This is a genomic window from Kribbella pittospori (assembly GCF_004331465.1).
GTDB classification, from domain to species: domain Bacteria; phylum Actinomycetota; class Actinomycetes; order Propionibacteriales; family Kribbellaceae; genus Kribbella; species Kribbella pittospori.
On record NZ_SJKB01000013.1, the window covers coordinates 56,370 to 168,568 of the forward strand.

Annotated in this window: 112 protein-coding genes (2 of these 112 cut by a window edge); 60 read left to right on the plus strand and 52 right to left on the minus strand. The window is 68.3% G+C overall.

The features are described 5' to 3' along the window. The 4 genes from E0H73_RS33705 to E0H73_RS33720 form a co-directional block, all read left to right on the plus strand. On the plus strand, positions 1-65 hold the 3' end of the coding sequence (locus E0H73_RS33705; protein WP_475009307.1) for a Jag family protein. Its footprint begins 454 nt before the window's first position; the window shows 65 of its 519 coding nt (coding positions 455-519); the start codon falls outside the window, past its left edge; its stop codon occupies positions 63-65. 27 nt (positions 66-92) lie between these two features. Continuing rightward, positions 93-764, plus strand: coding sequence for a 16S rRNA (guanine(527)-N(7))-methyltransferase RsmG (gene rsmG, locus E0H73_RS33710; protein WP_131363263.1), 672 nt, complete (start codon positions 93-95; stop codon positions 762-764). Positions 765-1,228: 464 nt separating this feature from the next. Next, positions 1,229-2,164, plus strand: coding sequence for a ParA family protein (locus E0H73_RS33715; RefSeq protein WP_165555927.1), 936 nt, complete (start codon positions 1,229-1,231; stop codon positions 2,162-2,164). 144 nt (positions 2,165-2,308) lie between these two features. Further along, complete coding sequence (locus tag E0H73_RS33720) at positions 2,309-3,265, plus strand: ParB/RepB/Spo0J family partition protein (RefSeq protein WP_131363265.1); 957 nt, start codon at positions 2,309-2,311, stop codon at positions 3,263-3,265. A gap of 3,003 nt (positions 3,266-6,268) precedes the next feature. On the opposite strand, the gene E0H73_RS48100 is transcribed toward E0H73_RS33720, so the two are convergent. The 5 genes from E0H73_RS48100 to E0H73_RS33745 form a co-directional block, all read right to left on the minus strand. Continuing rightward, positions 6,269-6,397 (minus strand): hypothetical protein, encoded by a 129-nt coding sequence (locus E0H73_RS48100; RefSeq protein ID WP_272949172.1) that lies wholly within the window; start codon positions 6,395-6,397, stop codon positions 6,269-6,271. A 347-nt stretch (positions 6,398-6,744) separates the two neighbouring features. Next, complete coding sequence (locus tag E0H73_RS33730; protein WP_131363267.1) at positions 6,745-7,098, minus strand: DUF3817 domain-containing protein; 354 nt, start codon at positions 7,096-7,098, stop codon at positions 6,745-6,747. Between the two features lie 577 nt (positions 7,099-7,675). Continuing rightward, positions 7,676-8,596, minus strand: a complete 921-nt coding sequence (locus E0H73_RS33735) for an SURF1 family protein (RefSeq protein WP_131363269.1) — start codon at positions 8,594-8,596, stop codon at positions 7,676-7,678. Between the two features lie 7 nt (positions 8,597-8,603). Beyond that, positions 8,604-9,554, minus strand: coding sequence for a D-alanine--D-alanine ligase family protein (locus tag E0H73_RS33740; RefSeq protein ID WP_131363271.1), 951 nt, complete (start codon positions 9,552-9,554; stop codon positions 8,604-8,606). Positions 9,555-9,688: 134 nt separating this feature from the next. Continuing rightward, positions 9,689-10,999 (minus strand): aminotransferase-like domain-containing protein, encoded by a 1,311-nt coding sequence (locus E0H73_RS33745; protein ID WP_131363273.1) that lies wholly within the window; start codon positions 10,997-10,999, stop codon positions 9,689-9,691. Positions 11,000-11,198: 199 nt separating this feature from the next. Here E0H73_RS33745 and E0H73_RS33750 point away from each other — a divergent pair, with 199 nt between their 5' ends. The 4 genes from E0H73_RS33750 (at position 11,199) to E0H73_RS33765 (ending at position 13,218) form a co-directional block, all read left to right on the plus strand. Then, positions 11,199-11,387 carry a hypothetical protein gene (locus E0H73_RS33750; protein ID WP_131363275.1) on the plus strand — a complete coding sequence of 63 codons (189 nt, stop codon included), beginning with the start codon at positions 11,199-11,201 and terminating at the stop codon, positions 11,385-11,387. Between the two features lie 85 nt (positions 11,388-11,472). Continuing rightward, on the plus strand, positions 11,473-12,129 hold the full coding sequence (locus E0H73_RS33755) for a GNAT family N-acetyltransferase (protein WP_131363276.1): 657 nt from the start codon (positions 11,473-11,475) through the stop codon (positions 12,127-12,129). A 12-nt stretch (positions 12,130-12,141) separates the two neighbouring features. Next, complete coding sequence (locus E0H73_RS33760) at positions 12,142-12,534, plus strand: DUF2784 domain-containing protein (protein WP_131363278.1); 393 nt, start codon at positions 12,142-12,144, stop codon at positions 12,532-12,534. A gap of 30 nt (positions 12,535-12,564) precedes the next feature. Further along, a complete protein-coding gene (locus E0H73_RS33765; RefSeq protein ID WP_131363280.1) occupies positions 12,565-13,218 on the plus strand; it encodes a permease prefix domain 1-containing protein in 654 nt (217 codons plus the stop codon). Here E0H73_RS33765 and E0H73_RS33770 read toward each other — a convergent pair. Next, the gene (locus E0H73_RS33770; protein ID WP_131363282.1) at positions 13,198-13,524 is read right to left on the minus strand and encodes a PadR family transcriptional regulator; all 327 of its coding nucleotides are present in this window, start codon (positions 13,522-13,524) and stop codon (positions 13,198-13,200) included. The two genes, E0H73_RS33765 and E0H73_RS33770, sit on opposite strands and share 21 nt — an antisense overlap. An 83-nt stretch (positions 13,525-13,607) precedes the next feature. Here E0H73_RS33770 and E0H73_RS33775 point away from each other — a divergent pair, with 83 nt between their 5' ends. Beyond that, positions 13,608-15,758 carry an MMPL family transporter gene (locus tag E0H73_RS33775; RefSeq protein ID WP_131363284.1) on the plus strand — a complete coding sequence of 717 codons (2,151 nt, stop codon included), beginning with the start codon at positions 13,608-13,610 and terminating at the stop codon, positions 15,756-15,758. A 42-nt stretch (positions 15,759-15,800) separates the two neighbouring features. Here E0H73_RS33775 and E0H73_RS33780 read toward each other — a convergent pair whose 3' ends face one another. The 9 genes from E0H73_RS33780 to E0H73_RS33820 all read right to left on the minus strand — a co-directional run bounded on the left by E0H73_RS33780 (position 15,801) and on the right by E0H73_RS33820 (position 26,220). Continuing rightward, a complete protein-coding gene (locus E0H73_RS33780) occupies positions 15,801-16,151 on the minus strand; it encodes a VOC family protein (protein WP_165555928.1) in 351 nt (116 codons plus the stop codon). 91 nt (positions 16,152-16,242) lie between these two features. Further along, positions 16,243-17,367: an N-acetylmuramoyl-L-alanine amidase gene (locus E0H73_RS33785; protein ID WP_131363512.1), complete on the minus strand. Its 1,125-nt coding sequence runs from the start codon at positions 17,365-17,367 to the stop codon at positions 16,243-16,245. 44 nt (positions 17,368-17,411) lie between these two features. Beyond that, on the minus strand, positions 17,412-17,729 hold the full coding sequence (gene trxA, locus E0H73_RS33790; RefSeq protein WP_202867696.1) for a thioredoxin: 318 nt from the start codon (positions 17,727-17,729) through the stop codon (positions 17,412-17,414). 41 nt (positions 17,730-17,770) lie between these two features. After that, positions 17,771-18,757: a thioredoxin-disulfide reductase gene (gene trxB / locus E0H73_RS33795; protein WP_131363290.1), complete on the minus strand. Its 987-nt coding sequence runs from the start codon at positions 18,755-18,757 to the stop codon at positions 17,771-17,773. Between the two features lie 108 nt (positions 18,758-18,865). Continuing rightward, a complete protein-coding gene (locus E0H73_RS33800; RefSeq protein ID WP_131363292.1) occupies positions 18,866-19,630 on the minus strand; it encodes an anti-sigma factor family protein in 765 nt (254 codons plus the stop codon). A gap of 130 nt (positions 19,631-19,760) precedes the next feature. Continuing rightward, a complete protein-coding gene (gene sigM, locus E0H73_RS33805) occupies positions 19,761-20,456 on the minus strand; it encodes an RNA polymerase sigma factor SigM (RefSeq protein WP_238164443.1) in 696 nt (231 codons plus the stop codon). Further along, entirely contained in the window at positions 20,453-22,105 is a 1,653-nt protein-coding gene (locus E0H73_RS33810; protein ID WP_131363293.1) for a protein kinase family protein, read from the minus strand. Before E0H73_RS33810 ends, sigM begins: the two co-directional genes overlap by 4 nt. A 160-nt stretch (positions 22,106-22,265) precedes the next feature. Next, positions 22,266-23,912 carry a murein biosynthesis integral membrane protein MurJ gene (murJ, locus tag E0H73_RS33815; RefSeq protein ID WP_131363295.1) on the minus strand — a complete coding sequence of 549 codons (1,647 nt, stop codon included), beginning with the start codon at positions 23,910-23,912 and terminating at the stop codon, positions 22,266-22,268. Beyond that, positions 23,905-26,220: a DUF6049 family protein gene (locus tag E0H73_RS33820; RefSeq protein ID WP_131363297.1), complete on the minus strand. Its 2,316-nt coding sequence runs from the start codon at positions 26,218-26,220 to the stop codon at positions 23,905-23,907. Before E0H73_RS33820 ends, murJ begins: the two co-directional genes overlap by 8 nt. A 63-nt stretch (positions 26,221-26,283) precedes the next feature. Here E0H73_RS33820 and E0H73_RS33825 point away from each other — a divergent pair, with 63 nt between their 5' ends. Genes E0H73_RS33825 through E0H73_RS33835 form a run of 3 tightly spaced genes read left to right on the plus strand, consistent with a single transcriptional unit; the run spans position 26,284 to position 29,101 of the window. Continuing rightward, entirely contained in the window at positions 26,284-27,705 is a 1,422-nt protein-coding gene (locus tag E0H73_RS33825) for a CCA tRNA nucleotidyltransferase (RefSeq protein ID WP_131363515.1), read from the plus strand. Between the two features lie 38 nt (positions 27,706-27,743). Beyond that, the gene (locus E0H73_RS33830) at positions 27,744-28,505 is read left to right on the plus strand and encodes a Clp protease/crotonase-like domain-containing protein (protein ID WP_131363299.1); all 762 of its coding nucleotides are present in this window, start codon (positions 27,744-27,746) and stop codon (positions 28,503-28,505) included. Continuing rightward, positions 28,502-29,101, plus strand: coding sequence for a hypothetical protein (locus E0H73_RS33835; protein ID WP_131363301.1), 600 nt, complete (start codon positions 28,502-28,504; stop codon positions 29,099-29,101). Before E0H73_RS33830 ends, E0H73_RS33835 begins: the two co-directional genes overlap by 4 nt. On the opposite strand, the gene E0H73_RS33840 is transcribed toward E0H73_RS33835, so the two are convergent. Next, positions 29,098-29,874, minus strand: coding sequence for an aminotransferase class IV (locus E0H73_RS33840; protein WP_165555929.1), 777 nt, complete (start codon positions 29,872-29,874; stop codon positions 29,098-29,100). The genes E0H73_RS33835 and E0H73_RS33840 overlap by 4 nt on opposite strands. A 53-nt stretch (positions 29,875-29,927) precedes the next feature. Here E0H73_RS33840 and E0H73_RS33845 point away from each other — a divergent pair, with 53 nt between their 5' ends. After that, positions 29,928-30,539 (plus strand): hypothetical protein, encoded by a 612-nt coding sequence (locus E0H73_RS33845; RefSeq protein WP_131363305.1) that lies wholly within the window; start codon positions 29,928-29,930, stop codon positions 30,537-30,539. A gap of 53 nt (positions 30,540-30,592) precedes the next feature. Beyond that, positions 30,593-32,029 (plus strand): ATP-binding protein, encoded by a 1,437-nt coding sequence (locus E0H73_RS33850; protein WP_131363307.1) that lies wholly within the window; start codon positions 30,593-30,595, stop codon positions 32,027-32,029. Here the strand turns inward: E0H73_RS33850 and E0H73_RS33855 are convergent. Both E0H73_RS33855 and E0H73_RS33860 read right to left on the minus strand, forming a co-directional pair. Then, positions 32,011-32,469 (minus strand): GNAT family N-acetyltransferase, encoded by a 459-nt coding sequence (locus E0H73_RS33855; protein ID WP_131363309.1) that lies wholly within the window; start codon positions 32,467-32,469, stop codon positions 32,011-32,013. The genes E0H73_RS33850 and E0H73_RS33855 overlap by 19 nt on opposite strands. 158 nt (positions 32,470-32,627) lie before the next feature. After that, positions 32,628-33,212 carry a dihydrofolate reductase family protein gene (locus E0H73_RS33860; RefSeq protein ID WP_131363311.1) on the minus strand — a complete coding sequence of 195 codons (585 nt, stop codon included), beginning with the start codon at positions 33,210-33,212 and terminating at the stop codon, positions 32,628-32,630. Between the two features lie 133 nt (positions 33,213-33,345). Here E0H73_RS33860 and E0H73_RS33865 point away from each other — a divergent pair, with 133 nt between their 5' ends. The 4 genes from E0H73_RS33865 to E0H73_RS33880 all read left to right on the plus strand — a co-directional run bounded on the left by E0H73_RS33865 (position 33,346) and on the right by E0H73_RS33880 (position 36,583). After that, complete coding sequence (locus E0H73_RS33865; protein WP_131363313.1) at positions 33,346-34,347, plus strand: sigma-70 family RNA polymerase sigma factor; 1,002 nt, start codon at positions 33,346-33,348, stop codon at positions 34,345-34,347. A 23-nt stretch (positions 34,348-34,370) separates the two neighbouring features. Next, positions 34,371-35,645 (plus strand): amidase, encoded by a 1,275-nt coding sequence (locus E0H73_RS33870; RefSeq protein WP_238164444.1) that lies wholly within the window; start codon positions 34,371-34,373, stop codon positions 35,643-35,645. 93 nt (positions 35,646-35,738) lie between these two features. Further along, a complete protein-coding gene (locus tag E0H73_RS33875; RefSeq protein WP_131363315.1) occupies positions 35,739-36,143 on the plus strand; it encodes a hypothetical protein in 405 nt (134 codons plus the stop codon). Positions 36,144-36,181: 38 nt separating this feature from the next. Beyond that, positions 36,182-36,583: a hypothetical protein gene (locus E0H73_RS33880; protein WP_131363317.1), complete on the plus strand. Its 402-nt coding sequence runs from the start codon at positions 36,182-36,184 to the stop codon at positions 36,581-36,583. 48 nt (positions 36,584-36,631) lie between these two features. Here the strand turns inward: E0H73_RS33880 and E0H73_RS33885 are convergent, their stop codons facing one another. The 4 genes from E0H73_RS33885 to E0H73_RS33900 all read right to left on the minus strand — a co-directional run bounded on the left by E0H73_RS33885 (position 36,632) and on the right by E0H73_RS33900 (position 41,453). Further along, a complete protein-coding gene (locus E0H73_RS33885; protein ID WP_131363319.1) occupies positions 36,632-38,551 on the minus strand; it encodes a discoidin domain-containing protein in 1,920 nt (639 codons plus the stop codon). Positions 38,552-39,198: 647 nt separating this feature from the next. Then, positions 39,199-39,612, minus strand: a complete 414-nt coding sequence (locus E0H73_RS33890; protein WP_131363321.1) for a hypothetical protein — start codon at positions 39,610-39,612, stop codon at positions 39,199-39,201. Beyond that, positions 39,609-40,229, minus strand: coding sequence for a nucleotidyltransferase domain-containing protein (locus E0H73_RS33895; protein WP_131363323.1), 621 nt, complete (start codon positions 40,227-40,229; stop codon positions 39,609-39,611). Before E0H73_RS33895 ends, E0H73_RS33890 begins: the two co-directional genes overlap by 4 nt. A 636-nt stretch (positions 40,230-40,865) precedes the next feature. Continuing rightward, positions 40,866-41,453 (minus strand): TetR/AcrR family transcriptional regulator, encoded by a 588-nt coding sequence (locus E0H73_RS33900; RefSeq protein ID WP_238164445.1) that lies wholly within the window; start codon positions 41,451-41,453, stop codon positions 40,866-40,868. Between the two features lie 57 nt (positions 41,454-41,510). On the opposite strand from E0H73_RS33900, the gene E0H73_RS33905 reads away from it, so the two are divergent. Genes E0H73_RS33905 through E0H73_RS33930 form a run of 6 tightly spaced genes read left to right on the plus strand, consistent with a single transcriptional unit; the run spans position 41,511 to position 46,943 of the window. Beyond that, positions 41,511-42,746, plus strand: a complete 1,236-nt coding sequence (locus E0H73_RS33905; protein ID WP_131363325.1) for an acyl-CoA dehydrogenase family protein — start codon at positions 41,511-41,513, stop codon at positions 42,744-42,746. Then, positions 42,743-43,522, plus strand: a complete 780-nt coding sequence (locus tag E0H73_RS33910) for an SDR family NAD(P)-dependent oxidoreductase (protein WP_131363327.1) — start codon at positions 42,743-42,745, stop codon at positions 43,520-43,522. Before E0H73_RS33905 ends, E0H73_RS33910 begins: the two co-directional genes overlap by 4 nt. Further along, a complete protein-coding gene (locus E0H73_RS33915) occupies positions 43,515-44,564 on the plus strand; it encodes a phosphotransferase family protein (RefSeq protein WP_131363329.1) in 1,050 nt (349 codons plus the stop codon). The genes E0H73_RS33910 and E0H73_RS33915 overlap by 8 nt, the downstream gene beginning before the upstream one ends. Further along, complete coding sequence (locus E0H73_RS33920; protein ID WP_238164446.1) at positions 44,531-45,232, plus strand: histidine phosphatase family protein; 702 nt, start codon at positions 44,531-44,533, stop codon at positions 45,230-45,232. The genes E0H73_RS33915 and E0H73_RS33920 overlap by 34 nt, the downstream gene beginning before the upstream one ends. Before the next feature lie 8 nt (positions 45,233-45,240). Beyond that, the gene (locus tag E0H73_RS33925) at positions 45,241-45,987 is read left to right on the plus strand and encodes an SDR family oxidoreductase (RefSeq protein WP_131363331.1); all 747 of its coding nucleotides are present in this window, start codon (positions 45,241-45,243) and stop codon (positions 45,985-45,987) included. Then, a complete protein-coding gene (locus tag E0H73_RS33930) occupies positions 45,987-46,943 on the plus strand; it encodes an LLM class F420-dependent oxidoreductase (RefSeq protein ID WP_131363334.1) in 957 nt (318 codons plus the stop codon). The genes E0H73_RS33925 and E0H73_RS33930 overlap by 1 nt, the downstream gene beginning before the upstream one ends. Here the strand turns inward: E0H73_RS33930 and E0H73_RS33935 are convergent. The 6 genes from E0H73_RS33935 to E0H73_RS33960 all read right to left on the minus strand — a co-directional run bounded on the left by E0H73_RS33935 (position 46,930) and on the right by E0H73_RS33960 (position 50,942). Beyond that, positions 46,930-47,532 carry a hypothetical protein gene (locus E0H73_RS33935; RefSeq protein WP_131363336.1) on the minus strand — a complete coding sequence of 201 codons (603 nt, stop codon included), beginning with the start codon at positions 47,530-47,532 and terminating at the stop codon, positions 46,930-46,932. The genes E0H73_RS33930 and E0H73_RS33935 overlap by 14 nt on opposite strands. A 25-nt stretch (positions 47,533-47,557) precedes the next feature. Continuing rightward, entirely contained in the window at positions 47,558-47,959 is a 402-nt protein-coding gene (locus E0H73_RS33940) for an MmcQ/YjbR family DNA-binding protein (protein ID WP_202867687.1), read from the minus strand. Positions 47,960-48,037: 78 nt separating this feature from the next. Further along, positions 48,038-49,162: a methyltransferase domain-containing protein gene (locus E0H73_RS33945; RefSeq protein ID WP_238164447.1), complete on the minus strand. Its 1,125-nt coding sequence runs from the start codon at positions 49,160-49,162 to the stop codon at positions 48,038-48,040. Next, a complete protein-coding gene (locus E0H73_RS33950) occupies positions 49,159-50,130 on the minus strand; it encodes an MvdC/MvdD family ATP grasp protein (RefSeq protein ID WP_131363340.1) in 972 nt (323 codons plus the stop codon). Before E0H73_RS33950 ends, E0H73_RS33945 begins: the two co-directional genes overlap by 4 nt. Positions 50,131-50,144: 14 nt before the next feature. Next, on the minus strand, positions 50,145-50,426 hold the full coding sequence (locus E0H73_RS33955; RefSeq protein WP_131363342.1) for a hypothetical protein: 282 nt from the start codon (positions 50,424-50,426) through the stop codon (positions 50,145-50,147). Positions 50,427-50,594: 168 nt separating this feature from the next. After that, a complete protein-coding gene (locus E0H73_RS33960) occupies positions 50,595-50,942 on the minus strand; it encodes a hypothetical protein (RefSeq protein ID WP_131363344.1) in 348 nt (115 codons plus the stop codon). Between the two features lie 197 nt (positions 50,943-51,139). Here E0H73_RS33960 and E0H73_RS33965 point away from each other — a divergent pair, with 197 nt between their 5' ends. Continuing rightward, positions 51,140-52,408 (plus strand): helix-turn-helix domain-containing protein, encoded by a 1,269-nt coding sequence (locus tag E0H73_RS33965; RefSeq protein WP_165555930.1) that lies wholly within the window; start codon positions 51,140-51,142, stop codon positions 52,406-52,408. Positions 52,409-52,484: 76 nt separating this feature from the next. Beyond that, positions 52,485-53,054: a flavoprotein gene (locus tag E0H73_RS33970; RefSeq protein WP_131363348.1), complete on the plus strand. Its 570-nt coding sequence runs from the start codon at positions 52,485-52,487 to the stop codon at positions 53,052-53,054. A 6-nt stretch (positions 53,055-53,060) separates the two neighbouring features. On the opposite strand, the gene E0H73_RS33975 is transcribed toward E0H73_RS33970, so the two are convergent. Continuing rightward, a complete protein-coding gene (locus tag E0H73_RS33975; protein ID WP_131363350.1) occupies positions 53,061-54,935 on the minus strand; it encodes a sensor histidine kinase in 1,875 nt (624 codons plus the stop codon). Then, entirely contained in the window at positions 54,925-55,626 is a 702-nt protein-coding gene (locus E0H73_RS33980; RefSeq protein ID WP_131363351.1) for a response regulator transcription factor, read from the minus strand. The genes E0H73_RS33975 and E0H73_RS33980 overlap by 11 nt, the downstream gene beginning before the upstream one ends. 112 nt (positions 55,627-55,738) lie before the next feature. Here E0H73_RS33980 and E0H73_RS33985 point away from each other — a divergent pair, with 112 nt between their 5' ends. The 4 genes from E0H73_RS33985 to E0H73_RS34000 all read left to right on the plus strand — a co-directional run bounded on the left by E0H73_RS33985 (position 55,739) and on the right by E0H73_RS34000 (position 60,043). Continuing rightward, positions 55,739-56,800 carry a hypothetical protein gene (locus E0H73_RS33985; protein WP_131363352.1) on the plus strand — a complete coding sequence of 354 codons (1,062 nt, stop codon included), beginning with the start codon at positions 55,739-55,741 and terminating at the stop codon, positions 56,798-56,800. Next, positions 56,797-58,092 carry a peptidoglycan-binding protein gene (locus tag E0H73_RS33990; RefSeq protein WP_131363353.1) on the plus strand — a complete coding sequence of 432 codons (1,296 nt, stop codon included), beginning with the start codon at positions 56,797-56,799 and terminating at the stop codon, positions 58,090-58,092. Before E0H73_RS33985 ends, E0H73_RS33990 begins: the two co-directional genes overlap by 4 nt. Continuing rightward, the gene (locus E0H73_RS33995; protein ID WP_131363354.1) at positions 58,089-58,775 is read left to right on the plus strand and encodes an ABC transporter ATP-binding protein; all 687 of its coding nucleotides are present in this window, start codon (positions 58,089-58,091) and stop codon (positions 58,773-58,775) included. The genes E0H73_RS33990 and E0H73_RS33995 overlap by 4 nt, the downstream gene beginning before the upstream one ends. A 134-nt stretch (positions 58,776-58,909) precedes the next feature. Then, complete coding sequence (locus E0H73_RS34000) at positions 58,910-60,043, plus strand: ABC transporter permease (RefSeq protein ID WP_420323442.1); 1,134 nt, start codon at positions 58,910-58,912, stop codon at positions 60,041-60,043. Here the strand turns inward: E0H73_RS34000 and E0H73_RS34005 are convergent. From E0H73_RS34005 to E0H73_RS34015, 3 genes are all read right to left on the minus strand, one after another. Further along, complete coding sequence (locus tag E0H73_RS34005; protein ID WP_131363356.1) at positions 59,945-61,303, minus strand: MFS transporter; 1,359 nt, start codon at positions 61,301-61,303, stop codon at positions 59,945-59,947. The genes E0H73_RS34000 and E0H73_RS34005 overlap by 99 nt on opposite strands. Positions 61,304-61,393: 90 nt before the next feature. Continuing rightward, a complete protein-coding gene (locus E0H73_RS34010) occupies positions 61,394-61,876 on the minus strand; it encodes a DUF4188 domain-containing protein (RefSeq protein WP_131363358.1) in 483 nt (160 codons plus the stop codon). Between the two features lie 16 nt (positions 61,877-61,892). Next, the gene (locus E0H73_RS34015; RefSeq protein WP_131363360.1) at positions 61,893-62,516 is read right to left on the minus strand and encodes an alpha/beta fold hydrolase; all 624 of its coding nucleotides are present in this window, start codon (positions 62,514-62,516) and stop codon (positions 61,893-61,895) included. Positions 62,517-62,539: 23 nt separating this feature from the next. On the opposite strand from E0H73_RS34015, the gene E0H73_RS34020 reads away from it, so the two are divergent. Further along, a complete protein-coding gene (locus E0H73_RS34020) occupies positions 62,540-62,956 on the plus strand; it encodes an acyl-CoA thioesterase (RefSeq protein WP_131363362.1) in 417 nt (138 codons plus the stop codon). Further along, on the plus strand, positions 62,953-64,056 hold the full coding sequence (locus E0H73_RS34025; RefSeq protein WP_131363364.1) for a zinc-dependent alcohol dehydrogenase family protein: 1,104 nt from the start codon (positions 62,953-62,955) through the stop codon (positions 64,054-64,056). The genes E0H73_RS34020 and E0H73_RS34025 overlap by 4 nt, the downstream gene beginning before the upstream one ends. Here the strand turns inward: E0H73_RS34025 and E0H73_RS34030 are convergent. Then, the gene (locus tag E0H73_RS34030) at positions 64,038-64,484 is read right to left on the minus strand and encodes a YciI family protein (protein WP_131363366.1); all 447 of its coding nucleotides are present in this window, start codon (positions 64,482-64,484) and stop codon (positions 64,038-64,040) included. The two genes, E0H73_RS34025 and E0H73_RS34030, sit on opposite strands and share 19 nt — an antisense overlap. A gap of 150 nt (positions 64,485-64,634) precedes the next feature. Between E0H73_RS34030 and E0H73_RS34035 the strand changes: the two genes are divergently transcribed. Together E0H73_RS34035 and E0H73_RS34040 are read left to right on the plus strand one after the other, a co-directional pair. Beyond that, on the plus strand, positions 64,635-66,065 hold the full coding sequence (locus tag E0H73_RS34035) for a M12 family metallo-peptidase (RefSeq protein WP_131363368.1): 1,431 nt from the start codon (positions 64,635-64,637) through the stop codon (positions 66,063-66,065). Between the two features lie 104 nt (positions 66,066-66,169). After that, entirely contained in the window at positions 66,170-67,603 is a 1,434-nt protein-coding gene (locus E0H73_RS34040) for a pre-peptidase C-terminal domain-containing protein (RefSeq protein ID WP_131363370.1), read from the plus strand. A 46-nt stretch (positions 67,604-67,649) separates the two neighbouring features. On the opposite strand, the gene E0H73_RS34045 is transcribed toward E0H73_RS34040, so the two are convergent. Next, on the minus strand, positions 67,650-68,831 hold the full coding sequence (locus tag E0H73_RS34045; RefSeq protein WP_131363372.1) for a M20 metallopeptidase family protein: 1,182 nt from the start codon (positions 68,829-68,831) through the stop codon (positions 67,650-67,652). A 421-nt stretch (positions 68,832-69,252) separates the two neighbouring features. On the opposite strand from E0H73_RS34045, the gene E0H73_RS34050 reads away from it, so the two are divergent. Both E0H73_RS34050 and E0H73_RS34055 read left to right on the plus strand, forming a co-directional pair. Further along, on the plus strand, positions 69,253-69,942 hold the full coding sequence (locus tag E0H73_RS34050) for a helix-turn-helix domain-containing protein (protein ID WP_131363374.1): 690 nt from the start codon (positions 69,253-69,255) through the stop codon (positions 69,940-69,942). 79 nt (positions 69,943-70,021) lie between these two features. After that, positions 70,022-70,558 (plus strand): dihydrofolate reductase family protein, encoded by a 537-nt coding sequence (locus tag E0H73_RS34055; protein ID WP_131363376.1) that lies wholly within the window; start codon positions 70,022-70,024, stop codon positions 70,556-70,558. 232 nt (positions 70,559-70,790) lie between these two features. Here E0H73_RS34055 and E0H73_RS34060 read toward each other — a convergent pair whose 3' ends face one another. The 5 genes from E0H73_RS34060 to E0H73_RS34080 all read right to left on the minus strand — a co-directional run bounded on the left by E0H73_RS34060 (position 70,791) and on the right by E0H73_RS34080 (position 74,955). Next, positions 70,791-71,873 (minus strand): RodZ family helix-turn-helix domain-containing protein, encoded by a 1,083-nt coding sequence (locus E0H73_RS34060; RefSeq protein WP_131363378.1) that lies wholly within the window; start codon positions 71,871-71,873, stop codon positions 70,791-70,793. Further along, the gene (locus E0H73_RS34065) at positions 71,870-72,142 is read right to left on the minus strand and encodes a hypothetical protein (RefSeq protein ID WP_131363380.1); all 273 of its coding nucleotides are present in this window, start codon (positions 72,140-72,142) and stop codon (positions 71,870-71,872) included. The genes E0H73_RS34060 and E0H73_RS34065 overlap by 4 nt, the downstream gene beginning before the upstream one ends. Before the next feature lie 87 nt (positions 72,143-72,229). Then, positions 72,230-73,060, minus strand: coding sequence for a DUF72 domain-containing protein (locus E0H73_RS34070; RefSeq protein ID WP_131363382.1), 831 nt, complete (start codon positions 73,058-73,060; stop codon positions 72,230-72,232). A gap of 234 nt (positions 73,061-73,294) precedes the next feature. After that, complete coding sequence (locus E0H73_RS34075) at positions 73,295-74,374, minus strand: inositol-3-phosphate synthase (protein WP_131363384.1); 1,080 nt, start codon at positions 74,372-74,374, stop codon at positions 73,295-73,297. Between the two features lie 11 nt (positions 74,375-74,385). Continuing rightward, the gene (locus E0H73_RS34080) at positions 74,386-74,955 is read right to left on the minus strand and encodes a PadR family transcriptional regulator (protein WP_131363387.1); all 570 of its coding nucleotides are present in this window, start codon (positions 74,953-74,955) and stop codon (positions 74,386-74,388) included. 212 nt (positions 74,956-75,167) lie between these two features. Between E0H73_RS34080 and E0H73_RS34085 the strand changes: the two genes are divergently transcribed. The 5 genes from E0H73_RS34085 (at position 75,168) to E0H73_RS34105 (ending at position 81,837) form a co-directional block, all read left to right on the plus strand. Next, positions 75,168-76,667, plus strand: a complete 1,500-nt coding sequence (locus tag E0H73_RS34085; RefSeq protein WP_131363389.1) for a short-chain fatty acid transporter — start codon at positions 75,168-75,170, stop codon at positions 76,665-76,667. A gap of 171 nt (positions 76,668-76,838) precedes the next feature. Then, a complete protein-coding gene (locus E0H73_RS34090; protein ID WP_131363391.1) occupies positions 76,839-79,052 on the plus strand; it encodes a transglycosylase domain-containing protein in 2,214 nt (737 codons plus the stop codon). 8 nt (positions 79,053-79,060) lie between these two features. Then, positions 79,061-80,254 carry a mannosyltransferase family protein gene (locus tag E0H73_RS34095; protein ID WP_238164449.1) on the plus strand — a complete coding sequence of 398 codons (1,194 nt, stop codon included), beginning with the start codon at positions 79,061-79,063 and terminating at the stop codon, positions 80,252-80,254. A gap of 297 nt (positions 80,255-80,551) precedes the next feature. Then, positions 80,552-81,061, plus strand: coding sequence for a SigE family RNA polymerase sigma factor (locus E0H73_RS34100; protein ID WP_131363527.1), 510 nt, complete (start codon positions 80,552-80,554; stop codon positions 81,059-81,061). Then, positions 81,058-81,837 (plus strand): hypothetical protein, encoded by a 780-nt coding sequence (locus E0H73_RS34105; protein WP_131363393.1) that lies wholly within the window; start codon positions 81,058-81,060, stop codon positions 81,835-81,837. The genes E0H73_RS34100 and E0H73_RS34105 overlap by 4 nt, the downstream gene beginning before the upstream one ends. Positions 81,838-81,856: 19 nt before the next feature. Here E0H73_RS34105 and E0H73_RS34110 read toward each other — a convergent pair whose 3' ends face one another. After that, positions 81,857-85,816 (minus strand): GH92 family glycosyl hydrolase, encoded by a 3,960-nt coding sequence (locus tag E0H73_RS34110; RefSeq protein WP_238164450.1) that lies wholly within the window; start codon positions 85,814-85,816, stop codon positions 81,857-81,859. Positions 85,817-86,073: 257 nt separating this feature from the next. Between E0H73_RS34110 and E0H73_RS34115 the strand changes: the two genes are divergently transcribed. Beyond that, on the plus strand, positions 86,074-86,973 hold the full coding sequence (locus E0H73_RS34115; protein WP_131363397.1) for an NAD-dependent epimerase/dehydratase family protein: 900 nt from the start codon (positions 86,074-86,076) through the stop codon (positions 86,971-86,973). 50 nt (positions 86,974-87,023) lie between these two features. Beyond that, entirely contained in the window at positions 87,024-89,225 is a 2,202-nt protein-coding gene (locus tag E0H73_RS34120) for a glycosyltransferase family 2 protein (RefSeq protein WP_238164451.1), read from the plus strand. Between the two features lie 41 nt (positions 89,226-89,266). Here the strand turns inward: E0H73_RS34120 and E0H73_RS34125 are convergent, their stop codons facing one another. Beyond that, positions 89,267-89,986 (minus strand): class I SAM-dependent methyltransferase, encoded by a 720-nt coding sequence (locus E0H73_RS34125; RefSeq protein ID WP_131363401.1) that lies wholly within the window; start codon positions 89,984-89,986, stop codon positions 89,267-89,269. A gap of 164 nt (positions 89,987-90,150) precedes the next feature. Here E0H73_RS34125 and E0H73_RS34130 point away from each other — a divergent pair, with 164 nt between their 5' ends. Then, entirely contained in the window at positions 90,151-91,305 is a 1,155-nt protein-coding gene (locus E0H73_RS34130; protein WP_131363403.1) for an NAD-dependent epimerase/dehydratase family protein, read from the plus strand. Here the strand turns inward: E0H73_RS34130 and E0H73_RS34135 are convergent. After that, entirely contained in the window at positions 91,302-91,670 is a 369-nt protein-coding gene (locus E0H73_RS34135; RefSeq protein ID WP_131363405.1) for a VOC family protein, read from the minus strand. The two genes, E0H73_RS34130 and E0H73_RS34135, sit on opposite strands and share 4 nt — an antisense overlap. Before the next feature lie 10 nt (positions 91,671-91,680). Further along, the gene (locus tag E0H73_RS34140; protein ID WP_131363407.1) at positions 91,681-92,403 is read right to left on the minus strand and encodes a methyltransferase domain-containing protein; all 723 of its coding nucleotides are present in this window, start codon (positions 92,401-92,403) and stop codon (positions 91,681-91,683) included. 127 nt (positions 92,404-92,530) lie between these two features. Between E0H73_RS34140 and E0H73_RS34145 the strand changes: the two genes are divergently transcribed. Continuing rightward, complete coding sequence (locus E0H73_RS34145) at positions 92,531-92,896, plus strand: VOC family protein (protein WP_202867689.1); 366 nt, start codon at positions 92,531-92,533, stop codon at positions 92,894-92,896. A 7-nt stretch (positions 92,897-92,903) separates the two neighbouring features. On the opposite strand, the gene E0H73_RS34150 is transcribed toward E0H73_RS34145, so the two are convergent. From E0H73_RS34150 to E0H73_RS34160, 3 genes are all read right to left on the minus strand, one after another. Beyond that, on the minus strand, positions 92,904-93,905 hold the full coding sequence (locus E0H73_RS34150; RefSeq protein WP_131363411.1) for an alanine racemase: 1,002 nt from the start codon (positions 93,903-93,905) through the stop codon (positions 92,904-92,906). A gap of 4 nt (positions 93,906-93,909) precedes the next feature. Continuing rightward, positions 93,910-95,040 carry a lipid II:glycine glycyltransferase FemX gene (locus tag E0H73_RS34155; RefSeq protein WP_131363413.1) on the minus strand — a complete coding sequence of 377 codons (1,131 nt, stop codon included), beginning with the start codon at positions 95,038-95,040 and terminating at the stop codon, positions 93,910-93,912. Positions 95,041-95,102: 62 nt separating this feature from the next. Next, positions 95,103-96,023 carry an SDR family NAD(P)-dependent oxidoreductase gene (locus E0H73_RS34160; RefSeq protein WP_131363415.1) on the minus strand — a complete coding sequence of 307 codons (921 nt, stop codon included), beginning with the start codon at positions 96,021-96,023 and terminating at the stop codon, positions 95,103-95,105. Positions 96,024-96,142: 119 nt separating this feature from the next. On the opposite strand from E0H73_RS34160, the gene E0H73_RS34165 reads away from it, so the two are divergent. The 3 genes from E0H73_RS34165 to E0H73_RS34175 all read left to right on the plus strand — a co-directional run bounded on the left by E0H73_RS34165 (position 96,143) and on the right by E0H73_RS34175 (position 98,848). After that, positions 96,143-96,703 carry a TetR/AcrR family transcriptional regulator gene (locus E0H73_RS34165; protein WP_131363417.1) on the plus strand — a complete coding sequence of 187 codons (561 nt, stop codon included), beginning with the start codon at positions 96,143-96,145 and terminating at the stop codon, positions 96,701-96,703. A gap of 9 nt (positions 96,704-96,712) precedes the next feature. Further along, complete coding sequence (locus E0H73_RS34170) at positions 96,713-97,429, plus strand: SDR family NAD(P)-dependent oxidoreductase (RefSeq protein ID WP_131363419.1); 717 nt, start codon at positions 96,713-96,715, stop codon at positions 97,427-97,429. Positions 97,430-97,624: 195 nt separating this feature from the next. Further along, positions 97,625-98,848 (plus strand): MFS transporter, encoded by a 1,224-nt coding sequence (locus E0H73_RS34175; protein ID WP_131363421.1) that lies wholly within the window; start codon positions 97,625-97,627, stop codon positions 98,846-98,848. Here E0H73_RS34175 and E0H73_RS34180 read toward each other — a convergent pair. Continuing rightward, positions 98,802-99,335, minus strand: a complete 534-nt coding sequence (locus tag E0H73_RS34180) for an NUDIX domain-containing protein (RefSeq protein WP_131363423.1) — start codon at positions 99,333-99,335, stop codon at positions 98,802-98,804. The two genes, E0H73_RS34175 and E0H73_RS34180, sit on opposite strands and share 47 nt — an antisense overlap. Before the next feature lie 83 nt (positions 99,336-99,418). Here E0H73_RS34180 and E0H73_RS34185 point away from each other — a divergent pair, with 83 nt between their 5' ends. After that, positions 99,419-100,156, plus strand: a complete 738-nt coding sequence (locus E0H73_RS34185) for an SDR family oxidoreductase (protein ID WP_131363425.1) — start codon at positions 99,419-99,421, stop codon at positions 100,154-100,156. Positions 100,157-100,206: 50 nt separating this feature from the next. After that, the gene (locus E0H73_RS34190) at positions 100,207-100,602 is read left to right on the plus strand and encodes a hypothetical protein (RefSeq protein WP_131363427.1); all 396 of its coding nucleotides are present in this window, start codon (positions 100,207-100,209) and stop codon (positions 100,600-100,602) included. A 2-nt stretch (positions 100,603-100,604) separates the two neighbouring features. Here E0H73_RS34190 and E0H73_RS34195 read toward each other — a convergent pair whose 3' ends face one another. Both E0H73_RS34195 and E0H73_RS34200 read right to left on the minus strand, forming a co-directional pair. Next, on the minus strand, positions 100,605-101,408 hold the full coding sequence (locus tag E0H73_RS34195) for a deoxyribonuclease IV (RefSeq protein WP_131363428.1): 804 nt from the start codon (positions 101,406-101,408) through the stop codon (positions 100,605-100,607). A 31-nt stretch (positions 101,409-101,439) separates the two neighbouring features. Beyond that, complete coding sequence (locus E0H73_RS34200; RefSeq protein ID WP_131363430.1) at positions 101,440-101,940, minus strand: Lrp/AsnC family transcriptional regulator; 501 nt, start codon at positions 101,938-101,940, stop codon at positions 101,440-101,442. A gap of 94 nt (positions 101,941-102,034) precedes the next feature. On the opposite strand from E0H73_RS34200, the gene E0H73_RS34205 reads away from it, so the two are divergent. The 5 genes from E0H73_RS34205 (at position 102,035) to rplI (ending at position 105,111) form a co-directional block, all read left to right on the plus strand. Beyond that, complete coding sequence (locus E0H73_RS34205) at positions 102,035-103,168, plus strand: MFS transporter (RefSeq protein WP_131363432.1); 1,134 nt, start codon at positions 102,035-102,037, stop codon at positions 103,166-103,168. A 197-nt stretch (positions 103,169-103,365) separates the two neighbouring features. Further along, entirely contained in the window at positions 103,366-103,656 is a 291-nt protein-coding gene (gene rpsF, locus E0H73_RS34210) for a 30S ribosomal protein S6 (protein ID WP_130386399.1), read from the plus strand. A gap of 92 nt (positions 103,657-103,748) precedes the next feature. Next, positions 103,749-104,336: a single-stranded DNA-binding protein gene (locus E0H73_RS34215; protein WP_131363434.1), complete on the plus strand. Its 588-nt coding sequence runs from the start codon at positions 103,749-103,751 to the stop codon at positions 104,334-104,336. 80 nt (positions 104,337-104,416) lie between these two features. Beyond that, positions 104,417-104,650: a 30S ribosomal protein S18 gene (gene rpsR, locus E0H73_RS34220; protein ID WP_012924539.1), complete on the plus strand. Its 234-nt coding sequence runs from the start codon at positions 104,417-104,419 to the stop codon at positions 104,648-104,650. Between the two features lie 14 nt (positions 104,651-104,664). Further along, the gene (gene rplI / locus E0H73_RS34225) at positions 104,665-105,111 is read left to right on the plus strand and encodes a 50S ribosomal protein L9 (RefSeq protein ID WP_131363436.1); all 447 of its coding nucleotides are present in this window, start codon (positions 104,665-104,667) and stop codon (positions 105,109-105,111) included. Between the two features lie 60 nt (positions 105,112-105,171). Here the strand turns inward: rplI and E0H73_RS34230 are convergent, their stop codons facing one another. Both E0H73_RS34230 and E0H73_RS34235 read right to left on the minus strand, forming a co-directional pair. Then, positions 105,172-105,408: a hypothetical protein gene (locus E0H73_RS34230; RefSeq protein ID WP_131363438.1), complete on the minus strand. Its 237-nt coding sequence runs from the start codon at positions 105,406-105,408 to the stop codon at positions 105,172-105,174. After that, entirely contained in the window at positions 105,405-106,829 is a 1,425-nt protein-coding gene (locus E0H73_RS34235; RefSeq protein ID WP_131363440.1) for a hypothetical protein, read from the minus strand. Before E0H73_RS34235 ends, E0H73_RS34230 begins: the two co-directional genes overlap by 4 nt. A gap of 249 nt (positions 106,830-107,078) precedes the next feature. Here E0H73_RS34235 and E0H73_RS34240 point away from each other — a divergent pair, with 249 nt between their 5' ends. The 5 genes in view from E0H73_RS34240 to E0H73_RS34260 are tightly spaced (at most 14 nt apart) and all read left to right on the plus strand, a layout consistent with a single transcriptional unit that may run on beyond the window. Then, positions 107,079-107,693, plus strand: coding sequence for a DUF6668 family protein (locus E0H73_RS34240; RefSeq protein WP_131363442.1), 615 nt, complete (start codon positions 107,079-107,081; stop codon positions 107,691-107,693). Positions 107,694-107,707: 14 nt separating this feature from the next. Then, the gene (locus tag E0H73_RS34245) at positions 107,708-107,986 is read left to right on the plus strand and encodes a conjugal transfer protein TrbC (RefSeq protein WP_238162828.1); all 279 of its coding nucleotides are present in this window, start codon (positions 107,708-107,710) and stop codon (positions 107,984-107,986) included. 3 nt (positions 107,987-107,989) lie between these two features. Next, on the plus strand, positions 107,990-109,495 hold the full coding sequence (locus E0H73_RS34250) for an SCO6880 family protein (RefSeq protein WP_202867690.1): 1,506 nt from the start codon (positions 107,990-107,992) through the stop codon (positions 109,493-109,495). Beyond that, positions 109,492-111,015 (plus strand): ATP/GTP-binding protein, encoded by a 1,524-nt coding sequence (locus E0H73_RS34255; RefSeq protein WP_238164452.1) that lies wholly within the window; start codon positions 109,492-109,494, stop codon positions 111,013-111,015. Before E0H73_RS34250 ends, E0H73_RS34255 begins: the two co-directional genes overlap by 4 nt. Next, positions 111,016-112,199: the 5' portion of a type IV secretory system conjugative DNA transfer family protein gene (locus E0H73_RS34260; RefSeq protein WP_131363444.1), read on the plus strand. The gene runs 607 nt beyond the window's last position; only the first 1,184 of its 1,791 coding nucleotides appear in the window; it begins with the start codon at positions 111,016-111,018; its stop codon lies beyond the right edge, outside the window.

The following is a 112,199-nucleotide window of genomic DNA, read 5'->3' on the forward strand; positions in this document are numbered from 1 at the left end:
CCGGCCTGACCAGCGAGTCCGAGGGCGAGGAGCCGCGCCGCCGCGTCGTCGTCCAGCCGTCGTGATCCGATGATCGCCGGACGTGTGACGTTGTGACCGAACCTGTTTCACGTGAAACGCCGCCGCTCGTGGAGAAGCTGTATCCACGGGCGGCGGTCCGGCTTGCGGCGTACGCCGAACTGCTGGCCACCGAAGGAACTCTCCGCGGATTGATCGGCCCGCGCGAGGTCCCGCGGCTGTGGGATCGCCATCTGCTGAACTGTGCCGTCCTCGAGCGGCTGGTCCCCGAGGACTCGACGGTCGCCGACATCGGCACCGGCGCAGGCCTACCGGGCATCGTGCTCGCTCTCGTTCGTCCCGACCTCCACGTGTCGCTCGTCGAGCCGTTGCTCCGGCGCACCACGTTCCTCCAGGAGGCGGTCGAGTCCCTCGGACTCGACAACGCCACCGTGGTCCGCGCACGGGCCGAAGAACTCCCGCCGGCGTCGTACGACGTGGTGACTTCCCGGGCCGTCGCCCCCTTGGGCAAACTGGCCGGGTGGTGCCTGCCACTGTGCGTCGAAGGGGGGCTGATGCTGGCGATGAAGGGCTCGTCCGTCGAGGAGGAACTGGACGCCTCCGAACGCGAACTCGAGGCCCTCGGAGCCGAGCTGTGGCACATTCACCAACTCGGCGTCGATGAACTGGCCCAGCCGACGACAGTCGTGAGTATTGTGGCCGGACGTGCTGCAGGGGGATCCCGGCACGGAAGACGCGGGAGGTGAGTGGGTTGGTGAGTCGTGCCCTCGGATGGCCCGAGAAGAGCACCGGGGAAGCCAAGAGTTCCCAGGCGATCGGCTGGCCCGCACAACCCGCTTCCAACTCCCAACTGCTGACCGCAGACGCCGAGCCGGCGAGCGACGAGTACCTGCCGCCGATCGACAGTTCTGCTCTCCGGTCGGTCGCCGCGACCGGTCTCGACCAAGCATCCGCTCCTGACGAGACTCCCGTTTCACGTGAAGCCGGGGCGCCAGGAGATGATGGTGTTTCACGTGAAACGGCATCGCTGGTAGATGCCGACGACAACTTCTCCGAGTCTCCACCGCCTGTGGATGACGACCGCATGAAACTGCCTTCGCACGCGGGGATTCGTCCACAGAAGCCTGTGGATGAACCTGGGGGCACACCCGCCCCGACCCCTACCGACATCCTCTTCGGGCCAAGTCCCGCACCTATTGGAATGGGCGCTATGACTGCCGCACAGATCGCCGCGCGGGCCACGTCGGACGAGCTTCAGCGACGACTTCTCGAGACTCCGATCGCCGCCGCCACCGAACGGACCCTGCTGGTGAATGAAGGACGCACTATGGGCCGCGAGTTCCCGCTGCCTGCCGAGACCCGGGTCTTCGTTGTCGCCAACCAGAAGGGTGGCGTCGGCAAGACCACGACGACCGTGAACGTCGCCGCCGGCCTGGCGCTGTACGGCGCGCGGATCCTGGTCATCGACCTCGACCCCCAGGGCAACGCGTCGACGGCCCTAGGCATCGATCACTCTGAAGGCACTCCGGGTGTCTACGAGGCGGTCATCGAGGGTGAGTCGCTGGGCAAGCTGCTCCAGCCGTGCGCCGAGCACCCCGGGATCATGGTGATCCCGGCAACCATCGACCTGGCCGGTGCCGAGATCGAACTGGTCAGCATCGTGGCCCGGGAGAGCCGGCTGAAGCGTGCCCTCGACGCGCACCTGGCCGAGACCGAGGCCGCGGGAGAGAAGTACGACTACGTCTTCATCGACTGCCCGCCGTCGCTCGGCCTGCTGACGGTCAATGCGCTGACCGCCGCCCGCGAGGTGCTGGTCCCGATCCAGAGCGAGTACTACGCGCTCGAGGGTCTGTCCCAGCTCCTCCGCCACATCGACATGGTGAAGTCGCACCTGAACCCGGGTCTCGACGTCTCCACGATCCTCCTGACGATGTACGACGCCCGCACCAAGCTGGCCGGCGAAGTCGCGGCCGAGGTTCGTGGCCATTTCCAGGACGCCGTACTGCGGACCGCCGTACCGCGCTCGGTCCGGATCTCGGAGGCACCGAGCCACGGGCAGACGGTCCTCGCGTACGACCCGGCGTCCGCCGGAGCGCTCTCCTACTTGGAGGCCTCCCGTGAGATCGCCATGCGCAACAACACCTGATCCGTCGACGGCCCTGGCCCGCCCGGCGTACTGGGACACCGGTTACGGTTGCTCCAGCAGGATTCCTGGGCGGGCTGTTTCACGTGAAACGGTGCTCGGTAGGACCGCAGGACATCAGCAGGTTGTCGAACTCGAGGGAGCGCGATGAACACCCGACTCGGACGCGGACTTGGCGCGCTGATCCCCAGCACGCCTGCTCCTGGGAGCACCGCCACCCTCGGCAGCAAGTCCAGTTCGATTCCGGGAGCACCGCCGGCCGCACGGCCTGAGTCGGAGCTCGCCGCGGTGCCGGGTGCGGAGTTCGCCGAGATCGAGGTCTCGAAGATCACCCCGAACCCGAAGCAGCCGCGCAGCGTCTTCGACGAGGAGGCGATGGAGGAGTTGGTCCACTCGGTGAAGGAGATCGGGCTGCTGCAGCCGATCGTCGTACGCCGACTGGAGCACGACAAGTACGAACTGGTGATGGGCGAGCGCCGCTGGCGCGCGACCCAGGAGGCAGGCCTCGCCACAATCCCGGCCATCGTTCGCGACACCTCGGACGACGTGATGCTCCGGGACGCGCTGCTGGAGAACCTGCACCGGAGCCAGCTGAACCCGCTCGAGGAAGCAGCGGCGTACCAGCAGATGCTCGACGACTTCGGCTGCACCCAGGAAGTCCTCGCCACCCGGATCGGCCGCTCCCGCCCGCAGATCTCGAACACCCTGCGCCTCCTGAAGCTCCCGGCCGGCGTACAGCGCCGCGTAGCCGCAGGCGTCCTGTCCGCAGGTCACGCCCGCGCCCTGCTCGGCCTCCCCAGCGGCGACGCCATCGAGCGCCTGGCCCAACGCATCGTCGCCGAGGGGCTCTCCGTCCGCACCGTCGAGGAGATCGTCGCCCTGGGCGACATGAACGCCGACGACGCCACCCCCACCCAACGCCGCCGCAACAAGCCGGTCGCCCCGCGCCTGGTCGACCTGGCCGACCGCCTCTCCGACCGCTTCGAAACCCGCGTCAAAGTAGACCTAGGCAAAACCAAGGGCAAAATCACCGTAGAGTTCGCGTCCCTGGACGACCTAGAACGCATAGTCACCCTCATGGACCCCAACAAGCAGACCCCGTAGGTCGCACGGGCAGCACCACCTTCGCGGGCGGCACCCGAGGGATCCGGCGCCAGCACCACCTTCGCGGCCAGCACCACCTTGGCGGGCAGGACCACCTTCGCGAGGCAGCACCAGCTCGCGGCCAGCACTCCTCCTTCACGGTCAACACCAGCCCGCAGGTCCACCACGCCGCGGGCCGAACAACCACCGTCGCCGCCAGCACCACCACCGTCGCGGCCATCACCACTTCACGGGAAGCACCACCTCACCGCGACCACTCCCGTGGGCACGCCCCATCTCGCGGCCACATCTCGCTGGCACGGCCACCACTACGCCGCGACCACTTCGCGGGCGCGACCACATCTCGCAGCCACCACCTCGCGGACACGACCACCACCGTCGCGGGCAGCACCCGGCTACCACCGCCCCACCTCCACGGCCGCCTCCCGTGCCGACACAACCGCACACCGCCCCGCTCCACGCGAGGACTCCCAAGACCAGCGCCCCAAAGCCACGCCATGTACGCCGTCGCACAACGCGACCCTCAACCCGCCACCTACCGACACGGCCGGGCGGTAGACGATCTCCAGCAGTGGGTCGGTCGCAGTGACCGGGTCACGACCTGCGCCACAAGCGCCAAGGCGACTCCGGACCACCCCCCCGTAACCCACCACCCCGTGACCCGCCGGCGTTAGTCACCTCCACCGACTCGGCCCCGGCGAGCGGCCCCTCGCACCACCGTCATGCAGCGGACTGACAAGGGCGCCGAGACCGCCACCTCCCAACCACACCAACACCCCAGTCGTCCCACGCGACCGCACCAACCACGGCGCCCACCGACGACCCCACGCCGCAGAAGCTCCGATCGCCCCGACCCCCGCCCGGCCCCCCCACCCCGGCCCCGGCCGAGCACCCCGCCCGGTCGTCCACTCCGCCCCGCTCGTCCGCGCCGGTCGCCCACCCCGCGCCGGTCGCCCACCCCGCCCCGGTCGCCCACCCCGCCCCGGTCGCCCACCCCGCCCCGGTCGCCCATCCCGCGCCGGCCGTTCACTCCGCCCCGGCCGTTCACTCCCACCGGTCGTGCATCCCGCCGCGGCAACTGCCCGCGGCTCTGACCCCCGGCCACGATCCTCCGGAGCACGACGGGTCGGCGCTCAGTGCCCGACCCAGCTCGGCCGGGCAAGGCCGGCGTCGCCTGATCCGGCGCAGCCAGGCAAGACCGGCGCCCACCCGCCCCGGTCCACGAGGTCCTCGGCGCCGAGATCCCCACCTACGGACTTCCCGCCGATCGGGGTGCCAGTCAGTCCTCCTGATGTCCCGAAGGACAGGAGGTAGGCACGAGCCCAGCTCAACGTGGCGCCGGGAGCGGACCAGGCTGCAAGCCGACTGACCACCACCCGTCCTTCGGTACGGCGTTCGCGACGAAGACCTGGGTCGGAAGACAAGCGCACTTACAGAACCCACCTCGCCCGGCGCGAGGTCCGAAGTACACCGGACCTCGCTGGCTTCATGTCCACGCCCGCACTCTCTAGCTAGCTCGCTTCGACCGCGGCCGTTCAGCCGGTCGAGTGGAGGTCAGACTGGACGTCGTTCGGCCCCTCCAAGTGGACCGAGGCACGTGAGCCGTCGGCCCGAGGCCACCGCCGCCGGGGCTGCGTGGATGTCTGCAGCGCGGCGACAGGCTGACCTCGAGGACGACTGCGCTTGCCAGCGAGGCGCGCCGCGCCGCTCTGCAAACTCAGTGACGACTGGTCGTTCCTCGGCACGGTCGGAGGTCCGGGAGACGGCAGGACTGAGCAGCTCGCCGAGCAGCCGGCGTCTCGGGTCGGAGGAGTAGAGCGAACTCGCTCGGCCAGATCTCCGCCAGCCAGTCATCGAATGTTTCACATGAAACATCAGTCCAGCACCGGCTAGCCGACTCGCCCGCGGCTGCTTGTCCGACGCCTCAGGATCTGTCGAAGACGGGGGCGGAGCCGGACGCAGTGCCCCCGGGGACGGCGTTCGGGCGGAGGAAGGCGGTAGGGGACTACCCGCACCTCGTACGAGCGAGGCCTGTGGCATGACGCCTCCTGGCGTAGACGGCAGCGGACTCCAGGTGAGGAGGCGGCGGCAGTTGCCGAGATCCTTGGTGCCTGCGGTCGGCGGAGTCGTCGTCCTTGGTACGGCAGACGTCGGCGAAGTCCGGGGCGGACGGGCGACGGCAGTTGCCGAGGGCACCGGCGCCTGGGGGGATAGCGGAGTCGTGCAGCCTGGCTGGTTTCATCTCGACCCCGCACTCGCTAGTCAGCCTCGGCCGCGGCTGCTGACTCGGTCTCTGGGTGCACCGAACGACGGGTAGTCGTCGGCTGCGGACGGCACAGAGCCTCGTTCCGGCGAGTGTTGGTCCGTGGCCGGGCTGGGACTACCCGTTCTCCGCGCGGGCGGACGCTGGCGGAGGGCGGGCAGCCGGGCGCGGGGTGTTGCCGAGGGCATCCGCGGCTCACGGCCGCGGAGTGTCGACGCCGGATCCGCGAGGTCGGCCTGGCCGAGCGAGGCTGTGCAGCGGGCGGGAGTGGGCAGCGGGCGGGAGTGGGCAGGTGCTCGGCAGGGACCGTGAGGAGAGCTGAGGTGTGAGGGGGCGCTGCGCATCAGGAACCCGGGCGAGAAGGCCGACAGGTCGGAACCTCGAACGGCCGTTGGGTCGGCGAGGCTGGCGTCCGGAACTGCCGGATTCCTCTGTGTGCGGGATTCTTAGCGAGGTGCGGGGCTGCCGCTTCTAGCCGTTGGCGTCGAGAGCAGGGCGGCGACACGCTGCGCGAAGGTGCTTAGGATCGCGTTGGGGGAGGAATTCTGGGGGTTCGGGTGCGGGCCTGGTCTCGAACCGATCCGCGCGGGATTTGTCGACAAAGCTATTTGGGGACTTGCGGCGAATGTTTCATGTGAAACATTCGGGCGTGGGCGGCTTTGATGAGGTGGCTGGCGGGGAGCTTGGCGTCGGTGAGGGCCTACGGCGAGGGACCAGTCGATCGCCCCAGTTGAGGCGTATCAGTCGAGGCCGGTCAGGTTCTCCCAGTACACGGAGGGAAGAGGCGCGTACCGGGAGCCGCGGTCGCCGATGTCGGGCTTGCGGACGTCGACCGAGTTGGTGGCCGCAGTGGCATTTGAGTGTGTCATCGAGATCGTGATGGCCGAGGTGTCGAGGCGCGGTGGCGTCGGCGCCGCGACAGGCCTAGGGGAGCGCCTCGTCGACACGGGAGCAAGCTAGCTGAGAACTTGTCGCCAGGTGACCTCACGAGGCGACAAGACCCCGTACGTCCGATGGCAAGCGAAGCGCGGCAGCTCGAGCTTGGCGCCTATCGGGGACTGTCAGACACAGACTCACCAGGATGCGAAGGGCGAGGCCGATTGTCCCAGGCGTGCGTGGCTAGCTGGTTTCAGCTGGCGCGGTTTGCCTGGGTGATGTCGTTGAGGGCTTGGCACGAGGGACAAGCTGAGGCCGCCGCGAGAGGGCGGCTGCGGGATTAGCGGCCTACAAGTTCGTGGGTGGTTTTGCGTTCGGCGTAGAAGGAGAGGAAGGGGATGGTGCCGGCCAGGGCCATCAGGACCAGGCGGGGGAGGGACCATCGGACTCGGCGGAAGAGGTCGAAGGTGCCGAGTAGGTAGATGACGTACAGGAAGCCGTGGAGGGGGCCTACGACGTCCATTGCGCTGGGGTCGTCGGCGAGGTACTTCAGGGGCATTGCGACGAACAGCAGCACCAGCAGCATGACACCGACGATGTAGGCGATCACGCGATACCGGGTGAGTGCACCGCGGACGGCCGGCGTGAGTGGCTGCGGGGTGGCGGAGGTGGCGGGGTCGGCTGGTGAGGTCACGCTGAAACGGTACCGCTCGACTCCACAGCCCCACCGGCCCGGTCACCTTCACCAGTAGGCCGACCACCGGACCGACCATCGGTCCTGTCATGCGAGCCGTCATCGGACCCGTCTACCCCATCGGCCCGGTCACCTTCACCACAGGCCCACTACTCGACTCACCATCGGTCTCTCGTTCAGACCCGGCAGACTTCGCGGCTTGGTCGCCGTCATCACCAGGCCGACGACCGGATCGACCAGCGGTCACCTCACACGAGCCGTCATCGGACCCGTCTACCCCATCGGTTCGGTCACCCTCGCTACCAGGCTCATCACCGGATCGACCATCGGTCCCGAGATCGGTCCCCTCAGCCTCCGCGTCTGGGTCCCCGTCGCTACCAGGCTCACCACTGGATCGACCATCGGTCGTGTTATGCGAGCCCTAGTCGGATCGGTGAGCCGCAGTGGCCCGGGCGGCTTCGCCAGGCTGACGAGCGGACCACCATCAGTCCAACGGGGTCCCGTCAGCCTTCTGCGTCTAAGCCCCCATCGCCAGCCGGCTCACCTCCGGATCGACCTCGGTCCTGTCATGCGAGCCCTAGTCGGATCGGTGAGCCGCAGTGGCCCGGGCGCCTTCGCCAGGCTGACGATCGGACCCGTCAGCAGTCGCGTCGTCCGAAGCGTCGTCGGACCTGTCAGCCCCACCGCCCCCGGCGCCGTCACCGGCGGGCTCACCGTCGGACCCGCCATCGGTTCCGTCGGCTGAGTCGTTGGGCTCTGCTTCGGTTCGGTGGGCGTCGGTGACCATTCGCCACCACATCCAGAGGGTGAAGGCGGCGAAGATCCACCATTGGAAGGCGTAGGCGACGTTGCGGAGGCCGGCGTGGTCGGTGGGAGGCGGGGGCGGGGGTACTACGGCTGGGGCGGGGGAAGGTACGGCGCCGGACTCGACTGACGACTGGATGACGAAGGCGTCGTACAAGCGGTAGTCGACCAGGTGGACGATCGTTGGGATGCGTAGCGAGGACAGGACGCGGCCCTTGGCGGCGTCGGCGGAGGAGTCTTCGGCCTCGGAGGCCGTGACCGTTCCTGTCAGCTTCACCGGGCCTGTGGGTGCCGTCGCGGCCGGATCGTTGACCGAGGCAACCCAACCGCGGACGACCATCACGGCACCCGAACCGTCAACCATCAGAGGGGTTGCGACCCAGAACCCGTCCCGATCACCCTGCCGCCGATCTGCGATGAAGACCTGATCCGCACCGGGCGCCCAAGTACCGCTCACGGTCACGCGCCGGCCGACAGCCTTCGACGGGAGACCCTCGTCGATCGAGAAGAGCGACTGCAACGCGACCGGCTCACCCTCGGCTCGCTTGGCCGTGGCCGCGTCGGTCTTCGACTGGTACACGTCCAACTGCCAAACGCCCAGCACGGACATCACCGCAGCAATGGCCAATGCCAACAGCAACAATCCGGACCACCGCGGCGTCAGCACCGTCCGCCACAGCGGCCGTCCATCCATCAGGACCTCAACAACGAGCCGCGGCCGCAGCCAGCAGGTCGCGGCACAGCACACCCAGCTCGATGCCCGCGGCCTCGGCTGCCAACGGCACCAACGACGTCTCCGTCATCCCTGGAGCGACGTTGACCTCCAGGAACCAAGGCACTCCCGAAGCGTCCACGACCAGGTCCGACCGCGACAGATCGCGCAGCCCCAGCGCCTCATGGGCCGTGACCGCCGCCGAAGCACACGCGGCCGCGACGCCATCGCCCAGCTGAGCCGGTACGACGAACTGCGTCGCGCCGGCGGTGTAGCGGGCCTCGTAGTCGTAGAACCCGGAATCCGGCCGGATCTCCACCGCAGGAAGCGCGCGCGGCCCGTCGCCCGTGTCGACCACGGTCACCGCGATCTCGGTCCCGTGGATGTACTGCTCGATCAGGGCGACCGGCCCATAGGCGTAGCAGTTCACCATCGCCGATGGCAGCTCCTCGGCCGACCGCACGATCGACGCACCGAGCGCCGAACCACCGCGGGCCGGCTTCACCACCAGCGGCAGCCCGATCTGGTGGATCACCGCCTCCATCAGCGCGGCGGCGCCCAGCTCGCGGAACGTCTCGTGCCCGAGCACCACAGACGAGGGTGTCTGCAGTCCGGCAGCGCCAACCATGGTGGACGCGACCGGCTTGTCGAAGGCAGTCCGGCACGCCGCCGCGTCGGCGCCGACGTACGGAACGCCGTACAGGTCGAGGACCTGGCGGAGCGCGCCGTCCTCGCCGGTGACGCCGTGCAGGACGGGGAAGACCGCGTCCGGCGGATCGTCGCGGAGCCGTTCGACCAGGTTCGCGTCGACGTCACGCTGCTCGACCTCGACGCCGACGCTGCGCAGGGCGTCGGCGACCCGTCGGCCGGACCGGAGCGAGACGTCCCGCTCGTGTGACAGTCCGCCTGCCAGTACCAGCACTCGACCCAGATCACTCATCACAAATATCCCGATCACTCGTGGGCGACTCCGGCACGGTCGCCGGTCCCGAGGCCCACTGGAACGGTACCGCTACCGCGTCAAGGACCCCCGGCCGCCCGCAGATCCATTGCGCAACCTTTGCGCACTGGCTATCAGGTCAGCTCCGGACCCGGGGCGTCGTACCCGTGCCCGGCGCCGGGTGGCAGCGGGCCGAAGGTCTGCCGGAGCTCGAGCTCCTCGTGGATCACCGCGGCCAGCCGGCCGACGCCTTCGGTGATCCGCTCCGGCGTCGGATGACAGTACGACAGTCGCATGCACTGCGACCCGAAACCGTCGGCGAAGAAGGCGGTTCCCGGTACGTAGGCCACCCGCGCGGTGACCGCGCGCGGCAGCATCGCCTTCGCGTCCAGCCCGTCCGGCAGGGTCAGCCAGACGTAGAACCCGCCGCCCGGCCTGGTCCAGGTCGTTGCCGCGGGCATCTTTTCCGTCAGCGCCGCCAGCATTGCGTCGCGGCGCTCCCGATACATCTCCCGGAACTGCTTCACCTGCCCGAGCCAGTCATGCCGGGTCAGGTACGACGAGATCGCGAGCTGACTGAAGACCGGTGGGCACAGGGTCGCGGATTCCTGCGCCAGCACGAGTTTCTCGCGTACGGCGTGCGGCGCGACCGCCCAGCCGACCCGGAAGCCCGGCGCGAACGTCTTCGAGAACGAACCGAGGTAGATCACGCCCTCGCGGTCGTCGGCACGCAGCGCCCGCTGCGGCTCACCGTCGAAGCCGAGCAACCCGTACGGGTTGTCCTCCAGCACCAGCAGATCGGCGCGCTGACAGATCTCCAGCACGCGCGAACGCCGCTCGTTGGACAGCGAGACACCGGCCGGATTGTGGAAGTTCGGGATCGTGTAGAAGAACTTGATCCGCTTGCCGGCCGCACGCACGGCTGTGATCGCCTGCTCGAGCGCCTCCGGTACGACGCCGTCGTCGTCCATCGCGACGTGGACGACCTCGCACTGGTACGCACGGAAGACACCGAGGGCACCGACGTACGACGGAGCCTCGCAGATCACCACGTCGCCCGGGTCGCAGAACACACGGGTGACCAGGTCGACGGCCTGCTGGCTCCCGACCGTGACGACGACGTCGTCCGGGTGGGCGTCGATCCCCTCCAGCCGCATCACGTCGCAGATCTGATCCCGCAGTACCGGATCGCCCTGGCCGGAGCCGTACTGCATCGCCACCGCACCGTTGTCGATCACCAGGTCGCGGACCGCGCCGCCGACCACGTCGAGGGGGAGTCCACCGATGTTCGGCATGCCGCCGGCCAGCGAGACCACCTCGGGCCTGCTGGCGACCGAGAACAGTGCCCGGATCTCGGATGCGGTCATGCCCTTGGTCCGTGCTGCGTACCGGTCGACGTAGTTGTCGAGACGGGTCTGCCGGACATCAGGCACGTCAGCACTCACTGAGCCACTCCATGGACGGTGATCGAGGGAAGTCACCAGGCTACGCCGCGCAGCCCGAGTGTGCCTGGGCTGTGGAACGGCGTGACCTCTCACTACCATGCCTTATAGGGGCAGGTTCCGACCATGCCGCGGATTGGCTGCTGAGACAGTCCGCGGTCGGGTGCGGCCTGAGAGGTGGAGCGGAAGGCAGGAATCTGGGATGAGCGTGGGCAAGGCTGCCGGCTGGACGCTCGGCGGACTGCTACTGGGTGTGCTGGCCGGTTTCGCCGGCGAGCTCTTCCGGCGGCAACCGGCCGCCAAGGTGCAGCAACGGTACGTCGCCCCGGAGGCGACCGAGACCCCGGACGTGCGGGCAGCGGCTCCCACTCCGGCTCCGGCGGCCCGATGAGCCGCAGGGGGACACCCAAGGTGACGAAGCTAACAGGCAGGACGCCGCCCCACCGGACACCGGGCACCGCGGACCGGACGCGCTGATGGCCCGACGGCTGGAACCGCTGACGCTCGCCAATCTCGGCGAGCTGCCGGTGCCGTGCCGTGACTGTGTGTTCTGGGAGCTCGACCCGGTCGCCGCCAAGCAGGCCGACCGCAACGGCGACACCGGCCTCGAGAAGGAGGCCTGGCTGTCACAGCTACTGCTCGACTGGGGTACCGCGGGCGTCGTCCTGTACGTCGACGACGAGCCGGCCGGGTTCGCGGTGTACGCCCCGGCGACGTACCTGCCGAGGATCCAGGCGTTCCCGACCGCGCCGGTCAGCCCGGACGCCGTCGTACTCGCGACCGGGCGGATCCTGCCGCGCTACCTCGGCCTCGGACTGGGCAAGATCCTCGTCCAGGCGGTGGCGAAGGATGTGCTCAAGCGTGGGTTCCGGGCCGTCGAGGCGTTCGGCGACTCCAGGTGGGACGGGCCGGGCTGTGTCTGGCCGACCGAGTTCCTCCGTGCGGTCGGCTTCGGCGTCGTCCGCGAGCACCCACGGAATCCCAGGCTGAGGCTGGATCTGCGCTCAGCGGTGACGTGGCGCAGCGAGATGGAGGCCGCGGTGGAGCGGCTGATGGGCGCGATCAGGCCCGAGCACTCACCGCCCAAGCCGGTCACGGTCCGGGACGCCCTCACCCGTACGCCGAGTCCCTGAGGCGGGGTCGCGATGATCTGGCGTTTCCTCGCGGACGTGATGGTCGTGGTGCACGCCGCGTTCCTGCTGTTCTTCGTCCTCGGCGGATTCCTGGCCTGGAAATGGCCCAAGGTGATCTGGGCGCACCTGGCCGTCGTGGTGTGGAGCGCCTCGATCGTGGTCTTCGACTACGAGTGCCCGTTCACCGACGTGGAGAAGTTCTTCCTGCGCAAGGGCGGCGAGACTCCGTACGAGGCGGGGTACATCAACCACTACCTCAACGGCACCCTGTGGCCGCAAGGCCAGACACCGGCCGCGGAGAAGGTCGGCTTCGCCCTCGTGGTCATCTCCTACGTCGGCTTCTTCGTCCTGCGGCACCGTCGGAACACCAAGCTCAGGGGACAGTCAGTGGGACCCCGGACGTGATCGGGTCCCGGCATCCCCATACTGGAAGACGTGTCCAGCACCAGTACGCCGGTTGACGCGTACCTGACCGCACTCGGCAAGGCGCTGCCCGGCCCGCGCCGGCGGAAGGCCGACCTGCTCGCCGAGGCGCGGGACCACCTGGTCGACGCGACCGAGGCCTTCGAGGCCGACGGACTCGACCGGGACGAGGCCGAGCGCGAGGCGGTGGCCGACTTCGGTGAGCTGTCCGACGTCGTCCCCGGCTATCGCGCCGATCTCGCGGTCAGCCAGAGCCGGCGGACCGCGATGATGCTGTTCCTGGCGCTGATCATCCAGCCGATCGTCTGGCAGGAAGGCGTCTGGAGCTGGAACCAGGACCCGGCGACGCCGAACCCGGTGAACGAGTTCCTGCAGTCGTTCGTCCGGACCGTGGGCATGTTCGCGATCGCCGGCGCGGTCGTGGCTGTCATCGCGGCCGGCATCGGCCTGCGCAACGCGTTCGTCCGCCAGCACCTCACTCGCGTTACGGCAGTCTTCGCCCTGGTCAGCGCCGTCGTGATCAGCCTGATCGGTGTCGCCATGTCGGCGACCGGCGGTCGCACGCCCGACCTCCCCGCGTTCGGGGTCGTCGGGGCGTTCGTCGTTCTGCCGCTGGCGTTCGTCGGTCTTCAGGCCGGCCGTTGCCTACGCCTGGCCCGGGCGTAGAACGCCTTCCACCACAGCCCGGAAGGTCAGCCACTCCTGCTTGCCTGAGGCAAGCATCTTCTGGCCGGCCGAGGTGAGCTGGTACGTCCGCCGCTTCCGGCCGCCGACCGTGCTCCACTCGCTGGCCAGGTAGCCGGCCCGCTCCAGCCGCCGAAGCGCCGGGTACAGCGTGCCGGTGGGCAGGTCGAGCTCGCCGCCGCTGCGCTCCAGCAGGGCTTCCATGATCGCGTAGCCGTGCAGCGGTTCGGGCTCGACGACCGCCAGGATCATCGGGTCCAGGTGCCCACGCAGCGCATCCGCCTTCATGTAGCCAGTCTACTCATATGCCTGCTACTGTCGAGAGGCAACATGTAGTCAATCTACTTATCAGGATGTGAGGAGGCCCGGCGATGACCGTGGACACCCCAGTACGACGCCCGCCCCGGAAGGAGAGTGGACGGCCCGGATTGCTGCACCGGGTGTCCGGGTGGTCGATGCGGCACGCCGGACTCGCCCTGCTGCTCTGGGTGGTCGCCCTCGTCGCGGTGACCGCCGCGTCGACGGTGGTCGGCGACAGCTACAAGAACGACAACTCGCTCCCCGGGACCGACTCCCAGCGTGTGACCGACATCTTCCGCGAGCACCAGCCGCAGGGGGAGACCGCCTCGGTGCAGATCGTCATGCATGCCGACGGCGGACTCCAGCCCGAGAAGCCGCGAGTCCTCTCGATGCTGGCCGCTGTCGGCGGCCTCCCGCACGTTGCGTCGGTGGCCGACCCGTTCACTGCTCCCGGATCACTCTCACCAGACGGGCGTACGGCGTACTCGACGGTGAGTCTGGATGTCGCCGTGGCGGACATGCCGATCGAGGACGTCCGCTCGATCATCGAGAAGGCCCAGCAGTTCCGGGTCCCCGGTCTGACCGTTGAGGTCGGTGGCGACCTGGCACGATCGGCGGCGGAGAGTGCGGGTGGTGCGTCCGAAGGTGCCGGCATCCTGGCCGCGCTGGTGATCCTGGTGTTCCTCTTCGGATCGTTGCTGGCGGCAACACTTCCGCTGCTGACGGCGTTGTTTGCGGTCGGCAGCACGCTGGGGCTGCTGGTGCTGGCCTCGCACTTGTTCACTGTGCCCGACTACACCGCACCGGTGATGATCCTGGTCGGACTCGGTGTCGGCATCGACTACGCGTTGCTGATCTTCTCCCGCTACCGCCATGAGTTGCTGAAGGACGGGACCGACCGCGCGACCGCGTCGATCGTCGCCCTGGACACCGCCGGCCGTTCGGTGATGTTCGCCGGCTGCACTGTGGTGATCGCGCTACTGGGCCTGCTGGCGTTGGGACTCGGTTCGCTGCAAGGCGTCGCGCTCGGTGTCACCCTGACCGTGCTGATGACGATGCTCGCCGCGGTGAGTCTGCTGCCGGCGCTCCTGACGCTGTTCGGGAAGCGCATCGAGCGGAGTGTTCGCAAACATGCCGCGAAGCAGCGCCGTACGCCGGGGGACGGGTGGCGGAAGCTGGCGGCCGCAGTGCAGCGTGGACCGTGGGTGCCGCTGGTCCTCGGGACGATCGCGCTGGTCGCGTTGTCGTTGCCGGCGCTGGACATGCGGCTCGGGTTCGCGGATGCCGGGACGGACGATCCGGCCAAGACCAGCCGGAAGGCGTACGACCTGCTGGCCCAGGGATTCGGGCCGGGATTCAACGGTCCGCTGGTGGTCGTGTCCGAAGGCGACCAGGCCGCAACTCAGGCGCTCGGCCGCACTTTGACCGCCGATCCGGACATCGCCGCGGTCACTCCGCCGCAACTGACACCAGATGGCAAGGTCGCGACTGTACTGGCGTTTCCGAAGTCGGCACCGCAGGACGCAGCGACCAGTGACCTGGTCGAGCGGTTGCGGAACGACACCCTGCCAGGGCTCGAGTCGCAGACCGGGGCGACGTACCTCGTGGGTGGTGCCACCGCTGCGGCCGACGACTTCGCGTCCGCGGTCAGTAGTCGGCTGCCGATCTTCGTGCTGGTCGTGGTCGGATTGTCGGCACTGTTGCTGATGGCGGTGTTCCGGTCCGTGCTGATCCCGCTGAAGGCCGCGGTCCTGAACCTGCTCAGCATCGGCGCCTCGCTGGGTGTCATCACGCTGGTCTTCCAGCAGGGCTGGTTCGGTGCGCAGCCGGGTCCGATCGAGGCGTTCGTGCCGGTGATGATCTTCGCGATCGTGTTCGGGCTGTCGATGGACTACGAGGTGTTCCTGGTGTCCCGGATCCACGAGGAGTGGCGGCGTACCAAGGATGCGAAGGAGGCCGTCCGGGAAGGGCTGGCCAACACCGGCAGCGTGATCACTGCGGCGGCCGCGATCATGATCGTGGTGTTCGGCGCGTTCCTGCTCAGCCCGGACCGGATGCTGAAGCAGTTCGGGCTCGGGCTGGCGACGGCGGTGCTGCTGGACGCGGTGCTGATCCGGTGCGTCATGGTCCCGGCCATCCTGCGGCTGTTCGGCGACCGCGCCTGGTGGCTGCCGCGCGGACTCGACCGAGTGCTCCCGAAGATCGCTCTCGAGAAGGACTGAACCGATGAGGCGGGCCGACCCTGCGCGGCCCGCCTCGGGTGGTCATTCGGTGGCGGCCACTCCGATCTTGTGGCCCTGGGCGTCGGCGAACACGCCGAAGCTCGTGCCGGGCACCTGCTGCATCGGCTGGACGACGCTGCCGCCCAGCTTCTCGGCGCGCGCGAGGGTGTCCGCCACGTCCTCGACGGACACGAAGAACAGCACCTCGTCCTCTGCGCCCTGGCGCGGACTGATCGCGACGTACGGTCCGTCCGGTGTCCCGGTGTCGATGAACGTGTAGCCCGGGAATCCGCCCTCGGACGCGATCTTCCATCCGAACAGGTCCGCGAAGAACTGACGTGTCGCGTCCGGGTCCGCCGATCGGATCTCGGTGTGGACGACTGGATGTGCCATGAGCCCCTCCCAACTGAATGACGTCCCACCCGGCGTGATCGCCGGGCGAGTAGCGCTCATTCAGATGACGAACGGCTCACCCCGGAATCGACTAGACCGTCAGTTGGCCGAAGCGGAGCATGCCGGTGGCCGCGTCCTGCTCCGGCGGGAGGTACACGCGCTGGATGGCGACCACGATGGCCTCGGCGATCACGTCGCGGAACGCCGGGTCGGCCAGCCGCGCGGAGTCGTGCGGGTTGGTCACGTAGCCGATCTCGAGGCGGACCGCGGGCATCTTGGTGCGCCGCAGCAGGTCCCAGGTCTTGGCATGGGTGCGGCAGTTCAGCAGGTCGGTGCGGGCGACGATCTCGCGCTGCACCAGCCCGGCGAACTGCTCGCCGACGCTCGACGAGGCGCCGTGCAGATCGTTGCCGTAGTAGTACGTCGCCACACCCTGGGCCTCCGGGTTCATCGACCCGTCGGTGTGCAGCGACACGCACAGGTTGGCGTCCGTCTCGTTCGCGAACGCGGCCCGGGCCAACTCGTCCGGACCCTGATCCCGTCCCCGGGACAGATACGCCCGTACGCCGGTCGCACCCAGGCGACCCTCGATCCGGGCGGCCAGGTCGTACGCGACGTCGGACTCGCGCAGGCCGTAGCCCTCCCAGCCGTGGTCGAAGCCGCCGTGACCGGCATCGATCACCACGGTCTTGCCGGACAGCCGCGGGCCGGCGGCGCGAACCGCCTCGGACGCGCGCAACGCATCCGGCCGGCCGCCCGTCGCCATCGGCTTGATCCGCTGCAGCGCCTTGAACGTCGACGGGCCACAGGTGCCGTCACCCGGCAGGCCCATGTTGCGCTGGAAGTCGGTCACCGCGCGCTGCGTGTCGGGTCCGAAGATCCCGTCGATCCGGGCGACTGCGAAGCCGAGCTCCTGCAGCTTCGCCTGCAGCGCCAGTACGTCGTCACCGCTCAGCGGGTGCGAGACGACGTACGTCAGCAGCCGGTCGCCCAGCCGCCAGCGTGCGTCGTCGATCGCGCGGTACGTCTGCGGGCCGACGACCCCGTCGATCATCAGTCCGCGTTGCTGCTGGAAGCCCCGAACGGCGTGCGCGGTCGCTTCGTCGTAGACGTCGTGACCGCCCGTCAGCAGTCCCAGCCGCTGAAGCTTGCCGATGATCTCGGCGACCGCCTCACCGCTGTCGCCGATCCGGTACACGCCGTGGGGGCCTTCCATCACAAACTGCTCCTTGCCGTGGCGGACGGGGTCCTACCGATCGTTCAGGAGGTGAAGTCGGCCAGCTCCTTCAGCAGCGCCGCCTTCGGCTTGGCGCCGACGATGGACTTGGCCAGCTCACCGTTCACGTAGACGTTGATGGTAGGGATACCCGTAACACGGTAGTTGCTCGGGGTGACCGGGTTCTCGTCGACGTTCATCTTCAGGAAGGTGAGCTTGTCGCTGTGGTCCTGCGCCAGCTCCTCCAGGATCGGGGAGACCTGGCGGCACGGTCCGCACCACTCGGCCCAGAAGTCCACCAGCACCGGCTTGTCGCTCTTCAGCACGGTCTGGTCGAACTCGGCGTCGGTGACGGCGTTCATCTTCTCGCCCACGGGCGTAACTCCTTCAGTGGTTGTGAGGTTCAGACGGAGACGGGCTCGGTGGCCGCGGCAGCCGCGGCGGTCGCCTCGTGCTCCAAGGTGGCCAGGAAGCGCTCGGCGTCCAGGGCGGCCGCACAGCCCGTGCCGGCGGCGGTGATCGCCTGCCGGTAGGTGTGGTCCACCAGGTCGCCGGCGGCGAAGACGCCCGGCAGGTTGGTCTCGGTGCTGCCATCGCGGACCAGGACGTAGCCGTCTTCGTCCAGGTGCACCTGACCCTTCACCAGCTCCGAGCGCGGGTCGTGCCCGATCGCGATGAACAGGCCGGTCACCGGCAGCTCCCGGGTCTCACCGGTCACGGTGTCCCGCAGGGTGACGCCGGTCAGCTTGTCGTCGCCGTGGATCGCGGCGACCTCGGAGTTCCAGGCGAAGTCGATCTTGTCGTTCGCGAACGCCCGGTCGGCCATGATCTTCGACGCGCGCAGCTCGCCGCGGCGGTGCACCAGCGTGACCTTCTTGCCGAACCTGGTCAGGAAGGTGGCCTCCTCGACCGCGGAGTCGCCACCGCCGACGACGGCGATCTCGTGCTCACGGAAGAAGAACCCGTCACAGGTCGCACACCAGGACACGCCGTGGCCGGACATCCGGTCCTCGTCCGGCAGGCCCAGCTTGCGGTAGCCGGAGCCCATGGCCAGGATGACGGTCTTGGCCCGGTGCTCGGTGCCCGCGGAGTCGGTGACCACCTTGATCTCGCCGGTCAGGTCCACCGAGACGATGTCGTCCGCCACCAGCTCGGCGCCGAAGCGCTCGGCCTGCTGGCGCATCTCGTCCATCAGCGCGGGACCCATGATCCCCTGCGAGAAGCCGGGGTAGTTCTCGACGTCGGTGGTGTTCATCAGTGCGCCACCGGCCGTGACAGAGCCCTCGAACACGAGCGGTTCGAGGCGGGCGCGGGCGGCATACACGGCGGCCGTGTAACCGGCCGGACCGGAGCCGACGATGATGACGTTGCGAACTGCGGAGTCGCTCATGCAGGCGTTTCCTCGTGTCGTCGAGACTTGTACGTCGTACTCAACGGATCCTAGAGGCCGACCATTCCCACGGTACCCATCACCGGGCCGTGGTACCGCATTGCCGTCTCAGCGGTTGCGCAGTGTCACCGAAGTGTCGTAGAAGGGGCTGGCGACACCCCCGGATTCGCTACATCCGGTCACCACGAAGACCTGGATGTCCTGGGTCGACCCGCCCTGCAGACCGATCACGGTCGCGCGCTTGCCGTCGACCTTGGCTGGCTGCACCAGCCGGAGCTGCGGGTTGGGCCGGCCGGACGCGAAGTTCTTCGCGCAGGCGAGCTCGTCCGCCGAGCCGTTCAGCAGTGTGCCACCGGAGTTCTCCAGCCAACGCTGTGCGTCCGGGCCGACATCCGAGGTGGAGAGCGTCGGCGCACCGGTCGGCAGCGCGGTCGTCGGAGTCGTATCGGCCGTGTTCCCGGGCGCGTTGTCCTTGATCGCGAAGACCACGCCGACGCCGATCGCCGCGACAACCACGACGGCCGCGGCCGCACCCAGCAACTTAGGGAGGTGGCGGCGCGGCTCCTCGCGGATCTGCGCGAGCGAGTGCACACCGATCGTCGACGAGCGCATCATCGACTCCGAGACGATCACCGCGTCGAGGTGCTCGGCGACGTCGGTCGGCATCGGGATGTCCGTCCGGCCCTCGTCGGCCAGGTCCGCGGACAGTTGCAGCAGTGCGTCGAAGGTCTGCTGACAGTCCGGACAGGCCTTCACATGTTCACGAGCCCGGTGGGCCTCGGGTGCGGGTAGCAGGTTCTCGATCAGGTCGGCGATGGTGTCCGGATCCAGGTGCTCGAGGTGCTCACTGGTCGGAAGACCGGAATCGGTCATCGGGAACTCGCCTCCTCACGGGAGGTGCCCAGGATCGGGCGCGGTGTGCTCATGGCTGATGTGCTCCGGTCGAGGCATCGGGCAGCGTAGCCGCCAGAACATGGCGACTCCGCTTCGACGGTGTACCCACTCATTCGGTTCCCACCGCTTCGGCAGCAGTTTTCGCGGGTACGTCGGGCGCCTCGGAGCCGGACCGTGTGGTCTGCCAGTGTCGGAGCAGTGGCAGCAGCCGGGCCCGGCCCCGGGCACAGCGGGACTTCACAGTGCCAGGCGCGCAGCCCAGGATCGCGGCGGCCTCCTCGATCGAGTAACCCTCCATGTCGACCAGGACGAGTGCACTGCGCTGGTCGGAGTTGATCTGCTTCAGCGCGTTGAGTACGTCGAGCCGGCGTTCGCGGACCTCGGCCGGGTCGTCCTCGGCCGGTCCGGCCAGCTCGGCGGCGCGGTCTTCGTCCTCCGGCAACGGGTCGGCCGCCCGGACCTGACGGCGACGGATCCGGTCCAGGCAGGCGTTCACCACGATCCGGTGCAGCCAGGTGGTCACCTTGGCATCACCGCGGAACGAGTCGGCCCGGCGGAACGCCGAGATGAACGCCTCCTGCAGTGCGTCGGCGGCCTCCTCCGGCTCACCCAGGGTGCGGATCGCGACGGCCCACATCCGGTCCCGATGCCGTCGGACCAGATACCCGAACGCGTCCGGGTTGCCCGCGACGTGCAGCCGGAGCAGCTCGTGGTCGTCCAGCTGGTCGTAGCTGACCGGACCAGCCGGCGCGGCCGGCCGGCCGACGGGTTCAGGCGGCCCGATCCGACTGATCTCGGGTGTCATTTCTGGATTGTGACCTCCGAGATCTCGCCCCGGTACCCGCCGCCGTCCTTCGGGATCTTCGTCAGCCACACCAGAACATACTGCGTCTGGGTCGGCGCCGACGGTGTCAGGGTCGTCGTCCCCTCGGGCTGGTCCTCCTCGGTGGCGACCGGCGTCCAGCCGCTGACCGTGGTCGGCGACTTGGACGTGTCACCCTTCGGCACCATCAGCTCCAGGCTGGTCTCGTCGCCCTTGAGCGCGACCAGCACCTTGGACACGGCTGTCGGCTCGCCGAGGTCGTAGATGATGCCGACGCCTTCCTTCTGGCCACCGAAGTTCGGCTTGTTCTTGTACGACATGGTGGTCCAGCTCGTGTCCTGCTTGCCGTCGTAGGACTTCCCGACGTCGTCCGGGTGCTCGTTGCCGTTGCCGTCCGGCGGCGGGTCGAAGTCCTTGGCGCTGACGATCTTGGCCGGTCCACCGGTCGCGGACGGCGTCGTACTCGTGGCCGGCGGCTTGCCGGCGCCGCTGTCGGTGCCGTCGTCCTGGTCGTTGTTCATCGCGCCCTTGAGCAGGAACTGCGCCATTGCGACCACGGACAGCAGCGCGAGTACGGCGAGCAGGATCAGGATCCGGCCGCCCCACGAGCCCTTCGGCTTCGGCTTCGGGTCGTCGGCCCGGCGCCGACCGTTCCCGTTCGACGGCGGTGGCTGCCGCAGCGGCCGGGTCTCGGCCGCGGTCGAGTACGCCGAGTGCGTCTCGTGCCCGTTGCTGCTCTGGTACGCCGGCGGTGTCGGGTCGAGAGCCGGCGGCGTTGTCTGCGGCACCACCTGGGTGGCGTCGTCGATGCTGCCGTTCTGCCGGGCGACCTGAACGGTCTCGTCCATCTGGTTCGGCGGCTCGTGCGAGCTGCCGACGACACCGGACAGCGCGGCGGACAGGCCGGCGGCGCTGGTGATCGGCGGAGTGTGGTGCCGCGGCGGGTTGCTCAGCAACCGGTCGCAGATGTCGTCCAGGGAGCGCGGCACGCCGGCTCGCACCTGGCGCGGACTGAGCAGACGACCGTGCTCGAACGGCGCCGGCTGCATCCCCCAGGCCGGGCCGGGGCCGGGCCAACGGCCGGTGAGCGAGGCGTAGAGCAGCTCACCGAGCGCGTGGATGTCGTGCTCGGGCGAACCCGGGCCGGTGGACCGCAGCGCTGCCTCGGTGGCGAGTCCGACGACCTTGATCGCGCCCGCGTCGGTGACCACGACGGTCGACGGGCTGATCGAGCCGTGGGACAGACCGGTGCGGTGCAGGTTCTCCAGCGCTTCGGACACCTCGCGCGCGAGCCAGCCGGCTTGCTGACCGGTCAGCGGCCCGGTCGCGAGCATCCGCTCCAGCGGACGGCCGCCCGCCCACTCGCGGACGCAGTACGTGACGCCGTCGTGCATGTCGCAGTCGAGCACGCGCAGGAAGCGGGGGTCAGCCGCGGCGGCCGCGCGCCGGGCGGCATCGAAGAGCAGGTTCGTCCGTGGGTCGCCGACCGGCAGGATGTCCACGACGACTGCCCGACTGAGTACCTCGTCCACTGCCCGCCACACCCGGGCACCGTCGATCTCCGCGAGTAGCTCGGCGATCCGGTACCGGCCGGCAAGCAGGGCACCAGGACTGACGGTCTGGTTCGACACGGTGTCTCTCGCCCTCCTCGATGCACTGGTCGGCCTGCGTCTGGCGCCCCGGATCCGGTCGGCGGGGACCCGGTCACGATCAGCTGGCGGCCTGACCGCAGCCCCATCGTAGTGCCCCCCTGATCCCTCAAGTGGTGCACGAGTGCACAAGCCACCGGGTTCAGCGGCGTCCGGGCAGCTTCGATGTGACCATGGACACCACGTCGTTGACTTCGTGGATCCTCAGTACCCTCGCCACCCCGGCGTACACCGGGAGCATCACGACGGCGGCCACCGCGAGTTCGAGGAGCGCGCCGAGGGGTCCGGACCACTCCACCGCCATGCCGAGCAGCCAGATCACACCGCGCCCGGCCAGCACCGCGATGACGGCGGCGATCACCATCGCGAGCAGCGGCAACCCGATCCCGGCGCCGTGCACCCGCGGGACCTTCCGGCGAAGGACGGGCCGGGACAGCAGTACGGCGACCAGGTACGCCAGCGCGTACGCCCCGCCGAGGACCACACCGCTGAACCGGAGGTTCTGCTGGTCCAGCACCACCCGGACCCCGATCACGGCCGCCGCGATGTTCGTCGCCGCGATCACGCACTGCAGGAAGAAGGGTGAGCGGGTGTCCTCGAACGCGTAGAAGACGCGCAGCTGGAAGTACTGCACGGTGAACGGCACGATGCCGAGCGCCAGCGCCATCAGCGTGTACGACATTAGCGTCAGGTTGTTCTTGCCGGAGCCGTAGCCGGCGATCACCGTGACGATCGGGTACGCGAAGGCGATCATCGCGGCCGCCGCCGGTACGACGATCGCCAGCGTCTGCCGGATCGACCGGGCCGACAACCGTTCCACTTCGACCAGGTCGCCGTCGGCCGCGAGTGCCGACATCTGCGGCAGCGCGGCCGTCGCGAGCGACACGGTGACGATGCCGTGTGGCACCAGGATGATCAGCATCGCCGTGCTGTAGGCGAACAGACCCGCCTTCGCGCCCGGGTCATGCGACGCGGTACCCGCGATGGCGAGCCGGGTGACGACGACCAGAGTCACCTGGTTCACCGCGACGAACAGTACGGTCCAGATGCCCAATCGGGCAGTGTGACCCAGACCGGTACCGCGCAGACCGAACTTCGGCCGGTACAGATGCCCGCTCGCCCTCAGATACGGCAGCAGCACCAGAAGCTGGACGGCGATGCCCACCGTGTGCCCGAGACCGAGCAGGAGCTCCTCGCCGTGGCTGTAGGTGGGTGGGGTGTCGCCGGTGCGGTAGATCAGCATGAAGATGACGATCGACGCGCAGGCGACGACGTTGTTCGCGATCGGCGCCCACATCATCGGGCCGAACCGGCGTCGCGCGTTCAGCACCTGGCCGACCAGCACGAACGCGCCGTAGAAGAAGATCTGCGGCAGACAGAGCCGGACGAACATGATCATCGACGCGCGCTCCGGCGCCCGGGACGGGTCGTGCAGCTCCGCCGGCATGTACAGCTGGGCGATCGCGGGTGCGAGCAGGACGCACGCGACCGTGACAACGGCCAGTACGACGAAGCCGAAGGTGAGCAGCCGGTTGGTGAAGTCCTGGCCGCCGTCGTGGTGGTTCTTGATCGCACGCACCAGTTGCGGCACCAGCACGGTGTTGAACACACCGCCGGCCAGCAGGATGTAGAGGCTGTTCGGGATGGTGTTCGCGGCGGTGAAGATGTCGGCCCGCAGGGCGGTGCCGATGGCAGCCGCAAGGAGGGCGATCCGGACGAATCCGAGCAGGCGGGACAGCACCGTTCCTGCTGCCATCACCGCCGCGGAGCGCAGGGTGCGGTCAGCCATCCTTCGAACCGACTCCTTCTTTCAGCGACGAGTCCGGCGCGGCGGGTTCCGGTACGGCGTTCGCCTCCGGGCGATCGTGCTCCGGATCCGCGGCGGCCTCGGGGAGTTCGTCCCCGGTCGTGGTGTCCAGCGGAGCCGGGTGCAGCGGGTCGGGGGTGGCCTCGGTCGGCGGGTCTGACGGGTTCCGGCGCTCGGTCCGGATCCGGCGATAGATACGGACGAACGACGTACCGAACAGCAGAGCGCAGGCCGCGCCGACCAGGACCCAGCCGACGCTGCCGTACTGGCTGGCCTGGATCAGCAGCTCCTCGGAGTCCCCGACCGGGCGCCCGGACGACGTGATCACCTGCGCGTTGGCGCGGATCAGGCCGTTCTGTTCGGCGCTCGCGTTGATCCGCGGCGTCCACTTCTGGCCCGCGGCCAGGATCCGGCTCTGCTGAGGTTCGATCCGCAGGTCGGTGCGGTTGGCGGGCGTCACCACGACCGCCACGCGGACCGACCACTGGGTGCTGTTCGTGATGGTCAGCGGGAACGTGCCCTTGCTGCCGGCCAGGTTGACCTTGATCTCGCGGCGCTCGCCGTTGACCGGGTTGTTGACCAGGTGCACCTTGTTCAGCTGCAGGTTGACCGAGCCCAGCTCGACCGCGGCGAAGTCCCGCGCCTCGTCCGGGAAGCCGCGCCAGCTGGTCGAGGTGGAGCGCAGCAGGGCCTGCGGCATGACCTGGAGCAAGTCGTCCGGGTTCGCCAGCAGGTTCTGCATGGTCGTGATCGCTTCGTCGAGCTGCTTGATGCCGTCGAGCTGGGGACCGGTCAGGCCGCCGTTCGACTTCGGCGCCGCGGGCGCTTTGGTGGTCGGCGGCTTCGGCGTACTCGCGACCGCCTGGGCCACGTCGGTGGCCGTGATCCACGGCAGCGTCAGACTCCCGGCCAGTGCGGCAGTGGCCTGGCCCTCGACGTCCCAGCCGCGCGGCGGCAGTGCGACCACGGTAGCTGGGTTCTTGTCCTTGCCCTCGGAGGCGATCAGTGCGGTCTCGGCGGCGAACCGCTGCCGGACCTGGAGCGGGGTGTCGTTGCTGTCCGCATCCGGACCGCCACTGGTGAGCTCGGAGTCCGCGATGACGGTGCGGACGGTGCGGTTCGGGCCTTCCGGGGTGATGACGTCGTACACCGGGCTGTTGGTCAGCGCCGGACGGTTGTCCTCGGACCAGGAGGAGCTACTGACCAGGTTCAGGTCCTGGTCGGTGGCGCCGGCGAAGCCGCCGGACGCGGCGGCGAGGTAGCGGCTGGCCGCGGCACCGCCCTCGAGCCAGAGACCATTGGTGAAAGCAGGGGCCAGGTTGTACCGCTCGGTGGTGGTCCGTGCCTGCGCGACCAGCTTCTTCAGTGGTTCGCCGGCGTCGAGCAGGCCGGCCACGTCCGGATCGCCGTACGGGAGCAGGACGACCTGGTTGCCGCGGATGCGGCTCGCCTCGAACTCCTTGAGCCACGCCGCCGCGGTCGCCTGTCCGGTGCCCTTGGTCGTCCGGCCGCCTGACCCGACGATCTCGTACCCCTTGGCCATCTGGCGGACCTCGTCGAGCATCGCGGGATCGACGAGCCAGGTGACGGTGTGCTGCTTGCCGAGGGCGAGCAACCGGCCGAGCGACCCGGTGGGGGACAGCGATTGGGCCAGCGAGTCGTTCGTGAACCGCGGCCCGCCGAGCTGGGTCGGCCGGTGCCGCAACGGGATGACGAGCGCGGTGTTCACCTTGCGGGTCAGTGGATCGGTGCCGATCACCGGCATCAATGTGCGAGAACGGCCGATCGTGACCCGGTCGCTGTCCGGCGGCTGACCGCGGAACACGACGCCGACGACGTACGCACCGGTGCGGTCGGAGATCCGCCACTGCTCCCACGGCACGGTGAGGGTGAACTCCGCCGAGGCCTTCGGTGCCAGCGGCTGCTCGAACGGCTGGAAAGCCGTTCCGTCGGTCAGGTTGGCGCAGCTGTCGCGGTCCCGCATGGCGACGTCCTGTTCGGCGGGCACGTCGGCGATGTCGGCCGAGCTGGACAGCCGGGTCCGGTCGATGCAGGCGAGCGCCTGGGGCTCGTCGAACGTCACCGAACTGGTGTTCGTCACCCGGCCCTTGATCACCACGGGCATGCCGGGTTTCGGTGCCACCGGCGTGAACGAGTCGATGCTGACGTCGACAGTGAGGTCGTCGCCGGGCGCCGCGACGGTCGGCTGGACGCCGAGGAACGCTGCGCAGGCAACAACCAGCAGGCCCGCACCCGCCGCCGCGGAGAGCCTCAGTCGCCGTCTGAACACGCCGTCACCGTAACCTAGTTCCCCGTGTCACCCTTTGCCGACCAGTCAGCCTCCGCCGGATCGTTGTCCGCCGTCCAGCAGCAAGCGGTCCAGTCGCTGCTGCGGATCGCGCCGGTCGTCGACGAACTCGGCAGCCGCTTCGCCGCCGCCGGCCACGAGATCGCCCTGGTCGGAGGACCCGTCCGGGACATTCTCCTGGGCCGGGGGAGCAAGGATCTCGACTTCGCCACGTCAGCACACCCGGACGTGGTCGAGCAGTTGCTGTCCGGCTGGGCGGACCATGTCTGGGACATCGGCAAGGCGTTCGGCACCATCGGCAGTCGTAAGGGTGAGTGGGTTCTGGAGATCACGACGTACAGGTCGGAGTCCTACGATCCCACCTCGCGCAAGCCGGAGGTCGCGTACGGCGACAGCCTCGAGGGCGACCTGGCCCGGCGCGACTTCGCCATGAACGCGATGGCGGTGCTGCTCCCGTCGCACCGCTTCGTCGACCCGTACGGCGGCCTCGCGGACGTCGCGAGCAAGACGATCCGTACGCCGGGCACCCCGGAGGACTCGTTCTCCGACGACCCGCTGCGGATGATGCGGGCGGCCCGGTTCGCCGCACAGCTCGGCTTCACCCCGGACCCGGCGGTGGTGGCCGCGATGACCGCGATGGCCGAGCGGATCACGATCGTCTCGGCCGAACGGGTCCGCGACGAACTGGTCAAGCTGATCTGCTCCGACCACCCGCGGATCGGTCTCGACCTGCTGGTGTCCACCGGACTGGCCGATCACGTCCTGCCCGAGCTGCCCGCGCTGCGGCTGGAGGTGGACGAGCACCACCGGCACAAAGATGTGTACGAGCACTCGCTCACCGTCCTCGACCAGGCCATCGACCTCGAATCCCGCCTCACTGTTCCGACGCCCGATTTCGTCGTCCGGTTCGCCGCACTGATCCACGACATCGGCAAACCGCGGACCCGGCGCTTCGAGGGCGCGGGCAAGGTGACCTTCCACCACCACGACGTGGTCGGCGCGAAGCTCGCCCGCAAGCGGATGAAGGCGCTGCGCTTCAGCAACGAGCAGATCGACCAGGTCGGCAAGCTGGTCGAGCTCCATCTGCGCTTCCACGGGTACGGCACCGGCGAGTGGACCGATTCCGCCGTACGGCGTTATGTCCGCGACGCCGGCGACCAGCTCGACCGGCTGCACATCCTCACCCGCGCCGACTGCACCACCCGCAACCGGCGCCGGGCCGAGGCGCTGCGGGCGGCGTACGACGATCTCGAGGCGCGGATCGAGCGGCTCCAGGAGCAGGAGGAGCTCGATGCCCTGCGCCCCGATCTCGACGGCAACCAGATCATGGAGATCCTCGGCATCGAGCCGGGCCGCGAGGTCGGCGAGGCGTACAAGTTCCTGATGGACCTGCGCCTCGACCAGGGCCCGATCGGTCCGGAACGCGCTCGCGAAGCACTCCTGCAGTGGTGGTCCGAGCGCTCCTGAGCGTTCCCCGCGTCTGTTGACGGCGGTACCGTCGGTGGATGGAGTGGCTGTTGGCTGCCCTGGGGGGCGGTGGGTTGGCCCTGGCGGCCCGCTATCTGTGGGTCCGGCGGGGGTCGCGGCGCCTCGATCGCGCCGAGCTCGAGCAGATCCGTGTGCTCGCGGATGACGATGTCACGTTGCTGGGAGAAGAGCTCCGGCGGCTGGGTGAACGCGTCGAGGGCCGCGAGCTCGGTGCCGAGGCGCGGCGCGACTACCAGCAAGCTCTCGACGCCTACCAATCCGCGCAACGATCGGTGCGGGAGCTGAAGTCGGTGGACGACATCAGCACCATCACCGACACACTCGCCGGCGCGCGCTACGCGATGATCTGCGTTCTGGCTCGAGTCGATGGCCGGCCGATTCCGGAGCGCCGGGTGCCGTGCTTCTTCAACCCGCAGCATGGCCCGTCGACGACGGACGTGGTCTGGACCTGGCCGGGTCGAGGCACTCGCACGGTGCCGGCGTGCGCACAGGATGCGGCCCGGGTGAAGGTGCACGACGATCCCGAGATTCGGTATGTCCGCTACGGCACGCGGCGGGTTCCGTACTGGGAGGCCGGCACGGCTGTCGCGCCGTACGGCCGTGGCTACTTCACGCACGGCGGAGGCGCGACCTTCATCGCGTTGGCTGCGTTTGAAGGTCAGTCCGGTGCGCCCGGCGGCTGGGGAAGCTGGGACGGCGGGATCGGCCACGGCGGGTTTGACGGAGGCCACGGCGGCTTCGATGGTGTCGGCGACGGTGGCGGAGGCGGCGACGGGTGAACGCCTGGAACCTGCGTGGTCTGCTGGGGGCACGACGCGCCAACACTCTCGCCCTGATGCGGATGCTCGCTGAGGAGGACGTCTCGGAGTTGGGCGCTGAGGTCGGCAGCCTGTCGACCCAGGCGATGGACCGTGACAGCCGCCGCAATTACGTCGGCGCCCAGCAGGCGTACGCCGCCGCGAGGGGAGTGCTGGCCGAACTACAAGGCAACGAGTCAATACACGCCGCCACGGAGGCGGTCGCGACGGGACAGTACGAACTGCTCTGTGTCCGTGCCCGTCTCGCCGGAGAGCCCGTTCCCGAGCGCCGCGTGCCATGCATCTTCGACCCAAGACACGGCCCATCCACCACCGATGTGCTGTGGAACCAGTCGGATCAGGGTCGGCTCCCGGCCTGTGCCGATGACGCTGCCCGGCTGGAGGCCGGCGACCAACCGCTGATCCGCGACGTGGAGTACACCGGACTCCGGATGCCGTACTGGCAGGTGGGCGCCGCCTTCGCGCCGTACGCGACCGGGTACTTCGGCTCCGATGCAGCCGGCGCCGGTCAGCAAGCGCTCACGCTGTTCGAGGGACGAATTCACACTGCCGGTTAGATCGCCTGTGGTTGCAGCGCTGCGTAGGCCTTGGTGATTGTGTCGTGTGAGGGCGGGTGCGCGGTGTACGCCGTGGTGCCTTGCTTGGTGGTGATGGACGCGACCGGGAGGGCCGGGTCGATGGAGTTGGTCAGGTAGGCGGCGTCGTACGACGGGAGGTCGGCGAGCGGAATCGGGGTGGTGCCGAAGTCGGGCAGGCCTTGTTGCAGGAGTTGCTGGCGGATGCCTGGTAGGACGGGCGCGGCCGGGAAGACGATCGTGGTGCCGTGGGCGAAGCAGATGTTCCAGATCGAGGCTTCGGAGATCTCGCCGGTGGCGGTGTGGAAGATCGCGTCGTCGTACCCGGCGGCCTCGGCCTGGTGACCGTAGTACACGAGGTCGAAGGTGCCGGTGTGCTTGAGATGCGGGACAGCGCGCTCGTGCTCGAACGCGAGCAGGCGCGGCGGACGTACGCCGGGCTCGATCGGTGGACTGACGCGGATGAGCAGACTCGGCTCGCCGTCGGAGGCGAAGACGTGGACACGGATAGAAAGGTCGCCGGACCCGGCATGGTCGAGTGCGGTCCGAAGGTCGGCGCGGACACGATCGGCGGCCACCGGGCGGCCGAAGACCTCCCGGGAACTGCGGTCGAGCCGGTCGAAGTGCAGGTCGAGACCGTCGACCCGGCCGGCCCGGACCTGCAGCGAGGTGAAGTGTCCGTAGCTGGTTGCCCGGAGCAACGCAGCGTCGACGGTGCGGAGCGGTTCGCCGTTCAGCAGGAGCAAGTCGGTCACACCGCCAGTCTGACCTGAGCGGACCAGCGGGCCGTCTGGTCTACCCTCGCGCTGTGGACGTCTTGAGCATCATCGGGTGGGGCGGATCCGCGCTGGTCGTCGCGTCCCTGCTGCAGGCGCGGATCCTGCGACTGCGGGTGCTGAACCTGATCGGCTGCGTGATCCTGGTCGGGTTCAACCTGGCGATCGGGGTGTGGCCGATGGTCGGCATGAACGCCGTCCTGGCAGTGATCAACGTGGTGCACCTGTGGCGCCTGCTCCGGCACCGGCACGACGAGGCCGAGTACCAGGTGCTGCAGGTCAACGACACCGACGCGTACCTGGGCCACGTGCTGGCGCAGCACGAGAAGGACATCAGCCAGTTCAACCCCGGCTTCACACCGAGCGCCAGCCCGTACGCGTTCCTGGTCCAGCACGGCGACCGCACCGTCGGCGTGGTCCTCGCCCACGACGCCGGTAACGGCCGGGCCCAGATCGACCTCGACTACGTGCTCCCGAAGTACCGCGACTTCACCCCCGGCGAGTTCGTCTACCGCCGCAGCGACGTCTTCACCGACCACGGCTTCCACCAGGTCCTCGCCCCACCCCGCATGCGCGAGTCCACGCCGTACCTCAACAAACTCGGCTTCCACCCCGAAGGCGACAACCTCGTCCTGAACCTCTAGCGACTCTGACCAAAGTTGTATAGCTGTACTTATTATAAGTATAGTTATCAAACATGAGGAAGCCTGAGCGCATCTTCGCGCGGGACGCCGAATGGAATCACCTGGCCCGGTTCGCGAGCCGGACCGCGGACCGTCCACAGCTGGCCGTCATCAGCGGCCGGCGTCGACAGGGCAAGACCTTCCTCGTGCAGGCGCTGGCCGAGGAAGCGGCCGGTCTGTACTTCGGCGCGACGGAGGCGACGGAGGCCGAGTCCCTGGCTCTGTTCGCGACGGCGGTCGGCGCGCACCTGGAAATGTCCGCTCCACCGCGGTTCAACCGCTGGGACGACGCCATCCGGTTCCTGTTCACGACCGATCCGGCCCGTGGGCCCTTCGTGATCGACGAGTTCCCGTACCTGAGCAAGGTCTCGCCTGCACTGCCGTCGATCTTGCAGCGCGAGATCGATCACGCCGTGTCCGGCGGGCGTCCGACCTCCGTGCTGCTGTGCGGTTCGGCGATGTCGGTCATGGGTGGACTGTTGTCCGGCAACGCTCCGCTGCGCGGCCGGGCGAGCCTGGAGCTGGTGGTCCGGCCGTTCGACTACCGGTTGGCGGCGGAGTTCTGGGACTTGGCCGATCCGAAGCTCGCGGTGCTTGTGCACGCGGTGGCCGGCGGCACCCCGGCGTACCGGAGGTTCGTGGACGACGACATCCCGGCGTCGGCGGGCGACTTCGACGACTGGATCCTGCGGACTGTGCTCAGCCCGGTGAACCCGCTGTTCCGTGAGGCGCGGTATCTGCTGGAGGAGGAGATGGATGTCCGCGACAGTGCGCTTTACCACTCCGTGCTCGCAGCAGTTGCCGCAGGCAACAGTACGCGCGGTGGGATCGCGAACTACGTCGGCCGGAAGGCGACCGACATCGGGCACCAGCTGACGGTCCTGGAAGACAGTGGCCTGCTGCGACGCCGGGAGGACGTCTTCCGTGCCCGGCGATCCACCTATCACGTGGCCGAACCGCTGGTGGTCTTCTACCAAGTGGTGATGCGGCCGCAGTGGGGACTGTTGGAGAGCGGCCGGGCCGAGAACGTCTGGGAGGCTGCAAGAGCACGGTTCTCCTCGCAGGTCGTCGGCCCGCACTTCGAGCAGCTCTGCCGGGACTTCGCGCTGGCGGCACCGCCGGAGCTCTTCGGCGAACTGCCGGGACAGATCGGTGCCGGCGTCGTGCCGGATCACAGCCGGCGCAGCCAGATCGAAGTGGACGTGGTGGTGCTGGCGCCGACTGTTCCCGGGCAGCGGCGCAAGCTGCTGTCGCTGGGTGAGGTGAAGTGGGGCGAGGTGATGGGGCGGCGGCACGTCGAGCGATTGGAGCGGGCCCGGCAGTTGCTGTCGCGGAACTACGACACCTCGGAGACGAAGCTCGCCTGCTACAGCGGCGCCGGGTTCGAGCCGGGTCTCGACTCGGAGGTGCTCACAATCGGACCCGACCGTCTCTACAAATCCTTCGCGTAGCAGAGGGAGGCCGGTTCGTTCTCGAACGGCGGGTACGGCGGGGTGGGGGTGTAGCCGTGGTTCGTGTAGAGGGCGATGGCTTGGGTCTGGTGGGTGCCGGTCTCGAGGCGGAGGCGGGTGACGCCGGTGGCGCGAGCCTGGGACTCGACCGCTTCTAGGAGGATCCGGGACAGACCCCAGCCGCGTGAGGACGGTTCGACGTACATGCGCTTGATCTCGCCGAGGCCGGGGGCGACGGGCTGCAGGCCGACGCAGCCGACCGGAGTTCCGTCGAGGACGAGCAGGGTGAAGGAGATGTCGGCGTGCAGCGCGACGAGCGGCTGGTCTTCGCCGTACATCGCGGCGAGCTCGGCCTGCTGGGCGGTGGTCAATGCGACCAGCGTGGGGTCGGTGCCAGGGACCGACCGGAGTTCCAGTCCCTCGATCTGCTCCGTCGTCATGCGTCCGGACGGTAGCAACCTGGCATGACGCTGCTGTTTCCGTTTCCTCTCCGGCGCTGCGGACGGGCGTGAGGCAAACCCGGGCAGTCCAGGTCCGGACCCGCCACGGGCAGCTCCACGCTCGAGGTTCTGACGAGCGTGGAGCTGCTCTTGATGGGCTAGGCGACTCGGACGGGTTGGTAGGTGAGCAGGGCGATGCTCGCGCCGATTGTGCGATTGTCGACAAGGCGCAGCGGCTTGACGAGAGCGGTCTCGCCGAAGAGGCGATCGCCGGCCCCTACGACGAGCGGGTAGGTCATCAGCCGCAGCTCGTCGACGAGGTCGTGCTCGATCAGCGTGCGCGCGAGGCGACCACTGCCGTAGACCACGATCTCTCCGACCACCTGGTGCTTGAGACTTGCTACCTGCTCGACCAGGTCGCCCTTGAGAACGGTCGAGTTGTCCCAGTCGGGTCCTTCGAGGGGCGAGGACGAGACGACGTACTTGGGCAGGCTGCGCAGACGGTTCGCCCAGGCATCGGTCCGGGTCGCCCAACCGCGGGCGACAAACCACTGGTAGGTCAGTCGCCCGAACAGCAGGGCCTCGGTCCGCATCGCCTCCTCGATCTCGACCTTGGCCCATTCCTCCCGATCCCGGTCCGTGATGCAGGTGAACCAACTGCCGCGCCCGAGGCCCTCGTCACCGGTCGCGTCCTCGATGACGCCGTCGACCGAGACGTTCTCGCTGACGATGATCTTTCCCATGTCGTGCTCCTTCGTCGATTTGTCGCTACGACTGGTGCAGACGCCGCGGTGACGGAGAAGGGGGCGCCCCTTTCTGGGCACGGCCGGCGTCTGTACAGCTGTGGAAGCACCGGCGAGGGCGAGAGTGGAGTCGATGAGAGCCGATCTGATCAGCAGGGCGCAGGCCGGGGACAGCGACGCGTTCCGGGCGTTGACCGAGCCGCACCGCCGCGAGTTGCACGTGCACTGCTACCGGATGCTCGGCTCGTTCCAGGACGCCGAGGATGCTCTCCAGGACACCCTGTTGTCGGCCTGGCGAGGTCTCGGCACGTTCGAGGGCCGCGCTTCGATCCGCACCTGGCTCTACCGGATCGCCACGAACAGATGCCTCAGCGCGCTGCGCTCGGCCAGCCGGCGTCCGGCCAAGGAGTGGGACATCCCCGGCATCGAACCGCCCGAGCCGACCCGGCTCGGTGAAGTCGCCTGGCTCGAGCCGTACCCCGACGAGCTGCTCGAGGATGCGATCAATCTGCCGCTCGGCCCGGAGGCCCGCTACGAGCAGACCGAGTCAATCTCTCTGGCTTTCGTGACGGCTCTGCAGTTGCTGCCGCCGCGTCAGCTCGCCGTTCTCGTCCTGCGCGACGTGCTCGGATTCCACGCGCGCGAGACGGCCGACATGCTGGACACGACCGTCGATTCGGTCAAGGGCGCACTCAAGCGGGCGCGGGTCGGGCTGCAGCAGCGCCGGTCTGACTCGCCGGTTGCAGGATCGCCTGCCGAGGATGCGCTGGTGGCGAAGTTCGTCAGCGCGTACGAATCGGCCGACATCGCTGCGCTGGTGGATCTGCTGACCGACGACGTGTTCATGTCGATGCCGCCGCTGCCGCTCGAGTACCAGGGCCGGGACATCGTGGGCCGCTTCTGTTCCGACTTGTTCGGGACGGGTCGCCGGTTCCATCTCGTACCGACGCGGGCCAACGGGCAGCCGGCGTTCGGGATCTACCTGCATGCTCAGACCGGCGTCCGGCACGGCACCGGGCTGCTTGTCCTCACGGTTGCCGGCGACCGGATCTGCGCAATGATCCGTTTCGAGAACAGTGTTTTCCCGTCGTTCGGACTGCCGCGATCACTGCCCGGACCGCGGGACCTGGGATAGAGACGGCGTGGTGTGATGAGCGCGTGGAATCGCTGGAAGAGATCGCGGCCGATGTCAGGGCCGGCAAGTTGGATCCCGTTGAGCTGGTCCGTACTGCGCTGATCCGGGCCGAGGAGACAGCCGAGACGAATGCCGTCGTTCACGTCGACGCCGACGGAGCGCTGCAGCGCGCGGCACGTCACGACCGGAGTGGAGCGCTCGCCGGTGTGCCGGTTCTGGTGAAGGAGATCGTCGAAGTCGAGGGATGGCCGTACCGCTGCGGGTCCGCGGCGATGGACGAGGTCGGGCAGCAGGATGCTGACGTCGTACGCCGGTTGCGGGCGGCCGGCGCGATCATCATCGGGCTGAGTCACACGCACGAGTTCGCGTACGGGTGCACGGGTACGTCGAATCGGCTGGGGCCTTGCCGCAATCCGCATGACTTGTCGCGGATGACGGGTGGGTCCAGTGCGGGTGCTGGTGCTGCGGTCGCGGCCGGGGTGGTTCCGTTGGCGATCGGGACGGATACGGCTGGGTCGGTGCGGATCCCGGCGGCGTTGTGTGGGGTGGTTGGCTTCAAGCCGGCGTACGGGACGCTGTCGGCCGACCGGGTGTTCCCGTTGTCGCAGAGCCTCGACCACGTCGGCGTATTGACGTCGACCGTTGCCGATGCGGTCTATGCGATGTCGGTGCTCTCTGACAGTGCGTTTGCTGACGCTCGGCCCGCGCGGCTTGGTGTGGTGACCAATCCGGAGTACCTCGACTTCACTGACGAGGTTGGTGCGGCGTGGACGGCAGCGCTGGGTCGTCTCTCGGCTGCGGGCGTGGAGTTGGTCGACGTCGAGGTGCCTGATTGGGGAGACAGCTTTACTACTGGTGCTCAGATACAAGGCCCCGAGGCGGTGGCGAATCACGCTGGACGGTCGATGGCGCAGTACCAACCCGACGTGCAGGAGCGGCTGCGCGAGGCGGCCGAGGTCACGCCCGCGGAGTACGACGCCGCCCGTGTGAGAGCGACTGCGATCACGGCTGGGATGGAGCGCGTCCTCGCCGGGGTGGACGCCGTACTCACCCCGACCGTTCTCTGCACCGCGCCGCTGATCGCCGACGTGGCCACACCCGAAACGAGCAAGGCGATTCGATCCCAGCTACTCAAGAACACCCGCCTCGCCAACGTCACCAAACACCCAGCCGTCAGCCTCCCCCTCCCGACCGAGGGCCTCCCCGTCGGCCTCCAACTCATCGCCCCCACCAACAACCAAGCCGCCGCCACCGCCCGCTGGATCGAATCCCAACTGTCCTCAGAGGGTTCGCCCTGAGGAGAAATCGGTTGCAGTAACACTTCGGTGTGGGAAATTATCAACCACAACCGATAGCTCGGTGTGTTGTTACCGCCCCAACCGAGGAGTCCTGTGAAGTCCCGTGCTGGTCGTGTCCTCGCGAGCGCGCTCGCGCTGTCCGCATCCATCGCTGTCGTGACCGCCGGCAGTGCGTTCGCCGACGAGCCGCCAGGCGGGATCGTGTGGGATCACACCTACACGGCGCCGGGCGTGAAGGTGTACGTCGAAGAGCACGGCGACATCATCTCCGTCTGCGACACAGCGGAGAACGGGCACGCGGCCTGGGTTCTCGTCACAGACAGAGTCGGCGTCCAGTTCCGGGTCACCTCCTACAACGGAGTCGGTAGCTGTGCGGAGTCCCGGGCCAACGACGGCCTGGGGCACGACCTGTACGAGGGCGACCGGATCGACCTCCATCTGGACGGCGACGGCGACGGCGCCGGTGCCGCCTACAAGGCCTTCGTCAACGACCACTGAGCCTGTTCGGCCAATCCCGATCCGAAGAGGAGCACGTCTTGAAGTCATATCTTGGTCGCGTCGTTGCGGGCTCGATCGCACTCGCCGCAGCCACCACCGTCCTGACCGTCGGTCATGCTTTCGCATCCGAGCCGCCGGACGGCATCGTCTGGGATCACACGTACCGGGCGGAGGGTGTGGTGGTGTACGTCGAGGAGCACGGCGACATCGTGTCCGTCTGCGACACGGCGGCGAACGGCCATTCGGCCTGGGTCCGCGTCCAGGACCGCGTCGGCTACGAGTACCGGATCGCGGCTACTCACGGCAAGGGCACCTGTGACACCGCCCAGGCCAGCGACGGCGGCGGTCGCAACCTGTACGAGGGCGACAGGATCGGCCTCGAGTATGAGGGTAACGGCGACACCTTCGGCACGTGGGCGGAGTGGGTCAACGACCACTGATCCGGTGCCGGGGTGGAAGGTTGCGGACTTCCACCCCGGCGACCGTGGTCAGCGGTAGAGGCGGAGGTCGGCGAGGCTCCACCAGTGATCGCTGGTGGCTGTCGATGTGACGCGGATGTACCTGGCGAGGGCCGGGTGCAAGTTGACGGTCGTCAGCTGGCCGGTTGAGTTGCCGGTGGTCGGCTTGGTCCAGTGGGTGCCGTCGTTGCTTACAGCAACGTTCCAGCTCGCCGCGAAGTCGCCGAGCTGGCCGCCGCTGTCGAGGGCGAGCTGGCGGAAAAAGCGCGGCGAGCCCAGGTCCACCTGCAACGATTGGCCGGGGGCCTGCGCCTCCTTGCTTGTCCACACCGTCGAGCCGTCAGCGTCGATCGCCATACCGGCCTCGGCGCCGTTGACCGATGCAGTTGCCGTCGCGCCTTCGAGTGAGACCGGCTGCGTCACGTCCGCCGACACCCGTCCCCACGTGAACGTCGCGATCGAGCCACCCGGCAGTTCGTACTCGAAGGACCTGTCGCCGACGGCCACCGCGAAGCTCCGGGGGTCATCGTTCTCGTTGTGTACGACGAGAGCCGTCGTACCGTCCGGGTTGCGGAAGGCCGCCGACATCAGTTGCCCGTTCCACCCTGTCGTCCCGTACGACGTACTGCCGATCCGGACCGCGCCCGCCTTCACGAACTTCGACAGGTGGCCGATCGTGTAGTACTCCGCATCGGTCGTCACCGAGCCGTCCGGCTGCAGCGTGACCAGGCCGGTGCACGTGTCGCAGCCGCCGAGGTGCGGGCCGCCGGTCGAGTCGAGCGCGATGTTCCAGTTGACCACCGACTTCGCCCAGTTGCGGGTGGTGCCGAGCATCAGGTTGCGCGCGTGCCAGGTGAGCGTGCCGCGGAAGATCTGCGGCGGGGTGTCGTCCGGCCCGTGCGATCCGGAGCACTCACTGAACCAGATGCCCTTTGACGGGAACGCGTTGTGCAGCGCGGTCTGCGCCGAGGCATCACCGGAGTAGCAGTGGTAGGCCGTACCCGCGATCCACTTCGCCGCCGGCGACTGCAGCAGCTTGTACGGGTAGTCGGTCTCCGGGTCCTCGCCCGGCGGAGTGGACTCGATGTCGCCGGGGTGCGTGGTCCAGTTGTGGTCGTAGCCGAGGATCTTCGTGCGTGGACTCGCCTTGCGGAGCAGCGGACCGAGCGCCGAGATCACCGCGGCCTCCTGCCGGACGGGCATGTCCGTTCCGGGGTACGCGCTGGGCTTGCGGTTCTGCGGCTCGTTCTGCACGGAGATGAAGTCGACCGGGACGCCCGCCTTGGCGTACGCCTGGACGAACTTCACCAGGTACCGCGCATAGGCGTCGTACACCGCGGGGTCGTCCTTCAACCGGCCGCCGATGAGCGAGTCGCCGGTCTTCATCCACGCCGGCGGGCTCCACGGGGTCGCCATTACCTTCAACGTGGGGTTGAGTTGCTTGGCGCGACGGAGCAGGGGGAGTACCTGCTGCTGGTCGTGCGCGATGCTGAAGTTCTTCAGCGGGAAGTCGGTCTGGCCCGCTGGTACGTCGTCGTACGTGTAATGCGCGGCCTCGGCGGTGAAGTCGGACGAGCCGACAGGCTGGCGCAGGAAGCTGACGCCGATGCCCTGCTTCGGGTCGAACAGCTTGCGCATCGTTTGCTCGCGGTCTTGCGGACTGAGCCGATACAGCACGTTGGCGGACGAGTCAGTGATCGAGGCGCCGAAGCCGTCCATCGTCTGGTACGACGTCCGTGGGTCGACCGTAATCGTGGTCAGGTCGCTGGCGCCGCGCTGGAAGGCGACCGAGGGTCGCTCGTGTAGGAGTTCCGCGCGGTCTGGGGTCGTGACCCAGACACGCGCCTGGTCGGTCGGTGCGTGCCCGGTCGTGGGATGTGCCCGTGCGGAAGGGACGCTCAGCGAAGTAACTGCCAGCGCCAGAGCAACCCCGAATGCCTGCGTCCTCATCGCACTCCTCACACCGACCCGGCAGAAACGGCCACAGACAACGCTTCCCCACAACTCGTGTCAATATGCGGGGCCCGTGGGTTCGTCCCCACGCGGCCGCTACGCGCGCTCCTGTCGTCGCGTGCTCGCGGTCGCTCCCGCCCGGGGTGTTGCGCTGCCGCCGCCCGACTACGGCGTGGTTCCGCGACCATGTGGACTGTCTGGCAACTGTTGGACCCGGGGTGGGTTGTCGGCCGCGGAGCATGGTCGGGGAGTGCTGTGGGTTTGTCCCCACGCGGCCGCTGCGCGCGCTCCTGTCGTCGCGTGCTCGCGGTCGCTCCCGCCCACCCGAGGTGTTGCGGCTATCGCCGCCCCGACTACGGCGTGGTTCCGCGAACCTGTGGGCACTCGGTCAACTGTTGGACCCGCGGCTGTCCCCACGCGGCCGCTGCGCGCGCTCCTGTCGTCGCGTGCTCGCGGTCGCTCACATCCGCCCAAGCTGTTGCGGCTGCCGCCGCCGCGACTACGGCGTGGTTCCGCGACCATGTGGACTACCTGGCAACTGTTGGACCCGGGGTCTGGTCGTCGGCTCCGGTTGACTCCTGTGGCTTGCCTGCACGCGGCCGCTTGCGCTCTCGTCCTCCTGTGCTCGCGGTCGCTCCCGCTGCTCAGTTGGACAGCAGACGTGCGGCACCGCTGATCAGCGTCTTGGCACGTCGGATGGCGGCTCTCGCCTTCGCGGCCCCGACATAGATCATCCCGTAGTGCGCGCCGTCCTTGATGTCGAGCAGTCGGCGCAGAGCTTGCGAGAGCTCCTTGCCGTGAGGGCCGGCCTGAGCTACCAACTGGATCGCTTGCCTGTGGTCCTGGCCGCGTGAGCGCCGGCCGAGCGTTGCGCAACAGGCAGCGTCGGCAGCAGCGATGCCCGCAAGTACGGCGAGTGCAGCCACGACATTGTCGTTGGCCAGTTCGTCGTCCTCGCAGCCGACGAGCTCGGCGACTTCGAGGAATGCTCGTGCCTGGCTAAGTCGAACGGTGGCTTGCGCACGGTTGCAGTCTTCGGTTCTGCCCGGCGGGGTCAACGCGGGATCACCTCATGAGCGATCCGGTTACGGAGGTCGAGGAAGTCCGGCCCATAGATCGTCACGGCATCGCGGACCCAATCCTTGACGATCGGTTCGCCTACGTGGAGGTGGTCGGCGAGTTCGGCTTCGGTGAGTTCGTAGGTCTGCAGGTGATTGCCACTCCAGGCGTAGACCTGTTCGCCGAGTTCATCCCAGTCAGGCGGCGGGTCATCGGCGAACTCATGCACGAGAAGGAGGTCGACGTCGCTGTGCAGATCACCGTCGCCGCGGGCTGTCGAGCCGAAAACGCTCGCATGCACCGGCTTGGGAGACCACTGCTCGATCGCGTCACGCATTCGTTCGAACAACCGCTGGCGCAGTTCCGTCAGCTCCAGTACGACGTTTGCGGCCAGGTGCTGCCGGTTCAGGGCGTACTGCACGCTGGCACCAACCTCTGTCGCGGTCACCAGCCCGGTGCTGGTCAGACGCCGCAGGACCTTGCGCGTCCCTGACTCGCTTCCGCTGGCGGCAAGCTGATGGATCTTTCGGCCGGTGAGCGGTTGTGCTGTCCGAGCAAGCACGGACAGCACTGAACCGTCGAGCGACGGCACCACCGTGCTGATGGGCTGAGACATATCCACATCCTCACTATAGTGCCGATATCAGTAAAATAGTGAGGATATCCGTACTAAAGTGCGGATTGGTCGCCCTGCACCTCAGCAGTCGCGGACTGCCGCACGGGTTGGTTGAGCACCTGCGGGCGTGCGGCCACCAAGTCCGATGTTCGGAAACAAAGGGCCACCAGGCGACGACAAGTTTCCGGGAAGCCGTCCCGATGTACTCGGTCACGAGGTTGGTGACAGGCAGGCGATTCGGGCCGGTGGTCGGGGGGAACCCGGCCTCGTACGGGACCTGGTGGCGGCGCGGGATCTGCGTGGGGGACGAGCCACAGCCGTTCCGATCGTTCTCTACAGTTGGCGACCCCACCTCGGTCCGACAGTTGTTCGAGGGTCCACAGGGTTCGCGGAAGCACCCGCAGTCGGGGCGGCGGTAGCCGCAACACTTTGGGTGGGCGGGAGCGACCGCGAGCACGCGACGACAGGAGCGCGCGTAGCGACCGCGTGGGGAATCAACCACAGCAGTCCCGAGTGTCCACCTGCCCCGGGACCACGCAGTAGTAGGGGCGGCGGTAGCCGCAACGGCTTGGGCGGGTCAACGCGACCGCGAGCACGCGACGGCAGGAGCGCGCGCAGCGGCCGCGTAGGGGGCGACTACAGCTTGCGCAACAGGTGGAGCGCTTCGATGGCGTGGGCGACCAGTTCCTTGTCGGTCGTCTGCCGGTCCTTCTCGGGAAGGCCGGACCATTCGATGGCGAGGTCTTCGGTGTACGCGAGCCACGCATGCACCCGCATGTACTCGCTCGAGGCGGGCACCTCGGCGACCTCAGGAAGGCCCAGATACGTCAGCACACGCTTCGTCAACCCAGCGCGGGTCTCGTCGTACACCTTCACCGCGTAGTCATCCCCGCCGGCCGCACCGCGCACGAAGGAGATGTACGCCGTGCGCCGCCGGGTGATGAAGGCGACGAACTGGATCAGCATCTCGTGCAGTTGTTCGTCGGGCGGGAGGGAGTCGTCCGGTTTGGTGACGCGCAGGAGGCGGCGGCCGGCGGCTGAGATGACGGCGACGTAGTAGTCGCGCTTACTCGGGAAGTAGTGGAACAGCAGGCTGCGGGAGATTCCGGCCTGCCCGGCGATCGCGTCGATCGACAGCTCGTGGATCGGCTGAGTGCGCAGCATCATCAGGCCGATCCGGACCAGTTGCTTTCTGCGGTCCTCCGCTGTCAGTCGGTGATCCATGCTATTGAGCATTGCTTAGGGGCTGAGCTACGGTCAAGGCAACCCGAAGGAGTCTTGATGGGATTCGAACCTTCCGCCCGGGCGAGTGAGCTGATCGGCCGGGTAGCGGAGTTCATCCGGACTGAGATCGAGCCGGTCGAGGCGGAGTTGCAGGCCGCGACCCAGGCGGCCGCCGATCCGTGGCAGCCGCAGCCTGTGTTCGCGGAGCTGCAGGCCAAGGCTCGCAAGCAGGGACTCTGGAATCTGTTCCTCCCGCCGGCCGAGCCCGGCAACGAGCAGTACGGCGAGGGCCTGCCCAACCTGGACTACGCCCCGATCGCGGAGCTCACCGGCCGGTCGTTCCTGGCGCCGTACGTCTTCAACTGCAACGCACCCGACACCGGCAACATGGAAGTGCTGCTCCGGTACGGCGACGCCGAGCAGAAGAAGCAGTGGTTGGAGCCGCTGCTCGACGGCGCGATCCGGTCGGCGTTCTGTATGACGGAGCCGGACGTCGCGTCGGCGGATGCGACCAACATGGCGGCGACCGCGGTCATCGAGGGCGGCGAGGTCGTCATCAACGGACGCAAGTGGTGGAGCACCGGCGTCGGTCACCCGGACTGCCAGCTGCTGATCTTCATGGGCCTCACCGATCCGGACGCCCCTCGGTACGCGCGGCACACGATGGTGCTCGTTCCGCGGGACACCCCTGGTGTGAAGGTCGAGCGTTTGCTCCCGACGATGCACCGGTACGACGAGCCACACGGGCACGGTGAGGTGTCGTTCACCGATGTCCGCGTGCCGGCGTCGAACATCCTGGTCGGGCCGGGACGCGCGTTCGAGATCGCGCAGGGACGGCTGGGTCCGGGCCGCGTGCACCACTGCATGCGGTTGATCGGTCTGGCGGAGAAGGCGCTCGAGCTCGCGCTGGAGCGCGGCACCACCCGGACCGCGTTCGGTAAGCCGATCGTCAACCTCGGCGGCAACCGGGAGCGGATCGCGGACGCGCGGATCGCGATCAACCAGGCCCGGTTGCTCGTGCTGCACACGGCGTACCTGCTGGACACCGAGGGGCTGGCGGGTGCGTTGAGCGAGGTGAGCCAGATCAAGGTCGCGGTGCCGCGGATGGCGCAGGACGTGATCGACATGGCGATCCAGTTGCACGGTGGCGGCGGGCTGTCGGACGACTTCCCGCTCGCGGCCGCGTGGACGAGTGCACGGGCGTTGCGGCTGGCGGACGGGCCCGACGAGGTGCACCGTGGAGTCATCGCCAGGCTCGAACTGGCGTCGTACCTGCCCCGGGAGGTCAAGTGAGCCGCGTCCTCGTCACCGGCGGCGCCAGCGGGCTGGGCGCCGCGCTGGTCTCCCGGTTCGTTGCCGAAGGCCACCAGGTGCTCTGCACGGATGTCGCCGAAGAAGGGCCCAAAGACTATCTGCAGCTGAACGTCCGCAGCCCCGAGGACTGGGCCGCGGCGGTCGAGTGGTGTGAGCAGAACTGGGGCGGCCTCGACATCCTGGTGAACAACGCCGGGATCGCGACCGGCGGCCGGATCGACGTCGAGACCCTCGACGAGTGGGACCGAGTCGTCGACATCAACCTGATGGGTGTCGTCCGCGGCTGTCGTGCGTTCACGCCCGTCTTCAAGCGGCAGCGCTCGGGGCACATCGTCAACACCGCATCCGCGGCCGGTCTGGTCCACCCGCCGATGATGAGCTCGTACAACACGGTCAAGGCCGGTGTCGTCGCGCTCTCGGAGACGCTGTCGCACGAGCTGCACCCGTACGGCGTGAACGTCTCGGTCGTCTGTCCGTCGTTCTTCCGGACGAATCTCGGCGACTCGATCCAGGGCGAGGACACCTCGATGGCCGCCACTGCGCGGCAGCTGATCGAGAAGTCGCCGCGGACGGCGGACGACATCGCGGCCGGTGTGATCACCGGGATCAAGAAGAAGCAGTTCCTGATCATCCCGGATCGGCCGGCGCTGATGGCGTGGCGCACCAAGCGGTTCGCCCGGCCGCTGTACGACCGGCAGATGCGCAAGATCGCCGCCCGGGCTCGCGAGCGCGCCGAGGCCGCCGCTCGTGGGTGATGGCGCGCGGGCGGTCCGCGAGGAAGACGCCTTCGACGTACCGGCGGTGGACCGCTGGCTCCGGCAGCAGACCGAGCTGCCGGCCGGGCTGCCGGAGGTCAAGCAGTTCTCCGGCGGCGCGTCCAACCTGACCTATCTCTTGCAGTACGACGGCCACGACCTGATCCTGCGCCGCCCGCCGGCCGGGACCAAGGCCAAGGGCGCGCACGACATGGGCCGCGAGTACCGGATCCAGGCCGGCCTCAAACCGGTCTTTCCGTACGTCCCGACCATGGTTGCCCACTGCAACGACGACGCGGTGATCGGTTCCGAGTTCTACGTGATGGAGCGGATCGCCGGCACCATTCCGCGGACGTCGGCGCTCGGCGTGGACCTGACCGCCGACCAGACCCGGCAGCTCGGCTACACGCTGATCGACACCCTGGTCGAGTTGCACGCGGTCGATGCCGACGCCGCCGGTCTGACCGACCTCGGCCGCGGCGCGGGGTACGTCGAACGCCAGGTCAAGGGCTGGTCGGATCGGTACCGCAAGGCCAAGACCTGGAACGTGCCGAGCTACGAGCGCGTGATGGCGTGGCTGGCCGAGAACCAACCGGCCGACGTTCGTACCTGCGTCATCCACAACGACTTCCGCCTCGACAACGTGGTGCTGGCACCGGACGACCCGCTCCGGGTGGTCGGCGTTCTCGACTGGGAGCTCGCGACCCTCGGCGACCCGTTGATGGACCTCGGCAGCGCGATGGCGTACTGGGTCCAGGCGGACGACGACTGGGCGTTCCGCCGGTTCCGCCTGCAGCCGTCCGACGTACCCGGCATGCTGACGCGGGACGAGATCGTCGCGTACTACCTCGAGCGGTCCGGACTGAAGCCGGAGAACTGGGCCTTCTACGAGGTGTTCGGGCTGTTCCGGCTGGCGGTGATCGCGCAGCAGATCTACTACCGCTACCACCACAAGCAGACCCACAACCCGCGGTTCAAGACCATGTGGAGGCCGGTCAACCTGCTCGAGTGGCGCTGCCGCCGGATCATGCGGCGGGCCTGATGGCCGTCATCTACCTCGTCCGGCACGCTCAGGCGTCCTTCCGTCAGGCCGACTACGACCAGCTCTCGCCGCAGGGTGAGGAACAGGCGACCGTGCTCGGCAAGGCTCTGCTCGCCCGTGGGGTGACCGCGGATCTGGTGCTGCGCGGTTCGATGCGGCGGCACGCCCAGACCGCGGCGCTTGCGCTGGCCGAAGCGACTGCGGAAGAGGACAAGGGGTTCGACGAGTTCGATCACACCGAGCTGATCGTGGCGCACAAGCCCGCCTACAAGCGGCGTGCGGTGATGCTGGCCGACCTCGCGCGGACCGGGCACCCGGAGCGTGCCTTCCAGCAGATGTTCACAGCCGCCACTCAGCGCTGGGTCGAGGGCGGTGACGGCTACACCGAGACGTTCCGTGCCTTCTGCGAGCGCTCCGAGGCCGCAGTACGTCGTACTGCCGAGCGACTGGGCAAGGGCGAGACCGCTGTGGTCTTCACGTCGGGTGGTCCGATCGCGGCCGTGGTGAGCCGGCTGCTGTCCGGCGGCGACCAGCTGTGGTCGCGGCTCAATCCGATCACGATCAACACCGCGATCACCAAGGTCGTGTCCGGCCGGAGCGGGCTGACTGTGGTGAGCTACAACGAGCACGGGCATCTCGACGGCACCGAGTTGCTCTCCTACAGATAAGGCTCCCAATGAGACGGAACATCTTGATCACCGGCGCGAGTGCCGGACTGGGGGAGGAGATGGCCCGGCAGTTCGCTGCCAAGGGCCACAACCTGGCGCTCACCGCGCGCCGCGAGGACCGGCTGGAGGCACTCCGGGCCGAGCTGATCGAGCGGCATCCCGGGCTGACCGTGGTGATCCACAAGCTCGACGTCACCGATCACGAGCAGGTCTTCGAGGTGTTCCGCAAGGCCGATGCCGAGCTGGGTCAGCTCGATCGGGTCATCGTGAACGCCGGCCTCGGGAAGGGCGCACCGCTCGGCACCGGGCGGTTCGACGCGAACCTGCAGACGGCGGAGACCAACTTCGTCGGCGCACTCGCCCAGGCCGAGGCGGCGATGGAGCTGTTCCGGGCGCGGAACGCCGGGCACCTCGTGTTCATTTCGTCCGTCTCGGCGGTGCGCGGGTTGCCGAAGACGGTCACGACGTACGCCGCGACGAAGGCCGGTGTCGCCGCGCTGGCCGAAGGGCTCCGGCTGGAACTGCTCCGCAAGCCGATCAAGGTCAGCACGATCTTCCCGGGCTACATTCGCTCGGAGATGAACGAGCATGTCACGAACACCCCGCTGATCGTCGACACTGTTCCCGGCGTACGGGCGATTGTCGCGGCGATCGAGGCCGAGAAGGCGACGGCGTACGTGCCGCCGTGGCCGTGGAGCCCGCTCGCCCGGGTGATGCGGTACGCACCACTGCCGTGGCTGAAGAGGATGATCTGATGCGTTGGGGCTTGACCGTTCCGTTGACCGGTGTGCCGTTGCGCGACCACCGGCCGCTGGTCGCCGAGCTGGCGTCGCTGGGCTACACCGATCTGTGGTCGGCCGAGGTGGCCGGGGCGGACGCGTTCACGCCGCTGGTGCTGGCGTCCGAGTGGGATGAACGGTTGCGGCTGGGGACTGCCGTCGTACCCGTGCACACGCGGGGTCCGGCTGCGTTGGCGATGAGTGCGGCCGCGTTGGCGGAGTTGGCGCCGGGGCGGTTCGTGCTCGGGATCGGGGCGTCGTCGGAGACCATCGTGACCGGGTGGAACGGGATCGCGTACGACCCGCCGCTGGCGCGGACCCGCGACGTACTGCGGTTCCTGCGGCAGGCGTTCGCCGGAGAGCGGGTGGATGGGGAGTTCGACAGCTTCACCATCCAGCGGTTCCGGCTGGAGAAGGCACCCGACGTACCGCCGGCGATCATGCTCGCGGCGCTGCGGCCGCAGATGCTGAAGCTGGCCGCGCGGGAAGCGGACGGCGCGATCACCAACTGGCTGTCGGCCGACGACGTACGGCAGGTGCGGGCCGAGCTCGGGCCGGACAAGGAACTGGCCGCGCGGATCTTCGTCTGCGTCACCGAGGACGCGGAGATGGCGCGCAACATCGGCCGCTACCTGATCGCGACCTACCTGACCGTGCCCGGGTACGCCGCCTTCCACGACTGGCTCGGCCGGGGCGCCGCGATGAAGGAGATGCGCGAGGCCTGGGCCGCGGGCGACCGGAACGCCGCGATGGCCGCCGTACCGATCGAGGTGCTGGACGACCTGATCGTCCACGGCACCCCGGACGAGTGCCGCGACCACATCGGCCGGTACGTCGCCAACGGCCTGGACACCCCGATCATCGCGACCCTGCCGACCGGCACCGACCTGCTCGACACCGCCCGCGCCCTCGCGCCGCTCAGCCTGGGCTGACCGAGAAGGCGCGGACGCAGATCGGCTCCGGCGCGAGCTGCTGGATCACGACGATGCCCGACACCGTCGAGCCTTTGGTGGTGCCCGACAACTGGACGACGAACGTGATCTGCTGACCGATCGGGGTCGGCCCCGCGGCCAGGCGGGTCGGCGGCTTCAGGTACTGCTGCATCAGGAAGGGGATCACCTGCTTCGCGCTCCGGCACGCCAACGCGGTCGCCGCGTTGGGGTTGTTGGCGTTGAGCTGAGCAACGAAACGCCGGGCCACGCCGGCGACGGTTGCCGCCGGCTTCGGTGCGGGTGACTGGGTCGTCGACGGCCTGGTCGTCGGCTTGCCCGTGGGCACCGGGATCGTCTTGGTCGGGAGCTTGATCGACGGGTTGGGCGTGTTGACCGCGACCGAGGTGACTTTGGTGGGTGCCGAAGTGGGCGTCTGCCGGCCGGAGATCAGCCTGGCGACGAGGACGCCGCCGGTGATCAGGACCCCGACCAGGAGTGCCACGAGCAGGGTGATGATCAGACCGGCTCGGTTCTTGCGAGGTGGTTGTCCGTAGTTGGGCGCGGCCGGTCCGCCCGGTGGGTAGCTCACCTACTCAGTTTCGCCAGACGCGGGGTCAGCTGAGCCGGTGCTCGGCGAGCCAGGTGGTGGCGCGGCGGTTGGAGGCCTGGGCGAGCCAGGCGTCCTGGACGATCTCGGTCAATTCCTGCTTGGTGAGCTCGCCGATCCGGCTCGCCCGGACGAGGACCGACGGGTGGCCGTCGAAGTGCGGGGTGGTGAAGAACGGGTTCGATTCGTCCGACACCAGCGCGAGCTTGTCGTCCTGGGACTCCACCCAGAACACGATCACGTCGTCGTACCGCTCGCCCGTGTCCGGGTCAAACGCGTCCGGCCGCGCCGTCCGGAAGAACACGAACGACTTCCCGCCGACCTGGTACACCGGGCGTTCGCTGTCGGTGTCCTTCTTCCAGACGGTGACATGCGGCATCCCGAGCGCCACCTCATGCACATCCGCCACTCGCGCTCTCCGCCCGGCCACACGCCGAGTTAACCAGGTAGGCAAACGGATCGCGAGGGGCACTTGCTGCATTCGGCCTTACGTCGTCTGGAGTCGCCGATCTGGAGGTGGGCGAAGCTCATGGACTGGGTTGGGCGAGTTGTCGAGCAGGATTCGCTGGTGCTGGCTGGTGATGGCCAACTGGTAACGCTGCCGGGCCGGTCTGCCGGCCCGGAGCCAGATGCGGTGAGCTGATTCGACCTCATCCCAGAGATTGCGCGGGCCGCCTTGGGTCACGATCCCTTCGCTGAGGCGAGCCCAGGATCCGTCGAGGTGGTACGCGACAGTTGCGGCGACGGTCTGCATGACGCGCACGCCTGGCTGAGTGAGGTCGAGCCAGAAGCGGGCCGCGTTGTCGCGATAGATCGCCGCGTCGTACTCGTAGTCGCGGGTTGTCCCGTAGCTGGTGACAGCTGTCTGGAGGAGGTCAGCGACGGGCTGCTGACCCTCCTGGTGACGCAATGGCATGAAGTAAGCCGCCTCCGGCAGGAAGGTTCCACTCGCCACCGCGCTGTCGGGATGCTTGGTGATGCGTGCAAGGCCTGCGCCCAGTGGAGTAACGATCGAGCCTGTGGGCTTGAGCTGGGCCAGCCAGGCCTGTGGGATGAAGTCCAGCCGACAGGTTGCGATGATGTGGTCGTAAGGGCTTTCGGCGGCATACCCATCGATGCCATCGGTTGCCGCGAGCAACGGGTGGTAGCCGGCCGAGGACAGGTGCCGGCGAGCGTCGTCGACCAACTGGGTGTCGATGTCGACGCTGACGACGTGCCCGCTAGCGAGTCGCTCGGACAGGAGTGCAGCGTTGTAGCCGGTTCCGGTGCCGATCTCGAGGACAGCTTCATCACCGGTCAGCTCAAGAGCTTGGAGCATGGCGGCCATCAGACTGGGCGCAGTGGACGACGAGGTGATGTCGTCTCTCGTCACGAGGTGTGTGTCGGTATAGATCGTGGAAAGCCACACGTCCCCCGCGGACTCTTCGATCACCGACGGTCCATCGTCCGTGTTCTGGTAGAAGCGCGGAACGAAGAGATGGCGGGGTACCGCGGTGAACGCGGCCTGCCAGCACGGATCGACGATCGCACCGGCCGCGACGAGCGAATCGGCCATCATCGCGCGCAGCTTGATCGCTTGTTGGTCGATTGCCTGGTCACGTTGCGGGCTCATCGGCTGCCAGTCTCCAACATGTCGGCGATCGCCTGCGCGATCGGCGTCCGCAGCTGCGGAACGAATGCCCACTGCCCGTTCGGATTGGCTTCGAGGAATACCCAGCCGTTGGGACCGACCCGGAAGTCGAGTGCCGCGAAGGTCAAACCGAGCCGGTGCAGCAGATCGAGTACGGCGGTCCTAACAGCCGTCGGCACGTCGATGAGCCGGTAGGTGACGTTCTCGTGGTGGGCACGGATATCAAGAGGTCCGTCCGAGCAGGTCGGTTGTATCTCGGCGGCGAAGAGCCGGTCGCCGACGACGGTGAGACGTACGTCGATCCCGTCGATGAGTTCTTGGAACAGGTGGGCGGTGCTGGCGATGCTGGGGTCGCTCCAGTGCTCTTCGGCGACCTCGGAGGTGTACAGGACGCCACTTCCCGATTCGTCGTCGATGGTGACCATCGTGGCTAGAGACTTCGTGATGATCCGGCCACCGACATCGCCGGCGAAATCGCCGACTGCGGCTGGGTCATTGGTGACCAGGGTCGACGGGATTTGCAGACCGCAGCGAGAGGCGACTGCTAGCTGGTACGGCTTTACCCGGGCGTCTGCCATCGCAGCAGGATGGTTCAGCCATCTGACGCGCGGCAGGCCAGCCAGGACGCCGGGCAATCCGTGCCGTGCCTGAGAGACTACGAAGTCCTGGTCGGACGTCGCGAGGCCGCCCGGTGGGCGAAAGTCCGAGGGCCGCCGGTAGTAGATGGCCCGCACGGATCCGAGATCGATGCCACGTGGCGCACCGGTCAACGATCCGTTCCACGACAGCCCCGGGGCACCGAGGCGGGCAGTCATCGTCATGGCCGCCGGAAAGTTTCCTGGGTCGCAGCGTACGAACTGGGTTCCGCGGCTGTTCAGCTCGTTCAGGACCACGTCTGCGGTCGGGTCGTCATCGTGGGTGAGGACCAGGATCCGCGGGGGCTCAGTCATCGAGATGGTCCTCCCTACTTGTCGTCGGTCATCCAGTCGACGGTGAGAACGTCTTTGCCGTCGGACTCGTACGACGTCATCGTGGCAGCCATCGGCATCACCTCACTGGTGGGGACTCCGCCCACCAGTCCGATCTGTCGCTGCGGGCAAAGAGTCACCTCGGGCCGCGTGAACCTGGGGCGGCCGGGTGAGTAAACGACGAACCGGAGACCGAACGGACGCCCTATCGCCTGCGGCGGGCGGCTCCCACCGGGGTCGAGCGCGCTGAGCGGGAATCGATCGTGTTCTCTCCACATGGTGTACTCCTTCGAACGGTTCGGTGAGCTGCCTTCAGGGACAAATGGCCGGGCGTCGCAGGGAAGGTGATTGGTCTCGGCGGACGGACGCAGACGCAGGGGTCGGTACGCCCGCCCACCGGGCTCTGGCGGAGCTTGAGCTCCAGGTACTTCCGCGGGGGACTGGGATCAACGCGGGTCTGCGAGGGTTAGTGCAGGTGACGCGCTCGCTGCCACCGCATGGGCATGCGTCTCGCGATGCAGGCGTTGCACCTTTGTCTCGCTGTCGCCGACTGCGCTCAGATGTGCCTGGGCCAGCACGATGACCGCGGGAATTTTGCGCCGCTTCACGGTCTTGATGAGTTTGTCGAAGGCGGCTGGATCGGTGTGCAGGTGCTCCACGAACACCTTTTGCAAGAAGAATCCTTGCTGCCCGGCGAGAGTGGCGAGACGTTCCTCTGCTTGGACGAGTTGATCGCGAGTCATGGACCGGTAGTGCCGCAGGTACCCGACCGCGGGTGTGAGTGGGTCCGTCATGTCAGCCCTCCTCGGTCATGGCGAGTGACTCTGTGCACGGTCGCTGGTCACTCCACGGTGGCGCCGCAGGAGGCGGAGCCCAACCAGCGATCGCGCTGTGTAGTCAATTATCAACATCGTGCGCAGGAGGAAGTTGCACACTTCGTGCAACCGGCACGTCACTCGGCGAGCACGAACGCCAGGACGCCGGTAACGTCATGTCTGTCATCGCTTCTCGTTCCGGACCGGAGAACACGGCATTGTCGTCAGATCGCAGCCTCAGCACCGGTGGTCGCATCGCGGCGTATCGGCGCCTGAATCGCCTGACCCAGCGAGGCTTGGCGGCCCGAGCAAATGTTTCTCATAGCCTGCTGACCAAGGTTGAGACCGGCTCCAGACCCGCCTCGCAGGCATTTCTCGCCGCATGTGCACGGGCGATGTCGATCCCGGTCACCCATCTGACCGGTCAGCCGTTCATCGAGGAGCAGACCGAGGACCGGCTCGCGGGTCCGCTCACCGACTTGCGGGCCTCACTGGAGAACTTTGACCTAATCCTCGATGACCTGCCGGTGAGATCGCTCGCCGAGATCCGGCCCGACGTGCACGAGGTGGTCCTAGCTCGCCGCGACGCGAAGTACTCGCAAATTCTGGGTCGAGCGCCAGCCTTGATCGACGAGTTGGTCCAGCAGTCGCAGACGCTGATCGGTCGTGATAGCGAGCAAGCTCACCACCTTCTGGTTCAGGTGTACCGTGCGGCTGCCGACGTTGCCTATGGCCTTGGACTGGTCGACCTCGTCTCCCTGTTGCTCACCCGCATGGACTTCTCCGCCTCCCGTTGTGGCGATCCCTACCAAGTTGCCACATACCGCTACATGCGTGCCTACTCGACCTTCACCACTGGCCGCCACGAAGTAGGCCGGAAGATCATCCAGGCCGCGCTCGACGATATCGATACCGGTATCCGTGCTACCGATCCGGTCGCGGTGTGCGCGGCGGGCAATCTCCGTTTACGCGCTTCGATCCTGGCCACACGCCAGGGTGACGCCGACACCGCCCGCGGTGAACTTGCCGAGGCCAAGCAACTGGCGGACGTGCTCGGCCGAGAGGTCAATGGCAGCGATCTGGCCACCGGCTACGCAGGCGCCATGTCGTTCGGTGCCACCAACGTCGCCATCCACGCGGCAGCGGTCGAAATGGAACTCGGCAACCACGGCAGAGCCATCAGACTTGCCGGGCAGGTGCACGTGCCGGAGGACTATCCGCCAGACCGGATCGGACACCATCACATTGACACTGCTCGCGCGCAGTTATGGACGGGCGACAACGCCGGCGCCATGACATCGCTGTTCAAGGCCAGGCAGGTCGCACCACAGAAGGCCAGATATCACCCCAGCGTTCGTGAGACTATCGCCGGCGTCGTCCACGCAAGCCGCCATCTGCCCGACACCCTGATCGGCTATGCCAACTGGGTCGGCGTACAACTCTGAATCCGCGTCGGGCCGCAGCCGCCACTTCATGGGCAGGCCGACTTCTCTGTAACAGTACCCAGCGCAGGAGTTCCTCGTGAGCAAACGCACCCTCATACTTGTCGCCTGCGGCGCTCCGCTCGCATCGCGCCTGGCAGATGGTGTAAGAGCGGCCCGTGAACGGGACTGGGACCCCTATGTCGTCCCGACCGACGCTGCGATGCCATGGCTGGAGGAACAGGACCTCGCCGACGTCCCAGTCATCGTCGGCAACCGGAGGCCTCACGAGCCAAGGCGGACGCCCACGGCTGATGCCGTAGCCGTGGTGCCGGCGACATTCCATACCCTCAATGCGTGGGCGACCGGAAACGCCTCCACCTATCCGCTCACGACGTTGTGTGCGGCTCTGGGCTCGCGTACCCCCACAGTTGCTGTGCCGTACGCCAGTCATGAACTAACCAACCATCCTGCTTGGCCCGCCTCACTCGCCGTGCTTCGTCATGCGGGCGTGCGGGTCGTCGATCCGCACGATGGTTCGTCCGGATCGTTGGAACCCGTGACGGCCGGAACTGGCTCCAAACTGGTCGATGGGTTCCGCTGGGACTGGGTGTTCGAACAGATTGCCCTCGCAATCAGAGGCGGCCACGCTGGTCGCGAGAGCGAATGACGTCAGTCACTCACGTGCTATCACAGGATGTGCCGGGACCCAGATCGTGAAGACTGATCCGTTGCCGGGGCTGCTCGTCACGGTGATGCGGCCGCCGTGGGCTTCGGCGAGGTGTTTGGTGATCGCGAGGCCCAGGCCGCTGCCGCCGGTGGTTCGGTTGCGGGACTGCTCGGCGCGGTAGAACCGGTCGAACAGGTGGGGTAGGTGCTCGTCCGCGATCCCGGTGCCGTTGTCGGTGACGGTCAGGTTGTAGCCGTCGGCGACACGTCGTACGCCGAGCACGACCTGGCCGCCGGTTGGCGTGAAGCGGATCGCGTTCGAGACCAGGTTGCCGAGGGCCTGGCGGATCCGGGCGCTGTCGACGGAGGCCGGAGCAGAGTCGGGTACGGCGGCCGTCAGCGATACGCCGGCGGTCTCGGCGGCCGGTCGATGCGCCGACACCACCTGCTGCGCCAGCTCGGACAGGTCCCGCGGAGCGCGATGGAGCCGGAGCATGCCGGCGTCCGCGAGCGCGAGGTCCTGCAGGTCGGCGACCAGGTGCTCGAGCAACCCGGTCTCCTCCAGCAACGACGTCACCAGCTCACGATCCAGCGGTACGACGCCGTCTTCGGACGCGACCAGATAGCCCTTGATGTTGGCCAGTGGGGTCCGCAGTTCATGCGCGACATCGCTGACCATCGCCTTGCGCTGATGGTCGTGCTGCTGGATCGACTCCGCCATCGCGTTGAACGCATGGCCGAGCCGGGCCACCTCGTCCTTCCCGGTCACTGGCACCCGGGCCGCGTGGTCGCCGTTCCGCATCCGCTGGGCCGCGCCGGTCAGCGCCACGATCGGACGGACCAGCCGGCGCCCGGCGAAGATCATCACCAACGCTGCGATCAGCAGTACGCCGAGCGCGGTCGCCGCGGTCCGCAGCATGCCCTCTCCGGAGAACACGTTGAACGTGCTCTTCGCACCCAGGTACAGCTTGGCCTCCGGAGCGACGTACGGCGTCAGCGCCTGCGACCGGGCCTCCGTGGTGCAGGCGACGAACGAATCGGTCACCTCGGTCTTGTCGTTCGGCAGCACCATCCGCAGGCCGCCTTCGGTGGCGACCTTGTACGTCTGGCCGGCCTTGCCCAGGCATTCGGTTGCCCGGCGCACCTCGTCGTCGTTGACCACCTTGGCCTTCGCGCTCGGCGCGTTCAGCCCGGCCGGCACACACTTGTCGGTGGCTTCCTGGCCGGGCTTCGCGAACTGCATCACGCTGACGCCCTCGGCCGACTTGCTCGACTCGATCATCACCTGCGGCGTAGCGCCCGTCCGCGCCACGGAGGCGGGCTTCCCCTCCGCCCGGTAGCAGGCGGCGGCTTGGTCGGCGAGTTGCTCCCGCTCGCGCCGTTCGTCGTCGGTCAGACCCCAGCCGAAGTACAGCGGCGGCAGCGGCGCAACCGCCGCCGCCGTGATCTTCTGGGTCGCGTTCGCCGCGACGGCCTTGCGCAGGCCGTACACGCTCATCGTCCCGCTGAAACCGCCGCCCTGCGCCCGCGCGTCGATGGTTGCCGCGGGCACCGAGGGGAGCTCGGGCCCGGCGCCGAGCATCCGGGCCGAGTCCGCGATCACGGTGCCGTCCGGCTCGGTCAGGGCGACCCGCCGTCCGAACTGGTCGGCGAGCCGGTGGACCTCCTTGTCGACGCCGGCCCAGGTCGGGTGGTCGGCGGCGTACTCGGACAGCGTGTTGAAGACCTCGCCGTCGACCTGCAGCTGGCCGGTGTTCGCATCGATCTCGCCCTGGAGCTTCTCCGAGGTGCTGTAGGTGGCAAGCACCGCGGTCGCGATCACCGCGCCGAGCGCGACCGCGAGCGACAGGCCGAGGAAGCGGACCAGCACACTACGACGCATCCGACGTCACCACCTTGTCCGCCAGCTTGTAGCCCACGCCGTACACGGTCTTCAGGTACGCCGGTGTGCCGGGCAACGGCTCGACCTTCTTGCGCAGGTTCATCACGTGAACGTCGATGGTCCGGTCGAAGACGTAGTGGTCGAACCCGAACGCATGCTCCAGCAACTGCTGCCGGGAGAACGCCCGTCCGGGCGAGGCTGCCAGGCAGGCCAGGATCTTGAACTCGGCCGGAGTCACGTCGAGCAGGCGGCCGGCCAGCCGGACCTCGTGCCGGATCGGGTCGATCTCCAGCTCGCCGACGCGGTACACCTCACCCTCGGCCTTGCTCCTGGTGCGCCGCAGTACGGTCCGCACCCGGGCCACCAGCTCGCGCGGGTTGTACGGCTTGGTCAGGTAATCGTCCGCGCCGAGGTCCAGGCCGAGCAGCAGGTCGTCCTCGGTGGACCGCGCGGTCAGCATGATGATCGGTACGTCGCCGTCCGCCCGTAGTACCCGGCAGACGTCGAGGCCGTCGACCTTCGGCATCATCACGTCGAGCACCAGCAGGTCAGGGCTGCGCCGGCGGGCCTCGTCGATCGCGGCCCGTCCGTCGTGCACGACGACGGTCAGGTGCCCCTCCCGCTCGAGATACCGCCGGATCAGCTCCGCCTGCTTCAGGTCGTCTTCGGCGACGAGAATCCGCGCTGGCATGGCTTCAATGTGAACCAGATTCATGAGAATCCGATGAAGATCGACTGAGAGCATCGGGTGCAAACGGCTCCTTCACAGGTTCTTCACGGCCCCGACGGCACGCTCCAGCCCTATGAGAACCTCACGAAAAGCACTCTCCTTGGTGGCAGTCCTGGCCTTGGCCGGCTGTGGGAACGGGCAGGACCCGGCCGCGGTCGGCGATCAGAAGAGCGACAAGAGCCCGCTCGCGGAGTACATGGGTGAGGGGTTCGTCAGCTCGGGCAGCGGCGGGATGCGGATCTCGGTCCGTGCCGCCGGACCGCAGGGGTCGTCGGAGGAGGAGCTGGCCAAGCAGCGCAAGGTCGAGGACGCAACCGTCGCCTGTATGAAGGCCGCCGGGTTCGACTATGTCGCCGTACCGCCGGAGTCGCAGCCGAAGAGCAAGTTCAACGACGCGTTCAACCTGCCGGAGGACAAGTTCGCCCAGCAGTACGGCTACGGGATCAGCACCATCGACTGGTCCAAGGCCGGCGACGACGACAGCAACCCGAACACCAAGATCCGCAACGCGCTCTCTGCCAATGCCAAGAAGGCGTACGACACGGCGCTGAACGGGCCGAACGCGACCGCGAACGGCGCCGTCGTGGTCGCCCCGAAGGAAGGCAGCGGCCCGGCGAGCAGCGGCAAGCAGGACCTGGGCTGTCGCGGCAAGGCGGTCGAGGAGGTCTACGGCAAGGGCGAGGACCGCGGAGCCGAATTCCAGAAGTACGAGTCCCTGTTCAAGGATCTCGAGGCGCTCCGGAAGCGGATCGAGGGCGACCAGCGGGTGGTCGACGCGACCACCGCCTGGGCGGACTGCCTGGCTGACGCGGGCCACTCCGGCTTCAAGAAGCTCGACGACCCACGCGAGTCGATCACCAACAAGCTGAACGAACTGACCGGCACCAAGCCGCCGACCGGCAATGCGCCCGGCAAGACGGTGATCCAGGGTCCGCCGTCGTTCGACAAGGTGGACTCGGCCAGGCTGTCCGAGCTGCGCAAGTCCGAGATCGACCTCGCGGTGGCCGACCAGAAGTGCCGCGCGTCGACGTACGACGAGTCGTACAAGACGGTGCAGTACGCGATGGAGAAGGAGTTCGTCGACCAGCACAAGGCCGAGCTGGAGGCGTACCGCGACGGAATGGCGAACCGGTGACCGCATCGCCCAAGTCGCGGCGCCGGGTCCTGGTCGGGGTGTCCACGGTGGCGGCCGTCTCGCTCGGGGTCGGCGTCGTGGCCGGCACCCGGATCACCTCACCGGAGGACGCGGCGGCGAAGACCGCGGCACCGAAGGCGTCCCAGATCACCGTGCCGGTGGAGAAGAAGGCGCTGTCCAGCAAGGTGGTCGGCCGGGGTGACGCGTCGTTCGACGGCGCGGTGAACATCCGGGTCGAGACGAGCGGACTGACCACCCCGGCGATCGTGACCGGCAAGGTGCCGAAGGTCGGCTCGACCATCACCGAGGGGAAGGCGCTGCTCGAGATCACCGGCCGCCCGGTGATCGGCCTGGCCGGCGTACTGCCGATGTACCGCACGCTCACGCCGGGCAGCAAGGGACCGGACGTGCTCCAGCTCGAGCAGACCCTCGACCGGCTCGGCCTCGACCCGGGCACGGTCGACGACGAGTACGACGGCAGCACCTCACGGGCCGTGGAGCGCCTGTACGAGAAGGCCGGGTACGACGCTCCCGAGCCGGACAAGCAGCTCACCGAGGCAGTCGATGCGGCGGACAAGGGCGTCGACGCGGCGAAGAACGCGCTCCGCCAGGCCCAGGCGGCGTTGAAGCAGGCCAAGGCCGCGAAGGCCAAGGACCTGAGCGTCCAGCAGGGCGCGGTCGACGACGCGGAGGAGAACCTGGACGACGCCGAGGACGAACTGGCCGACGCGCAGTCGAAGGCGGGTACGCCGCTTCCGGTGTCCGAGGTGGTCTACGTGAAGACCCTGCCGCGCCGGGTCGACGACGTGAAGGTCGAGCGCGGCGGCACCGTGAACGGCGTGGTCATGTCGGCCAGCGGTGCCTCCCTGGTCGTCACGCTCAAGGTCGACGCACAGACCGCGGAGCGGCTGAAGGCGGGCATGACCGCGAGCCTCACGCTCGGAGACGGTACGTCGGTCGCCGCGAAGGTCCGCCGGGTCACCCGCAACGGCGAGCAGTACGACGTCGTGGTCGGGCCCAACACGCTGACGGCGAAGCAGCTGGAGCAGCTGCGGGACGCGAACGTCCGGGTGACGATCCCGGTCAAGAGCACGAACGGCAAGGTACTCACGGTCCCGGTCGCGGCCCTGTCCGCCGGCTCGGACGGCGGATCGCGGGTCGAGGTGCTGCGCGACGGAAAGGTCGAACTGGTGCCGGTGACGGTCGGATTGTCGGCCGACGGGTTCGCGCAGGTCAGCCCGACTGGCGACGCTTCGCTGGCCGACGGCGATCAGGTGGTGGTCGGACGATGACGGCCGTGGCTTTGCCGGCGCCAGTGGTCGAGATGATCGGCGTACGCCGGTTCTTCCCCGGACCACCCGAAGTACAGGCGATCCGGGACGTCGACCTGATCATCGGCCAGGGCGAGTATCTGTCGATCGTGGGTCCGTCCGGATCGGGGAAGTCGACGCTGCTGCATCTGCTCGGGCTGCTCGACAACCCGACCGGCGGGGTCTACCGGCTGGACGGGGTCGACACGATGAGCCTGCGGGAGCGGCGTCGCGCCGTACTGCGGGGTGAGCGGATCGGATTCGTGTTCCAGTCGTTCCACCTGCTCGACCACCGGACCGTGCTGGAGAACGTCGCGCTCTCGATGGTGTACGTCGGGGTGCCGCGGCGAGTGCGGTTGGCCCGGGCGCGCGTCGCGCTGGAGCGGGTCGGGCTCGCGCATCGGATGGAGTTCGCGCCGACCACGCTCTCGGGCGGTGAGCGGCAGCGGGTCGCGATCGCACGAGCCCTGGTCGCGGAGCCGAGCCTGCTGCTCGCGGACGAACCGACCGGAAACCTGGACAGCGCCAATGCGGAGGCGATCCTCGCAGTGTTCGACGAGTTGCACCACGAGGGGATGACGCTGGCCGTCATCACCCACGACGATCACGTCAGCCGCCGGGCCCAGCGCCAGGTCCGCATCGTCGACGGAACCCTCCAGTGGTAACCCCAGCAGGCCCCCCGGATCCCGCCGGCGGGCCGTCCACCACCCGGCGTACCCGCCGGCGCCTTCGCAGCAGACCAGCAGTACGAGATCTGTTGGACGAGGCGCTGGCGGGCGTCGCGGCCCGGCCCACGCGGTTGATCCTCACGACCTTAGGAACAGTCCTGGGGATCGCCGCCCTGGTGGGAACTGTGGGGCTCGGGCAGACGGCGGCTGGGCAGATCACTCAGCGGTTCGACCTGGCCGCGGCGACGCGGGTCGTCGTACAACCGGACGACAAGGGCGGGCAGGAAGGCGAGGCTGCGTCGCAGTTGCCGTGGGATGCGCCGGAGCGGATCCAGCGGCTGAACGGCGTGGACGCGGCCGGCACTGTCAGCAACCTCGACATCGGCGACGACCTGGTCCGCAACGTCGCCGGTCTGAACGGTGGCGAGGGCAAGGCGCTCCAGGTGATGGCAGCGTCCGCCGGTCTGTTCGACGCGGTTCGCGGCGTACTGGCCACCGGACGGTTCTTCGACGCCGGCCACGATCAGCGCGGCGACAAGGTCGTTGTGCTCGGCAAGCACGCGGCCGAGCGGCTCGGCATCAACCGGGTCGACGCGCAACCGGCCGTGTTCATCGGCGACGAGCCCTACACGGTGATCGGCATCCTCGAATCCGTCACCGGCCGGGCCGAGCTGAACGACGCGGTGATCATGCCGAACGGTACGGCGAAGACGGCGTACGACCTGGAATCGCCGGACGCGGTCGAGATCCGGACCCAGGTGGGCGCGGCGCAATTGATCGCCGGTCAGGCTCCGATCGCGATCCAGCCGAACGACCCGAGCACGCTGAAGGTCGACGCGCCGCCGAAGCAGGGCGCGGTCCGCAAGGGCGTCGAGTCCGACCTGAACGCGCTGTTCCTGCTGCTCGGTGCGGTCGCGCTCCTCGTCGGCGGCCTCGGCATCGCGAACGTCACGCTGCTGTCGGTGCTCGAACGCATCTCCGAGATCGGCCTGCGCCGCGCCCTCGGAGCCGCCCGGCGGCACGTCGCGATCCAGTTCCTGGTCGAGAGCGTGATCGTCGGTTTCCTCGGCGGACTACTCGGTACGGCGGTCGGCGTACTGCTCACCGTCGGAGTGTCGTGGGTGCGGGACTGGACCCCGATCCTCGACAACCGGCTCGCGTTCGGTTCACCCCTGCTGGGTGCGTTCATCGGCCTGGTCGCCGGCACGTACCCCGCCTGGAAGGCCTCCGCCATCCAGCCCATCACCGCGCTGCGTGGCACCTGACCCGTCCCGGCTGAGCCGTGCGTAGACGAAGGCCGTGGCGGCAAAGCCGAGGGCGACGAAGGCGAGTACGGCGTACGACTTCCCGCTGTCGGGCAGGATCACCGCACCGAGCGCTGCCGCGGAGACCTGCCCGACGTTGAAGATCATGTCGTAGAGCGAGAACACCCGGCCGCGGTAGACATCGTCGACACCCGTCTGGACGAGGGTGTCGACGCTGATCTTCACGCCCTGCGCGCAGAAGCCGGTGAGGAACCCGGCGACGATGATCGCGGGCTGCGTGTAGAGGCCGCCGGGCATCGCGGTCACGACGGCAGCGGCGACGAACAGCAAGGTGATCCACTGCCGCAGCGTCATCACGCGGGTTGCCCACGGCGTGACGAGCGCGGCGATGAACAGGCCGGCGCCGAGCGTGCCGGTCGCGATGGCGAGCGCACCGAACGCTTCGTCGAGCCGGTCGGGTCCGTAGAAGTAGTTCCGGTACAGCAGGATCATCGCGACCGTGATCAGCCCGAAGAAGAAGCGCAGCGAGCCGATCGCGGCCAGTCCTAGCGCAGCCTGCTTGCGCTGCCGCAGATGCCGGCCGCCGTCGACGAGGCCTTGGGCGATGCCGCGGACGGCCTCGACCACGCCCGGCTCGTCACCTGTCAGATCCGGGCCGAGTTGATCGCGCCGCAGCCTGAGCGCCAGGAACGCGGCGGTCAGGTAGACGATCACGGTGAGTCCGAGCACGGCGAGATCCGAGTCGACGATCAGTTTCACCCCGGCGCCGACTCCGCCGCCGATCAGGAAGGACGCCGTACCGGAGGTCGGGGTGACGGCGTTCGCCATCACCAGCTCGTCCCGCTCGACCACGTGGGGGAGGCCGGCGGACAGCCCGGACAGCAGGAACCTGTTCACACCGAGGGTCAGCAGCACCGCAAGGTAGAACGGCACGCCCGCGTTGCCCACTGCAACGATGGCGCCGATGCCGACGACCAGGACCGCCCGGGTCAGGTTGGCGCCGAACAGGATCTGCCGCCGCGACCACCGATCCAGCAGTACGCCGGTGAACGGCCCGAGGATCGAGTACGGCAGCAACGCCACCGCGAACAGCCCTGCGATCGCGCCCGCGTCCGGCGCCCGCTCCGGTGAGAACAGCACGTACGACGCCAGCGCGACCTGGAACACCCCGTCGCCGAACTGCGACGTCAACCGCACCGCGAACAGCCGCCGGAAGTCGCGGCGCCGCAGCAGCGTCGCAAGATCCCGGATGAACCGCACGCCTGAACTGTAACCGCCGGGCCAGCCGAGCACGGCCGGCTCAGGCCTGCTCAGTCGTCAGCTGGTCGGCCCAGTCCTCGGTCGGGTGGCTCAGTCGTCGGCTGGTCGGTGCAGGCGCTCGGCGGCTGTCTCGCCGCGCTGGCCGACCGGGACCACGCCGGCGACCTTGCCGAGGCCGATCGGCGGCATGTTGCCGTAGATGGTCTCGATGTTGCCGGCCGGGACGATGTACGTCTCGTGCCAGATGCCGGCGCCGCCGCCCTTGAACGAGTTGCGGAAGTAGTCCAGCCAGGCCGGGCGGTGCGTCCGGTTGCTGTCGTTGGCGAACGCCTGCAACTTCTCGACCGACTCCCAGTACTGGATCATCGTCACGCCGCGCCACGTCGGCAGTGCCCGGAACCCGAGCAACCCACTGTCCGGATCCTTCGACAGCTCCCGCAGCATCGGGCTCATCGCCCTCCCGACCGGCAACCACGCCTTGAGCGCGCGCAGCGAGTTGATCCGGAACCCGATCAGAAACACCACGATCTCGCCCTCGTACGCGGCCGTCTGCCGCCCCTCGATCACACTCATCCCTGGCCCCTCCCCTTCAGCTCAGCAGATAGTCCACCAGCGCCACCGGATGCCCGAGCATCGGAAAATGAGCACCGGCCGTCTCATCCGGCGTGAACCCCAGCCGCTCCCGCGTCACCCGCCGCAAGAAGTCTGCCGGAAACAACAGGTCGTCCCGCCCGATCACCGCCCGCGTCCGCACCTCCGGCCACCGCTCGATCGCACACGGATCATTCATCGGCCCGTCACTCTGCTCCCGCAACTCCCGCCGCGCCTCGGCGGCGAACTCCGCGGGCAGATCGTGGAAGAACGTGTCGACGTCGTTCCCGACCCAGTCGTAGCCCGTCGTCCCCCACCACTCGCTGATCCGCTCACCGGGCGCGGGGACCATCCCCGCGACCAGCACGAACTCCCGCACCGGCAGCCGCTCACATGCCATCGCACCGGTGAATCCGCCCAGCGAGTGCGCCACCAGGACGACCTCTTCACCGGCCGGTACGGCGTTCACCACGGTGTCGACGTACTGCGCCAGGCCGGCCGCCGGATCGTCGCACGGCAGAGCGACCGGAGTCACCGTATGACCGCGACGCCGCAGTTCGTCGGTGACCGGGTGCCAGTGCCACGGCGTACACCCGGCGCCCGGAATCAGGACGTAGTGCATGGCGGTCACCTTATGGTGGGCGGATGGATCGGACGTCGTTTCCGCATTTTCTGGCGATCACGTTGCGGTGGAAGGACAACGACGTCTACGGGCACGTGAACAACGTCGAGTACTACAGCTTCTTCGACACCGTGATCAACGACTTCCTGGTCCGGGCCGGCGGGCTCGACATCCACCGTGGCGAGGTGATCGGCCTGTGTGTGGACTCGCAGTGCACCTTCAAGGAGTCGCTGGAGTTCCCGGGCACGGTCGACGCGGGATTGCGGGCCGGGCAGCTGGGTAACTCGAGTGTGCGGTACGAGATCGGCCTGTTCCGCGACGGCTCGGACCAGCCGGCCGCCACCGGGCGGTTCGTGCACGTGTTCGTGGCGCGGGAGGACCGCCGGCCAGTGCCGATCCCGGACCGCATCCGCCAGGCCTTGGAAGGGATCACCGGATGATCGTGCGCGGCGCCGTACTGCGAGAGATGGGTCTGCCCGGTCCGTACGCCGAGTCACGGCCGCTGCGGATCGAGGAGCTCGAGCTGGCGCCGCCGGGTCCTGGTGAGCTCCTGGTCCGGATCCGCGCCGCCGGGCTGTGCCACTCCGACCTGTCCGTGATCGACGGCTCGCGACCCCGCGTCATGCCGATGCTGCTCGGGCACGAGGCCACCGGTGAGGTCGTCCAGTCGGAGGCTCCTGGGTTCGCTGTCGGTGACAGCGTGGCCTTCGCCTTCGTACCCGCCTGTGGCGAGTGCGGTGCGTGTGCCGAGGGCCGGGCGGCGTTGTGCGAGCCGGGTGCCGCCGCGAACACAGCCGGCACGCTGCTGTCAGGCGTACGACGCCTGGACGGGGTCCATCACCATCTCGGGGTGTCCGGGTTCGCCGACCACGCGGTGGTGTCGGCGCGGTCCGCGGTGAAGATCGACCCGTCGTTGCGGCCGGAGATCGCGGCGTTGTTCGGCTGCGCGGTGATGACCGGCGTCGGCGCGGTCGTCAACACGGCACAGGTCCGGGCGGGGCGTAGTGCGGTGGTGTTCGGCCTTGGCGGTGTCGGGCTGTCGGCGCTCCTCGGCGCTGCGCTGGTCGGTGCGCATCCGCTGGTCGCGGTGGACGTCGTACCGTCGAAGCTTGCCTTGGCCGAGTCCCTTGGCGCGACGCATACGGTTCTTGCAGGTGAGGGCGCCGTCGAGGAAGTGCGGGAGGCAACCTCAGGAGGAGCCGACTATGCCTTCGAGACCGTCGGGAACGCGAAGGTGCTCGAGCAGGCGTACGCCGCCACCCGGCGCGGCGGCACCACGGTCACGGTGGGGTTGCCGCATCCGTCGCAGACCTTCAGCGTGCCCGCGGTCAGCCTGGTCGCCGAGGAGCGCACGGTGAAGGGTTCGTACCTCGGCTCGTCGGTTCCGAGCCGCGACATCCCGCGGTACATCTCCCTCTACCAAGCCGGCCGGCTCCCGGTCGACCGCCTGCTCAGCGCGACCGTCGGACTGGACGACCTCAACGAAGCTTTCGACAACCTGGCCGCCGGGACCTCGGTCCGTCAGGTATTGCTCTTCTGAAGGTTCTCGGCGGCCTTCAGGAAGGTCTCCGACTCGCGGGCGCGGGCCTCGGGAGTGAACTCATCCCCAAAGTCCTCGGGGGCCGCGACCTGCCGGAGCTCGAGCGTCCCGGTGTTGCCGTCGTCGGCCGCCAGGCACCGCCAGCCCCACTCGACCGCCTCCTCACGGGAGGCCACCTCGATCAGGCAGAACCCGGCGATCAGCTCCTTGGTCTCGGCGAACGGCCCGTCGACCACCCGCCGCTTGCCGCCGCCGTCCAGCTGCATCCGGAAACCCTTCGAGCTCGGCAGCAGACCCTCGCCGGCCAGCAGGACGCCCTTCTCGGCCATCTCCGCCATCACCAGACCCATCTCGGTCAGGCTCCGCTCGCTCGCCAGTTCGCCGCCCTCGGACTTGTCCGAGGCCTGGAAAATCATCAGGTACCGCACCGGGAACCCCTCCCAAGTCGCTGTTAAATCCTGGGAAGAATCTAGACCCGGCGGCAACCCTTCAGGCAGGCTACGCACAGTGTGTTCACGGGCACCGCTCGTGAGGTATGTCAAGTGAGACACGCGGAGTCCCTGAGGAGGACCCCAGTTATGCAAACCCGCCCCCGCCGCATCGGTGCCGTCATCGCCGGTGCTGCCGTCTTCGGCGCGATCGCCGTCGTCGCCGGTAATCAGGCCGACGCCCAGCAACCCGCCCCCACCCCGATCGACCAACTGCTCGGCCAGGAACTCCAGGGCAAGTCCGCCCTCGGCCGGATCCAGTCCCGCGTCAACGAGCTCGCCGACCGCAACGGCATGCAGGCAGCCCAGCTGGAACAGATCCTGGCCACCGACAAGACCAGCTGGCTGGACCGCGACGGCAAGCTCTTCTACCGCGAGCCAGTCTCCGGCGCCAAGCAGTCCGCCACGGCACCGTCCCCGCGCTGGGCCACTCGTGCAGTGTCCGCGGCCACCGGGCCGGCGTTCGAGCTGCACAGCAAGCCGGGATCCAACCGGGTCATCTACCTGGACTTCGACGGCCACACCATCAGCGGTACGGCGTGGAACACGAACGGCAAACCTGCCACCGTGAATGTGACGGCGTACGACACGAACGGGAACCCGGGCACCTGGAGCACCGCTGAGCAGGACGTCGTCCGTGACGTCTGGGCCCGAGTGGCCGAGGACTATGCGCCGTTCGACGTGGACGTGACCACACAGCAGCCGGCCGCGGCGGCGATCACCCGCTCCGGCGCGTCCGACCAGCAGTACGGCACCCGCGTGGTGATCGACCCGACCACCTGGTACCAGTCCGGCTGCGGTTGCGGCGGCGTCGCGTACGTCGGTGTGTACGACAACACCAGCCAGCACTCGTACTACCAGCCGCCTCTGGTGTTCACGAAGGGTGTCGGCACCGGCGCGAAGAACATCGCCGAGGCAGCGTCGCACGAGGCCGGTCACAACGTCGGCCTGAGCCACGACGGTACGGCGTCTGTCGGGTACTACGCCGGTCACGGTGCCTGGGCACCGATCATGGGCGTCGGCTACTCCAAGGCGATCAGCCAGTGGAGCAAGGGCGAGTACACCGGAGCCAACAACAAGGAAGACGACTTCGCCGTCATCGGCCAGAACGGTCTGGCGCTGCGTGCCGACGACCACGGCAACACCACCGCTGCCGCCACCACTCTCACCCTCGGCACCAGCGTGAACGGCATCTACGCGAACGACTCGGACGTCGACATGTTCCGGATCGACCTGTCCGCCGGCACCTTCACCTTTGCGGCGAACTCGGCTGCGTCCGGGGCGGACCTGGACATCAAGCTCCAGCTGCTGAACTCGTCCGGCACCGTCGTCGCAACTGCCGACCCGGCCGCTGGCCAGTCCAACTCCGCAACTCCGACCGGCCTGAGCGCGAGCATCAGCCGGCAGGTGACCGCGGGCCGCTACTACCTGCGGGTCGACAACACCGGCTACGCCAACCCGGCGAACACCGGCTACTCGACGTACGGCAGCCGCGGCGCGTACACGGTGCGCGTCAGCTGAAACACCTGAGTCACCCGGGGCCGTCGTTCCCACCGAGATCGACGGGCCCCGGGTCATGGGGGGACCCGCCCGCCCCGGGGGGAATCTGGTGAGGAGATTCCTGAATGAAGAGCAAGTTCCGCCGCACCGGCGCGCTCGCCTGCGCCGGTGCTGTCGTGTTCGGAGGCCTGGCCGTCGCGGCCGCTACTCAGGCCGACGCAGATCAGAAACCGATCGACCAGTTGCTCGCCGAAGCCACGCCCGGCAGTTCGGCGCTCGGCAAGGTGCAGTCGCGGCTGGACGAGATTGCCCAGCGAAACGGTCTGGCCGAGGAGCAGTTGCAGCGCATCCTGACCACCGACAAGACCAGCTGGCTGGATGCCGATAGCAAGTTGTTCTTCCGTGAGCCCGGTCTCACGGCCGCCCAGAAGGCACCGGAGGCGTCGCCGCGCTGGGCCACCGAAGCCGTTGCCGGTGCCACCGGTCCGGCGTTCGAGCTGCACAGCAAGCCCGGGTCCAACCGGGTGATCTACCTGGATTTCGACGGTCACACCATCACCGGTACGGCGTGGAACGCGTCCAAGGGGATCGATCCGGTGAACGTGTCGGCGTACGACACCGACGGCGATCCGGCGAACTACAGCACCGCCGAGCAGGACGTCGTACGCGAGGTGTGGGCTCGGGTTGCCGAGGACTACAGCACCTTTGATGTGGACGTGACCACGCAGGAGCCGCCGCAGTCCGCGATCGACCGGTCCGGTGCGTCGGACGAGCAGTACGGCACGCGGGTGCTCATCGATCCGGACACCTGGTACCAGTCCGGGTGCGGTTGTGGCGGTGTCGCGTACGTCGGTGTCTATGACAGCACCAGCCAGCACGACTACTACCAGCCGGCGCTGGTGTTCACGAAGGGCGTCGGCACCGGTGCGAAGAACCTCGCCGAGGCTGCCTCCCATGAGGCCGGCCACAACGTCGGGCTGAGCCACGACGGCACGTCGACTGTCGGCTACTACCAGGGCCACGGCGCCTGGGCTCCGATCATGGGTGTCGGCTACTACCGCGGCATCAGCCAGTGGAGCAAGGGCGAGTACGCCGACGCGAACAACACCGAAGACGACTACGTGGTCGTCGGGTCGCACGGCCTCGCTCTGCGCGCCGACGAGGCCGGTGGCACGACCGGTGACGCAGCCGCTCTGAGCGTCGGTACGCCGGCGTCCGGTGTGGTCGCGGCCGAGGACGACACGGACGTCTACCGCGTCGACGTCAGTGCCGCAGGCAACTACACGGCGACCGCGAGTGCGGCTGCGGTGGGCGGCGACCTCGACATCAAGCTGGACCTGCTCGACAGCGCGGGCTCTGTCATCGCCTCGGCCGACCCGGCGTCGGGCCAGAGTGACGCCGGTACGCCGACCGGCCTCGGTGCGAGTGTTACCAGCACCCTCCAGCCGGGTACGTACTACCTGCGGATCGACAACGTGGGCTACGGGGACCCCGTGAACACCGGGTACTCCACCTACGGCAGCCGCGGCGCCTACACCCTCGGCATCGCGCCCTCCTGATCCCTGTGGCTGGCCGGTCTCTGGCGGACCGGCCAGCCTCAGGCTCTCAAGTCAGGTGCGAGACGGCGAGATGAGCAAGGGCCGCGGACTGGTGAGCCAGAACGTCGTCATCGAAGCGGACGATGCTCGAGTGGTTGGACGGAGCCTCGTCCTCGGAGACGTCGTCGGGGCGGGCGCCGAGCATGATGAACGTGCCGGGCACCTCGGCGAGGACCATCGAGAAGTCCTCGGCTCCCATCAACGGGTTCGCCAGTGGTTCGACCCGCTCTGGTCCGAGCAGGTCTGTGAGCTTGGTCTGCGTCTCCGCCGTACGTCCGGCGTGGTTGATCGTGACCGGGTACTGCCTGAGGAAGTTCGCGTCGACGGTGCAACCGTGGGCCGAGGCGATTGATTCGGCCAGCGCCGGTAGCTCGTGGGAGAGCTGATCGAGGCTCGCGTCGGAGAGCGTGCGCACGGTGGCGCCGAGCTTGGCCGAGTTGGGGATCACGTTGATCGCGACCCCGGCGGAGAGTTGCGTCACGGTGATGACGACCGGGTCGAACAGGTTCACGCGGCGCGTCACGTAGCTCTGCAACGCCAGCACGATCTCGGCGACGACCGGCACCGGGTCGATCGACTTCTCCGGCTGTGAACCGTGCCCGCCCTTGCCGTGCACGGTGATGTACAAGCGGTTCGAGCTGGCCATCATCGTGCCGGGCCGGGTCTGGAAGATCCCCTTGGCGGCCAGGGCCCACACGTGCACGGCGTACGCGGCGATTGGCTTCTCGCCGCTGGCGTTCAGCACGCCTTCCCGGATCATGTACCCGGCGCCGCCGAGTCCTTCTTCACCCGGCTGGAACATGAAGATGACGTTCCCGTGCAGCTCCTCGCGATGCGCACTGAGCAACTGCGCGGCACCCACGAGGCCGGCCGTGTGCAGGTCGTGGCCGCAGGCATGCATGTTGCCGTTCTCAGATGCGTAGTCCAGGCCGGTCTCCTCGATCACCGGCAACGCGTCCATGTCACCGCGGAGGAGGACTGTCGGGCCCGGGTGCCCACCTCGCAGTACGCCGACGACCGACGTCACCTCCCGCCCGGTCGTCACCTCCAACGGCAGCCCGGCGATGGCGTCGAGCACCAACCCCTGCGTCTTCGGCAACTCCAGCCCGACCTCAGGATTCCGATGCAACTCCCGCCGCAACTCGACAACTCCCGGCGCGATCCCCGCACTCTCCCGCACCAAATCCATCAGCCACTCCTCACAGGTAACCCAACCCCGGAGCCACCGTACCCGCCCCGCCCCTCCCCACCCCCACCAGCCAACCCACCCCGACACCAACCACCCGCAGCGCTCACCCCGGGTCCCGACCAGCAGCCAACCCACCTCGACAGCAGCCACCCGCAGCGCTCACCCCGGGTCCCGACCAGCAGCCAACCCACCTCGACAGCAACCACCCGCAGCGCTCACCCCGGGTCCCCACCACCAGCCAACCCACCCCAGCCCCAACCACTGCAGCGCTCACTCCACAGATCCCCACCACCGGCCAAACCGCCTCACCGCAACACCAATCGCTGGAGGCCAGGTCGGTGCGCCGGGGCCAGCCATCCACCCACCGCAAGGGCAGGATTGTTCGTGTGGGTTGGGCTGGGATTCTGCTTCACTACTTTGCATGGGGCTGGACAGTCGCATCGTGAGCGGGCCGATCGGGCCGCTCCTGCAGATCTGGTCTGCGGAGTGTGACAGTTCGACGCCGTTCAGTTCGCTCGCCTCGACCACCGCCGGGATCGGGTTCGCGCGGATCGGGGGCACCTGGGCAGTGCATCTGCGCGGTCCGGCGACCAAGGCGACGACCATGGTGTGCTCGCCCGACACGGAGTTCTTCGGAGTCGATTTCCGCCTCGGGGCGTACCTGCCGATGTTCCCGCCGGCCGGGCTCACCAACATGCGGGACGCCGTGCTGCCGACGCTCGCGGACGGCCGCATCCTGCTCGACGGCCAGGCCTGGGAGATGCCGACCGCACAGAACATCGACGTCTTCATCGACCGTCTCCAGCGGGCCGGCCTGATGGTCGTCGACCCCATGATCGAGGAGTTGCGGTACGGCGGCTCCGTCCGCATGGTCTCCAAGCGCACTGCCCAGAGCCGCTTCGTGCGCGCCGTCGGCCTTCCGTTGCGCACCTTGGAGTTGATCGAACGTGCTCGGCGAGCCGTCCGGTTGCTGCACGCGGGCAAGACGATCGCGGAGGTGACTGTGGAGGCGGGCTATTACGACCAGCCGCATCTGACCCGATCGCTTCGGCAGATGATTGGTCACACCCCGGCCGAGGTGGCGCGACGCAGTGTGGTCCTGGGGCTGTGAGTTGCTCGTCATCGACGGGTTCGCCCGGCTGCGTTTCCGTACAAGACGGGTCTGGTCCGAGTAGGTAGCCTCCGTCGCCATGAGACTCATCGAATCGACGTACATCTCGCTGGACGGCATGGTCTCCGGCGACGCTTTCTGGGGCGCGCAACAAGGGTTTCAAGGCGACGCGCACACCGAACACGCCGCGAAGGTGCTGAACTCTGCCAGTGCACTCCTGATGGGACGGGCGACCTACGACGTCTTCGCGATGTCCTGGCCCGAGCGTGACGGCGTGCTGGCCGACGTGATCAACCCCCTGCCGAAGTACGTCGCGTCGCGCACCCTGACCGACGCGTCCTGGAACACCGAGGTCCTGCAAGGCGACGCCGTCGAAGCCGTCGCCCAGCTGAAGGCGTCCGGTGAGGGCACGCTGCTCAAGTACGGCACCGGCTCGTTCAGTCGTGCGCTCGTCGAGGCAGGGCTGCTGGACGAGCTGCAGCTGTGGGTACACCCGTTCGTCGCCGGCTCCGGGGAAGGCTTGCTCTCCGGAATCACGACCACGCACCTGGACCTGTCCGCCGTCACCGAGGTCGGCAATGGCGTAGTCATCCTCACCTACACCCCGAAGGCCTAGGCACCGACTCAACTACACCCCGAAGCTCTAGGCACCAACGCTCGCGCAGGCGCTAGTCGGCAAGGCTCACCGACAAGCAGGCCTGTCTTGGTCGAGCCGGTGAAGGGTAGGCGTCGACGTGCAGAGGGACGAGCAGTCGGCGCCAGGACTACCGCTGAAGCCGCCGGGGCTACCGCTGAGGCTGCCGGGACTACGGCTGAGGCTGCCGGGTCTGCCGCTGAAGGCGCCGGGTCTACCGCTGAAGTTGTCGCGGTATGGCGGCCTGCCTTGGGATGGCCGCGATCTGGGGCGGTGGTAGAGCGGCCGGGGTCGGTGATGGAGGGGCGACGCCGGAGAAGGCCGATTGATGGGGTGATGGGACGGATCTCTCCGTGGCGTGGGGTAGCGAGGATGGGGTGAAGGTCAGGCGTTCGGGGGTTGATGAGGCGGGAGTGAGAGCACCCGGGGCCGGGGGCAGCCGGGGCAGGAGTTCGTGGGCGCAGGAGTCCGGTGAGTAGTGGGACTCGACTTTGTGGATCTCGTTGGTGAGGGCGTGGAGCATGGCCCTCGTGGTGGTGCGGGATCGGTCGGCCGCCAGACCGACGGGGGCGAGTTCGAAGGTGTCGAGGTGGGCGAAGCCTTGGCGGAGGATGGCTTCCAGGTGGTCGCGGGTGCTGGTGCCCGACGGTTCGAGGTCGGGGAGGCGGGTGGAGTTGTAGACGAGGGTGGTGAGGAGGGAGAACTGGCCCTCGGCGGTTTGCTGGTTGAGGGCTCGGAGGACCTCGCCGGGCTGGAGGTTGCTGCGGGTCTCCAGGTCGGCGGCGAGGCCGCGGACGGCGGGGACGAAGGCTGCGTAGTAGCCGCCACCCCGGGCGTCTTCGATGCCGGGGGCAACTTTGTCGACACCTAGGCGAGTCAGGTACTCGTTCAGGTGGTCCTGCGCCCAGGCTTCGGCGACGCCTTCCTCGAGTTGGCGGCTGCCGGGACGCATGAAGGCGCCCCGAGCCGCCTCCTGCGTCGCGCCTGCCGGACCGAGGAAGTGCGCGTGTTCGTGTAGCAACGTGGCGAGCGACTCGCGGTACCGGACGAGGTCTGGGAGCGGTTGCTCCTCACCCGCACGCGAGTACATCTGCCGCAGCGGATCGAGGATGCACTCGCTGTCCAGGTACAGCGTGCCGTCCCAGTGCGCGAGGCCGAGGACTTCACCGACTGTCTCGACCACCTGCCCGTTCCACGCAGTCTGACCGGCGCCGGACACCTCGACCGCCACCTGCCCACTGCGCGCCAGCAACTCATCCAACGAGCCCGGTGGCGCGGCAACTACGGAGGCCGTCATGGGCGGGAGGCCGTCGCCAGGCGGATCAGGGAATCCGCGGACCTCCGGAGGTTCGCTTGTTCGTGGGGGTTGTCAGTCGTGGACGCGAGACGGCGTAGCTCCGTGACGAGCCAGTCGGTCCGCGCCTGCCGCTCCGCCGGTGTCGAGCGGCTTGGTGCAGCAACGTCGGGCGGGTCGACGTTCAGTGGCGCGTAGGTCGGCTCCGCGTACGTCAGCTGAGTGTGGTCCGGATGGGTGTGGTGCGGCGGGGTGTGGCTGGCGTGCTCCATGGTTTGTCCTCCCGAGGTCTGATCTCGGCGGAGAACATATGGAGATTCGTACCTGTCCCAGCGGCGGACTTCTCAGCTGTGGATAACTCAGAAGAGCGTCGGAGGTTCGAGCTCGACAGGCTCGGGGAGGGGCGCAAGATCAGGGACGACAGCGCGGACGTCGCCGTAGAAGCGGCGGGCGAGGTTCAGGGCCTCCACGTTGTCGGGGGTGTGGAGGAAGATCGTGGGTGAGCGCCCTTCGCCCAGCCAGTTCACGACCAGGTCGACAAGGTAGGTCCAGCCCTCGATGGTTTCGGCGACCGAGTCGCGGCCGATGTAGCGGACGATCGGCCCAGCAGTCAGCGCCCGAGTACGCCGTACCACCCGTGGCTTCTTCATCCATGCGTCGCGCTCGGCGTAGCTGGTCGGCCGACGTCCGAAGAGCGTGACCGTGTCGAACGGGATCCACTCGGCGTCGGCTCGGGCGAGGACGCGTTCCAGGTTGGTGGCCGCGCCGCGGTCGTCGAAGAAGTCACGGTGGCGGACCTCTACGGCGTACCGGTAGTCACGGGGTGCCTGGTGCAGGAAGGCGGCGAGGGCGCCCAGGTCGGTGGGGGAGAACGAGGCCGGGAGCTGGATCCAGACCGCGTGGTTGCGAGGGCCGAGTGGCTCGATCGCGGTGAGGAAGTTGCGGAGTTCGGCGTCGACGTTGGTGAGGCGGCGTTCGTGGGTGATGAGTTGCGGGAGCTTCACCACGAAGCGGAAGTCGGGCGGCGTCTGTTCTGCCCAGCTCGCGACGGTGGACCGGGACGGTGTTGCGTAGAAGGTGGTGTTGCTCTCGACGGCGTTGCACCACGATGCGTACCACTCCAGCTTCGAGCGGGACGGTTGCGGCCATGCGGGATGCGTCCACTGCGCACACCCCACATGCAGACGCATGAGTTCAACCTATAGAACGGCCCGGAAGCCGGCTCTGCGGCCGGCTCCCGGGCCTGACGTGCTGCCCAGCAGATCCCCCGTGACGCGAGCCCACTGCACGGCGGTGCCTCAGCGGCCGGTTACACCACCGCTGGCGGGTCCGATCCGTCGTCTTCGCCGGCCGGTGCCGGCGAGGCATCCCGCCAGGGGACCCGACGTTGGCGGCGTACCAATTCGCCGGGCTGGTGGGGGTGCTTAGCGCTCGACCTCGCCGCGGATGAACTTCTCCACCAGGTCGCGGCAGACGTCGTCGGCGTACTGCTCCGGCGGCGACTTCATGAAGTACGACGACGCGGACAGGATCGGGCCGCCGATGCCGCGGTCCTTGGCGATCTTCACGGCGCGGATCGCGTCGATGATGATGCCGGCCGAGTTCGGCGAGTCCCAGACCTCGAGCTTGTACTCCAGCGACAGCGGTACGTCGCCGAAGTTGCGGCCCTCGAGCCGGATGAACGCCCACTTGCGGTCGTCCAGCCAGGCCACGTAGTCGGACGGGCCGATGTGCACGTTGCGGGCGTCGATCTCGTCGCGCAGCTGGGACGTGACGGACTGGGTCTTGCTGATCTTCTTGGACTCCAGCCGCTCGCGCTCGAGCATGTTCTTGAAGTCCATGTTGCCACCGACGTTCAGCTGGTAGGTCCGGTCGACGGTGACGCCGCGGTCCTCGAACAGCTTGGTCAGCACGCGGTGCGTGATGGTGGCGCCGATCTGCGACTTGATGTCGTCGCCGACGATCGGTACGCCGGCCGCGGTGAACTTGTCCGCCCACTCCTTGGTGCCGGCGATGAAGACCGGCAGCGCGTTGACGAACGCGACACCCGCGTCGATCGCGCACTGCGCGTAGAACTTGGCAGCCTGCTCCGATCCCACCGGCAGGTAGCAGACCAGTACGTCGACCTCCGCCTCGCGCAGCGCGGCGACCACGTCGACCGGCTCGGTCTCGGACTCGGTGATGGTCTCGCGGTAGTACTTGCCGAGGCCGTCCAGGGTGTGACCGCGCTGCACCGTGACGCCGGTCGGCGGCACGTCGCAGATCTTGATCGTGTTGTTCTCACTGGCGCCGATCGCGTCGGCGAGGTCCAGACCGACCTTCTTGCCGTCGACGTCGAAGGCGGCGACGAACTGCACGTCGCGGACGTGGTAGTCGCCGAACTGGACGTGCATCAGACCGGGCACGCGCTCGTCGGGCTTCGCGTCGCGGTAGTAGTGCACGCCCTGGACGAGCGAGCTGGCGCAGTTGCCGACACCGACGATCGCTACGCGGATCGAGGTCATCTGGAACTCCTTCAATTAGGCGGTTGGTGCAGGTCAGGGGGCCGCTGTTGCCGCCGCTCGCCGTCGATCAGCTCGTTCAGCCAGCGGACCTCGCGCTCGGCCGACTCCAGGCCGTGCCGTTGCAGCTCGAGGGTGTAGGCGTCGACTCGCTCCGCGGTCCGGGTCATCGCCGCCCGGAAGTTGGCCAGCCGCTCCTCCATCCGGGCCTTGCGGCCCTCGAGGATGCGCAACCGGGTGGCCGGATCGGTCCGGCCGAAGAACGAGAAGCGGACGCCGAACGTGTCGTCCTCCCAGGCCGACGGACCGGCATCGTGCATCGCGTGCGCGAAGTGGTCCTTGCCGTCGGCGGTGATCGTGTACACGATCTTCGGCCTGCGGCCCGTCCCCGGCGTACCGGGGTCGGCCGTGATCAGGCCGTTGCGGAGCATCGCCTTCAGACACGGGTAGAGCGACCCGAACGACAGCACGCGCCCCCAGCCGAACTGGGCGTTGACGCGCTTGCGGAGCTCGTAACCGTGCATCGGCGCTTCATGCAGCAGACCGAGTACGGCGAGTTCCAGGACCCCACTGCGGTTTCCCATGACCCACCTCCCACGGTCTAGTTTGTCATGACCTGATGTATCGGTTCGATACATCGCTTCGCCACTGTAAGCAGAGCCGAGGACTGTGGACAACTCCTGACAAAGCCGCCCTTTGTCAGCTTGATCACGCGGCACGCCGAGAAACCTGTTACGTCAGGCGCCGATCTGCGTTAATCGTGTGACACAGCGTCGTGGTTCAGGAGCGGAGGGTCATGGCCGACAGCCATGCGAAGCACGCGAAGCAGGACGTCGAGAGCGGTGCGGACGGCGGAGGCCCGCTGGCCCAGGTCGCGCTGCGGTTCACCGCCTTCACCGAGAGGTGGTTGCCGGACGCGTTCGGGTTCGTGCTGGTCGGCACCTTCGTGGTGCTGCTGTTCGGGCTGGTCACCGGTGAGCCGCTGCTCAAGCGCCCTGACGATCCGGCCGCGACCAAGGGCTTCGGCCTGGTCGACGCGTGGGGCCTCGGGTTCTGGAGCCTGATCACCTTCACGCTGCAGATGGTCATGATCATCCTCGGCGGGTACGCCGTGGCGACCAGTGGACCGGTCGCCCGCTTGATCGCTCGACTGGCCAGGATCCCGCAGACGCCGCGGACCGCGGTCGCGTTCGTCGCCGCAGTAGCCATGCTGGCGTCGTACCTGAACTGGGCGTTCAGCCTCGTCTTCGCCGCGATCCTGGCGCGTGAGGTGGCCCGCAACGTGCCGAAGGCGGACTACCGCGCGCTGGGCGCCATGGCGTTCCTCGGCCTCGGCACGGTGTGGGCGCAGGGGCTGTCCGGCTCGGCCGCGCTGCAGGTGGCCAGTGCGAGCAGCAGTCCGGCGCCGGTGCAGGAGGTCATCAAAGCGAGTGGTCACGCCAGCGGGCTGATCCCGCTCAGCGACACCATCTTCACCTGGCAGGCCGTGCTGGCGACCCTCCTGGTGTACGTCGTCGGCGTCGCGATGGCGTGGATCATCGCGCCGGGCGAGGACAACTCACGGACCGCCGAGCACCTCGGCATCGAACTGCGGCCACTCGTCGGCCGCGGATCGGCGTACAACGGTCAGCGGGAGGAGAACGAGACCCGCAGGCCGGGGGACTGGCTCGAGCACTCCCCGCTGTTCAGTCTGCTGATCGTGCTGCTCGGCGCGGTCTACCTGGTCCGCTACTTCAGCGGGAAGAACTTCTTCAGCGCGCTCGACCTCAACACCGTCAACCTGATCCTGTTCCTGCTCGCCCTGCTGCTGCACTGGCGGCCGTGGCGGATGGTCCGCGCGGTCCGCGACGGCGCGCCCGCGGCGGCAGGCGTCCTGCTGCAGTTCCCGCTGTACGGCGGGATCTTCGGGATGATCGCGTACACCGGCATCTCCGCGCGGCTGGCCGGATGGTTGGTGCAGGCAAGCAACCAGTTCCTGTTCCCGCCGCTGGTGGCGATCTACTCCTGCATCCTCGGCATCTTCGTGCCGAGTGGCGGGAGCAAGTGGGTGATCGAGGCGCCGTACGTGCTGCAGGCCGCCAACGAACTGAAGGTGGACGCCGGCTGGATGGTGGTGGTCTACGACCTCGGCGAGGCGAGCGCGAACCTGCTGCAGCCGTTCTGGATGCTGCCGACGCTGGCCATCCTCGGCCTGAAGGCGCGCGACATCATGGGCTACACGTTCACGATGTTCCTGGCCTGCTTCCCGGCGGCGCTGATCGCCGTGACCTTGCTCGCACCGCACGTCACCGGGTGAGCCGGGAGGAAATCGCTTGCTTGCGCCGGGAAAGATCTGGGTAAGGCCTGGCCCGGCGCGCGCCCGGGTGACCGCTCGGCTTGTTAGCATCCGGAGCGGATTCGGGGCCGTTACCACACCCACCGTAGTCTGTGGGGCAATGACTTCCGCGAGATCGTCGAGGATTGCACTGTGAGTGAAGCTCGTAGAAGGGCCGTCCCGGCCCGTAAGCCCAAGAGGCACTGGGCGCTCCGGGTCCTCGGCTGGCTGGCCGCACTCTTCTTCGTCGGCATCATCGGCGCCGTCGCCACCTTCTTCATCGTGTACCAGACGACGGACATCCCGGACCCCAACAAGGAGTTCGCGACCAACACGACGACGGTCACCTTCGCCGACGGCAAGCAGCCGCTCGGGTCCTTCTTCGAGCAGAACCGGCACTCGGTGCCGCTGTCACAGATCCCGAAGCACGTCCAGGACGCGGTCACCGCGGCCGAGGACCGCACCTTCTGGACCAACCCCGGCATCTCGCCGTCGGGTATGGTCCGCGCGGCGTGGAACATCGCCCGCGGCGAGCAGTTGCAGGGTGGCTCGACGATCACCCAGCAGTACGTGAAGGTCATGTACCTGACCCAGGAGCGGACCGTCTCCCGGAAGTTCCAGGAGCTGTTCATCGCGACCAAGCTGAGCCGGTCGCAGGACAAGAGCAAGACCCTCGAGGGCTATCTCAACACCGTCTACTTCGGCGAGGGTGCGTACGGCATCTCGGCGGCGGGCGACGCCTACTTCCAGACGCCGGACCCGCGCAAGCTGACCGTGCCGCAGGCCGCCTTCCTGGCCACGGTGCTGAACAACCCGACCTTGTTCGACATCGACGACCCGGACCCGCGCACCAGGAAGCGGATCGTCGAGCGCTACCACTACGTGCTCGACGGGATGCGGCAGAACGGGACGATCACCCAGGCGCAGGCGACGGCGTACGGCAAGGCGCTGCCGAAGATCAACAAGAAGCCGAAGAACGACCGCTACAAGGGCCCGAACGGCTTCCTGCTCGACATGGCGCGCAAGGAACTGCAGCGGCTGGGTTTCGACGAGGACCAGATCAGCGGCGGCGGTCTGAAGGTGACCACCACCTTCGACCTCAAGGCGCAGAACCAGATCGTCCTCGCCGGGACGAAGGAGCTGCCGAAGAAGCGCAACGGCCTGCACGTCGGCATGGCCTCGGTCCGCCCGGGCACCGGCGAGCTGGTCGCGATGTACGGCGGCCCCGACTACCTGAAGAGTCAGTTGAACTGGGCAACCAGACCGGCCCGGCCCGGATCCGGGTTCAAGCCCTTCGCGCTCGCTGCCGCGCTGAAGGACGGTACGTCGGTCTGGGACATCTTCCAGGGCGACAGCCCGATCGAGATCCAGGGCCAGAAGCTGAACAACGAGTTCGACGAGGACTACGGCGACGTCACCCTGCTCAAGGCGACCGAGCAGTCGATCAACACCGCCTTCTACGACCTGGTCGACAACAAGATGGAGAACGGTCCGGCGAAGCTCGTCGACGCGGCCGAGGCGGCCGGCATCCCGAAGACCAAGGCGCTCGAGATCGGCCGGAACAACCCCTCCACGGTCCTCGGCCCGGACCCGTACGCCTCGCCGGTCGACATGGCCAACGCCTACGCGACGTTCGCCGCCGACGGCATGTACGCGCCGGTGCACACGATCAAGCAGGTGGCCGGTCCGGACGGCAAGGTGCTGTGGAGCGAGAAGAGCCTGGACAAGAAGAAGGTCCGGAAGTTCGACGAGAACGTCGCCCGGATGGTCAACTACGCCCTGCAGGACGTGGTCGAGAAGGGCACCGGTGAGGACGCCAAGGAGCTGGACCGCCCGGTCGCAGGCAAGACCGGTACGGCCGGTGGTGTGGCGGTCGAGCACCGCAAGGCCAACGCCGCGTGCGACGGCTGCAAGGACGGCGAGGACACCCTGACGTCCTGGTGGACCGGGTACACGCCCCAACTGTCCACGTCGGTGCTGTACCGCGCCGGCGCGTCCGGTGAGGGCGACCTTGACCCGTACTCCAGCGACGACGCGTTCTTCGGTGGCGGCTGGCCGCTGAAGACCTGGCTGGCGTTCATGGACCCGGCACTGGCCGGTCAGCCGGACGAGGGCTTCCAGGAGCCCGACGAGGACGAACTCAAGGACAGCCCGACGCCGACGATCACGCCGTCGAGGACTCCGACCAGCACGCCACCGGCGCCGCCGACGAACACTCCGCCGGCACCGCCGACCAAGACGCCGAAGAGCACCCCGACGAACACCCCGACCGACAAGCCGACGAAGAAGCCCACCCGGACACCTCCGGGCTGGCCGTTCCCGACAGGCACGCCCAACACGCCGGACGCACCCGGCGGCGGCCAGTAGCCGGCCCCGTGTTCGAGCGGACGGCCGGCGACGATGGCAAGCCCGGCCGGGCTCGGCGGGCCCGGGCCGACGGGGTTGGCTTGTCGCGTTGGCTGCCGACCGCGATGGGCCGGGAGGTGCTCGGGTGGTGGCTGGTTACCCGGGCAGCGCTGTTCATGCTGTCGGTGTCCGCGCCGCTGCTGTTCAACCGCGGCACCGACTACCCGAACGTCTGGCGAGCCTGGCTGCAGTGGGACGTCTGGCACCTGAAGGCGGTCGCGGAGTTCGGCTACAACAACGGTGAGCCGTCCGGCGCGCCGTTGGCCGCGTTCTTCCCCGGGTTCCCGCTATTGGTCCGGATCGTCAGTTGGACCGGGATCGGCTACGTTGCCGCCGGCATCGTCGTGTCCGCGGTCGCCAGTGCTGTCGCGGGCGTGTACCTGGCGCGACTGGCGCAGTACGAGTTTCCTGAGCTGAAGGGCCTCGGCCCGTACGCGGCGATGATCTGGTACGGCGCTCCGGTCGGTGTGTTCCTGGCCGCCGGGTACACCGAGGCCTTGTTCTGCGCGTTCGCGTTCCCCGCCTGGCTGGCGGCACGACAGGGCCGGTGGGCACGGGCGGCGATCTTCGTCGCGCTGGCCTCGACCGTGCGGGTGTCCGGCATCTTCCTGGCGTTCGCCCTCGTGGTCGAGTTCGTCACCTCGAAGAAACGGGAGTGGCTGTCGCTCCCGTGGCTGGCCCTGCCGGCCGTCCCGGTGCTCGCCTTCATGGCGTACCTGAAGCAGATCCACGGTTCCTGGTTCGCCTGGCAGGAGGCGCAGGAGAAGGGCTGGGCGCGCGAGTTCACCTGGCCGTGGACCTCGCTGATCCACACGATCGAGGCCGCGACCAAGGGCCACTTCTCCGCCGACCGCAGCGACTGGACCTGGATGTTCCGGGCCGAGCTGGTCGCGCTCGTCGTCGGCCTGCTGCTGCTCGCCTGGCTGATCCGGCGCCGCTCCTGGGGTGAGGCCGCCTGGGTCGCCGCCACGGTCGGCGCGTTCTGTACGTCGTTCTGGATCTACTCGCTCACCCGGGCGACGCTGCTCTGGTGGCCGCTGTGGATCGGCCTGGCGGTCATGAGCCGGCGCAGACTCTGGCTCGGCCGCCTCTACCTGGCCCTCGCCATACCCCTGGCCGCGATCTGGGCGGCCGCCTTCTTCACCGGCCGCTGGACCGGCTGACGAGGCTCGTTCACGCCTGAACCGTCCGGCATGTGGACAGTTTGCGGGGGAGGCAACCCCTGAGCGGGCTTGGACGTCGTTAGGTGTGAAGGGGTGGCAGTCCGGGCGGGGACCGCCACCCCTCTCAAATGTTCCGGCGGAACCTTTCAGGGGCAGGCTCCGCCGAGAATCGTCCAGCGTGGGCGGCGGCCGGTCAGGCTGCCGCCCATACTGCTGCCGGGCGGCATGCAACCGCCGCCAGTGGTCGGCCAGTAGTCCAGGGTGGAGATCGCCGACGACTGAGGGGGCCGGACCGTGATGGATCGGGACGCCGAGTTCCTGGAGTACGCAGCAGCGCACCGCGGCCGGATGCTGCGGACCGCCCGGCTGCTGACGTCGGGGGACGCGTACTGGGCCGAGGACCTGGTCCAGGTCGCCCTGACCAAGCTCTACGTGCACTGGACGAAGGTACGGCGAGAGGACGGCGCGGCCCGGTACGCGGACCGGATCCTGGTGAACGCGTTCCTGGACGAACGGCGCCGGCTCTGGCGCCACCGGGAGGGCAGCACCGACCACCTGCAGGATCCGGACCCGGCACCCGGCCCGGACCAGGCGGAGCGGCTGACCGTACTGCAGGCGCTCGCCAAGCTCCCGCGCCGCCAGCACGCCGTGGTGGTACTGCGGTACTTCCGCGACCTGGACGTCCAGGCGACCGCCGACCTGATGGGCTGCTCGACCGGCACCGTCAAGTCCCAGACCTCGCACGCCCTCACGAAGCTGCGCGATCTCCTCCGCGACCCACTGGAGACCTTGGAGAGCCTGCGATGACCGATCTCAAGGATCTGCTCGACGATGCCGCCGGCGCCGAGCCCGGTGTCACCGACGCTGACCTGTCCGCCGACCTCAACCGCGGCCGCCGCGCGCTGCGTCGCCGCCGAGCCACCGGCATCGCGGGTGGTGCCGTCGCCACCGCACTGGTGATCGGTGTCGGCTGGTCGCTGCTGCCTTCGGGTACGGCGACGGACGGCTCACCCGAACCCGCCGGACCGACCACCGCCGCAGCCCCTACGCCGACTCCGATGCCGTCGCGGTCCCCGGGCCAAGTCATCGGTGGACTCCCCAGCGATCACCGGCCGCCTGCACCTGTGCCGTCCACCCCGGTGGCGCTCGTGGCCAACACCAAGGCGTTCCCCGGGCCGATCACCTGCGGCCTGATCCCGCAGGGCTGGGCGGTCAAGCTGGTCGGGACCAAGCAGAACGGCGATCCCTCACAGCAGGACCTGACCGATCCGAACCTGCAGAACCCCGAGCAGTACCACGCGGAGAGCCGGTACATGCGGATCCGCGCCTCCCAACTGATGGACGAGGGCGAGGGCCTCACCGCGGACAAGTACTCGACTCCGTGGACCGACCTGCCGAAGGTCCGTGCGGGCAAGAACGAGGCGGTCATCACGCCCGGCAACAGCCGCAACGGTCGCCGCGAACTGTTCGTCCGCCAGGGCAAGAGCATCCGCGTCGTGGTCGTCAGCAACAGCGCGTACAACCTGGGCTGGGACCAGGCGACGCTGCTGCGGTTCGCCGGTTCCTGCCACTACAAGAAGTGACAGGAACCGGCGAACTCGATCAGCCGTAGTTGCGGTCGATCGACTGCGACGGAGTCGGGCTCGGCTTCGTCTCGGCGGCCCGCTTGTCACTCGGGTGCGTGCCGGCCTCGACGCCCTTCAGCGTCCCGAGCAGTTCGACCTCCGACAGCGTGACACCGGCGGCGCCCGCCGCTGGTGTCAGCACCAGCCGGTACTGCGTGTAGGCCTTCGGTGAGGCGATGCTGAAGGCCCGGGTGGACGACGGCCAGGGCCACGTCTGCCCGGTACGCCGGTCCACCGCGGACCACGTCGTACCGTCGTTGGACCCTTCCAGCACCCAGGCGGACGGAGCCGCTCCGGTGGCACCGCTGGTCAGCGTGTACATCCCGACCGGACGGCCCTGCGGGAGCGCCACCGTGATCGTCGGGGTCGCGCCGGTCAGCGTGACCTGGGTCTTGGAGTCGTTGTCGGTCAGCGCGGTCACGTCCGCGTCGCCGGCCCCGATCACCGCACCCTCGTCCTCGGTGGAGTCCCGCCACGTGCTCGGGTCCTCGCCCGGGGTGGTGATCGACGGCGGGGCGTCGTTGCGGCCGGTGCCCCACCGCGACGGCTGGTCGCTCATCTCGAACTCGATCTTGCCGCCGTTCGCGATCAGGTCGTGCGGCAAAGCGGTCGACGTCCACTTCTTGCCGTTGACCTTCACGCTCTTCACGTAGATGTTCTTGGCGCTGTTGTCCGGCGCGCTGATCGTCAGCTTCTTGCCGCCGGCCAGCCGCACCGTCGCCTTGGTGAACAGCGGCGACCCGATCGCGTACGTCGGCGAGCCGACCTGCAACGGGTAGAACCCGAGCATGCTGAACAGGTACCACGACGACATCTCGCCGTTGTCCTCGTCACCCGGGTACCCCTGCCCGATCTCGGACCCGAGGTACAGCCGCGACAGCACCTCGCGCACCTTCTCCTGTGTCTTCCACGGCTGACCCGCGACGTCGTACATGTAGGTGATGTGGTGCGACGGCTGGTTGCTGTGGCCGTACTGTCCCATCCGTACGTCGCGCGCCTCGAGCATCTCGTGGATCGTGCCGCCGTACCCGCCGGTGTGCAGCGCGTCCTCCGGCGTACTGAAGAACTCGTCGAGCTTCTTCGCCAGGCCGTCGCGGCCGCCGTACAGGGCGGCCAGGCCGGCGCCGTCCTGCGGGGTCGAGAACGCCATGTTCCACGCGTTCGTCTCGGTGTAGTCGTGACCCCAGTCGCGCGGGTCGAAGGTGCTCGGCGAGCTGCCCCAGACACCGTCCGGGCCCTTGCCCTGGAAGAAGCCGAGCGCCGGGTCGAACAGCGTGACGTAGTTGCGGGCCCGGTTCAGGAAGTACTTGTAGTTGTCCAGGTACTCCTGCTTGCGCGGGTCGTTCTTCTTCGCCTTGTCGTACAGCGCCTTCGACATGTTCGCGATACCGAAGTCGTTGATGTAGCCGTCCATCGACCAGCTGAAGCCCTCACCGGTGGTGTTGGCCGTGTAGCCGTTGAACGTCGCGAGGTCCATGCCCTTGCGGCCGACGTTCTGCGACGGCGGTACGGCGGTCGCGTTCTTGACAGCCGCGTCGTACGCCGCCTGGACGTCGATCCCCTTGATGCCCTTCAGGTAGGCGTCCGCGAAGGCGACGTCGGAGCTCGTGCCGACCATCAGGTTCGCGTAGCCCGGGGACGACCAGCGGGAGATCCAGCCGCCGTCCTTGTACTGCTGGACGAACCCGTTCACCAGGTCGGCCGCGTCGTCCTGGGAGAGCAGCGAGTACGCCGGCCAGACGGTGCGGTAGGTGTCCCAGAAGCCGTTGTTCACGTACGTCTGCCCGGCCACGATCTTCGATCCGGTCGTGGTCGGGGTGTCCGTACCCACCTTCGGCGAGGTCGGCGAGGCGTAGGTGATGACCGGCTGCGACGCCGTACCGGTGTTCTCCGAGCCGTTGTTCGGGTAGAGGAACAGGCGGTAGAGGTTCGAGTACAGAGTGGTCAGCTGGTCGGCCGTCGCGCCCTCGACCTCGATGGTGCGCAGTTTGGCGTCCCACAGTTCCTGTGCGGTGTCCTTGACCTTGCTGAACTTCGCATCGGCGGGCAGTTCGAGCTCGAGGTTCTTCTTCGCCTGGGCCGTGCCGATCAGCGAGGTCGCCATCCGCAGCCCGACCTGCGTCACCTTCGGGCCGAACGAGAAGTAGCCACCGACGGCCGCGCCGCCACCGTCCGACAGCTTGCCGGAGGCAACCACCTCCTGGTCGACCATGCCGTACACGAACAACCGGCCGGCGCCGGTCGACAGTCCGCTCTTGATGTCGCTGAACCCGGTCACCACACCGGTCTCCGGGTCGAGCGTCAGGCCGCCGCTGTTGTTGACGTTGTCGAAGATCAGCGACGCCTTGCCGGCCGGGAAGCTGAACCGCAGCATCGCGGCGTGATCGGTCGGCGCGATCTCGGCCGCGTTGCCGTTGTCGAACGTGACGCCGTAGTAGTACGGCCGGGCCACCTCGTTGTCGTGGCTGAACGACCAGGCCCGCGCCTTCCGGTCCGCGGTCGGGGTCGCGGCCGTCGACGGCATCACCTGGAACGTCTGCCGGTCACCCATCCACGGGCTGGGCTCGTGGCTGATCGACAGCGCCTGCATCGTCGGCTTGTTGTCCTCGTTGTTGCCCTTGGCATAGTCGTACAGCCAGGACGTCGAGCCGGCGTTCGTCACCGGCGTCCAGAAGTTGAAGCCGTGCGGTACGGCGGTCGCCGGGAAGTTGTTGCCCCGCGAGAAGCCACCGGTCGCGTTGGTGCCGCGGGTGGTGAGTGCGAGGTCCGACGGGTGCTTGGACGCGGTCTTCTGCGCCGCGGTGTCGGGGTTGATCGCCTGCGCGATCCGCAGGTCGTCGACCCAGCCGCGGAACTCGGCCGGTCCGGACGGCTTGTCGTAGCCGATCAGGATCCGCTGGATCGTCTTGCCGTTCGCCACAATGCCGAGGTCCGCCTCGACGTTGTTCCACTGGTTCGTGGACAGGCCCTTGGCGTCGCCCTGCCCGCGCGGGCTGAGCTCGAAGCCGTGGTGGTCCTTCGCCTTGAGATCACTGAGGTACGTGCCGTCCGAGAACGCCAGGTCGATCGCGGCGTACGTGCTCGGGTAGCTGAGGTCGCCTTCGGTGTGCTCGGGGAAGATCTTGTACGAGAGCCGGGTGTCCTTGCCGACCTTCAGATCGACGTCGGCGATCTTGTTCCAGGTGTAGCCACGGCCCTCAGCGGTCTGGTGGCCGGCGTACCGGAACGATTTGACGCCGGTGAAGCCGACCCGGGCGCGGGCGTTGTAGGCACTGGTCGGGCCGGAGTCCAGCCGTGACTCGGCGACCGGGCCGGGTGGCGGCAGCGGCGCGCCGTTGGACAGGTACCAGTCGGCCAGTTGGACGATGTTCTCGCCGTGGTTCAGCGTGACGTCCAGCTTGAAGAACTTGTACGCCGTCTCGTTCGTGAAGCTGTACTCCTTGGTCTGGAACCGGGTCTCGAAGCTCTCGCCCGTCCGGGTGTCCAGGGTCGTCCACGTCGTTCCGTCGTTCGAACCGGACATGGTCCAGTTCTGCGGGTCGCGGCCGTCGGCGTCGTTGGCCGAAGTCAGCGCGTACTTGCGGATCACCACCGGGACCGAGGTCTCGTAGACCAGCCAGCCGGTCGGCTCGAACACCAGCCACTTGGTGAACTTGTCACCGTCGGCCACGTTGGTGGCGATCTCGCCGCCGCCGGTGTTCTCGCCGTTCGCGGTCACCTTCGTGACCTTGTCCATCTCGCTACCGCCGATCCCGGTCGGCGTCGGCCCGCGGACCCCGTCGGTCCGCGGCTTCCCGTCCGGCCCGGTCTCGACCGCATCGGTGTACCCAGGCTGCGGCTGACCCGGTTCGAACGAGGTGAAGAAAGAGGATCCGGTCACCACCGGCTGATCCTGCACGGTGCCGGCTGCCGGTGGACCGGCATGCGCTGACGTCATGGCAGACGACATTGTCACAACTAGCCCGAGAGACGCGACGAGCCCCAGAGGGCGGCGGAGATCCATCTACGCTCCTTGCACGGCCGGACCGGCGCGGCAGCCCAAGCTGCCCGCCAGTGGAGTACGCGGCCCCGATGACAAGGTTGTCAGCCCGCGCCCGGGGCGATCCTGCCCATCATGATCACCCGCGGTCAAGGGTTCGTCGCGCACTGTTCGCCCGTGTCTCGGGTTTGGTCGGTCGGCGGTAGGTTGAGGGCATGGATGAGCGTGTGCTGGTTACCGGGGCGGCCGGGTTTATTGGGCGGGCCGTGGTGGCGGCGTTGCGGGGGCGGGGGGTGGCGGTTACTGCTGTGGATCGGGAGCCGCCGGACTCGTCGTGGGACGACGGGGTGCACGTGGTGACCGGGGATCTGGCGGAGCAGGAGACGTGTGTTGCGGCGTTCGAGACACGGCCTACCGCGGTGGTGCATCTGGCGGCGTTGACGTCCGTGTTGCGGTCGGTGGATGCGCCGATGCAGACGTTCGCTCAGAACGTGACGATCACGCAGGTGTTGCTGGAGCTGTCCCGGGGTAGCGGGGTGGACCGGTTCGTGTTGGCGTCGACCAACGCGGTGGTGGGGGACGTCGGTACGTCGACGATCACGGCGGACTTGCCGTTGCGGCCGTTGACGCCGTACGGGGCGACGAAGGCGGCGTGCGAGATGTTGCTGTCGGCGTACTCGGGGAGTTACGGGATGGCGACCGCGGCGCTGCGGTTCACGAATGTCTACGGGCCGGGGATGTCGCACAAGGACAGTTTCGTGCCGCGGATGATGCGGGCGGCGCTGTCGGGGACGGGCGTGCGGGTGTACGGCGACGGGCAGCAGCGGCGGGATCTGGTGTTCATCGACGACGTGGTCAGCGGGATCCTGCTGGCGCTGGACAGCAAGTACGACGGGCGCGCGATCATCGGATCAGGTCGGTCGGTGTCGGTGCTCGAGCTGATCGAGACGGTGCGGACGGTGACTGGCTGCCCGGTGCCGGCTGAGCACATCGAGGCGCCGGCGGGGGAGATGCCCGCTGTGGTTGTCGACATCACCAATGACCTTGGGTACGCGCCGACGGTGTCCTTGAAAGACGGGCTCGCCCGCACATGGCAGTACTTCTCCAACCAGTGATCAATCAACTGCGCCGCCCCCTCGCTTCGCTCGGGGGCGGGCGAGAGACATTGAGGAAGCACTGGCTGCTGGTCGCGCTGCTGGTGCTGGGGGCCGCGCTCCGGGTGCTGGCGACGGTCGCGTACCAGCCGGCGATCTTGTACGTCGACTCGGTGCGCTACCTCGACGACATGCACAGCCTGAAGCCGGATCAGCTCAACCCGATCGGCTACTCGCTCTTCCTGAAGCCGTTGACAGCGCTCGGCGGCGTCACCTTCGTGGTGATCCTGCAGCATGTGATCGGCCTCGCCCTCGGTGTCGCGATCTACGCACTGTGCCGCCGCCTCGGCGTCTATCGCTGGCTCTCCGCACTGGCGGCCGCACCGCTGTTGCTGGACGCGTACCAGGTCCAGATCGAGCAGAACATCATGGCCGAGACGCTGTTCGACGTACTGCTCGTCGGTCTGCTCTGGCTGCTGCTCGGCTGGGGTGCCCCCGGCTGGAAGCGTGCGGCCGCCGCTGGGCTGATCCTCGGTGCCGCGTTCGTACTGCGCACCATCGGCATCACTCTGCTCGTTGCCGTCGTCATCTACCTCGTCGTGGTCGGCTCCGCCTGGCGGACCAGTTGGCGCAGGGTGCTCGGCCGGAGCGCAGCGGTCACCGCTGTGTTCGCGGTCGTGCTCGGCGGCTACGCGACGTACTTCCACTCGCAAACCGGCCGGTGGGGCTTTTCCGGCGCCGAGAACCAGGTGCTGTACGGCCGGACCGCCGTCGTCGCCAACTGCGCGAAGCTGCCGCTGAACGATGGCACCCGCCTGTTCTGCCCCAAGGAACCGCTCGGGCACCGGCTGGGCGTCGACAACTACGCCCACGACCACTACGGCGACCCGAACTGGCCCGGACCGCTGCCTCCCGGTACGACGAAGCAGCAGCTGGCCACCGACTTCAGCATGCTGGTCATCCGGCACCAGCCGGCCGACGTGGCGTGGGCTGCGCTGAAGGACTTCTTCAAGGGGTTCGCGCCCACGCGCACCACCTCGCCGGACGACGTGCCGCTCGACCGCTGGCAGTTCCAGCTCACCTATCCGAACCTCAGCGACCCCAACACCGCCAAGGCCGCGGTGAAGTGGGGCGGCACTGAGCCGCACGTGAACACCGGGCCGGCCAAGGTACTGCGCGCCTACCAGCTGCACGGCGGTTACACCCCGGGCCTGCTGCTCGGTATCGCCGGACTGATCGCGTTCGCTGCGGCGTTCGGACTCGGCCGAGCGAGGACATCACGGCTCCGGTCGGCCGCACTGCTGCCAGTCGCGGCCGCAGTGATCCTGCTGCTCGGGTCGGCGGCGTTCGAGTTCTCCTGGCGGTACCAGCTGCCTGGTCTGGTCCTGTTCCCATTCGCTGGTGCGCTCGGGCTCACCGCCCTGCTCGGCCGGAGTCAGCAGCGCGCGCCGCTCGCGCAGTACCCGGACAAGGTCGACTCGGCCGCGCTGGATGACCTCCGTGAACGGCACGGTGACCCGGCGTTCGCTCCGCTCGTCGTGGTGATTGCCGCGTACAACGAAGCAGGCGGCATCGGTCCGGTCCTGGAGCACATGCCCAAGACCTGCGCCGGCCTCCCAGTCGACGTACTGGTCGTGGTCGACGGCGCGGAGGACAACACCGCCGAGATCGCGGCCGAGCACGGTGCGTACGTCTGCGTCGCGCCGGTCAACCGTGGTCAGGGTGCTGCACTGCGGCTCGGTTATCAGATCGCGGCGCAGGGCGGAGCGCAGTACGTCGCGACGACGGATGGCGACGGGCAGTACGACAACGACGAGCTGCCGGTGCTGCTCGCGCCGATCCTGGAGGGCCGGGCCGACTTCGTCACCGGCTCCCGGCGACTCGGTCAGGAGGACGCGGACAGTCGCCTGCGCTGGGTCGGTGTGCGCGTGTTCGCCGTACTGGCGTCGATCCTGACTCGGCGGAAGCTGACCGATACCTCGTTCGGGTTCCGGGCGATGCGGGCGGCGCTCGCGTGCTCGGTGACGCTGAGGGAGCCGCAGTACCAGTCGTCCGAGTTGCTGCTCGGTGTGCTGGCCGGCGGCGCCCGGGTGGTCGAGCTGCCGATGACGATGCGCCGCCGTGGCGACGGGAACAGCAAGAAGGGCCCGGGCCTGGTGTACGGCGCGAACTACGCCCGCGTCATGACTGGGACGTGGTGGCGGGAGTACGTACTGCGGCGGCTTCCGGCTTGGCGAACACGAACCGGTCGAACAGCACGAACTTCAGGGTGATGATTGCGTACGGCAACAGCTCACAGGTGCGGTCGGCAGCCTCATCCTGGCACTCGGGCCACGCCGAGCACTGTCTGTCCGAACGGGACCGGGACCACTGACTCCACCGCCCGCGTCACCGGTACGACGAAGCGGTCGTAGATCGAGACCAATCGCGGGTTCGGCTTGGTGCTCCCGCCCCGACGAACCGCTGCCCACCAAGCGATCCCGCCGAGCAGGTTCACCGGCTTGGCCAGCTCAACCCGCAGTCCGGCCCGCTCGAACGCATCGCGCAGCGTGGCCGGCGTGTACCGGCGGAAATGGCCGACCCGGCGGTCGAATTCGCCGTACAGCTGCTGGTAGCCGGGCACCCACAGCACGATCGTGCCGCCGGGGATCACCAGTCTGGACAGCGATTTCAGCGCCGCGGCGTCGTCCTCGATGTGCTCCAGCACGTTGATCGCAACGATCGAGTCAACCGGCTTGCCTACCGAAAGCTCGCCACCCAGCGCCAGTTGGCGCGCCTCCACCTCCGGCCGGTCGGCGAACCGCTCAGCCAGCAACTCGACCGCATCCGGGTCCGCATCGGTGAGCACCAACCGGTCCAGACCGGTGAACTGGGAAGCGAACTCGCCTAGCCCGGCGCCCACCTCCAGGACCGTGCGCCCGCAGTGCGGCGCGATCAGGTCGTACTGGTAGCGGCGGTACCGCGGCTGGTCGGCGCCGCCCTGCTCGAGGTCGCGTCCGGTCGCGTCGCTGAAGGCTCCGGTATGTTCCCGCATCTTGGCAATTGTGCCCTCTCCCCGCGAGGCTGTGCCGGCCGGGACGAATTGCCAGCAAATTCTCAGCCGCCGAAGTGGAACTGATCACGTTAGGTTTGGTTCACGCCGGGATAGGAACAGGTACAACGGCAACTTTTCTCTCTACTGCGAAGGCGGAACCCCTCGTGCGCGTACTGGTCCTCGGTGGTGATGGTTACCTTGGGTGGCCGACCGCGCTCCACCTGTCCGATCGTGGTCATGACATCGCTGTACTCGACAACTTCGCCCGCCGGGGCTACGACACCGAGCTGGGAGTGCAGAGCCTGGTGCCGATCCAGGATCTGGACGCCCGGGTCGCCGCCTGGGAGGAGGTGTCCGGAAAGCGGCTCACTTCGTACGTCGGTGACCTGCTCGACGCGGACTTCGTCTACCGGGTGCTGAGCGAGTTCGAGCCGGACGCGATCGTCCACTTCGCCGAGCAGCGGGCGGCGCCGTACTCCATGATCGACCGGGCACACGCGGTCTACACCCAGCACAACAACGTGGTCGGCACGCTGAACCTGATGTACGCCATCGCCGAGACGAACCCGGACATCCACCTGGTCAAGCTCGGCACGATGGGTGAGTACGGAACGCCGAACATCGACATCGAGGAAGGCTGGCTGGAGGTCGAGCACAACGGGCGCAAGGACCGGATGCTCTACCCGAAGAAGCCGGGCTCCTTCTACCACCTGAGCAAGGTGCACGACTCGCACAACCTCGAGTTCGGCTGCCGGATCTGGGGCCTGCGCGTCACCGACCTCAACCAAGGCGTCGTCTACGGGCAGCAGACCGACCAGACCGTGCAGGACGCGCGGCTGGCGACGCGGTTCGACTACGACGCCGTGTTCGGCACCGTGCTCAACCGGTTTGTCATCCAGGCCGTGCTCGGCGAGCCGCTGACCGTCTACGGCACCGGCGGCCAGACCCGTGGCCTGCTGGACATCCGGGACACGGTCGAGTGCATCCGGCTCGCGGTCGAGAACCCGGCGGATGCCGGCGAGTTCCGGGTCTTCAACCAGATGACCGAGAGCTACTCGGTCGCGCAGATTGCGGAGAAGGTCGCGGAGTGCTTCCCCGGCCCGGTCCAGGTGGAGCACCTGGAGAACCCGCGGGTCGAGCTGGCCGAGCACTACTACAACGTCAAGCACACCGGACTGGTCGGCCTCGGCCTGCAGCCGCACCTGCTGTCGGAGACGCTGATCGAGTCGATGTTCGACATCGTCTCCGCCAACAAGGACCGCGTCGACGCGGCTGCCCTACTACCGACCGTCCGCTGGCGCGGACATCTCAAGGCCTAGACGAAGAAGCAGAAGATGTGGCCGACCGGGTCGGCGTACACGCGCACGTCGGGCTGCGGCTGGAACTCCATCAGCCGCGCCCCGGCGTCGATCGCGCGCCGGTGCGCCGTCTCCAGGTCGTCCACCTTGAAGTCCAGGTGCAGCTGCATCTGCTGCTGCTCGCGAGAGCTCGGCCAGGTCGGCGGCCGGTACGTCGGCTCGCCCTGGAACGACAGCTTCGTCACTCCCTGCGGGCCGATCGCGGTCGCCCAGCCCTCCTCGTCGTCGCCGAGCTCCCAACCGAGCAGCCGGCAGTAGAAGCGGGCCAGCTCCTGCGGGTCCGGCGCGTCGAGTACAACACCCATCAACGGAATCTTCTCGTTCATCCATCGCAGGTTAGGCGCGCCCACCGACAAGCAACGTCGGGATCGCGGCCAGGAAGCGGTCCCGGGCCCCTCGATCAGCCTGTTCGGCGAGCCACGCGCCGGCGTCGTCCTGCGTGATCAACGCCTCCTTCACCGCCGCGGCCGCCGCCATCTCCAGCTGAGGCGCCATCACCGAGTGATCCGTCACCACCTCGGTCCGTACGACGACCTCGACGTCCTGGAATCCGGCATCGAGAAGCAGATCCCGGAGACTGCGGGCCGCCCGCGGAGCCACCGAGCGTGACTCGAGGCCGAGCAGTACGACGTCAGTCAGATCCTGGTCGGCGCTGTCGATCAGCAGGAAGCCGTAGTCCTGCCCGCCGAGCACGATCCGTCCGCCCGGCCGGACGACCCGTCGCGCCTCCGCCACGGTCGGATTCGGGTCCTCGAGCAGATGGAACAGCCGTACCGCGCGATAGCCGTCCATCGACTCGTTCTCCAGCGGCAGATCATCGGACCGTGCCACGTGAAACATCGCACCGGGCACACGGGTCCGGGCGGCGTCGATCGCCTCGGGATCCGCGTCCAGGCCGGTCACCTTGAGGCCCTTCTTGGCCAACTCGCTGACCGCATGCCCGGCGCCACAACCCACATCGACGCAGGTCGCGCCCCGCTTCAGGCCCAGCAGCCGGTACGACTCCGCCCGGAGCTCCGCTGCTCCGGCCCGTTCCTCGATCCGCTCCAGAAAGCTCATGACCTTACGCTGCAACTTCAGGTCCACCTGAAGTCAAGCCGCCGGAGGTTGTCACACATCCGGGGGAATCTGCGTCAGGCTGGGTGGCGGGACCGTCCCGTCGATGTCGCAAGGCAGGAGCAGGGTCGTGAAGTTCGCGAAGACCATCGTGTACGTCGAGGACGCCAAGGCGTCGATCGAGTTCTTCGAGCGTGCGTTCGGGTGGAAGGGGACCTACTGGGACCAGGGGGCGGGAGAGGTGGACGCCGGCGACACCAAGATCGTCTTCGCCACCTACACAGTCGGCCAGAGCCACCTGACCGACGTCGGCGCGCCCGGCGCAGTCGGCTTCGAGCTCGGGCTGACCAGTGAGGACGTCGAGGGCGACTTCCAGCGAGCCGTCGACGCCGGCGCCGAGCCGCTGAAGGCACCGGAGAAGTCTCCGTGGGGGCAGGTCACGTCGTACCTGCGCTGCCCCGACGGCACCGTCATCGACCTGGCCTCGCCGGCCTAGGCCGTTTCTAGTCCATCGACACCTTGTCGAAGCTGGTGGTGGTGAAGCGGACGTCGACACCGACCGTGTCGCCGACCGCGGGCGGCGCCACCGACGAGGGCAGGAAGAGCATGCTCGCCTGCATATGCGGCGGCTCGGCGAACCAGCGCTGCTTGCCCTCGATCGTGAACGGCGACAGCGCCATACCGGCCGCGTCCAGGCTGCCCTTCGCCATCGCGATCGCCCGCTGGCGGACACTGGCCGCCGCGGTGGGAGCCTCCAGGCCGACACCGTGCGCGGTCCCGCCCGACACCACCAGGATGTGGCCGTCACCGCTCACCCGGCGCTGCCGGTAGCCGACCCGTTCGCCCCGGCGGACCGAGTGCACATCTAGTACGGTCGCCCGCACGGTCAGCGCGCCGCGGTCACCCAGCCAGAGGGCGGTGCCCATCCGCAGCTTGACGTTCTCGCCGATGTCGGCCAGCTTCTGCACCGGTACGTGCGACACCCACAGCGTCCCGCGCCGGACCGCCTCGGCCGCCTTGCCCAGCTCCTGCGCTTCCCTGAGGTTGGCCGACGTACCGCCGGCGCCCATCGGGAAGTGCAGCGACCAGCCCTCGAACCGGATCCGGTCGAGTGCGTTCAGCAGCATCGTGTGCCGCAGTTCGCGGGCGCCGATGCCGTGCCGGCGCATCGAGGTCTGTACTTCTATCAGCACGCGGCTGCCGGCCGGGATCGACACCAGGTCGGCCAGCCGGCTGACGGTGTGGATCACGTTCTTGCTCTGCGGCACCTCGTGGAACGGTCGCCACGGCGACAGGACGACGATGTCCTCCCGCGGGTCCGCCGGCACCTCGAAGTAGGTACCGACCGCGACCGTCCGGGCTCCGAGGGCGCGCGACTCGGCGATCAGCCGGGGGTTGCCGAATCCGTACCCGTTGCCCTTGGCGACCGGGACGATGTCGGGGTTCCACGTGGAACGCAGGTGTTCGCGCCATCGATCGGAATCGACGTGCAGGACTAGGGGCATGGTGTCAACGCCGTCTCATGTAGAGGTCGAATGCGGTGTAGAGCGCCTTGTTCAACGGCAGATCCCACTCACCGACGTACTCGACGGCCTCGCCGCCGGTGCCGACCTTGAACTGGATCAGCCCGACGTGCGGGTCGTTCGGGTCCAAGGTGTCGGTGATGCCCCGTAGGTCGTACACGGACGCGCCCGCGGCGAGTGCGTCCGCCATCATGCGCCACTGGATCGCGTTCGATCCACGGACGTCGCGTTTGGCGGTCGAGCTGGCTCCGTAGGAGTACCAGGAGTGACCGCCGACCCGGACCCAGATCGTCGACGCGACCAGGTCGCCCTCGTGATAGGCGTTGTAGATCCGGAAGTCACAGCAATCGGCCGGCTGGTTCGCCATCGCGTCCAGCATCTTGACGAAGTACGGCAGCGGCCGCGGCGTGAAGTGATCCCGCTCGGCGGTCTCGACGTACAACTGGTGGAACGCCTTCAGGTCCTCCGGACCGCCCTGCGTCACCTCGACGCCGGCCTTCTCCGCCTTCTTGATGTTGCGCCGCCAGAGCTGGTTCATGCCCTTCAGCAGGTCTTCCTGGGTGCGGCCGGCCAGCGGCACCTGGAACACGTACTGCGGCTGCCCGGCAGCGAACCCCTCGCCGGCCTTCGGCGCCTTCCAACCCAGTGCTCGCAGCTGCGCGGCCACCGTCGCACCGGACGGCTCGATCACGTCCGCGCGTACGTCGCCGAGCTTCGGCTGCTGGCCTCCGGCGATCGCATCCTTGATCGTCTTCGCACCCCACCGCCGCATCGCCACCGGCGGACCCATCCGTACGCCGAACGCTCCGTGCTCCTGCAGATGTCCGGCCAACGGTCGCAGGTAGCGGCCCAGGTCGACAGCGTCCCAGTCGATGACCGGACCCTCTGGCAGATAGGCCAGGTAGCGCTTGACCTTGGGCATCTGCCGGTACAGCACCAGTCCGGCGCCGACCAGCTCCGCCGGATTGGCCGGGTCGTACCAGCCGAGTGACTCCGCCTTCCACTCACTCTTCACCGCCGCCCACCCAGGGGTCTGCAGGAAGCTCGCCGACGGTTGCGCCGCGACGTACGCCGCGTGCTCGTCGGCCGAGATGGTCCGGATGCTCAAGTCACTCACGGTCGGTCAGGTTACCGGCCCGGAGCCTCAGACCGTAGCCGAGCCGGTCACCTGATCAAACCTCAGCTGTTGAGCAGCTCGATCGATAGATCCCACAGCCGGGCGGCGGATTCCGGATCGAGCGCATACGCCGCGACACCGGTGTTCTCGCCCGGGACGTTGGGCAGAGCCTCGTTGTTGTCCTCGAAGTACCGGCCGGTCACGCCCTGCACGAGTGGCGACGCGGCCAGCAGTACCGAGGTCGCCGCGCCCTGCTCGACGGTCTTCCAGCGGTACTCCGTCTCCCACTGCGTCAGCACGTCCTGGGCAATGTGCCGCTGCAGCGCGGTCCGGATCCCGCCCGGCATCAGGGAGTTGGCGACGATGCCGTCACTCGCCCAGCGCTTGGACGCCTCGACCGCGAACAGTACGTTCGCCGTCTTCGACTGCCCGTACGACGACCACGGCTCGTACGGCCGGTGCTCGAAGTGAAGGTCGTCGAGGTGGACGTCCGAGCGAAGGTGGGCGCTGGAGCTGACCGCGACGATGCGTGCGTCGCCGGCCGCCGCGAGCGCGTTGTGAAGACCGAGCGCCAGGCCGAAGTGACCGAGGTGGTTGGTGGCGAACTGGTGCTCCCAGCCTTCGGGAGTGCGGTTGAGCGGCTCGGCCATCACGCCGGCGTTGTTCACCAGGATGTGGAGTGGGCCGTCCCAGCCGGCCGCGAACGCCTTGACCGACTCGCGGTCGGCGAGCTCGATGGGCGCCACGAAGACGTGGTTGTTGCCGGTCGACTCGATGATGCCGGCCGCGGTGCGCTCGGCGGCGGCGGTGTTGCGAACGGCGAGAGTGACCTCGGCGCCGGCCGTCGCCAGGGCGCGGGCAGTCTCGACGCCGATGCCCGACGCGCCGCCGGTGACGACCGCGCGGCGACCGGTCAGGTCGACGCCGGCGATCACCTCGGCAGCGGTGGAGTCATAGCCGAAGGGGGTGGTGATTCTGCTCATCAGGTCTGTTCCTGTTCTGCGAGCTACGCTTTAACCGGAGGAACCTCCGGTAAATCCAGTTAACCGGAGGGGCCTCCGATTAACAAGTCCGCTAAGTTCTGGGGTCTGAGGGAGGGGACATGACCGAGCGTCCGCTGCGTGCCGACGCCCAGCGCAATCGCGACCAGATCCTGGCCGCTGCCGCGCGGGCGTTCTCGACCTGCGGCCTCGAAGCGACGCTGGACGGCATCGCCAAGGACGCCGGCGTCGGCATCGGCACGCTGTACCGGCACTTCCCGACCCGCGAGCTGCTGATCGAGGCGGCGTACCGGAACGAGCTGGCGGCCATCTGTGCCGCCGCACCCGAACTGCTCGACTCGAGGTCCCCGGCTGGGGCGCTCCGCGCCTGGATGGATCGCTACATCGACTACATGACCCGCAAGCTCGGGATGGCCGACGCACTCCGAGCCGTCATTGCTTCCGGCGCCAACCCGTACGCGCAGAGCCTCGAGCTGCTCGTCGGCGCCATCAAGCCGCTCCTCGAGGCCGGCGCCGCAGCCGGCGAGCTGCGGTCGGACGTCTCCGCCGAGGACGTCCTGGTCAGCATCAGTGGCGTCGCCCTGGCCACCGGCAAGAACCGGGACCAGGCGGATCGCGCGCTCAACCTGCTCATGGACGGCCTGCGCTACCGGTCTGCCTAGGCTGTGCAGGTGCAGAAGGTGGCGCTGGTGACGGGGTCCGCGTCGGGGATCGGGGCGGCGACGGCTCGGCGGTTGGCCCACGACGGGATGGCCGTCGCCGTTCATTCGCGGAGCAGCGGGGAGGCCGGGGCCGCGTTGGCGGCGGAGTTGGGAGGGTCCTACCACCAGGCCGATCTCGAGGACGACGCCGCGGCGTCTGGATTGGTGCCTCGGGTGCTGGCCGAGCATGGGCGGCTCGACGTACTGGTGAACAACGCGGGGATCAGTTGGCCGGTGCCGCACGCGGAGCTCGATGGGTTGTCCGCGGCTGACTGGCGACGGCTGCTCGACGTCAACCTGATCGCGCCCTGGTTGTTGTGTACGGCGGCTCTGCCCGCGCTCCGCGAATCGGGTGGATGCGTCGTCAACGTGACGAGCCACGCTGGTGTGCGGCCGAAGGGAAGTTCGATCGCGTACGCCGCCAGCAAGGCCGCACTGAATCACGTCACCAAGTTGCTGGCGGCCGCGCTGGGACCCGACGTACGGGTCAACGCGGTCGCGCCCGGACTCGTCGACACACCACTCACCGCGTCGTGGACCGAGGCGCAGGAGCTGTGGAAAACCTCCAGCCCGATGCGCCGCGCCGCCCAGCCGTCGGACGTGGCGGACCTGATCTCGTCACTTGTCCACAACACCTACATCACCGGCGAAGTCGTCCTCCTCGACGGTGGCCTCAACCTGCGCTAGGGCGCGTCTCCCGACCCCCCGCCTACTGCGCGGCACTCGGCGGGCACCTCGCTGAGCTGGAGCGAAGGGCACGATGGAACCACATCGAACCCTCCACTCCAGCTCACCGAGGCACTCCGCCGAGCACCTGCTCGCTACGGCGTGGGATCGGGAGACACGCCCTGTTCTGTCGGAGGCACCTCCTACGATCGCGGGATGTCCTTGGGTCGAGACTTCCGGCGGCTCTGGGCCGCTTTCGCAATCAGTGCACTCGGCAGTGCGGTAGGAAACGGAGCTCTTCCCCTCGTCGCGGTGCTCGCGTTGGACGTCTCGACCTTCAAGGTCTCCCTGCTCGCGGCGCTGTCGACGCTCGCCGGTGCCGCCCTCGCGCTCCCGATGGGCGACTTCATCGAGCAGCGGCACAAGCGGCCGGTGATGATCGCGTCGGACCTGATCCGGTTCGGGGCGCTGGCCTCGGTGCCGATCGCCGCGGCGCTCGGCGTGATGACGTACACCCAGTTGTGCGTCGTCGGCGTCATCCAGGCCGCGGGCCTGATCGCGTTCACCGCCGCGAGCGGTGCGCACCTGAAGGCGCTCGTGCCCGCGGCCATGCGGGGCGAGGCCAACAGCAAGTTCGAGCAGACGACCTGGACGACGCTGACCGTCGGTCCGCCGATCGGCGGTGCGCTCGTCAGCCTTGTCGGCGCGACGGCCTCGCTCGGGGTCGACGCGGTCTCGTTCCTGCTGTCGGCCCTGGGCATCCGCCGGATCCAGCAGCCGGAGCCGGAGCCGGTGGCGCGGAAGGAGAAGCGCGACATCACCGCCGGCTGGCGGTACATCCTCGGGCACCGCGGATTGCGCGCCCTGTTCTGGAACTCGCAGCTCTTCGGCGGTCCGGTGATGATGGTGTCGCCGCTGCTCACCGTGCTGATGCTGCGCGACCTGAAGCTGGAGCCGTGGAGCTACGGAGTGGTCCTCGGAGTGTCCTGTCTGGGCGGCATCATCGGTGCGCGGATGGCGCCGCCGCTCACCCGCAGGCTGGGGCTGCACAAGATGCTGTTGCTGTTCGGTGCACTGCGAGCGGTGTGGGTTCTGCCGTTGCCGTTCGCGCCGGCGGGTGTGGCCGGGCTGGTGTGGCTGACCGTGGCCGAGGCCGGGATGCTGCTGATGGCCGGTGCGTTCAACCCGTCGTTCGCGACGTACCGGATGGAGGTCACCGAGGACGGGTACATGGCCCGAGTGCTGACCGCCTGGTCGATCAGTTCGCGCTGCGTCCAGCCCGCGTTCATGGCCATCGGTGGTGCGCTCGCCGCGGTGATGGGGTTGCGTGGGGCGATGGTCGTGGCCGGTGTGTGCTGCCTGTTCAGCGCGGCCGTACTGCCGTGGCGATCGGCTACACCAGCTCCATTGCCTGAGCCAGTCCAACGATCGGTCCCATGACGCCGTCCGGCTGCGCGTCGAGGTAGGCGATCGCCTCGTCCGGCGGCAGCACCAGCACCTCGGTGACCTGCTCACCGTCCTCGGGGTTGGTCGGCTCCTGCTCGATCACGACGTCCGCGACGACAGTGGCCCAGTAGGAGATCGGGTGCGGCAGATGCGGACGGTACGGCGCCGGCCGGCGATGCACCGCCCGATGCGCGCCGAGCCACGTCATCGGACCGGCCAGCCGGGCGCCCGCCTCCTCCAGCAGCTCACGATGGACGAGTTGCTCGATCGTCTCGCCCGGCTCCCGGGTGCCGCCGGGCAGGAAGCGCCAGCCCAGGTCGTTGCCGCAGACAACGATCCCGCCGGCGGTCCGGGCGACCACGTGCACGTTGCTGATCAGATCGTCCGGTGGCTCCTCGGTGGTGAACCGGACATCGAGATCACCCCAGGTCCAGTAGCCGGGTGCGAAGAGTTCGGGGAACCGCTCGGCCCAGGTCTGCATGGGCACCATTCTCCGCTACGCCGCGAGCTCCCGGCGTACCAGCAGTTCACAGCGATGATCCGATCCGGACCGAGAATGGACGGATGGACAAGACTCTCGAGCGGGTGGCGCTGGTGACCGGTGCGAACAAGGGGATCGGCCTCGCCGTCGCGGAAGGACTGCTCAGGCTGCGGATCACGGTCTTCCTCGGAGCCCGCGACCTCTCCCGAGGAACGACGGCTACGAAGGCCCTCGTCGCTCAGGGTCTCGACGCACGCACCGTGCAACTCGATGTCACGGATCAAACCTCGATCGAGGCCGCGGCGGACCTCATCACACGCGACGCCGGGAAGCTCGACATTCTCGTCAACAACGCGGGCATCGTCGTCAGCCATGCATCGCCGAGCGAGACCTCGGTCGACGAGCTCCGACGGTCCTACGAGACCAACGTCTTCGGCGTGGTGGCAGTCACCAACGCAGTCCTGCCGCTGCTGCGCAGATCCTCGGCAGCGCGCATCGTCAACCTCACCAGCGACCTCGGCTCGCTCACGCTCGCGGCGACCACGGAGAACTTTCCACCCCTGCTCGCCTACAACTCCTCGAAGACCGCACTCAATGCCGTCACTGTGGCCTACGCGAACGAACTGCGCCCCGAGGGGATTCTGGTCAACGCCGTGTCACCGGGATCCGTCGCGACCGATCAGAACGGCCACACCGGCCTGCTGACGACCGAGCAGGGAGCCCGCCTGCCGATCCGGATGGCAACCCTGCCCGCCGGTGGTCCGACCGGGACCGCCGTCGCCGCCGGCGAAGACCTCAGCCACCATCCCTTGGTCTGGTAGGTGGATCGATCGGCAGGTGGTGCTTCGGCCGCTGCGCTACTGTCACCACCATGGCGGCCTCGGAACCGGATCCTGTGCGGGCGCGGCACACCACCACTCGGTTGCTGTGGGCCTGCGCTGTGCTCACCGTGCTGGTCGCGGTCTTCCAGCTGGCGGGGATCCTCAGCGGCAACGGTGAGTACGACGCACTGGCCTGGGTCGGCGTGGGCGTCACGGCGGTGTGCTTGCTGGCGCTCGTCGGCATCTACTGCCTGTGCGCTCTGGACCGGCTCAGCCTGCGTACGCGTGTGTTCCGGTTCGATCTGTTTCAGGTGACGACCGTGCTGCTGCTGGTTGCGATCGTTGCTGGTGTCCTCGTGCCGACCAGGAATACGACGGCACTGGCGCTCCTGCTGCCGTGGGGATTGACGTACTGGCTGCACAACCTGAACCAGCCGGCCGAATAGCCCTACTTCAGGTGGGCTCGCAGGTAGTCGATGTCGGCCTTCTGACCGTGGTCGGCATTCGGCGTCTCGACGACCACCGGCGCACCCGCCGCCTGCACCACCGCGACGATATCGGCCGGGTCGATGTGACCCTCCTCGAAGTTGCTGTGCCGGTCGGCGCCGGACCCGAACTCGTCCCGTGAGCCGTTGGCGTGCACCAGGTCGATCCGGCCGGTGATCGCCTTCACCTTCTCCACGATCGTCGGCAGCTCCTCGCCGGCCGCGTGGAAGTGGCAGGTGTCGAGGCAGAACCCGACGTTCTCCAGGCGGTCGTTGCCGGATGCTTGGACCGCGTCCCACAGCCTGGCGATCCGGTCGAGCTGGCGGGCCATCGCGTTCTCGCCGCCGGCGGTGTTCTCGATCAGCAGCGGCACCGGCAGCTGGGCGCGCTCGATGCACTTGCGCCAGTTGTCGAACCCCGCCTCGGGGTCGTCCTCGTCGCCGACGTGGCCGCCGTGCACGATCACGCCCTTGACGTCGATCTCGGCGGCCTTGTCGAGCGTCTGCTGCAGCAGCTTCCGGCTCGGGATCCGGATCCGGTTGTTCGTGTTCGCCACGTTCAGCCGGTACGGCGCGTGCACGTACAGGTCGATGCCCCCAGCGGCCGCGCGTTCCTTGAGCGCTTCCTCGCCGTCGGCGTACGCGAGCTTGGGCGCCTTGTAGTCCTGTGGGTTGCCGAGGAAGAACTGCACCAGGTCGGCGCCCCGGTCGGCCGCCTCGGCCAGCGGGTCTGCCTGGTCCACGTGCGCACCGAGTTTCACAGTCATGGGACCCACCCTAGAGCCGTCCACAGACAGTTCAGGAACCCCATCCCGCAGATCTGGTGACAGGTCGCGACTCTTGCGCAGGAGGCTGCACCGGTCGGCCTTCGAACTCGGTCGACAGCACGATGTGCGTGTTCATCTCCCCGTGCTCGCCGAGGCGCTCGAACAAGCCCTCCAGATGACTCATCGAGGTGACGCGGACCCTCAGCATCGAGCAGGAGTTGCCACTCAGTTTGTGGATCTCCAGTACCTCGGGGAAGTCCTCCGCCCGTGTGGTCTTCAGCAGGCAGCGCCCGGTCGTGCAGCGCATCTGGACGAACGCCGACAGCGGCTGACCGGCCCGGGCCGGGTCCACCTCGGCCCGGTAGCCGGCGATCACGCCGGACTCCTCCAGCCGTCGTACCCGGTCCGCCACGGCCGGCGGCGACAGGTTGACCCGCTTGCCCAGCTGGTTGAACGACAGCCGCCCGTCGGCCTGCAGTTCGGACAGGATCTGCCAGTCGGTGGAGTCCAGCTCACGCTCCTGAAAGGTCATCTCCCCAGAACACCTTCGACTTCGCCGGTGTGCAAGGCCGAACGCCTTACTTCAGACATTGAGCCGCGGCAGCAGCCTTCCTAGCGTTGTAGGCATGCTCATCCCCATCGTTCTGGCCGCGGCGCTGATGAACGCCGCCATGATCGCGGCGAGCGCGGTGAGCACCATCTTGATCTCCGACCGGTTGAGCCCCGGCCTGGCCGGTCTCCCCAACACAGCCGGCGTACTGGGTACGGCGGCCGGTGCTATTGCTGTCGGCTGGTGGACCGCTCGGCTGGGGCGCGCTCACGCGCTCCGCATCGGGTACGGGTTCGCTGTTGCCGGCGCAGCGCTGACAGTGCTCACCGCAGTCGGTGCACACGTGGCGCTGCTCTTCGTCGGCATGTTCCTGCTCGGTGCTGGGAACGCTGCGAGCCTGCTGTCCCGGTACGCCGCGGCTGAAGCCGTAGCAACCCCTCGACGCGCGTCAGCGATGAGCGCTGTCGTCTGGGCCAGCACCGCCGGTGCAGCCGGTGGCCCATTCCTGATGGCTCCGTCCCAGACCTGGGCGTTGGCCATCGGTCTTCCTGCCCTCGCCGGCCCGTTCCTGGTCGCGGTGGCAGCCGTCTTCGGTGCTCTCGTTGCCGCCAGCTATATCCGGGTCGTCCACCCCGCGGACGAGCCGGAGCAGGAGCGGCACGAGCAGTCCGTGGCGTCTCGTCGTACGCCGGTCCTTCTTGCCGCTGGAGTGATGGTCGTCGGGCATCTGGTGATGGTGGCGCTGATGTCGGCGGTCCCTGTCCACGCTCACCACCTGGGCGACGGTCTCGGCGTGCTGGGCGTCATGTTGTCCGCTCACACCCTCGGCATGTTCGCGCTGTCTCCCCTGACAGGCTGGTTCATCGACCGGTGGGGTCCACGGCCGGTGATGGTCGCCGGACTTGTCCTCCTGGTGTCGTCCGCCGTTCTGACCACTCAGACCGGTGCGATGTTCACGCCGGCGCTCTTCCTCCTCGGCTATGCCTGGAACCTCTGCTACCTGGGCGGCAGCGCCCGCCTGCTCGGTACAGCCCTCGAAAGCAAGGTCGAGTCCTCCATCTGGGCCATCTCCGCCCTGGCTGCGCTCACCTCGCCCTGGCTGTACACCGTCGGCGGGTACGCACTCCTGTCGGTGATCTCGGCAGCTCTCGCGGTATCGCTGCTGATGCTCGTGGTCCGGCGTACGAGACCCGAGGTCGTCAGTCGGTGACGGAGAGTTAGTGGAACAGGCCTGTGGATATGGTCAAGCAGGCGTCCGGACGCTGGTATTCTCTTGGATGTGGCCCGGTCCATCGACCGGGCTCGTTGCTTGGCGCCGACGGCAAGTGTCGGCGTGAAGCGAATCGCATCGCCCTCCTGCCACGGAGAGACCGTGGCCGCCAAGTCCGAAGGAGGTGGAGTTCGCGCATGCGTCGTTATGAAGTCATGGTGATCCTCGACCCTGAGCTCGATGAGCGCACCGTGGAGCCGTCCATCGACCAGTACCTGAACATCGTCCGCAAGGAAGGTGGCACGGTCGAGAAGCTCGACATCTGGGGTCGTCGCAAGCTTGCCTATGACGTGAAGAAGAAGTCCGAGGGCATCTATGCCGTCGTCGACCTGACCGCCGAGCCGGCGGTGGTGAAGGAACTCGACCGTCAGCTCACGCTGAACGAGTCGATCCTCCGCACCAAGGTCATCCGCCCGGACCAGCACTGACCCTGGGGTCGTCAGCAGCCATCGGTACTGTCGGCACCAGCCGGTACTGATAGCTGTAGACAAAGACACACCCGATAGCAGGAGGAACGGCAATGGCAGGCGAAACCGTCGTCACACTGGTCGGCAACCTTGTCGACGATCCTGAGCTCCGGTTCACTCCGTCCGGTGCCGCCGTCGCGAACTTCCGGATCGCGTCGACGCCGCGGACGTACGACCGGCAGACAGGTGAATGGAAGGACGGCGAGTCGCTGTTCCTGAGTTGTTCCGTCTGGCGCCAAGCCGCGGAGAACGTGGCCGAGTCGCTGCAGCGCGGTATGCGCGTGATCGTGCAGGGCCGGCTGAAGTCGCGTTCGTACGACGACCGTGAGGGCAACAAGCGCACGGTCTTCGAGATCGACGTGGACGAGGTCGGACCGAGCCTGCGCAGCGCCACCGCGAAGGTGACCCGGGCGATGCGCTCCGGTCCCGGCGGTGACGGCGGCGGCTTCGGTGGTGGCGGGGGTGGCAACCAGGGTGGAGGCAACTACGGTGGCGGCGGCCAAGGTGGCGGCGCCCCGCAGAACGACCCCTGGGCAACCCCGCAGGGTGGCGGCAGTGGTGGTGGCGGCGGTCAGGCTGCCCCGCAGAACGACCCCTGGGCCAGCCAGGGCGGCGGCTCGATGGAGGAGCCTCCGTTCTGATCCGGCGCTCCGGGTCGTAACCATGTAAGACAGACCATTCCGGCACGTGTGCCGGGCTCTGGAAGGAAGAGAGCACCACAATGGCCAAGATCATTCGGAAGCCGAAGAAGAAGGTTTGCGGCTTCTGCAAGGACAAGGCGACGTACGTCGATTACAAGGACACCGCGCTGCTGCGCAAGTTCATCTCGGACCGCGGCAAGATCCGCGCCCGCCGGGTGACCGGGAACTGCGTGCAGCACCAGCGCGATGTGGCCACCGCTATCAAGAACGCTCGTGAGGTGGCGCTGCTGCCGTACACGAGCACGGCTCGCTGAGGGAGGCCCGAACCATGAAGCTCATCCTGGCGCAGGAGGTCGAGGGCCTCGGAGCCCCCGGCGACATCGTCGAGGTGAAGGACGGCTACGGCCGCAACTACCTGGTTCCGCGCGGCCTGGCCATCGGCTGGACCCGCGGCGCCGAGAAGCAGATCCAGTCGATCAAGCGGGCGCGTGACGCCCGGGCGATCCAGGGCAAGGAGCACGCGAGCGAGGTCAAGAACCAGCTCGAGCAGCTCAACGTCACGCTGGACGTCAAGGCCGGCGAGACCGGCCGCCTGTTCGGTTCGGTCACCCCGGCCGACATCGCCGGCGCGATCAAGTCCGCCGGCGGCCCGCTCGTCGAGAAGCGCGCGATCGCGATCGCGTCGCCGATCAAGAGCACCGGCAAGCACCAGGTCTCGGTGCAGCTCCACCCCGAGGTGGCCGCCACGGTCCGCCTCGAGGTCGCGGCCGTCTGACCTCAGCAACACCCAAGGCCCGCATCTCCCTCGGGGGATGCGGGCCTTGTCGTGTTCTGCTCAGCCTGGGGTGGGTGTCGGCCAGGGGAGCGGCTTGGGGTCGTTGCCCTCGCCGCTGTTCTCCGGCTTGGCGACCTTCGGCCACTTGACCGGTCCCGGATCCGATTGGTTGCCGCCAGCATCAGGTGGGGCGACCCGCGGCCATTGCACCGGACCGGGATCGTCGTCCGCCATCACGGGCCCGGCCGGCACCAGCAACGCCACCGTCACCAGCACCGCACCAAGCAATCGGTTCACTTCTTGTCCAACGCATACAACGTCGAGTCGTGCACCACGAGCGCACGCCCACCCGTGACACCCCACGGCCGCGCGGTGTCGGCGGGAAGAGTCTGACCCTTTCCGCCAGGGGTCGTGGCGACGAGATCGCCGCCGACCATCCCGTAGATCGTCGTACCCGTGATCGAAACCGGCTGGAAGTCGGTGTACCGCGCCGTCGACTTGTGCGCGAAGTCGATCACGCAGTTGCCCCAGGCAGCGACCTTGCCGGCCTGGTCCGGCACCCACTGCCAGCTCTCGACGTCAGCCTCCTTCGCCACCGGGCAGGTGGCGAGGATCGCGCCGGTCGTGGTCGAGTGCACGACGGGGGTCACGATGTCCTTGGTGGCCGACTTCCACAGCACCAGCGCGCGGCCCGGGCTGGCGGCGACCACATGTTCGATGCCCTTCGACCCGGACGGCGCCTTCGGGTTCACGGTCTGCAGACCCTTGTCCAGCTGACTCGCGAACAAAGGACCGGTGTACCGCGCCATCAACGCCTTGTCGCCCTCGGCCAGCAGGACCGTGGACAGGCGTGGCTGGTTCGGCACCGCCTTCAGCTTGCCGCCGGTCACCATACTCGCACCGGCATCGCCCTCGACCTTGATCAGCGGCGACGTCCCGAAGAACTGCACCTGCGCCTGGTCGGGCAGTTCCACCGAGGCGGCACCAGCACCGCCGCCGGCCCAGTAATACAAGGCATCCGGCGCAGCCACGGCGAGCACCGACTTGGAATCGATCGTGGTGTAGACCGGGCTCTGCGCGTCCTTCGGCACCTTGTCCTGCCAGAGCACTTTGCCGTTGCTGTCGAAGACCGCGACCTTCTCGTCCGGCGTGAGGATGGCGACCTGCTTGCCGTCCGGTGACACTGCGGGCGCCGACTTCGCGGCGATGTCGACCGTCCAACTTGCCTTCGTCGACCAGCCCGGTGGCACCGGTCGGGCCGAGAACTGGTCCGGGACCACCTTCGGCTCCGGTAGCGTCGGGACCTTCGGTGCTTCCGACGGCTTGGACACATCGCTGTCGCCATCCCGGAGCACCGTGAAGTACAGCGTCGTACCTGCGATGAGTACGACGGCCAGCGCGATGCCGGCGATCACCGGCCAGCCCGGCCTGCGGGTGCCGCCGCTGCTGGTGCTGCTGCGGCTCTCCGACTCCACAGCGTCGACCCGGCCGTCGGGGTGGACGATCAGCGGCCAGGACGAACCGTCTGCCTCCACTGCGGTCGCGCGTACCGGCCGGCCGAGTTGTCCGGCCCGGTCGCTCACGACGGCGATCGCGGCCTGCCGTGGATCTCGGTGGTTGCTGACCGGATGGGTCCGCCCGGCGATGGTGACCTCGGCGTTGCGGTCGTCGTACAACCGGATCGTCACCTTGGGCCAGGACGGGATCTTCTCAGCCACGGCGACCTCTCATTCCCGCCACAGATCTCCCTCGTTCATCCGACTACGCCGCCCCCGTTCTAGCATGTGCAGCGACCACCGCAGGCCAGAAATCCGGGCCTGCGGGACTCTGCGGGCCCGGCCCGGCTCGACTGCTCCGGCCAGGGAGTGGCGGGCCGCAAGGCCTGTGGATAACTCACGCAACCGACATCCGGGAATTGAGAGAATACGGTGAGCGACAGCTTGTCACACACCACGAAAGGAGGGGCCATGACACAGAATCCATGGGATCGGCAGTCAACGACTTCAGGTCCGCAACAGTCACCGCCGGGTCCCTCGCCGCAGCCCGCGGGCGGGCCGTCCGCACCTCAGCACGGTGTTTCCGCACCGGCCGAGGACCAGCGGCTGCCGAAGTTCGCGATTCCGGCCGCGGACACACTCTGGTGGGTCGGTGTGCACGGTGGCGCCGGCGAGACCACGATGTCGCTCCTCCTTCCGGGGAGCCGGGCGGCGAACCATCGCTGGCCGATCCCGCCACCACCGGTGCCGACCCCGGTCGTCCTCGTCGCCCGGACGCACGGTTCCGGTCTGCGGGCCGCCCAGCGGGCCGCGGTCGAGTGGGCGTCCGGTGTGGTCCAGGGCGTAGCCGTGCTGGGCCTGGTGCTGATCGCGGACGCGCCCGGGCGACTGCCCCGGGTGCTCGACGACTTCGCCGACATCGTCGGCGGCGGCGTGCCGCGGGTCTGGGACATCCCCTGGATCGAGGAGTGGCGCCGAGGGGAGGCTCCGACGCCGGAGAACACCCCGGACGAGGTCTTCGAAGTCCTCGAATCCATCTACGCACTGCGCGCCGCGAACCCTGCGGACTATCCCGCCCCGTACTGAAAGGTCCCTCCGCGATGATGCTGGCCCATCTGATCTCGGACACGCATGCCCTGATACCGCTCAGCGGTGGCGGCACCCGGCCACCCGGCGGCGAGAAACTCGAGCTGGTGATCGACTGGGTGCGCTGGATCGCCTTCGCCATCTGCGTTCTCGGCATCCTGATCGCCGGCGCCATGATGGCCGTCGGCCAGCGTCGCGGTGAAGGCGGTGAGCATGCCGCCCGGCTCGGCTGGGTGCTCACCGCCTGCATCGTGATCGCATCCTCGACGCTGCTCGTCGGCGCCCTGCAGTGACCCATGGCTGCTGACGCAGTCCGCGGCGCCCCGCGGACGTACGGGAACTGGCGGCAGCCCGCCTCGGCGGGGATCGCGGGCCTCGGTTCGCTCGGCACCGCCCTCATGATGGGCGGGCTGGTCATGACGATCATGGCCACGATGGCCGGCGGTCTCGTCGGCGCGATCGTCACGCTGCTGATCGTCGGCGTCTGCCTGCTCCTGCTGACCACCAAGGACAAGCACGGGCTGTCCGCCCTGCAGCGTCTCTCCACCCGGATCGGATGGGAACGAGCGAAGATGGCGAAGCACAACACCTACCGGTCCGGCCCACTCGGCCGCCCCGCGTGGGGCACCTTCCAGCTCCCGGGTCTGGCCGCCGCGTCCCAGCTGAGCGAGTTCGAGGACTCGTACGGACGGCCGTTCGCGCTGCTGTTCTACCCGAGCACCCGGCACTTCACCGTCGTCATCAACGCCGAGCCGGACGGTGCCTCGCTGGTGGACCAGGAGCAGGTGGACGTCTGGGTCGCGCACTGGGGTCAGTGGCTCGCCGCGCTCGGCCACGAGCCGGGCATCGTCGCCGCATCGGTGACGGTGGAGAGCGCGCCCGACACCGGCATCCGGCTGCGGCGCGAGGTCGGCAGCAACATGCTGGACGGTACCCCGGCCATCGCCCGGGCAATGCTCACGGAGGTCGTGCAGACGTACCCGGAAGGCTCAGCGCTGATCTCGGCCCGAGTCGCTCTGACGTTCAAGGGCACGGACCGGAGCGGCAAGCGCCGCAAAGAGGAGGACATGGGCCGTGAGCTCGCGTCCCGGCTGCCTGCTCTCACCCAGAGCCTCAACGCCACCGGTGCGGGTGCGGCTCGTCCGGTGACCGCTCAAGAGTTGTGCGAGACCGTCCGCATCGCCTACGACCCGGCGTCCGCCGTACTGATCGATGAGGCGCGGAGCCACGGGGACGTGCCGGAGTTGCAGTGGACCGACGTCGGTCCGGCCGGCGCGCAAGGGTTCTGGGACAAGTACCGGCACGACTCCGCCTGGTCGGTGACGTGGCAGATGACCCAGGCGCCGCGTGGTGAGGTGTTCTCCTCGGTGCTGTCCCAGTTGGTCGCGCCCCATGCGGACATCGATCGCAAGCGAGTCACCCTGCTCTACCGTCCGCTGGACGCGGCCACTGCGGCCCGGGTGGTCGAGGCCGACAAGCGCAACGCGTCGTTCCGCGCCACCACTTCGAGCCGTCCGTCGGCCCGGACAATGACCGAGGCCAGGGCGGCGGAGCGGACCGCGCAGGAGGAGGCGCGCGGCGCAGGACTGGTCAACTTCGGCATGGTCGTGACCGGCACGGTGATGACCGCGGAGCAGATCCCGGACATGATCGCCGCGATCGACAATCTGGGTGCCACCGCCCGCGTCCTGCTCCGGCCGGCGTACGGCTCGCAGGACTCCGCCTTCGTGGCCGGGTTGCCGCTGGGCGTCGTACTGCAGAGCCATCTGTCCGTCCCGGCCGGCATCCGGGAGGCGCTGTGAGGGCCGCCGACCCGGTCCGCACCGGCAAGCGGCCGATGTCGCGCGGCTGGCCCGGTGCGGGCCGCGGCTACTCGACGTACCTCCAGGCTCCGGCCGAGTGGCGCGGCACCACAGTCCAGGTCTGCGGACTCTGGCCCTTCGCCGCAGGCACCGGCAGTCCCATGGTCGGCGTACCCATCGGCCGCAACATCCTCTCCGGCGCCACCCTCTGCTGCGATCCGATCAACTGGTTCACCCGAGCCAACCTCATCTCCAACCCGTCGATGTTCGTGCTCGGCAGGCCCGGCCTGGGCAAGTCCACGGTGGTCCGTCGGATGGCGTTGGGGCTGGCGGGGTACGGCGTGCAGCCGTTGGTGCTGGGGGATCTGAAGCCTGACTACCGAGACCTGATCGAGGCGCTGGGTGGGCAGGTCATCCGGTTGGGGCGTGGCCGCGGGCATCTGAACGTGCTGGATCCGGGGGAGTCGCGTACGGCGGCGCAGCGGCTGACCGGGAAGGCGCGCGAGGCGATTCAGGCCGATGCACACGGACGCCGCCACACGATGGTGTCGGCGCTGATCTCGATCATGCGCTCGGCGCCGCCGACGGACCGCGAGGAGACGATCCTCGACGAGGCGCTCAAGGTCCTCGACGAGCGATCCACCGGTACGCCGGTACTGCGCGATCTGCTCCAGGTCGTCCAGGACGCGCCGGACCGGGTCCGCAACGTCGCCCTGGATCGCGGCAGCCTGGATCGCTACCGACAGATCACCGAGGGGCTTGAGGCATCGCTGATCGGTCTGGTCGGTGGTGGCCGGCTGGGCGAGATCTTCTCCGCGCCGACCGACAACCCGATGCGGCTCGATCGGCCGGTCGTGTTCGACGTTTCCTCGATCGACGACTCCGAGACGAACCTGCAGGCCGCCGTACTACTCGCCTGCTGGTCCTACGGGTTCGGCGCGGTTGCGGTGTCGCAAGCGTTGGCGGACGCCGGCCTCGAGCCGCGACGGCACTACTTCGTCATCCTCGACGAGCTGTGGCGCGTGCTGCGCGCCGGGCGCGGTCTGGTCGACCGCGTCGACGCGCTGACCCGGCTGAACCGTCAGCGCGGAGTCGGTACGGCGATGATCTCGCACACCATGTCCGACCTGCTCGCGCTCGAGAACAGCGAGGACCGGATGAAGGCGAAGGGCTTCGTCGAGCGGTCCGGCATGGTCGTGTGCGGCGGTCTGCCGCGCGCCGAGATGGAGAACCTGACCGAGGTCGTGCCGATGTCCGAGGAGGAGCAGAACATGCTCATCGGCTGGCAGGACCCACCCGCCTGGGATCCGGCGACCGGCGTGGAGGTCGCGCCACCCGGCCGCGGCAACTTCCTGGTCAAGGTCGGCGGCCGTCCGGGCATCCCGGTGCACGTCAGCCTCACCTCGGTCGAGCGCGAGATCAACGACACCAACAAGCTCTGGAGGACCGACCCGGTGCTGGAGCTGCCGCCGCCTGACCCGGCCACCCGCGTGCTCGCGCGAGCGGGAGGCGACGGGTAGATGGCCGACGGCAGGCGGAGTACCGGACCGGGCGTGCTGTCCGCCGAGACGATCCTGGTCTTCATCGGCGTCGGCGTCTTCACGATCGGCGTCGTGGGGATCTGGGGAGCGCTCAAGACTGCCGCTGCGATCGACGGAACCCAGACGGTACCGGACCCGATGACCGCACTCGTCGATCTGATCGACGGCCAGCTGCAATGGTCGACCGCGGCCACCGGGGTACTGATCCTCGAGGTCGTAGTGCTGCTGGTGATCGCGGTCGCCGTCCTCGGCTTGAGGCGTCGGAGCGGTGGCGGCCGGATGGACCGGCAGGCGCACCTGATGGCGAAGCGCTCGGAGATCTCGAAGCTCACCCGCGCGGGTGCGCAGGGGATCGCCGACAGGCTCGGCGCCGGCGACGCCGGTCCCGGCATCCCGATCGGCCGGACTGTCCGCGACGACCTGGAGGTGTTCGGATCCTGGGAGGACATGCACATCGACATCTGGGGACCGCGGACCGGCAAGACGTCGTCCCGTGCCGTGCCCGCGATTCTGGATGCGCCGGGCGCGGTGGTTGCCACCTCGAACAAGCGCGACCTGGTCGACACCACCCGCGGTCCGCGGCAGGAGCGAGGTCCGGTGTGGGTGTTCGACCCACAGCAGGTGTGCGAGGAGCCGCCGACCTGGTGGTGGAATCCCCTCACCTACATCACCGACGAGGTGAAGGCGCGGGACCTGGCCGGGCACTTCGTCGCGTCGCAGCGCCGGGAGAACGCCCAGACCGACGCGTTCTTCGATGCCGCCGGCACCGATCTGCTGGCCGGACTGCTGCTCGCTGCGGCGGTCGCTCGGCGCCCGATCACACAGGTCTACAGCTGGCTCGCTGACCAGCGGAACGACGAGCCCGAGCGGATCCTGCGCAGTACTCCCGGCCTGCAGTTGTCAGCGGACGCGCTGGCCGGTGTGATCAGCGCGCCCGACAAGCAGCGCGCCGGTGTCTACGGCACGGCCCAGCAGAGCGCCCAGTTCCTGGTCAACCACAAGGTCACCCGATGGGTTGTCCCGCAGGGACAGAACGATCAGCGTCCGCAGTTCGATCCGCACGAGTTCGTCCGCCGGGGCGGCACGCTCTACAGCCTGTCCAAGGAAGGCGCCGGTACGGCGGGACCGCTGGTCACCGCGTTGACAGTGGCCGTCGTAGAGGC

Bases quoted from the DNA above. Each gene is read 5' to 3' on its own strand.
- E0H73_RS33800 (WP_131363292.1), bottom strand. From the start codon at position 19,630: ATGACCGATTCCGGTCTTCCGACCAGTGAGCACCTCGAGCACCTGGAT.
- rplI (WP_131363436.1), top strand. From the start codon at position 104,665: ATGAAGCTCATCCTGGCGCAGGAGGTCGAGGGCCTCGGAGCCCCCGGC.
- E0H73_RS34195 (WP_131363428.1), bottom strand. From the start codon at position 101,408: ATGACTGTGAAACTCGGTGCGCACGTGGACCAGGCAGACCCGCTGGCC.
- E0H73_RS33830 (WP_131363299.1), top strand. From the start codon at position 27,744: ATGGAGTGGCTGTTGGCTGCCCTGGGGGGCGGTGGGTTGGCCCTGGCG.
- E0H73_RS34245 (WP_238162828.1), top strand. From the start codon at position 107,708: ATGATGCTGGCCCATCTGATCTCGGACACGCATGCCCTGATACCGCTC.
- E0H73_RS33855 (WP_131363309.1), bottom strand. From the start codon at position 32,469: ATGACGACGGAGCAGATCGAGGGACTGGAACTCCGGTCGGTCCCTGGC.
- E0H73_RS34180 (WP_131363423.1), bottom strand. From the start codon at position 99,335: ATGCAGACCTGGGCCGAGCGGTTCCCCGAACTCTTCGCACCCGGCTAC.
- E0H73_RS33930 (WP_131363334.1), top strand. From the start codon at position 45,987: ATGCGTTGGGGCTTGACCGTTCCGTTGACCGGTGTGCCGTTGCGCGAC.
- sigM (WP_238164443.1), bottom strand. From the start codon at position 20,456: ATGACACCCGAGATCAGTCGGATCGGGCCGCCTGAACCCGTCGGCCGG.
- E0H73_RS34085 (WP_131363389.1), top strand. From the start codon at position 75,168: ATGGCCGACAGCCATGCGAAGCACGCGAAGCAGGACGTCGAGAGCGGT.
- E0H73_RS34105 (WP_131363393.1), top strand. From the start codon at position 81,058: ATGACCGATCTCAAGGATCTGCTCGACGATGCCGCCGGCGCCGAGCCC.
- E0H73_RS33865 (WP_131363313.1), top strand. From the start codon at position 33,346: ATGAGAGCCGATCTGATCAGCAGGGCGCAGGCCGGGGACAGCGACGCG.
- E0H73_RS34040 (WP_131363370.1), top strand. From the start codon at position 66,170: ATGAAGAGCAAGTTCCGCCGCACCGGCGCGCTCGCCTGCGCCGGTGCT.
- E0H73_RS34150 (WP_131363411.1), bottom strand. From the start codon at position 93,905: ATGCCCCTAGTCCTGCACGTCGATTCCGATCGATGGCGCGAACACCTG.
- E0H73_RS33945 (WP_238164447.1), bottom strand. From the start codon at position 49,162: ATGAGCCCGCAACGTGACCAGGCAATCGACCAACAAGCGATCAAGCTG.
- E0H73_RS34240 (WP_131363442.1), top strand. From the start codon at position 107,079: ATGACACAGAATCCATGGGATCGGCAGTCAACGACTTCAGGTCCGCAA.
- E0H73_RS33965 (WP_165555930.1), top strand. From the start codon at position 51,140: ATGTCTGTCATCGCTTCTCGTTCCGGACCGGAGAACACGGCATTGTCG.
- E0H73_RS34200 (WP_131363430.1), bottom strand. From the start codon at position 101,940: ATGACCTTTCAGGAGCGTGAGCTGGACTCCACCGACTGGCAGATCCTG.
- E0H73_RS33780 (WP_165555928.1), bottom strand. From the start codon at position 16,151: ATGGCACATCCAGTCGTCCACACCGAGATCCGATCGGCGGACCCGGAC.
- E0H73_RS33980 (WP_131363351.1), bottom strand. From the start codon at position 55,626: ATGCCAGCGCGGATTCTCGTCGCCGAAGACGACCTGAAGCAGGCGGAG.
- E0H73_RS34160 (WP_131363415.1), bottom strand. From the start codon at position 96,023: ATGAGCAGAATCACCACCCCCTTCGGCTATGACTCCACCGCTGCCGAG.
- E0H73_RS34050 (WP_131363374.1), top strand. From the start codon at position 69,253: ATGGGGCTGGACAGTCGCATCGTGAGCGGGCCGATCGGGCCGCTCCTG.
- E0H73_RS34165 (WP_131363417.1), top strand. From the start codon at position 96,143: ATGACCGAGCGTCCGCTGCGTGCCGACGCCCAGCGCAATCGCGACCAG.
- E0H73_RS34020 (WP_131363362.1), top strand. From the start codon at position 62,540: ATGGATCGGACGTCGTTTCCGCATTTTCTGGCGATCACGTTGCGGTGG.
- E0H73_RS34080 (WP_131363387.1), bottom strand. From the start codon at position 74,955: ATGGGAAACCGCAGTGGGGTCCTGGAACTCGCCGTACTCGGTCTGCTG.
- rpsR (WP_012924539.1), top strand. From the start codon at position 104,417: ATGGCCAAGATCATTCGGAAGCCGAAGAAGAAGGTTTGCGGCTTCTGC.
- E0H73_RS33895 (WP_131363323.1), bottom strand. From the start codon at position 40,229: ATGTCTCAGCCCATCAGCACGGTGGTGCCGTCGCTCGACGGTTCAGTG.
- E0H73_RS33860 (WP_131363311.1), bottom strand. From the start codon at position 33,212: ATGGGAAAGATCATCGTCAGCGAGAACGTCTCGGTCGACGGCGTCATC.
- E0H73_RS33770 (WP_131363282.1), bottom strand. From the start codon at position 13,524: ATGAAGGCGGATGCGCTGCGTGGGCACCTGGACCCGATGATCCTGGCG.
- E0H73_RS34015 (WP_131363360.1), bottom strand. From the start codon at position 62,516: ATGCACTACGTCCTGATTCCGGGCGCCGGGTGTACGCCGTGGCACTGG.
- E0H73_RS34065 (WP_131363380.1), bottom strand. From the start codon at position 72,142: ATGGAGCACGCCAGCCACACCCCGCCGCACCACACCCATCCGGACCAC.
- E0H73_RS33760 (WP_131363278.1), top strand. From the start codon at position 12,142: ATGATCTGGCGTTTCCTCGCGGACGTGATGGTCGTGGTGCACGCCGCG.
- E0H73_RS33740 (WP_131363271.1), bottom strand. From the start codon at position 9,554: ATGAGTGATCTGGGTCGAGTGCTGGTACTGGCAGGCGGACTGTCACAC.
- E0H73_RS33850 (WP_131363307.1), top strand. From the start codon at position 30,593: ATGAGGAAGCCTGAGCGCATCTTCGCGCGGGACGCCGAATGGAATCAC.
- E0H73_RS34125 (WP_131363401.1), bottom strand. From the start codon at position 89,986: ATGCGGGAACATACCGGAGCCTTCAGCGACGCGACCGGACGCGACCTC.
- E0H73_RS34205 (WP_131363432.1), top strand. From the start codon at position 102,035: ATGCTCATCCCCATCGTTCTGGCCGCGGCGCTGATGAACGCCGCCATG.
- E0H73_RS33720 (WP_131363265.1), top strand. From the start codon at position 2,309: ATGAACACCCGACTCGGACGCGGACTTGGCGCGCTGATCCCCAGCACG.
- E0H73_RS33735 (WP_131363269.1), bottom strand. From the start codon at position 8,596: ATGGATGGACGGCCGCTGTGGCGGACGGTGCTGACGCCGCGGTGGTCC.
- E0H73_RS34035 (WP_131363368.1), top strand. From the start codon at position 64,635: ATGCAAACCCGCCCCCGCCGCATCGGTGCCGTCATCGCCGGTGCTGCC.
- E0H73_RS33955 (WP_131363342.1), bottom strand. From the start codon at position 50,426: ATGTGGAGAGAACACGATCGATTCCCGCTCAGCGCGCTCGACCCCGGT.
- E0H73_RS33950 (WP_131363340.1), bottom strand. From the start codon at position 50,130: ATGACTGAGCCCCCGCGGATCCTGGTCCTCACCCACGATGACGACCCG.
- E0H73_RS33750 (WP_131363275.1), top strand. From the start codon at position 11,199: ATGAGCGTGGGCAAGGCTGCCGGCTGGACGCTCGGCGGACTGCTACTG.
- E0H73_RS33995 (WP_131363354.1), top strand. From the start codon at position 58,089: ATGACGGCCGTGGCTTTGCCGGCGCCAGTGGTCGAGATGATCGGCGTA.
- E0H73_RS33755 (WP_131363276.1), top strand. From the start codon at position 11,473: ATGGCCCGACGGCTGGAACCGCTGACGCTCGCCAATCTCGGCGAGCTG.
- E0H73_RS34215 (WP_131363434.1), top strand. From the start codon at position 103,749: ATGGCAGGCGAAACCGTCGTCACACTGGTCGGCAACCTTGTCGACGAT.
- E0H73_RS34175 (WP_131363421.1), top strand. From the start codon at position 97,625: ATGTCCTTGGGTCGAGACTTCCGGCGGCTCTGGGCCGCTTTCGCAATC.
- E0H73_RS33985 (WP_131363352.1), top strand. From the start codon at position 55,739: ATGAGAACCTCACGAAAAGCACTCTCCTTGGTGGCAGTCCTGGCCTTG.
- E0H73_RS48100 (WP_272949172.1), bottom strand. From the start codon at position 6,397: ATGACACACTCAAATGCCACTGCGGCCACCAACTCGGTCGACGTCCGC.
- E0H73_RS34045 (WP_131363372.1), bottom strand. From the start codon at position 68,831: ATGGATTTGGTGCGGGAGAGTGCGGGGATCGCGCCGGGAGTTGTCGAG.
- trxB (WP_131363290.1), bottom strand. From the start codon at position 18,757: ATGAGCGACTCCGCAGTTCGCAACGTCATCATCGTCGGCTCCGGTCCG.
- E0H73_RS34075 (WP_131363384.1), bottom strand. From the start codon at position 74,374: ATGACCTCGATCCGCGTAGCGATCGTCGGTGTCGGCAACTGCGCCAGC.
- E0H73_RS33785 (WP_131363512.1), bottom strand. From the start codon at position 17,367: ATGGAAGGCCCCCACGGCGTGTACCGGATCGGCGACAGCGGTGAGGCG.
- E0H73_RS33925 (WP_131363331.1), top strand. From the start codon at position 45,241: ATGAGACGGAACATCTTGATCACCGGCGCGAGTGCCGGACTGGGGGAG.
- E0H73_RS33715 (WP_165555927.1), top strand. From the start codon at position 1,229: ATGACTGCCGCACAGATCGCCGCGCGGGCCACGTCGGACGAGCTTCAG.
- E0H73_RS33900 (WP_238164445.1), bottom strand. From the start codon at position 41,453: ATGGATCACCGACTGACAGCGGAGGACCGCAGAAAGCAACTGGTCCGG.
- E0H73_RS34190 (WP_131363427.1), top strand. From the start codon at position 100,207: ATGGCGGCCTCGGAACCGGATCCTGTGCGGGCGCGGCACACCACCACT.
- E0H73_RS34115 (WP_131363397.1), top strand. From the start codon at position 86,074: ATGGATGAGCGTGTGCTGGTTACCGGGGCGGCCGGGTTTATTGGGCGG.
- E0H73_RS34250 (WP_202867690.1), top strand. From the start codon at position 107,990: ATGGCTGCTGACGCAGTCCGCGGCGCCCCGCGGACGTACGGGAACTGG.
- E0H73_RS34060 (WP_131363378.1), bottom strand. From the start codon at position 71,873: ATGACGGCCTCCGTAGTTGCCGCGCCACCGGGCTCGTTGGATGAGTTG.
- E0H73_RS34100 (WP_131363527.1), top strand. From the start codon at position 80,552: ATGGATCGGGACGCCGAGTTCCTGGAGTACGCAGCAGCGCACCGCGGC.
- E0H73_RS34110 (WP_238164450.1), bottom strand. From the start codon at position 85,816: ATGACGTCAGCGCATGCCGGTCCACCGGCAGCCGGCACCGTGCAGGAT.
- E0H73_RS33960 (WP_131363344.1), bottom strand. From the start codon at position 50,942: ATGACGGACCCACTCACACCCGCGGTCGGGTACCTGCGGCACTACCGG.
- E0H73_RS34025 (WP_131363364.1), top strand. From the start codon at position 62,953: ATGATCGTGCGCGGCGCCGTACTGCGAGAGATGGGTCTGCCCGGTCCG.
- E0H73_RS34135 (WP_131363405.1), bottom strand. From the start codon at position 91,670: ATGAACGAGAAGATTCCGTTGATGGGTGTTGTACTCGACGCGCCGGAC.
- rpsF (WP_130386399.1), top strand. From the start codon at position 103,366: ATGCGTCGTTATGAAGTCATGGTGATCCTCGACCCTGAGCTCGATGAG.
- E0H73_RS34185 (WP_131363425.1), top strand. From the start codon at position 99,419: ATGGACAAGACTCTCGAGCGGGTGGCGCTGGTGACCGGTGCGAACAAG.
- E0H73_RS33975 (WP_131363350.1), bottom strand. From the start codon at position 54,935: ATGCGTCGTAGTGTGCTGGTCCGCTTCCTCGGCCTGTCGCTCGCGGTC.
- E0H73_RS33775 (WP_131363284.1), top strand. From the start codon at position 13,608: ATGACCGTGGACACCCCAGTACGACGCCCGCCCCGGAAGGAGAGTGGA.
- trxA (WP_202867696.1), bottom strand. From the start codon at position 17,729: ATGAACGCCGTCACCGACGCCGAGTTCGACCAGACCGTGCTGAAGAGC.
- E0H73_RS34010 (WP_131363358.1), bottom strand. From the start codon at position 61,876: ATGAGTGTGATCGAGGGGCGGCAGACGGCCGCGTACGAGGGCGAGATC.
- E0H73_RS33905 (WP_131363325.1), top strand. From the start codon at position 41,511: ATGGGATTCGAACCTTCCGCCCGGGCGAGTGAGCTGATCGGCCGGGTA.
- E0H73_RS33885 (WP_131363319.1), bottom strand. From the start codon at position 38,551: ATGAGGACGCAGGCATTCGGGGTTGCTCTGGCGCTGGCAGTTACTTCG.
- E0H73_RS34070 (WP_131363382.1), bottom strand. From the start codon at position 73,060: ATGCGTCTGCATGTGGGGTGTGCGCAGTGGACGCATCCCGCATGGCCG.
- E0H73_RS34140 (WP_131363407.1), bottom strand. From the start codon at position 92,403: ATGAGCTTTCTGGAGCGGATCGAGGAACGGGCCGGAGCAGCGGAGCTC.
- murJ (WP_131363295.1), bottom strand. From the start codon at position 23,912: ATGGCTGACCGCACCCTGCGCTCCGCGGCGGTGATGGCAGCAGGAACG.
- E0H73_RS34055 (WP_131363376.1), top strand. From the start codon at position 70,022: ATGAGACTCATCGAATCGACGTACATCTCGCTGGACGGCATGGTCTCC.